Origin of the sequence: Pedobacter suwonensis (assembly GCF_044762335.1) — a bacterium.
Taxonomy (GTDB): domain Bacteria; phylum Bacteroidota; class Bacteroidia; order Sphingobacteriales; family Sphingobacteriaceae; genus Pedobacter.
The window spans coordinates 1-115343 of record NZ_JBIWEB010000010.1 but is presented as its reverse complement, the minus strand read 5'-3'; the positions used below and the strand labels follow the sequence as shown (position 1 = coordinate 115343).

The 115343-nt window shown below is 38.5% G+C and carries 99 protein-coding genes and 1 other RNA gene (1 of these 100 running past the window's edge); 45 read left to right on the top strand and 55 right to left on the bottom strand.

Annotated elements, in window-relative coordinates:
• On the bottom strand, window positions 1–735 hold the 5' portion of the coding sequence (locus ACIQXP_RS16395) for a mannose-1-phosphate guanylyltransferase (RefSeq protein ID WP_387505992.1). The gene continues 357 nt to the left of window position 1, outside the view; 735 of the gene's 1092 nt are visible here — the first part of the coding sequence; its start codon is at window positions 733–735; its stop codon lies beyond the left edge, outside the window.
• Window positions 736–749: 14 nt separating this feature from the next.
• Complete coding sequence (locus ACIQXP_RS16390; RefSeq protein ID WP_387505993.1) at window positions 750–1718, bottom strand: KpsF/GutQ family sugar-phosphate isomerase; 969 nt, start codon at window positions 1716–1718, stop codon at window positions 750–752.
• A 91-nt stretch (window positions 1719–1809) separates the two neighbouring features.
• Between ACIQXP_RS16390 and recQ the strand changes: the two genes are divergently transcribed.
• The 6 genes from recQ to ACIQXP_RS16360 all read left to right on the top strand — a co-directional run bounded on the left by recQ (window position 1810) and on the right by ACIQXP_RS16360 (window position 9685).
• Window positions 1810–3999, top strand: coding sequence for a DNA helicase RecQ (recQ, locus tag ACIQXP_RS16385; protein WP_090979074.1), 2190 nt, complete (start codon window positions 1810–1812; stop codon window positions 3997–3999).
• An 89-nt stretch (window positions 4000–4088) separates the two neighbouring features.
• Window positions 4089–4901, top strand: coding sequence for a 3-deoxy-8-phosphooctulonate synthase (gene kdsA, locus ACIQXP_RS16380; protein ID WP_387505994.1), 813 nt, complete (start codon window positions 4089–4091; stop codon window positions 4899–4901).
• Window positions 4901–5620 carry a YqjF family protein gene (locus tag ACIQXP_RS16375; protein WP_387505995.1) on the top strand — a complete coding sequence of 240 codons (720 nt, stop codon included), beginning with the start codon at window positions 4901–4903 and terminating at the stop codon, window positions 5618–5620. Before kdsA ends, ACIQXP_RS16375 begins: the two co-directional genes overlap by 1 nt.
• A 335-nt stretch (window positions 5621–5955) precedes the next feature.
• Window positions 5956–6579, top strand: coding sequence for a (2Fe-2S)-binding protein (locus ACIQXP_RS16370; RefSeq protein WP_293742196.1), 624 nt, complete (start codon window positions 5956–5958; stop codon window positions 6577–6579).
• Window positions 6576–7559, top strand: a complete 984-nt coding sequence (locus ACIQXP_RS16365; RefSeq protein ID WP_387505996.1) for an FAD binding domain-containing protein — start codon at window positions 6576–6578, stop codon at window positions 7557–7559. Before ACIQXP_RS16370 ends, ACIQXP_RS16365 begins: the two co-directional genes overlap by 4 nt.
• A gap of 2 nt (window positions 7560–7561) precedes the next feature.
• Complete coding sequence (locus ACIQXP_RS16360) at window positions 7562–9685, top strand: xanthine dehydrogenase family protein molybdopterin-binding subunit (RefSeq protein WP_387505997.1); 2124 nt, start codon at window positions 7562–7564, stop codon at window positions 9683–9685.
• A 237-nt stretch (window positions 9686–9922) separates the two neighbouring features.
• Here the strand turns inward: ACIQXP_RS16360 and ACIQXP_RS16355 are convergent, their stop codons facing one another.
• The 5 genes from ACIQXP_RS16355 to ACIQXP_RS16335 all read right to left on the bottom strand — a co-directional run bounded on the left by ACIQXP_RS16355 (window position 9923) and on the right by ACIQXP_RS16335 (window position 13757).
• Window positions 9923–11524 (bottom strand): S8 family peptidase, encoded by a 1602-nt coding sequence (locus ACIQXP_RS16355; protein WP_293742199.1) that lies wholly within the window; start codon window positions 11522–11524, stop codon window positions 9923–9925.
• Window positions 11525–11760: 236 nt separating this feature from the next.
• Window positions 11761–12357, bottom strand: coding sequence for a DUF4142 domain-containing protein (locus tag ACIQXP_RS16350; protein WP_387505998.1), 597 nt, complete (start codon window positions 12355–12357; stop codon window positions 11761–11763).
• Between the two features lie 71 nt (window positions 12358–12428).
• Entirely contained in the window at window positions 12429–12863 is a 435-nt protein-coding gene (locus ACIQXP_RS16345; protein ID WP_293742201.1) for a GNAT family N-acetyltransferase, read from the bottom strand.
• Window positions 12864–12955: 92 nt separating this feature from the next.
• Complete coding sequence (locus ACIQXP_RS16340; RefSeq protein WP_387506085.1) at window positions 12956–13210, bottom strand: nucleotide-binding YajQ family protein; 255 nt, start codon at window positions 13208–13210, stop codon at window positions 12956–12958.
• Window positions 13211–13265: 55 nt separating this feature from the next.
• Complete coding sequence (locus ACIQXP_RS16335; RefSeq protein WP_387505999.1) at window positions 13266–13757, bottom strand: YajQ family cyclic di-GMP-binding protein; 492 nt, start codon at window positions 13755–13757, stop codon at window positions 13266–13268.
• Between the two features lie 75 nt (window positions 13758–13832).
• Between ACIQXP_RS16335 and ACIQXP_RS16330 the strand changes: the two genes are divergently transcribed.
• The 3 genes from ACIQXP_RS16330 to ACIQXP_RS16320 all read left to right on the top strand — a co-directional run bounded on the left by ACIQXP_RS16330 (window position 13833) and on the right by ACIQXP_RS16320 (window position 17432).
• Window positions 13833–14390, top strand: a complete 558-nt coding sequence (locus ACIQXP_RS16330) for a hypothetical protein (protein WP_293742202.1) — start codon at window positions 13833–13835, stop codon at window positions 14388–14390.
• Between the two features lie 100 nt (window positions 14391–14490).
• Entirely contained in the window at window positions 14491–16551 is a 2061-nt protein-coding gene (ppk1, locus tag ACIQXP_RS16325; RefSeq protein WP_387506000.1) for a polyphosphate kinase 1, read from the top strand.
• The gene (locus ACIQXP_RS16320; protein ID WP_387506001.1) at window positions 16551–17432 is read left to right on the top strand and encodes a Ppx/GppA phosphatase family protein; all 882 of its coding nucleotides are present in this window, start codon (window positions 16551–16553) and stop codon (window positions 17430–17432) included. Before ppk1 ends, ACIQXP_RS16320 begins: the two co-directional genes overlap by 1 nt.
• 437 nt (window positions 17433–17869) lie before the next feature.
• Here the strand turns inward: ACIQXP_RS16320 and ACIQXP_RS16315 are convergent, their stop codons facing one another.
• The 6 genes from ACIQXP_RS16315 to ACIQXP_RS16290 all read right to left on the bottom strand — a co-directional run bounded on the left by ACIQXP_RS16315 (window position 17870) and on the right by ACIQXP_RS16290 (window position 22895).
• Window positions 17870–18049, bottom strand: a complete 180-nt coding sequence (locus ACIQXP_RS16315) for a hypothetical protein (protein WP_387506002.1) — start codon at window positions 18047–18049, stop codon at window positions 17870–17872.
• 30 nt (window positions 18050–18079) lie between these two features.
• The gene (locus ACIQXP_RS16310; RefSeq protein WP_387506003.1) at window positions 18080–18223 is read right to left on the bottom strand and encodes a hypothetical protein; all 144 of its coding nucleotides are present in this window, start codon (window positions 18221–18223) and stop codon (window positions 18080–18082) included.
• A 5-nt stretch (window positions 18224–18228) separates the two neighbouring features.
• Window positions 18229–18954: a 6-phosphogluconolactonase gene (gene pgl, locus ACIQXP_RS16305; protein ID WP_387506004.1), complete on the bottom strand. Its 726-nt coding sequence runs from the start codon at window positions 18952–18954 to the stop codon at window positions 18229–18231.
• Window positions 18955–19090: 136 nt separating this feature from the next.
• Window positions 19091–20605 carry a glucose-6-phosphate dehydrogenase gene (gene zwf, locus ACIQXP_RS16300; protein WP_387506005.1) on the bottom strand — a complete coding sequence of 505 codons (1515 nt, stop codon included), beginning with the start codon at window positions 20603–20605 and terminating at the stop codon, window positions 19091–19093.
• Between the two features lie 28 nt (window positions 20606–20633).
• The gene (gndA, locus tag ACIQXP_RS16295; protein ID WP_090979026.1) at window positions 20634–22049 is read right to left on the bottom strand and encodes an NADP-dependent phosphogluconate dehydrogenase; all 1416 of its coding nucleotides are present in this window, start codon (window positions 22047–22049) and stop codon (window positions 20634–20636) included.
• Window positions 22050–22136: 87 nt separating this feature from the next.
• Window positions 22137–22895, bottom strand: a complete 759-nt coding sequence (locus ACIQXP_RS16290; protein WP_387506006.1) for an ROK family protein — start codon at window positions 22893–22895, stop codon at window positions 22137–22139.
• A 155-nt stretch (window positions 22896–23050) separates the two neighbouring features.
• Here ACIQXP_RS16290 and ACIQXP_RS16285 point away from each other — a divergent pair, with 155 nt between their 5' ends.
• The 8 genes from ACIQXP_RS16285 to ACIQXP_RS16250 all read left to right on the top strand — a co-directional run bounded on the left by ACIQXP_RS16285 (window position 23051) and on the right by ACIQXP_RS16250 (window position 35782).
• A complete protein-coding gene (locus ACIQXP_RS16285) occupies window positions 23051–24280 on the top strand; it encodes a sterol desaturase family protein (protein WP_387506007.1) in 1230 nt (409 codons plus the stop codon).
• Window positions 24281–24344: 64 nt separating this feature from the next.
• Entirely contained in the window at window positions 24345–24911 is a 567-nt protein-coding gene (locus tag ACIQXP_RS16280; protein WP_134203530.1) for an RNA polymerase sigma factor, read from the top strand.
• 385 nt (window positions 24912–25296) lie between these two features.
• Complete coding sequence (locus tag ACIQXP_RS16275) at window positions 25297–26295, top strand: FecR family protein (protein WP_387506008.1); 999 nt, start codon at window positions 25297–25299, stop codon at window positions 26293–26295.
• A gap of 123 nt (window positions 26296–26418) precedes the next feature.
• Complete coding sequence (locus ACIQXP_RS16270; RefSeq protein WP_387506009.1) at window positions 26419–29916, top strand: SusC/RagA family TonB-linked outer membrane protein; 3498 nt, start codon at window positions 26419–26421, stop codon at window positions 29914–29916.
• Window positions 29917–29927: 11 nt separating this feature from the next.
• Window positions 29928–31493 (top strand): SusD/RagB family nutrient-binding outer membrane lipoprotein, encoded by a 1566-nt coding sequence (locus ACIQXP_RS16265; RefSeq protein ID WP_387506010.1) that lies wholly within the window; start codon window positions 29928–29930, stop codon window positions 31491–31493.
• 22 nt (window positions 31494–31515) lie between these two features.
• Window positions 31516–33156 carry a DUF5689 domain-containing protein gene (locus ACIQXP_RS16260; protein WP_293742213.1) on the top strand — a complete coding sequence of 547 codons (1641 nt, stop codon included), beginning with the start codon at window positions 31516–31518 and terminating at the stop codon, window positions 33154–33156.
• Window positions 33157–33222: 66 nt separating this feature from the next.
• A complete protein-coding gene (locus ACIQXP_RS16255; protein WP_387506011.1) occupies window positions 33223–34632 on the top strand; it encodes a calcineurin-like phosphoesterase C-terminal domain-containing protein in 1410 nt (469 codons plus the stop codon).
• Between the two features lie 250 nt (window positions 34633–34882).
• Complete coding sequence (locus tag ACIQXP_RS16250) at window positions 34883–35782, top strand: glycerophosphodiester phosphodiesterase family protein (protein WP_387506012.1); 900 nt, start codon at window positions 34883–34885, stop codon at window positions 35780–35782.
• An 82-nt stretch (window positions 35783–35864) separates the two neighbouring features.
• On the opposite strand, the gene bioD is transcribed toward ACIQXP_RS16250, so the two are convergent.
• The 4 genes from bioD to ACIQXP_RS16230 form a co-directional block, all read right to left on the bottom strand.
• Entirely contained in the window at window positions 35865–36473 is a 609-nt protein-coding gene (bioD, locus tag ACIQXP_RS16245; RefSeq protein ID WP_293742216.1) for a dethiobiotin synthase, read from the bottom strand.
• Window positions 36474–37595: an aminotransferase class I/II-fold pyridoxal phosphate-dependent enzyme gene (locus ACIQXP_RS16240; protein ID WP_293742217.1), complete on the bottom strand. Its 1122-nt coding sequence runs from the start codon at window positions 37593–37595 to the stop codon at window positions 36474–36476.
• A 72-nt stretch (window positions 37596–37667) separates the two neighbouring features.
• Entirely contained in the window at window positions 37668–38120 is a 453-nt protein-coding gene (locus tag ACIQXP_RS16235; protein WP_387506013.1) for a hypothetical protein, read from the bottom strand.
• A 79-nt stretch (window positions 38121–38199) separates the two neighbouring features.
• Window positions 38200–38976, bottom strand: a complete 777-nt coding sequence (locus tag ACIQXP_RS16230; protein WP_145854326.1) for an XRE family transcriptional regulator — start codon at window positions 38974–38976, stop codon at window positions 38200–38202.
• Window positions 38977–39109: 133 nt separating this feature from the next.
• On the opposite strand from ACIQXP_RS16230, the gene ACIQXP_RS16225 reads away from it, so the two are divergent.
• Window positions 39110–39460: a GIY-YIG nuclease family protein gene (locus ACIQXP_RS16225; protein ID WP_090496344.1), complete on the top strand. Its 351-nt coding sequence runs from the start codon at window positions 39110–39112 to the stop codon at window positions 39458–39460.
• A 178-nt stretch (window positions 39461–39638) separates the two neighbouring features.
• On the opposite strand, the gene ACIQXP_RS16220 is transcribed toward ACIQXP_RS16225, so the two are convergent.
• The gene (locus tag ACIQXP_RS16220; RefSeq protein ID WP_387506014.1) at window positions 39639–42812 is read right to left on the bottom strand and encodes a peptidase MA family metallohydrolase; all 3174 of its coding nucleotides are present in this window, start codon (window positions 42810–42812) and stop codon (window positions 39639–39641) included.
• Window positions 42813–42985: 173 nt separating this feature from the next.
• Window positions 42986–45442: a transglycosylase domain-containing protein gene (locus tag ACIQXP_RS16215; RefSeq protein WP_293742220.1), complete on the bottom strand. Its 2457-nt coding sequence runs from the start codon at window positions 45440–45442 to the stop codon at window positions 42986–42988.
• 139 nt (window positions 45443–45581) lie between these two features.
• Between ACIQXP_RS16215 and ACIQXP_RS16210 the strand changes: the two genes are divergently transcribed.
• The gene (locus ACIQXP_RS16210; protein ID WP_387506015.1) at window positions 45582–46463 is read left to right on the top strand and encodes a polyphosphate kinase 2 family protein; all 882 of its coding nucleotides are present in this window, start codon (window positions 45582–45584) and stop codon (window positions 46461–46463) included.
• On the opposite strand, the gene rnpB is transcribed toward ACIQXP_RS16210, so the two are convergent.
• The 5 genes from rnpB to ACIQXP_RS16185 all read right to left on the bottom strand — a co-directional run bounded on the left by rnpB (window position 46463) and on the right by ACIQXP_RS16185 (window position 51055).
• Window positions 46463–46862, bottom strand: an RNA gene (rnpB, locus tag ACIQXP_RS16205) — RNase P RNA component class A. The two genes, ACIQXP_RS16210 and rnpB, sit on opposite strands and share 1 nt — an antisense overlap.
• Window positions 46863–46940: 78 nt before the next feature.
• The gene (locus tag ACIQXP_RS16200; RefSeq protein ID WP_387506016.1) at window positions 46941–47219 is read right to left on the bottom strand and encodes a PIN domain-containing protein; all 279 of its coding nucleotides are present in this window, start codon (window positions 47217–47219) and stop codon (window positions 46941–46943) included.
• A 360-nt stretch (window positions 47220–47579) separates the two neighbouring features.
• Window positions 47580–48002: a c-type cytochrome gene (locus ACIQXP_RS16195; RefSeq protein ID WP_293742222.1), complete on the bottom strand. Its 423-nt coding sequence runs from the start codon at window positions 48000–48002 to the stop codon at window positions 47580–47582.
• 53 nt (window positions 48003–48055) lie between these two features.
• Complete coding sequence (locus ACIQXP_RS16190; RefSeq protein WP_387506017.1) at window positions 48056–48706, bottom strand: SCO family protein; 651 nt, start codon at window positions 48704–48706, stop codon at window positions 48056–48058.
• Window positions 48707–49318: 612 nt separating this feature from the next.
• A complete protein-coding gene (locus ACIQXP_RS16185) occupies window positions 49319–51055 on the bottom strand; it encodes a phospho-sugar mutase (protein ID WP_378937040.1) in 1737 nt (578 codons plus the stop codon).
• A gap of 349 nt (window positions 51056–51404) precedes the next feature.
• Here ACIQXP_RS16185 and ACIQXP_RS16180 point away from each other — a divergent pair, with 349 nt between their 5' ends.
• Window positions 51405–52718: an aspartate kinase gene (locus tag ACIQXP_RS16180; protein ID WP_090978966.1), complete on the top strand. Its 1314-nt coding sequence runs from the start codon at window positions 51405–51407 to the stop codon at window positions 52716–52718.
• On the opposite strand, the gene ACIQXP_RS16175 is transcribed toward ACIQXP_RS16180, so the two are convergent.
• Complete coding sequence (locus tag ACIQXP_RS16175; protein ID WP_378937044.1) at window positions 52707–52871, bottom strand: hypothetical protein; 165 nt, start codon at window positions 52869–52871, stop codon at window positions 52707–52709. The two genes, ACIQXP_RS16180 and ACIQXP_RS16175, sit on opposite strands and share 12 nt — an antisense overlap.
• A gap of 165 nt (window positions 52872–53036) precedes the next feature.
• Here ACIQXP_RS16175 and lysA point away from each other — a divergent pair, with 165 nt between their 5' ends.
• Window positions 53037–54206, top strand: coding sequence for a diaminopimelate decarboxylase (lysA, locus tag ACIQXP_RS16170; protein WP_387506018.1), 1170 nt, complete (start codon window positions 53037–53039; stop codon window positions 54204–54206).
• A gap of 142 nt (window positions 54207–54348) precedes the next feature.
• Here the strand turns inward: lysA and ACIQXP_RS16165 are convergent, their stop codons facing one another.
• The 3 genes from ACIQXP_RS16165 to ACIQXP_RS16155 are packed head-to-tail and all read right to left on the bottom strand — an operon-like array spanning window position 54349 to window position 59499.
• On the bottom strand, window positions 54349–56604 hold the full coding sequence (locus ACIQXP_RS16165; protein WP_387506019.1) for a TonB-dependent siderophore receptor: 2256 nt from the start codon (window positions 56602–56604) through the stop codon (window positions 54349–54351).
• A gap of 44 nt (window positions 56605–56648) precedes the next feature.
• Window positions 56649–58067, bottom strand: coding sequence for a DUF3526 domain-containing protein (locus ACIQXP_RS16160; RefSeq protein ID WP_387506020.1), 1419 nt, complete (start codon window positions 58065–58067; stop codon window positions 56649–56651).
• Window positions 58054–59499: an ABC transporter permease subunit gene (locus ACIQXP_RS16155; protein WP_387506021.1), complete on the bottom strand. Its 1446-nt coding sequence runs from the start codon at window positions 59497–59499 to the stop codon at window positions 58054–58056. Before ACIQXP_RS16155 ends, ACIQXP_RS16160 begins: the two co-directional genes overlap by 14 nt.
• A gap of 88 nt (window positions 59500–59587) precedes the next feature.
• Here ACIQXP_RS16155 and ACIQXP_RS16150 point away from each other — a divergent pair, with 88 nt between their 5' ends.
• From ACIQXP_RS16150 to ACIQXP_RS16135, 4 genes are read left to right on the top strand one after another with little or no spacing between them, the layout of a single operon-like run.
• Window positions 59588–61789 (top strand): peptidase domain-containing ABC transporter, encoded by a 2202-nt coding sequence (locus tag ACIQXP_RS16150; RefSeq protein WP_387506022.1) that lies wholly within the window; start codon window positions 59588–59590, stop codon window positions 61787–61789.
• Window positions 61790–61798: 9 nt separating this feature from the next.
• Window positions 61799–64438, top strand: coding sequence for a lantibiotic dehydratase (locus ACIQXP_RS16145; RefSeq protein WP_387506023.1), 2640 nt, complete (start codon window positions 61799–61801; stop codon window positions 64436–64438).
• A gap of 7 nt (window positions 64439–64445) precedes the next feature.
• Window positions 64446–65273: a thiopeptide-type bacteriocin biosynthesis protein gene (locus ACIQXP_RS16140; protein ID WP_387506024.1), complete on the top strand. Its 828-nt coding sequence runs from the start codon at window positions 64446–64448 to the stop codon at window positions 65271–65273.
• 9 nt (window positions 65274–65282) lie between these two features.
• A complete protein-coding gene (locus ACIQXP_RS16135) occupies window positions 65283–67154 on the top strand; it encodes a lanthionine synthetase LanC family protein (protein ID WP_387506025.1) in 1872 nt (623 codons plus the stop codon).
• 144 nt (window positions 67155–67298) lie between these two features.
• Here the strand turns inward: ACIQXP_RS16135 and ACIQXP_RS16130 are convergent, their stop codons facing one another.
• From ACIQXP_RS16130 to ACIQXP_RS16110, 5 genes are all read right to left on the bottom strand, one after another.
• Window positions 67299–67490: a pinensin family lanthipeptide gene (locus ACIQXP_RS16130; protein ID WP_293742235.1), complete on the bottom strand. Its 192-nt coding sequence runs from the start codon at window positions 67488–67490 to the stop codon at window positions 67299–67301.
• 252 nt (window positions 67491–67742) lie between these two features.
• Window positions 67743–67958, bottom strand: coding sequence for a hypothetical protein (locus ACIQXP_RS16125; protein WP_293742236.1), 216 nt, complete (start codon window positions 67956–67958; stop codon window positions 67743–67745).
• 293 nt (window positions 67959–68251) lie between these two features.
• Window positions 68252–68818: a hypothetical protein gene (locus ACIQXP_RS16120; protein WP_387506027.1), complete on the bottom strand. Its 567-nt coding sequence runs from the start codon at window positions 68816–68818 to the stop codon at window positions 68252–68254.
• 13 nt (window positions 68819–68831) lie between these two features.
• Window positions 68832–69209 carry an SRPBCC domain-containing protein gene (locus ACIQXP_RS16115; RefSeq protein WP_293742238.1) on the bottom strand — a complete coding sequence of 126 codons (378 nt, stop codon included), beginning with the start codon at window positions 69207–69209 and terminating at the stop codon, window positions 68832–68834.
• Between the two features lie 77 nt (window positions 69210–69286).
• Entirely contained in the window at window positions 69287–70477 is a 1191-nt protein-coding gene (locus ACIQXP_RS16110; protein ID WP_387506029.1) for an acyl-CoA dehydrogenase family protein, read from the bottom strand.
• A gap of 113 nt (window positions 70478–70590) precedes the next feature.
• Between ACIQXP_RS16110 and folB the strand changes: the two genes are divergently transcribed.
• Entirely contained in the window at window positions 70591–70959 is a 369-nt protein-coding gene (folB, locus tag ACIQXP_RS16105) for a dihydroneopterin aldolase (protein WP_387506031.1), read from the top strand.
• 1 nt (window position 70960) lies between these two features.
• A complete protein-coding gene (locus ACIQXP_RS16100) occupies window positions 70961–72364 on the top strand; it encodes an FAD-binding oxidoreductase (protein ID WP_387506033.1) in 1404 nt (467 codons plus the stop codon).
• Window positions 72365–72543: 179 nt separating this feature from the next.
• Here ACIQXP_RS16100 and ACIQXP_RS16095 read toward each other — a convergent pair whose 3' ends face one another.
• Window positions 72544–73035, bottom strand: coding sequence for an acyl-CoA thioesterase (locus tag ACIQXP_RS16095; protein WP_391527784.1), 492 nt, complete (start codon window positions 73033–73035; stop codon window positions 72544–72546).
• A 77-nt stretch (window positions 73036–73112) separates the two neighbouring features.
• On the opposite strand from ACIQXP_RS16095, the gene ACIQXP_RS16090 reads away from it, so the two are divergent.
• Complete coding sequence (locus tag ACIQXP_RS16090) at window positions 73113–73547, top strand: Hsp20/alpha crystallin family protein (protein ID WP_387506037.1); 435 nt, start codon at window positions 73113–73115, stop codon at window positions 73545–73547.
• 359 nt (window positions 73548–73906) lie between these two features.
• Entirely contained in the window at window positions 73907–75223 is a 1317-nt protein-coding gene (locus tag ACIQXP_RS16085; RefSeq protein WP_293742244.1) for a nicotinamide mononucleotide adenylyltransferase, read from the top strand.
• Between the two features lie 50 nt (window positions 75224–75273).
• Here the strand turns inward: ACIQXP_RS16085 and ACIQXP_RS16080 are convergent, their stop codons facing one another.
• The 4 genes from ACIQXP_RS16080 to ACIQXP_RS16065 all read right to left on the bottom strand — a co-directional run bounded on the left by ACIQXP_RS16080 (window position 75274) and on the right by ACIQXP_RS16065 (window position 77632).
• Window positions 75274–75378 (bottom strand): type II toxin-antitoxin system YoeB family toxin, encoded by a 105-nt coding sequence (locus ACIQXP_RS16080; RefSeq protein ID WP_391527787.1) that lies wholly within the window; start codon window positions 75376–75378, stop codon window positions 75274–75276.
• A 189-nt stretch (window positions 75379–75567) separates the two neighbouring features.
• Entirely contained in the window at window positions 75568–75696 is a 129-nt protein-coding gene (locus ACIQXP_RS16075) for a DUF2683 family protein (RefSeq protein ID WP_293742246.1), read from the bottom strand.
• A 90-nt stretch (window positions 75697–75786) separates the two neighbouring features.
• Window positions 75787–76803: a S66 peptidase family protein gene (locus ACIQXP_RS16070; protein ID WP_293742247.1), complete on the bottom strand. Its 1017-nt coding sequence runs from the start codon at window positions 76801–76803 to the stop codon at window positions 75787–75789.
• Between the two features lie 667 nt (window positions 76804–77470).
• A complete protein-coding gene (locus ACIQXP_RS16065) occupies window positions 77471–77632 on the bottom strand; it encodes a hypothetical protein (protein ID WP_387506039.1) in 162 nt (53 codons plus the stop codon).
• Window positions 77633–77948: 316 nt separating this feature from the next.
• Here ACIQXP_RS16065 and ACIQXP_RS16060 point away from each other — a divergent pair, with 316 nt between their 5' ends.
• Window positions 77949–79247, top strand: coding sequence for a DEAD/DEAH box helicase (locus ACIQXP_RS16060; protein ID WP_293742249.1), 1299 nt, complete (start codon window positions 77949–77951; stop codon window positions 79245–79247).
• A gap of 142 nt (window positions 79248–79389) precedes the next feature.
• Here the strand turns inward: ACIQXP_RS16060 and ACIQXP_RS16055 are convergent, their stop codons facing one another.
• The 3 genes from ACIQXP_RS16055 to ACIQXP_RS16045 all read right to left on the bottom strand — a co-directional run bounded on the left by ACIQXP_RS16055 (window position 79390) and on the right by ACIQXP_RS16045 (window position 82833).
• Window positions 79390–80673 (bottom strand): OmpA family protein, encoded by a 1284-nt coding sequence (locus ACIQXP_RS16055; RefSeq protein WP_387506041.1) that lies wholly within the window; start codon window positions 80671–80673, stop codon window positions 79390–79392.
• 381 nt (window positions 80674–81054) lie between these two features.
• Complete coding sequence (locus ACIQXP_RS16050) at window positions 81055–81585, bottom strand: RNA methyltransferase (RefSeq protein WP_387506043.1); 531 nt, start codon at window positions 81583–81585, stop codon at window positions 81055–81057.
• Window positions 81586–81681: 96 nt separating this feature from the next.
• A complete protein-coding gene (locus ACIQXP_RS16045) occupies window positions 81682–82833 on the bottom strand; it encodes a galactokinase (RefSeq protein ID WP_387506045.1) in 1152 nt (383 codons plus the stop codon).
• A 76-nt stretch (window positions 82834–82909) separates the two neighbouring features.
• Here ACIQXP_RS16045 and ACIQXP_RS16040 point away from each other — a divergent pair, with 76 nt between their 5' ends.
• Both ACIQXP_RS16040 and ACIQXP_RS16035 read left to right on the top strand, forming a co-directional pair.
• On the top strand, window positions 82910–83959 hold the full coding sequence (locus ACIQXP_RS16040) for an aldose epimerase family protein (RefSeq protein ID WP_387506047.1): 1050 nt from the start codon (window positions 82910–82912) through the stop codon (window positions 83957–83959).
• A 3-nt stretch (window positions 83960–83962) separates the two neighbouring features.
• Window positions 83963–84358, top strand: a complete 396-nt coding sequence (locus ACIQXP_RS16035) for a DUF1398 domain-containing protein (protein WP_387506049.1) — start codon at window positions 83963–83965, stop codon at window positions 84356–84358.
• Window positions 84359–84633: 275 nt separating this feature from the next.
• Here ACIQXP_RS16035 and ACIQXP_RS16030 read toward each other — a convergent pair whose 3' ends face one another.
• The 4 genes from ACIQXP_RS16030 to ribD all read right to left on the bottom strand — a co-directional run bounded on the left by ACIQXP_RS16030 (window position 84634) and on the right by ribD (window position 88152).
• Window positions 84634–85494, bottom strand: a complete 861-nt coding sequence (locus tag ACIQXP_RS16030) for a nucleoside phosphorylase (RefSeq protein WP_387506051.1) — start codon at window positions 85492–85494, stop codon at window positions 84634–84636.
• 133 nt (window positions 85495–85627) lie between these two features.
• Window positions 85628–86242, bottom strand: coding sequence for an IMPACT family protein (locus ACIQXP_RS16025; RefSeq protein ID WP_387506053.1), 615 nt, complete (start codon window positions 86240–86242; stop codon window positions 85628–85630).
• Window positions 86229–87098, bottom strand: a complete 870-nt coding sequence (locus ACIQXP_RS16020) for an EamA family transporter (protein WP_387506055.1) — start codon at window positions 87096–87098, stop codon at window positions 86229–86231. Before ACIQXP_RS16020 ends, ACIQXP_RS16025 begins: the two co-directional genes overlap by 14 nt.
• Window position 87099: 1 nt before the next feature.
• Window positions 87100–88152, bottom strand: coding sequence for a bifunctional diaminohydroxyphosphoribosylaminopyrimidine deaminase/5-amino-6-(5-phosphoribosylamino)uracil reductase RibD (ribD, locus tag ACIQXP_RS16015; protein WP_387506057.1), 1053 nt, complete (start codon window positions 88150–88152; stop codon window positions 87100–87102).
• 81 nt (window positions 88153–88233) lie between these two features.
• On the opposite strand from ribD, the gene prmC reads away from it, so the two are divergent.
• Window positions 88234–89103: a peptide chain release factor N(5)-glutamine methyltransferase gene (gene prmC / locus ACIQXP_RS16010; protein ID WP_387506059.1), complete on the top strand. Its 870-nt coding sequence runs from the start codon at window positions 88234–88236 to the stop codon at window positions 89101–89103.
• Window positions 89104–89346: 243 nt separating this feature from the next.
• On the opposite strand, the gene xerD is transcribed toward prmC, so the two are convergent.
• A complete protein-coding gene (gene xerD / locus ACIQXP_RS16005) occupies window positions 89347–90246 on the bottom strand; it encodes a site-specific tyrosine recombinase XerD (protein WP_356985552.1) in 900 nt (299 codons plus the stop codon).
• Window positions 90247–90295: 49 nt separating this feature from the next.
• On the opposite strand from xerD, the gene aroQ reads away from it, so the two are divergent.
• Together aroQ and ACIQXP_RS15995 are read left to right on the top strand one after the other, a co-directional pair.
• Window positions 90296–90712 carry a type II 3-dehydroquinate dehydratase gene (gene aroQ / locus ACIQXP_RS16000; protein WP_293742347.1) on the top strand — a complete coding sequence of 139 codons (417 nt, stop codon included), beginning with the start codon at window positions 90296–90298 and terminating at the stop codon, window positions 90710–90712.
• Window positions 90713–90723: 11 nt separating this feature from the next.
• The gene (locus ACIQXP_RS15995; RefSeq protein ID WP_293742261.1) at window positions 90724–91440 is read left to right on the top strand and encodes a TlpA family protein disulfide reductase; all 717 of its coding nucleotides are present in this window, start codon (window positions 90724–90726) and stop codon (window positions 91438–91440) included.
• A 204-nt stretch (window positions 91441–91644) separates the two neighbouring features.
• Here ACIQXP_RS15995 and ACIQXP_RS15990 read toward each other — a convergent pair whose 3' ends face one another.
• Both ACIQXP_RS15990 and ACIQXP_RS15985 read right to left on the bottom strand, forming a co-directional pair.
• On the bottom strand, window positions 91645–92658 hold the full coding sequence (locus ACIQXP_RS15990) for a glycosyltransferase family 2 protein (RefSeq protein WP_387506061.1): 1014 nt from the start codon (window positions 92656–92658) through the stop codon (window positions 91645–91647).
• Complete coding sequence (locus tag ACIQXP_RS15985) at window positions 92655–93536, bottom strand: lysophospholipid acyltransferase family protein (RefSeq protein ID WP_387506063.1); 882 nt, start codon at window positions 93534–93536, stop codon at window positions 92655–92657. Before ACIQXP_RS15985 ends, ACIQXP_RS15990 begins: the two co-directional genes overlap by 4 nt.
• 39 nt (window positions 93537–93575) lie before the next feature.
• Between ACIQXP_RS15985 and ACIQXP_RS15980 the strand changes: the two genes are divergently transcribed.
• The 4 genes from ACIQXP_RS15980 to bioB all read left to right on the top strand — a co-directional run bounded on the left by ACIQXP_RS15980 (window position 93576) and on the right by bioB (window position 98031).
• Window positions 93576–94187, top strand: a complete 612-nt coding sequence (locus tag ACIQXP_RS15980; RefSeq protein WP_387506065.1) for a WbqC family protein — start codon at window positions 93576–93578, stop codon at window positions 94185–94187.
• A 3-nt stretch (window positions 94188–94190) separates the two neighbouring features.
• On the top strand, window positions 94191–95312 hold the full coding sequence (corA, locus tag ACIQXP_RS15975) for a magnesium/cobalt transporter CorA (protein ID WP_387506067.1): 1122 nt from the start codon (window positions 94191–94193) through the stop codon (window positions 95310–95312).
• A gap of 278 nt (window positions 95313–95590) precedes the next feature.
• Complete coding sequence (gene mgtE / locus ACIQXP_RS15970) at window positions 95591–96940, top strand: magnesium transporter (RefSeq protein WP_293742266.1); 1350 nt, start codon at window positions 95591–95593, stop codon at window positions 96938–96940.
• Between the two features lie 89 nt (window positions 96941–97029).
• The gene (gene bioB / locus ACIQXP_RS15965; protein WP_378937120.1) at window positions 97030–98031 is read left to right on the top strand and encodes a biotin synthase BioB; all 1002 of its coding nucleotides are present in this window, start codon (window positions 97030–97032) and stop codon (window positions 98029–98031) included.
• 296 nt (window positions 98032–98327) lie between these two features.
• On the opposite strand, the gene ACIQXP_RS15960 is transcribed toward bioB, so the two are convergent.
• Both ACIQXP_RS15960 and ACIQXP_RS15955 read right to left on the bottom strand, forming a co-directional pair.
• Window positions 98328–98738 (bottom strand): organic hydroperoxide resistance protein, encoded by a 411-nt coding sequence (locus ACIQXP_RS15960; protein WP_293742268.1) that lies wholly within the window; start codon window positions 98736–98738, stop codon window positions 98328–98330.
• A gap of 118 nt (window positions 98739–98856) precedes the next feature.
• Window positions 98857–101016 (bottom strand): FUSC family protein, encoded by a 2160-nt coding sequence (locus ACIQXP_RS15955; RefSeq protein WP_387506070.1) that lies wholly within the window; start codon window positions 101014–101016, stop codon window positions 98857–98859.
• Window positions 101017–101781: 765 nt separating this feature from the next.
• On the opposite strand from ACIQXP_RS15955, the gene ACIQXP_RS15950 reads away from it, so the two are divergent.
• Complete coding sequence (locus ACIQXP_RS15950) at window positions 101782–103134, top strand: PhoH family protein (protein ID WP_387506072.1); 1353 nt, start codon at window positions 101782–101784, stop codon at window positions 103132–103134.
• A gap of 20 nt (window positions 103135–103154) precedes the next feature.
• Here the strand turns inward: ACIQXP_RS15950 and ACIQXP_RS15945 are convergent, their stop codons facing one another.
• Window positions 103155–103547, bottom strand: coding sequence for a hypothetical protein (locus tag ACIQXP_RS15945; protein ID WP_293742271.1), 393 nt, complete (start codon window positions 103545–103547; stop codon window positions 103155–103157).
• Between the two features lie 13 nt (window positions 103548–103560).
• Complete coding sequence (locus tag ACIQXP_RS15940; protein WP_293742272.1) at window positions 103561–104772, bottom strand: TCR/Tet family MFS transporter; 1212 nt, start codon at window positions 104770–104772, stop codon at window positions 103561–103563.
• Between the two features lie 442 nt (window positions 104773–105214).
• Here ACIQXP_RS15940 and gyrA point away from each other — a divergent pair, with 442 nt between their 5' ends.
• From gyrA to ACIQXP_RS15915, 5 genes are all read left to right on the top strand, one after another.
• Entirely contained in the window at window positions 105215–107818 is a 2604-nt protein-coding gene (gyrA, locus tag ACIQXP_RS15935) for a DNA gyrase subunit A (RefSeq protein WP_293742273.1), read from the top strand.
• Between the two features lie 27 nt (window positions 107819–107845).
• Window positions 107846–108934 carry a tetratricopeptide repeat protein gene (locus tag ACIQXP_RS15930; RefSeq protein ID WP_293742274.1) on the top strand — a complete coding sequence of 363 codons (1089 nt, stop codon included), beginning with the start codon at window positions 107846–107848 and terminating at the stop codon, window positions 108932–108934.
• Between the two features lie 98 nt (window positions 108935–109032).
• On the top strand, window positions 109033–110178 hold the full coding sequence (locus ACIQXP_RS15925) for a tetratricopeptide repeat protein (protein ID WP_387506075.1): 1146 nt from the start codon (window positions 109033–109035) through the stop codon (window positions 110176–110178).
• Window positions 110179–110527: 349 nt separating this feature from the next.
• Entirely contained in the window at window positions 110528–110914 is a 387-nt protein-coding gene (locus tag ACIQXP_RS15920; protein ID WP_387506076.1) for a hypothetical protein, read from the top strand.
• A gap of 67 nt (window positions 110915–110981) precedes the next feature.
• On the top strand, window positions 110982–111680 hold the full coding sequence (locus tag ACIQXP_RS15915) for an endonuclease V (protein WP_387506077.1): 699 nt from the start codon (window positions 110982–110984) through the stop codon (window positions 111678–111680).
• Between the two features lie 98 nt (window positions 111681–111778).
• Here ACIQXP_RS15915 and hemF read toward each other — a convergent pair whose 3' ends face one another.
• From hemF to ACIQXP_RS15900, 3 genes are all read right to left on the bottom strand, one after another.
• Window positions 111779–112693, bottom strand: a complete 915-nt coding sequence (gene hemF, locus ACIQXP_RS15910; protein WP_387506079.1) for an oxygen-dependent coproporphyrinogen oxidase — start codon at window positions 112691–112693, stop codon at window positions 111779–111781.
• Window positions 112694–112805: 112 nt separating this feature from the next.
• Window positions 112806–114038, bottom strand: a complete 1233-nt coding sequence (locus tag ACIQXP_RS15905) for an MFS transporter (protein WP_387506081.1) — start codon at window positions 114036–114038, stop codon at window positions 112806–112808.
• Window positions 114039–114269: 231 nt separating this feature from the next.
• The coding region (locus tag ACIQXP_RS15900) for an IS1182 family transposase (RefSeq protein ID WP_387506083.1) at window positions 114270–115343 on the bottom strand (1074 nt) is incomplete at its 5' end.

Sequence of the window (115343 nt, the reverse complement as noted above, 5' to 3'; positions counted from 1 at the left end):
ATAGGCATTATTGATAAATTCTTTTTCACTGGCCTTATTCAACTCTGCCCTTCCAACATTAAATATTTCATACATATCTGGCAGATGTTTCTCGAACGCATTTAATATCGCTCTGGCAGACCAGATAAAAATCCCGGCATTCCATAAAAAATCACCACTTTGTATAAATGATTTCGCCAAATCTAAATTTGGCTTTTCGGTAAAGGTTTTAACCTTATGGAGGTCGGTATCGGTATTAAGCACATAATCAGTATGCTGAATATAACCATAACCGGTATCCGGACGGTTTGGTTTAATTCCCAACGTGATTAAACAATCATTTTTGGATGCTGCTTCCAAAGATTGCTCAATAGATGCCACAAAGCCATCAATATTAGCAATGGTATGATCTGATGGCGCAACCACAATGGTCGCATCAGGATTTAATTCTGCGATTTTTAAACTTCCGTAAGCTATACAAGGTGCTGTATTTCTCATTAAAGGCTCGGCCAAAATCTGGTTATCTGTTAACAGTGGTAACTGCTCTTTAATCAGACCGGTATAAATTTCGTTGGTAACGATAAATATATTTTCCGGAGGACAGATATTCAGAAATCTTTCATAAGTGCTTTGAATAAGGGTTTTTCCGACACCGAAAAAATCTATGAATTGTTTTGGATATTCTGTTCTGCTCACCGGCCAAAAGCGGCTTCCAACGCCACCGGCCATAATTAATGCATAGTAGTTTTTATTCATTTTATAATTTAAAATTACACAATGCCTTCATTCAAAAGATCGTGTAAGTGGATGATGCCAAAGTAAGTATTTTGTTCCAGAACTAACAACTGGGTAATATTGTTTTGCTTAATAATATCCAGGGCATCGACAGCTAAAGCATCATATTGTATGCTCTTTGGTGTTCTGCCCATGATATCCTCCGCTTTTAAATTTGCAATAGTAGTATTATTTTCCAACATACGCCTAACATCACCATCGGTAATAATGCCCAGTACCTTATCGTCGCTATCTACAACAGCTACGGCCCCCAAACGGTTTTTACTAATTTCGATCAGCACATCTTTAACCGAAGCAGAAGGATGTATCGCTGGTTTTTCGTTAGACAGGGCTAAATCACGTGCTTTTAAATATAGTTTTTTACCTAAAGATCCACCCGGGTGATATTTTGCAAAATCAGATTCATTAAACTCTCTACATTCTAACAAACAAATGGCCAAAGCATCACCCAATGCCAATTGCGCAGTTGTACTGGTTGTTGGCGCCAAATTATACGGACAGGCCTCTTTTTCGAAAGCGGTATTCAAAATCATATCGGCCTGCTCTGCCAAAAAAGAATTCAATTCGCCAACCATACCAATCAGTAAATTGCCAGCTGTTTTCAATAAAGGGGTAAGCACTTTAATTTCAGGTGTATTTCCGCTTTTAGAAAGGCAAATGACAATATCATCCATTTGGATCATGCCCAAATCGCCATGGATTGCATCTGCAGCATGCATAAAAATAGCGGGTGTACCCGTTGAATTAAAAGTAGCCACTATTTTCTGCGCGATAATTGCACTTTTGCCTATGCCCGTTACAATCACCCGTCCTTTACTATTTAGAATGCTTGATACGACTTTCTCAAAATCGCCGTTAATGTTTTTCGCAACATTTAATATTGCAGCTGCTTCAAGCTCTAAAGTGCCTATAGCTGATTGGATTATGGATTTTTTACTTTTCAAAGAGAAAATAATTGTTTGTTAATACTTGAAAATCTTGTAAAATTATGTTATTTTGGATACAAAAATAGCATCGCATATTTTATTACACAAAATGGACGTGAAAAAGTCGTTATTTGATAACCTACAAAATTTCTTCGGGTTTGATAATTTCAAGGGTGATCAGGAGTCGATCATTACCAATATTTTAGAAGGCAATAATACTTTTGTTATTATGCCCACAGGCGGAGGGAAGTCTATTTGCTATCAGTTGCCCGCTTTAATGAGCGAGGGCACAGCAATTGTGATTTCACCTTTAATCGCATTAATGAAAAACCAGGTAGACCAATTAAGGGCTTTTGGTGGAAATGACAGTATTGCTCACTTTCTTAATTCATCCTTAAACAAATCTGAAATTACTCAAGTTAAATCTGACCTCTTAAGCGGTCAGACTAAATTATTGTACGTTGCGCCAGAATCTTTGGCAAAACAGGATAACATTGAATTTTTAAACCTGATTAAAATTTCCTTTGTCGCCGTTGATGAGGCACATTGTATCTCCGAATGGGGGCACGATTTCAGGCCGGAATACCGTAAGATTAAACAGGTTATTGCAGGGTTGGGGAATAATATCCCGATTATTGCATTAACTGCGACGGCTACGCCAAAGGTACAACAGGACATTATGAAGAATCTGGGCATGACGGAAGCCACGTTATTCAAATCTTCATTTAACCGACCGAATTTATTTTATGAAATCCGTCCTAAAAAAGATATCACCAAAGAAATCATAAAATATATCAAGTCTAATCCGGGTAAATCAGGGATTATTTATTGCCTGAGCCGTAAAAAGGTGGAGGAAGTGGCTGAAGCTTTAAACCTGAATGGAATCAGTGCCTTGCCTTATCATGCTGGTTTAGATCCGAAAGTCAGAGCCGAAACACAGGATAAATTTTTGATGGAAGATGCCGAGGTAATTGTTGCAACGATTGCCTTTGGTATGGGGATCGATAAACCAGATGTACGCTTTGTCATCCACCACGATGTGCCCAAGAGTATGGAAGGTTATTATCAGGAAACCGGTAGGGCCGGACGTGATGGTGGCGAGGGCGTGTGCATTGCTTTCTACTCTCAAAAAGATGTAGATAAACTGGCAAAATTTATGAAAGATAAACCGGTTTCTGAAAGAGAGATTGGTACACAGATATTAAAGGAAGTGATTGATTATGCCGAATCCGGCGTTTGCCGTCGTAAGCAGATCCTACACTATTTTGGCGAAAACTTTAACGAAACCGGCTGCAACTGCATGTGCGACAACTGCAAAAAGCCTAAAAAACAGTTTGAAGTAGAAAGTCAGTTATCTACCTTATTAAAGTTTATTGAAAAATCCGGAGAGAAGTTCGATGATGCACACCTGTTAAATGTCTTTTTAGGTCTGGAAACTGCGCAAACCATTGCTTATGAACATAGTAAGGTTCCTGAATTTGGAATCGGCAAGGAAGACGGTGAGCTGATGTGGAAATCCATTATCCGCCAGGCGGTTTTAAATAATTATCTTTTTAAGGATATCGATAATTACGGTTTATTAAAATTAACCAAACAGGGAAAAGATTTTATCGTTAATCCTTACAGCCTCAAATTCATATTAAACGAACCGATAGGAAACAGTACAGATGATGATGATGAAGATGTAAAACAAGGCACAGGTGCTTTGGATACCCATCTTTTATCGTTGCTCAAAGAGCTGCGTAAAAAAATTGCGAAGCAAAAAAGCGTTCCACCATTTGTGGTTTTCCAGGATCCGTCTTTAGAAGAAATGTGTACCCATTATCCGATAACCATGGAAGAACTTCGCCAGATTTCTGGTGTAGGTTCGGGTAAAGCAATGAAATTCGGTGCACCTTTTATTGAATTGATTAAAAAATATGTGGAGGATAACGACATCGAACGTCCTATTGATCTGATCATTAAAACGCAGGCCAATAAATCACAGATGAAAGTATCGATCATCCAAAATATCGACAGACAGATTGGCCTGGAAGACATTGCCGATTCGAAAGGCATCACTTACGAAGAAATCCTGAAAGAAGTAGAATCGATTGTAAACTCCGGCACCAAACTGAATCTGAACTACTTTATTGATGAAATCATTGACGATGATAGGCAGGATGAAGTTTTTGATTACTTCAGGGCAGCTGAAAGCGATTCTATAGACGAAGCATTAAATGAACTGGGCGAAACCGATTACACCCGAGAAGAAATTCAATTGATGCGGATAAAATTTATGTCGGAATTAGGAAACTAAAAATCAGATATGAGATTTGAGACGTTAGATCTGAGAGAAACCCAAGTCTCACATCTCACATCTCACATCTCACATCTCACATCTCAAACATGCTTAACTATTTAGATAAATTAAAAAATACAGCTTCAGGGAATTTCTTTTTAATGGCGGGTCCATGCGCTATTGAAGGCGAAGATATCGCCATGAGAATTGCTGAAAAGATTATTACGGTTACTGATAAACTGCAGATTCCATACATTTTTAAGGGTTCGTACCGCAAGGCAAATAGAAGTAAAGGAAGTTCTTTTACGGGAATTGGCGATGAAAAAGCGTTACGCATTTTAGAAAGGATCGGCAGAGAATTTGGTGTGCCAACCGTTACCGATATCCATGAAAGTGGTGAAGCCGCGATGGCTGCTGCGTATGTTGATGTATTGCAGATTCCGGCTTTTTTGTGCCGCCAAACCGATTTATTAGTTGCTGCTGCAGAAACGGGGAAAGTGGTAAATGTAAAAAAAGGCCAGTTTTTATCAGCTGGGTCCATGAAATTTGCAGTTGAAAAGGTAAAAGAGGCAGGCAACAATAAGGTCATCTTAACCGATCGTGGAAATACCTTTGGTTATCATGATCTGATTGTAGATTATCGCGGTTTACCCGAAATGCAAAGCTTTGGTGTGCCTGTGGTAATGGATTGTACCCATAGTTTACAACAGCCTAATCAAAGCAGCGGAGTTACCGGTGGTAAACCCGAACTGATTTCAACTATTGCAAAAGCAGCCATTGCCGTTGGTGCTGATGGCTTATTTATCGAAACACATCCTGATCCTGCAAATGCCAAATCAGATGGAGCTAATATGCTTCATTTAGATTTGCTCGAAGAAACTTTAGTCAAATTAGTTCGTTTAAGACAAGCTGTTATATAATGACAGCTAAAAAAGGAGTTTTCTTAACTGCGGAATGGCGAAAGTTAGCACTTGCACAATATGCGGTAGAGGAGCAAATTCTTTTAAAATATCTTCCTCCGCATACCGAATTAGATAGCTGGAATGGAAAGTATTATGTGAGCTTAGTGGGTTTTATGTTTATGAATGTAAAGTTACTTGGCTTTAATATTCCATTCCATACAAATTTCGAGGAGGTTAACCTGCGCTTCTATGTTCGGTATAAAGATGGTAAAGAATGGAAAAGAGGAGTTGTTTTTGTTAAAGAAATTGTTCCTTTGCCTGCAATCACATTTGTTGCCAATACCATTTATAAAGAAAAATATCAAACTTTACCCATGAAACATGTTTGGGTAGAACAGGAAAACCAGCTGGAGGTGGATTATCTTTGGAAAAGTGAAACATGGCATAATTTTCAGATTACTGCCAATGCTAAGCCAGAAGAAATTGCACCGGGTAGCGAAGAAGAATTTATTACCGAACATTACTGGGGATACACTAAAATTGCCCGCAATAAAACCTCTGAATATGGGGTAGAACATCCGCGGTGGCAAGTTTATCCTATAAAAAGTTATAAAATCAACGTCAATTTTGGGATAAATTATGGTAATGATTTTGCTTTCTTAAACCATGTCGAGCCAGATTCTGTTTTCTTGGCAGAAGGATCAGAAATCAGTGTACTTAAAGGAAAACGATTTTAGATGGGGTTACGATCATTCAAGTTAAACGCAATGATCAGGGCTATTCTAAATTTGATTTTTTTCCCCTGAATCAAAATCATTCCATTTTTTTAAACACGGTAGAAATGCAATAATTGTAGTACAAAAGTCGGAACATTTTTTGAAATTGTTGGTTTTATTTATATTGGTATCAACGTCGGGGCGTAACTTTTCTTTTACCTATCAATTTTAAGGAAATTAGCTTTAGTTTTTATTTTAAATTTAGAGATGGAAATACCGGGAAAACGGTTAATTTTTATCGAAGAATTTATAATAATGAAGATTCTGGTAACGCAACCATTTATAAACATCCAACTATGAAATCTTCTGAACAGAAACCAAATCAGGGTGATAGCAGGCGCGATTTTCTTAAAAAGAGCTCAGTAATTACGGCCATTGCACTAACGCCTGGTACTGCAATTAAAGCAGCAGAAAATAATGCCGATGAACGTTTTGCCGAACTTTTTGAGAAAATACCCTTAAAGCTTACGGTAAACAATAAAGCTTATCAAACAACGGTAGAACCCCGGGTAACCCTTTTAGACTATCTGCGTGAAGAATTACACTTAACGGGTACTAAAAAAGGATGTGACCATGGCCAGTGTGGCGCGTGTACTGTTCATGTAGATGGACAAAGGATAAACGCTTGCCTCAGCTTAGCAGTGATGAATGAGGGAAAGAAAATCACCACCATTGAAGGTTTGGCAAATGGCGATACTTTACATCCCATGCAGGCTGCCTTTATTAAACATGACGGTTTTCAATGCGGCTACTGTACACCTGGGCAGATTATGTCGGCAGTAGCCTGTGTTCGTGAAGGCCATGCCAATTCAAGGGCTGAAATAAGCGAATACATGAGCGGAAATATTTGCAGGTGTGGTGCTTATCCAAATATAGTGGATGCAATTATTGAAGTGAAGAAAGGAGGTGAAACCGTATGATCAATTTTCAATACCTCAGAACAACTACAGCAAAATCAGCCATTGCTTTATTGGGTAAAGATAAAAATGCCAAATTCCTGGCAGGTGGTACCAATTTAATCGATCTGATGAAAAGAGGTGTTACCGCACCGGAAAAACTTATTGATATCAACCACGTACCGCTGAAACAAATCAGGCAGATCGGGGATAAAATCCATATCGGTGCTTTGGCTTCGAATACGGCAGTTGCAGATCATCCCCTGATTAAAGAGAAACTGCCTTTACTTTCCTGGGCTTTACAAGCCGGTGCATCAGCGCAACTCAGAAATGTGGCTACGGTTGGCGGGAACATGATGCAGCGTACGCGCTGTGGGTATTTTTACGATATCGAAATGCCTTGTAACAAACGCCAGCCGGGTACGGGATGTGGAGCAATGGAAGGTTTTAACCGCATGCATGCTATTTTCGGAACTTCAGAAAAATGCATTGCTGTTCATCCGAGCGATATGTGTGTAGCTTTGATTGCCTTAGACGCTGAAGTGATATTGGCCAATGCAAAAGGAGAACGCAAACTATCATTTAAAGATTTTCATCGCTTAGCCGGAGATACACCACAGTTAGATAACAACTTAAAGGCCGATGAAATGATTATAGGTTTGGAAATCCCTATAAACAACCTGGCCAAAAATTACCATTATCTAAAAGTCAGGGATAGGGCTTCTTATGCTTTTGCACTGGTATCAGTAGCTGCAGCTTTTGAAATCGTCAATAATAAAATTACTGATGTTCGGCTGGCAATGGGAGGCGTGGCACATAAACCCTGGCGTTTAACCGCATCTGAGATTTTCTTAAAAGGAAAAGAAGCCAGCTTAACCAATTTTGAGCAGGCTGCGCAACTGGCCATGAAAGATGCAAAAAGCTTTGGAGGAAACGACTTCAAGCTAAAACTTGCACCCAATACAATTATTGAAGCCTTAAACCTAGCAAAATCAAAAGCCTAGTTATGGAAAAGAATATGCTAAAAGATGAAAACGACAGAGTAGACGGATTCTTGAAAGTGACCGGGAAAGCCAAATATTTTGCTGAATATGATTTACCTGGTTTAACCTACGGTGTATTGGTAACCAGTACCATTACTAAAGGGAAAATAACCACACTTGATACTAAAGCTGCAGAAAAAGCTCCGGGAGTGGTGGCGGTGATTTCGCACCTGAATAAGCCCTCGGCGGCGGCTTACGAACAGGAGGGTGGACCACAGATGAAGATTTTTTATACCGATAAGATTTTCTATAACGGACAACCCATAGCTATTGTGGTGGCCAATACTTTTGAAAGGGCAACTTATGCGGCATCATTGGTTAAGGCAACCTATGCTAAAGAGACTTTTAATACTGATTTTGAAAAAGCGCTGAAAGATCCGAAAGCTAAAAAGCTACAAGGACAGGCCGACTATAAACGTGGTGAAGAAAATGCTTATAAAACTGCAGAGGTAAAGCTCGAAGAAAGGTACTTTCTTCCAATTGAGACACATAATCCAATGGAATTACATGGGATTATTGCCGATTGGAGACCAAATAACCAGCTTACGGTTTATGCCAAAACACAAGGCGTAAAAGCTACGCAGGGAACTATTGCGAATGTTTTTAAAATCCCAATGGAAAATATCCAGGTAAACTCGGAGTTTGTGGGTGGTGGTTTTGGGATGGCCTTACGCACATGGCCATTGGAGATCGCAACAATAATGGCTTCTAAACACATTGGCAAACCTGTAAAACTGGTTGTTACCAGAATGCAGATGTTTACGATGGTAGGTAATCGGCCAGCGGCCATACAAACCATTGGTTTGGGTGCAAATAAGGATGGCAAGCTAACGGGCATTACGCATAGGGCTTATGGTGAAACTTCTGCTTATGAGAACTTTACCGAGGGCGTAGTGAACATGGCGAAGTTCATGTACCAATGCGATAATGTAAATACTTCTTATGTTATTGTTCCGGTTGATTTGGGCGTGCCGATATGGATGCGGGGACCAGGTGAAGCTACAGGTGCTTTTGCACTGGAAAGTGCAATTGATGAGATGGCGCATGCTTTGGATATGGATCCATTGGATTTCAGAATTAAAAATGATCCTGAAACCGATCAGCAAAAAAACAAGCCTTTTTCCAGCAAGAATATTAAAGAGGCCTATAAAATCGGAGCTGATAAGATTGGCTGGCGCAACCGAAAAAATAAACCGGGTAGTATAGTTGAAGGGCCATGGCAAACCGGTTACGGGGTGAGTGTTGGTGTATTTAATGCCAACAGGGGTAAGGCCAGCGTAAAGGGTATTTTAAAAGCCGATGGATCGCTGCTTTTACAAAGTGCAACCAGCGATATTGGTCCCGGTACAGGAACCGGCATGACTTTAATTGCCAGTAAATTGATGAGTATTCCTGTAGATAAAATCACTTTCGAATTAGGCGATTCATCTTTACCGCCAGCGCCAAGTCAGGGCGGTTCGGCTACACTTTCTACCGTAGGCTCGGCAGTGAATGATGTTTGTGTAGCCTTAAAATCTACCATTGCCGAACTCGCAGCAAATTCAAATATGGATGCAACGTCTAATTTTGTTGATGTTTTGAAAAAGAATAATCTGCCGCAAATAGAAATAACAAAAGAGAGTCAGGGCGGTAAGGAAAGAGATCATTACTCGATGTATTCGTTCTCCATTCACTTTGTACAGGTAAAAGTAAATAAACTGACAGGAGTCGTAAAGATAAGTAAAATTGTTTCTGTAGGTGATTCAGGAACCATTGTAAGTCCGAAAACCGCCAGAAGCCAGATGGTGGGCGGCGCAGTTGGCGGTATAGGAATGGCTTTAACAGAAGAATCAATAATCGATCACCGTTATGGAAGATACATCAATAACAACTTTGCTGATTACCACGTTCCTGTGAACGCTGATGTACCAGAAATCGATGTTAATTTCATCAATAAGCCTGATCCTTACATTAACCCGATGGGTGCAAAAGGTATGGGGGAAATTGCCTTAATCGGTTTTTCTGCTGCAGTAGCCAATGCCGTTTTTAATGCTACGGGGAAGAGGATCAGAACATTACCCATCACACCTGATAAGATATTGGCTTAACACAACAGGAGTCAAGTTTTTTAAAAAACTTGACTTCTGTTTTATGAACGCCTAAAAAAACAAATATGCCATAATGAATTTATACCAGCATCTTTTAGCAGAAAGGCCCTGAAGTAATCCGATGGCCCGGATCAGGGCGACGACTTAAAAAAAATGCGCCCTAGTTTAAATTAGGACGCATTTTTTTAAAGATTCTTCGCTTTCGCTCGGAATGACAAACAAGATAATTATATTAACTTACTTACCTGAATAAGTTGCTGCTAATTTTAATGCATTGTAAGCATTTACAATTCCGCCGCTGATACAAAGATCAGAAAAAGGAACGGAAACTTTTTCGGCATCAGGCCCTTCGCCTTTGGCGTATTCTACATTGTGATTCACTTTAGTAACCGATTTAACAATAATTTCTTTTACCTGTGCAGCCGTTAATTTTGGATAATAAGAACGGATTAAGCCTGCTAAGCCTGCCACAACAGGAGAGGCCATACTTGTTCCATCCAGGTTTTTATATTTAGAACCTGGCACGGTAGAGTAGATCTGCACGCCTGGCGCGAAAACATCAACCTGGTTTTTACCATAGTTAGAGAAACTTGCTTTCAAAGTCTCATCATCTTTAGGACCTGAAGCACCAACGGTAATCCATGATGCAATGGTTTTCTCATCTAAATCCTTGTGGTTAGGGAAATTATTTTCAACATCAATATTTTTGTTCTCGTTACCTGCAGCCTGAACAATCAATACATCTTTAGATGCCGCATATTTCATTGCTTCGTTAACAATGGCTTTATTCCAGCTATAAGCTTTACCAAAACTCATGTTGATTACTTTAGCGCCATTATCAACTGCATAGCGGATTGCATTTGCTACATCTTTATCTCTTTCATCACCGTTTGGCGTGCAACGCACGCCCATAATGGCTACGTTATCGGCTACACCTAAAATTCCAATTTTGTTGGTTCTATCTGCTGCAATAATACCTGCTACGTGTGTACCGTGCATTGCATCAGGGCCTGCAACATCGTTATTACCATAAAACCGTTCCTTATCATTATTTGGATCATCACCAACTATTGAACGTGGATCATAATCTAGATTTAAGTTATATTCGGCCTGGCGCGTATAATAATCCAATCCTTCTTTAATCTGGTCTTCGTAAAAATCTTTAAAACTGCCTTTTTCCAGTTGTTTGATCAATATTCCCTGGATACGGCCTTCAATCGCCGTAGATGGCTTAAAGTTTTTAAAATCTTCTGCTGTTGGATTTTCTTTACCAATTTTCTTTACTACAGCATCTAAAGCTGTTTTAAAACCTGTAATACCCGCTAAGTTTTCTTTTGCTTCGGCCAGTTTTTGTTCCAACTCGGCCCTTTCAGCTTTGAACGCTTCAAAATCCTTTTTATCCTTTTCTGCTACATTTGCATCTGTAGTATTGGCAAAGCGTGACTGATCCCGCCGAACTAAACGGGTCAGCTCTAAGGTTTCAAAATTTACAGATCCCTTTGGTCCTCCAATAAAATTCCAGCCGTTAATATCGTCGATGTAGCCATTTTTATCATCATCTTTACCGTTGCCGGGTTTCTCTTTGGTATTTACCCACATAATCCGTTTCAGATCTTCGTGCGTAGCTTCTACACCACCGTCATTTACAGCCACGATAACTTTTACGGATTTTTTACCCTTTAAAAGTTCTTTATATGCTTTCTCCGTACTGATTCCGAATGTGCTATCGCTTTTTAAGTCGAGGTTTTGCCAATTGGCTTTTTGCGCATGAGCCAAAGTTGGTACTGCACTTACAATTGCAATACCCAGCAATGTTCTAAAAATTCTACTCTTGTTCATTTATATATTTTTGTATTAAACGGCGAAAGTTAATTTTAATTTTTTACTGAAAGAAATCGTGTTTAAATTAAATTGATATTGATGCGCTTTTATAACGGTTAAGGCCGCTAACAATAAAAAAAGTCGTCGTACCGGACCAGTTTCTACGGAATGGAGAAAGCTATCTGAAAAGATTTCCCGACTTCGTTATACCAGGTTCGAAACGACGACTAGTTGATATAGGATAACTTGATAACCTACTTTAAGCCTGCGGCAATTTTCTGAGCCATCTCGTTATGCGATTCGATTACTTTTAAAGTATTCGAAGCCCATTCTTTAATACTTTGATCGCGGTTTTCGGTACCTTTTTTGAATAGTGCTACCGTCTTTTCGTGATCGGTAACCATCATATCCATATAGTGTTTATCAAACGCCGCACCAGTCATTTTTTTCATACCATCTAAATGAATCTGTTCATCAGCTGGTAAGGCATCAGGGGTAATTACTTTTTTATTTACAGCCAATGCTTTTAATTCTGTATTGGCTTTTTCATGGTCGGCAAGCATTTTAGCCGCAAACTCTTTCACCTCTGCACTTTTAGCATTCTGGGCTGCAATCTTAGCCGCTTCAACTTCCATAACACCGCCAACAGCCGCTTTTCTTAAAAAAGTAGCACCTGCTTCATCCACTCCAGATTCAGTACTTTCTGATCCGGCAACGTGATTACCGTTTACCATAGTGGTGTCGCCAGCGACGCTATCTTTGGTAGTTGCTGATTTTTTATCTGCAGTTTGGCAGGCCTCAAAAGAAAGTGCCAGGGCAAAAGCTGTCGACAATAGAAATATCTTTTTCATGTTTTCTCAATGTTTAATATGTATGAGAAACAAGATACTCGAAAAAAGGTTTTTGATATCTATTCTGGCCCTTAGCTATATGGATTTTGAATCACAATGCCCATTTGCCTTTCGGGATTTTGAATAGCTGAAAACCCAAATTGTTCATAGAGGCCATGGGCATCTAAAGTAGCCAATTGGTAACGCCTCAGGCCCTGCAAATCCGGATGAAAAATCATAAACGACATCATTTTTTTTGACAAGCCTAACCCACGGTAATGCTCGTTTATGTAAACATCGCAAAGCCAGGCAAATGTTGCTTTATCGGTTACCCAACGGGCAAAACCTACCTGCACATGATCTTTATAAATACCAAAACATAATGAATTTTCTATGGATCGTTTTACGGTAGCTATAGGAATGCCTTTCGCCCAATAGGATTCGACACTTAAATACTGATGGATAGCTCCGAGATCTAAGCGTTCTTTTTGATCAGAAAATATAAAACCGTTTTCGCTGATTTCCATAATTGATATCGGTTAATTGTTTAAATTTGGTTAACCATTAATTGGCTGATTATTATTCACAATTGACCGATTTTAACAGTTAACCGGTTAAACTAATTACGCATATTGATAAACTGTAATGGCTGATCAAAATCTTCGTTTCTGCAAAGACTGATGACAGCTTGTAAATCATCAATTTTTTTGGCCGTAACCCGAACCTCATCATCCATAATCGCAGGCTGAACTTTTAACCCGCTGGCTTTGATTTTGGCTACCACTTTTTTCGCCGCTTCTTTATCCAATCCCTCTTTGATGCTGATTTCTTTTCTGATCATATTACCTGAGGCCTGGTGTTCATCGCCGAAGATTTAATTGTCTGATTATTATTCACAATTGACCGATTTTAACAGTTAACCGGTTAAACTAATTACGCATATTGATAAACTGTAATGGCTGATCAAAATCTTCGTTTCTGCAAAGACTGATGACAGCTTGTAAATCATCAATTTTTTTGGCCGTAACCCGAACCTGATCATCCATAATCGCAGGCTGAACTTTTAACCCGCTGGCTTTGATTTTGGCTACCACTTTTTTCGCCGCTTCTTTATCCAATCCCTCTTTGATGCTGATTTCTTTTCTGATCATGTTACCTGAGGCCTGGTGTTCATCGCCGAAGTTTAAACTTTTTGGATCCAAATTCTGCTTCATCATCCGGGAAATGATAGATCCTTCAATAGCTTTCAAACGCATATCGTCTTCAGTAACAATGGTTACCACATTTGTTTTTTTATCCAGATCGATTGTGCTTTTTGACCCGTTAAAGTCGAATCGGTTCAGTATTTCTTTTTTAGCATTGTTAATGGCATTGTCTAATGTCTGCGCGTCAACTTTACTTACAATATCAAAAGAAGGCATGGTTTTAGCTTTAAAGTAAAAAAATAAGTAGATTTAATAGAAATTAATCCATTCTCACAAAAAAACGAAAATAATATGAAAACCCCCAAGCCGAAGTCTCAAAAAAAGATTATAAAAAAGGAAGCCAAAAAACAGCTTGAACAGTCTATTACTACTCAATTTTTAGATGTGATTAAAAGTTTAGGTCATGATGTATCTGAAATTAGTACGGAGGTGGGTAAAGCAAGTAAGCGGGTGGCTAGAAAATTGACCAAAAAATTTACGATTGTCAAGTCTGATGTGGGTCAAAAAATTGATGGTTTGTTACATGCCTCACAAGAAAAATCAAAAGAAGTAAAAAAGCCTGTTGCTAAAGCGGTAAGTAAATCTGAAAAATCTGCTGAAAAAGTGGTTAAAAAAGCTATCGCTAAAGCAAAACCGGTGGTACAAAGTGTTAAAGTTGCCGCAATAGAGACCGAAGAGAAGGCCGAAAAGGTATTAGCAAAGCCATCAAACAAGTCAAAAACAACTGTAAATGAAACAGTTAAAACAACAAAAAAAGCACCGGAAAAAACATCTGAAACGCTGAACAAAACAGCTGCTAAAGACAGTTCTGAAGCAAAGAAAAATGTAAAAACACCAACCAAGAAATAAATTTGTTAACGTTAACATGCAAATGAATTAACATCGATTTAACAAAATAATTTGCAGTTTTGAACATCCCTGTTTTGGCAGGGATTTTTTATTTTTTTAGATGAGCAATAAGAAGATTCCATTTTTTAACCGCGAAATCAGTTGGCTTTACTTTAATGAACGCGTACTGCAGGAAGCAGCCGATGAAACAGTTCCGCTGATTGAACGGATTAAATTTTTATCTATATATTCTTCCAATTTAGAAGAGTTTTATCGGGTTAGGGTAGCCACTATAAGCCGGCTCACCAATCTGAACGATAAAGCCAAAGCACTTTTAGGATTTAACCCGAAAAAAATTCTGAATGAGATTAAAAATATTGTTGTTAAACAGGAAAGAAAATTCGACCAGCTGTTTCAGGCTACTTTAATTAACGAACTTGCTCAAAACCGGATTTTTATTTTAAACGATACACAGCTAAATGTAAGCAGGGGAGAATTTGTTAAAAATCATTTCAGGGATAAGATTTTATCCAATCTGGTTCCGATCATGCTGGATATGGATAAACCTTTTCCGGAATTGAAAGACCGGTACCTTTACTTTTTTGTTAAACTTTCTAAAAAGGATACAAAAATTAAAGAGAAATATGCACTTATTGAAATTCCGCCCAATTTACCCCGGTTTTTGGTGCTGCCCGAAACAAACGATTTAAAGTTTATTATTCTTGCCGAAGACATCATCAGATATTGTTTAGACGATATTTTTTATGTTTTCACTTACGATAATTTAGAAGCTTACTCCATTCAGTTGACGCGGGATGCTGAATTGGATATTGATAAAAACATAAGTGACAAGTTTATTGATGATTTAAAAAACAGCTTAGAGAAACGAAAAAAAGGAAAGCCTATGCGCTTGCTTTACGATTCGGCCATGCCACTGAATATGCTTACCGTATTGGTAAACAAGCTTAAACTGGAAGCCGAAAGTTTGATTCCGGGTAACCGCTACCATAAATTCGGCGACTTTATAGCCTTCCCGAATGTGGGCAAAAAGGAATTGGAGTATGCACCAAATGTACCGTTAAAGGTTCATGATCTGCATAGAACGCAAAGTATGTTCAATAAAGTTGCACAGCGCGATTATTTGGTCAATTTACCATATCAATCTTACGATTATATTATTTTGTTCTTACGTGAAGCTGCCATTGATCCGAAAGTAACGGAAATACAGATCACCCTATATCGCTTAGCCGAAAACTCAAAAGTAATCAACGCCTTAATCAATGCCGCTAAAAATGGCAAAAACGTTTCTGTTCTGTTAGAACTTAAAGCTCGTTTTGATGAACAGGCCAATATCTACTGGACAAGCCGGTTAATGGAAGAAGGTGTTAAAGTAAATTATGGTTTAACAGATTATAAGGTACATTCTAAAATCTGTTTGGTTAAACGGATAGAAAAAGATAAAGCGGTATACTATGCAAACCTGGCAACAGGTAATTTTAATGAAAAAACCGCAGGTTTATACTGCGATCATAGCATTTTCACGGCCAGGAAGGAGATCACCAACGACCTGGTTAAACTTTTTGATGCGCTGAATAAGCGTACCGTAACCAAAGGTTTCAAGCATTTGATTGTTTCTCCATTGGAGAGCCGTTCTAGACTGGTTAATTTTATCAACCGCGAAATCAGAAATGCCAAACAAGGTAAACTTGCTTATATTATGTTAAAAGTAAACAGTTTGGCCGATGAAGGCATTATATCAAAACTTTATGATGCGAGCAATGCCGGGGTTAAAATCCAGCTTATTATCCGCGGCATTTGTTGCCTGGTGCCGGGAGTAAAGGGGTTTAGTGAAAATATTACTGCGGTTAGTATTATTGATAAGTTTTTGGAGCATGCAAGGGTATATATTTTTGGAAATAACGGCAAAAACGACATGTATTTATCATCTGCAGATTTAATGAGCAGAAACTTTGAACATCGTGTTGAGGTTGGCTTTCCGGTGCTGGATCACGATATTAAACAGGAAATACAAGATATCATTGATCTGCAGCTGCAAGATAATACCAAATCAAGACAAATTAATGCCACTAACAGCAATAAATACCATAAAAACAGATTAAGTAAAAAAATAAGGGCGCAGGTGGATATTTATAACTATTTAAAAACCAAGCATCAATCATAATGTTAAGATACGCAGCTATCGATATCGGCTCTAACGCGGTGAGGTTACTCATTGCCGATATTAGCAAACAAGACGGGAAATATAAATATAAAAAGAATACCCTTATACGTGTACCCCTACGATTGGGCGATGATGCATTTCTGGACCAACATATTTCGGAGAAAAAATCAGCCGATCTGGTAAAAACCATGATTGCTTTTAAAAACTTGATGGATGTTTACCATGTTTCTGAATACCTGGCCTGTGCAACCTCTGCCATGCGCGAGGCCCAAAATGGTGAAGATATTGTTAAACTGATTAAAAAAGAAGCAGACATTACTTTAGAAATTATTGAGGGACAACGCGAAGCCAATATCATATATGCCAACCACATTGAAGAAGCATTAGACGAAAATAAAAATTACCTGTATATTGATGTGGGCGGCGGTAGTACGGAGTTATCTGTTTTTGTAAAGGGTGTGCCGGAGGCATCGAGATCATTTAATATCGGTACGATCAGGATGCTTGATAACCAGGATAAGGAAGAAACCTGGGAAGAGATGAAAGATTGGGTAAAGGAGCATACCAAAGTCTATAAACATTTAGCAGGCATAGGTACAGGTGGCAATATCAATAAATTGTTCCGCATGTCTGATGAAAAGGAAAATGCACCTTTATCATTGCAGAAACTGAATTCGATGTATAATAAATTAACCAGTTATTCACTGAAAGAAAGGATTCATGTATTGGGTTTAAATCCCGATCGTGCAGATGTGATTATCCCGGCCTGCGAGATTTATTTAACCTTAATGAAGTGGACAGGTATAAAACAGATCTATGTACCTAAAGTGGGTATGGCTGACGGGATTATTAAATTATTAATTGAGGAGAAGTTAGATTAGGATAATTCGTAAGTTACTACTCTAATCCTCTTAGGCCGTTATTTCGAACGCAGTGGAGAAATCTATTAAGGCAGATTCTCCACTGCGTGCGGCTTAATCCCATAACCATCGGATCGAAATAACAGATTTGCTATAAGATCCTTCGACTACGCTACCACTGACAGAATCCACTTTGCGGTCGTCATTCCCGCGCATGCGGGAATCTTAAAGCACTTGCATTACGATTCCCAATCAAGTTGGGAATGACGATCTCTCGAGAGATATACCTACTTAAAATTTATCTGTCAAGCATATTGATTTTTATGCAATAAATTATCTTTCAGGATGACAAAATGATGAAGGTATTGCGGATTTGAAGCGGTAACGTTATTAGTATGTATGCCCCCAAATCCACGATCTCTATGCCTTCCTCTGTGTGCTCTGTGGTTAAAACCGTATCAACTCATCGCCAGCTTCAAAAGGCCTTTCACTTCATCATTAATATCTTCTTTAAAGAAAATCCTTAAATGATGGTTAAACTGATCTGTTCCTGCAATTTGTGTAATCTTGGTGAAGCAAAGATTCTCTCCATGAGCACGATCAAAAGGAATAACGACATGAACAAAGTTCTTACCCAATTGTGTGATGTAAGCAAAACTGGTTTTAGATTAGATGGCAATCATCGTTTTTGTTGTGCGAAGATTGATTTCTCCAAATTCGGCCAGCTGGTCAATAAAAAAACGGAATAATCCAAGGGTATATTCCGTTTTTCCATTTAAAAAGTCTGATAAATGTTTTTTTTCAGACATCATGATTTTTAATCTTCTAATAACTTCGTCGCAGCCTCGTCAGTAAACCAGGCTAATTTACCGTCAATCGGATCGATTAGCTGAGAAGGATACAAATCAGGATTTTTTTCTGTATCGCTAATTACATGTTTAAGTGCTTCGGCTTTATTCTCTCCAAAAACCAGAAAAGCAACATTATCTGCTTTATTAATTAATGGTGCAGTAAAACTAATGCGGTAAGTATCTAGTTTTTCCACGTACACAGCTGCTACATTCACTTCTTCATCCTTCACCAATGTAGTGTGCGGAAAAATCGAAGCGGTATGCGCGTCATCGCCCATGCCTAACAGGATTAAATCGAAAACAATGTCTTCGCCATTAAAATGCTGATCAATTGCTTTTTTATATTCAATAGCCGCTTTTTCCGGTGCCAAAGTAGTATCTACATAAAAAATATGATCCTCTTTAATACCCAACGGATCTAAAATAGTTTTCTTGGCCATTAATCCGTTGTAATTATCATCATTTGCCGGAACGTTGCGCTCATCGCCAAAGAAAAAATATACTTTTTCCCAATCGATCCTGTGCTGCCCTTCTGTAGCCAGAAGATGATAAAGCGCTTTAGGAGAACTGCCGCCTGTAAGTACGAAATTAAAACGATCGTTTTCTTCGATAGACATTTCTGCAATTTTGATTACATAATCTGCCAGATCCTGGTTTAGTTCTTCTAATGTTTTATATATGAGTAGATTCATTTTATCAATAATAAAGTCGTCATGCTGATCCGATAGCTATCGGATTTATTTCAGCATCTATCCAAAAAGACCCTGAACAAAATTACCTTCGGTGAACTCGCCAAAGCTCGGTTCAGGGTGACGCGCAGTGGATAAATTATTCCTTATTCTTTAATGGCAGGTTAAACCAGTGGAAACCATCTCTTGCAATAAGTGCTTCAGCTTCTTCAGGTCCCCAGCTATCAGCCGGGTAGTTAGGGAAGTTGATCGACTTCTTGCTTTCCCAGGTATTTAAAATCGGCATCACCAGTTCCCAGGCGGCCTCTACCTGATCGCCTCGCATAAACAGGGTTTGATCACCCATCATGGCATCCAACAACAAGGTTTCGTAAGCTTCTGGTGTATCACCCTCGTAAGTGCCTTTATAATCAAATACCATATCAACAGGATTCAATACCATGTCTAATCCAGGTCTTTTAGCCTGCACCTGCATTCGGATACTCATTTCCGGCTGGATGCTGATCACCAACCTGTTTTGCTGCCAATTTTCAGTTACATCCGAAGAGAAAATCTGATGTGGCACATCTCTAAACTGGATCGTTATTAATGATGAAGTTTGGTTTAAGCGTTTTCCTGTTCTTAAATAGAAAGGAATACCCTGCCATCTCCAGTTATCGATATGGAATTTAACTGCCGCAAAAGTTTCGGTATTAGAGTGAGGATCAACACCTTTTTCCTGACGGTAGCCGGGAACTTCTTTGCCTTCAACCCAACCTTTGCTGTACTGGCCGCGAACCGTATGAAAACGGATATCTTCTGCAGAAAAAGGACGCATTGCTTTTAAAACCTCAACCTTACGGTTCCTGATTTCATCGGCATCAAAATTAATGGGTGCTTCCATTCCAACCAAACAAAGTAATTGTAAGAGGTGATTCTGGATCATGTCCCTTAAAGCACCCGAACCTTCGTAATAACCCCCACGATCGCCCACACCTAACTGTTCGGTTACTGAAATCTGGACATGATCGATATAAGATCTGTTCCATAACGGTTCGAACAAAGCATTGGCAAAACGGAAAGCCATCATGTTTTGCACGGTTTCTTTGCCCAGATAATGATCGATACGATAAATCTGTTTTTCGGTAAAAATAGTGCTTAACAATGCATTTAACTCTTTTGCTGATTCTAAATCATGGCCAAAAGGTTTTTCAATTACAATGCGGCTATTATCTTCATCTTGCGTTAATTTATATTTCTGCAAACACTCCGCGATAATAGGGAAGAAATTAGGCGCCACTGCCAGATAGTAAATGACCTGGGTACCAGCACCAAACTCTTTTTGATATTTTTCTACGGCAGCTTTTAGATTTTCGAAAGTTTTCGGTTCAGCAAAATCGGTAGGGCAATAATGGATCGTATTTCCGAAATCTTCCCATTTGTCTTTTTTAACTTTCCCGCTACGAGAAAACTCATTTACCGCTTCTTCCAATGCAGTTTTATAACTGTCATCGGTAAATTCTGTTCTTCCGGTACCTATAACGGCAAATTTTTCAGGCATATAGCCCTCCATAAACAGGTTATATAGCGCTGGTGCTAATTTTCTTTTATTTAAATCGCCTGTTCCACCAAATATTACAAAAATGGTGGGGTTTAATGCGGTCTTGGCTTTCATCTTATAATTTGTTCGTGTGTCTATTAGGTTAAGATAATTTATTCCAATCGGCATGGAAAACGCCATCTTTATCGATACGTTCAAAAGTATGCGCACCAAAGAAATCTCGTTGTGCCTGGATTAAATTTGAAGGCATTCTGCCGGTAGTAATAGTATCAAAGTAGGTTAGGGTAGATGCAAAAGCAGGGATGCCTAAACCAGCATTTATGCTGGCACAAATTGTATTACGGGTACCCTTTAAAGTATCTTTAATGATATTTTGAATACCTGCATCACCAAATAAATGTTCCAGAGCATTGTTTTTATCATAAGCCTGATAAATATCTTCTAAAAATTTAGCCCGGATGATACAGCCACCACGCCAGATTTTGGCAATTTCCTGCAACTGTAAATCGTATTGATATTCTTTTGATGCCTGCACCAACAAATGCATCCCTTGTGCGTAAGCACTGATCATTGAAAAGTAAAATGCATCTTCAAGCTCCTCAACGGTAACCGCAATTTTGGTATCATTTTTACCAAATGCTTCTTCTAAAGAAACCCTTAAGGCTTTAAATTTAGATAAATCGCGGTTAGAAACAGCTTCGTTAATGGTTGGTATAGGTAACTGAAGTTCCATTGAAACTTCCGAAGTCCACTTTCCGGTGCCTTTTGAACGCGCTTCATCTTTAATCTGGTCTAGCAGGTCATTTTTTGTCTCTGTATCTTTAAACAAGAAAATCTCAGCAGTAATTTCCAATAAGAATGATTGCAACCTGCCTTCGTTCCACTTTTTGAATACTTTATAAATTTCTTCATTTGAATAACCTAAGCCATTTTTAAGGATGCCATAAACTTCTGCAATAAGTTCCATAATGGCGTATTCGATACCATTGTGTACCATCTTAACAAAGTGGCCGGAAGCACCCGGGCCAATGTAGGTAACGCAGGGATCGGTACCTACTTTAGCAGCCACAGCTTCAAAAACATCCTTAACCACATTGTATGCTTGCTTATCGCCGCCCGGCATCATACTCGGACCGAAACGTGCACCTTCTTCACCACCAGAAATACCCATTCCGAAGAAATGTAAGCCATCTTTCTCTAACTCATCAACACGGCGGTTGGTATCGGTAAAATGTGAATTTCCGCTATCGATGATGATGTCTCCCTTGCTTAAAAGCGGTTTTAATTCGGCAATAACGCTATCTACAATCGGGCCTGCGGGTACCAATAAAATCAGGGTACGCGGGGTTTGTAAACTAGAGATAAAGCTTTCAATATCGTTAAAGCCTTCCAGCTGATGTGCTTTACCTTCTTCTTCAAGTTTAGCAATCATTTTGCTATCTTTATCATATCCCGTTACGGAAAAGCCTTTATCAGCCATGTTTAACAACAGGTTTCGGCCCATTGTGCCTAAACCAATCATTCCCAATTTATATTTTTCAGAATCGTTATTTGCCATTTTTTGTATTTTAGAATATGTCCAAAATTAGGGTTTACAAATTAATATCGGACTTATTGTTGTTAAAAGATTGTAATAAAAGATTAATTATTTTTCTGGTTCGACGGTGAAAATGTTATACTTATCGGCCAGTTTCCAGAGTTTAGCACCTCCTTTAATCCCGTCTCTGTTGGTTACAAGTTTGATATTGTTTTCCAACTTAAAATCGATGTGTTTGGAATTGCCACCTCCGATATAAAGCGTATCGTAATTGAAAACTGTTTTATAAACTTCAATAATTTTTTTCAAACGCTTATTCCAGCGCTCCGCGCCAATTTTTTCAAAAGCTTTATTCCCGATATAATCGTCGTAATCTTCTTCTTTGTTAATCGGGAAATGCGCCAGTTCCAAATGCGGCAGCAGTTCACCATCAAATAAGAGTGCTGTTCCAAAACCTGTTCCTACAGTAAAAACAATTTCAAAACCTTTTCCATCCACTACACCTAAGCCTTGCTGATCGGCATCGTTTACCAGGCGCACGGGATGCCCCAGTACATCAGCAACACGCTGTGCAAGATCTACATCTTCCCATTTATTTTTCGCCAGGTTTGGTGCAGTTTTAACGATACCATTTTTAACATAGCCCGGAAAACCAATGGAAATGCGATTATAAGTTTGCGGAAAAGGTTTAACCAGATCCACAATTCCATTTACGATATCCTTTGGTGTAGCTTCGGGTGGTGTTTTACTTTTTACATATTCATTAAGCATATTGCCGCTTTCATCCAAAAGAACCGTTTTTATACTTGTACCACCAATATCTATCGATAATATATTGTTGTTTTCAATTTTTTTCTCTGTAGCCATAACGCTTTATTTATAATTCCGAAGTTCTACAAATAAATTAAAATGGCAAACATTAAATGAAGATTGATTTACACAAACAAAATAAACTATAAAATCTATGTATTTAATAGAATATATTTATGTTTGTCACGTTAACATAAAAAGATATAAACTTTATGACGGTAAATTACCTCGCCTTTGCTATTCCAGCTTTTTTTATTTTTGTATTTATTGAATTTAAGATTGCCAAATACCAAAAGAAAGCTAAAATCTTCAAATATGACAGTACGGTTGCAAATTTTAGTGTTGGCATTGCCGAAAGGTTATTGAATTTGTTTATTGCGGCCAGTTTTTACCAGGCTTACAACTGGGTGTATACCAACTATGCGATTTTTGAGATTTCTACTCATTGGTATGTCTGGATATTGCTGCTGCTCTCAACCGATTTTGTTTGGTATTGGTACCATAGGTTGGGACATGAAATTAATTTCTTATGGGCTGCACATATTGTACATCACCAGAGCGAAGAATTTAATTTGTCAGCAGCCGCGAGGATTACCACCATCCAGGCCATTTTCCGTAATGTATTCTGGTGTATATTACCCTTATTGGGTTTTCACCCGACTATGATCATTACCATACTTTTGGCTCACGGGGCCTACTCATTTTTTACACACACACAATTAGTGGGTAAATTAGGCTGGCTGGAAAATATATTGATTACGCCTTCTTTACATGGCGTTCATCATGCGTCCGATGAGAAGTACCTGGATAAAAATTATGGTGATGTGTTTGTTTTTTGGGATAAACTTTTTGGTACTTTCCAAAAAGAAGAAGAGGCCCCAAAATATGGCTTAACCCATCCTATCAAAAGTTATAGTTTCCTTTGGCAGCATTTTCATTATTACCTGGAAATAGGAGAGGCCTATAAACGTGCAAACGGGTTTAAAGCCAAGTGGAATGCTATTTTTGGCAGTCCGGCATTAATGGATCAAACTATCAGACCTATTTTGGAAGAACGTTACGCTCAGCAAAAAAAATACCATCAGGGCAACCCCAGGTTTAAAACCTATTTAAATATACAGTTAATTGGCATTGTTGCCATGCTTACAGGCACTACCATGTTTTACAGCTCGTTAACTTTGGTAAACAAAGTAGCCATATCTATATTTATTCTGCTTACGCTGATTAATTTAGGGGCATTACTGGAACAGCGCAAATGGATTTATTATCTGGAATGCTTCAGGTTAATACTGGTAATTGGTTATCTCTTCTACATTTTTAACATTATCGAACTCCTGATATTCCCTGTTGTAGTATTGATCATTCTGGAGCGTAATTTTTCTTTGAACAGGCTATATAAGAAACACTTTTTCAACTACCAATCCAACACAATTAATACATAGGTAACCTAAAGTAAAAGTTTGCTTAATATTACCGTAACGTTAGCGGGCTACTTTTGCTCGCAAGATGAAGGATGTATATTTAAGCAAAAGTGATGAAGATTTAATGTCTCTGATGATCAATAGAGACAGCCTGGCATTTGAAGCGCTTTTTAACAGGTATTATCCTGCCTTATGTAAATTTACCTCCATCTATATTAAAGACTACAATAGGGCTGAAGAGCTTATTGCGGATCTTTTTATGAAACTCTGGGACAAAAAACACGATTTGCAGATCAGATCTATCAAAAAATACCTGTTTACTGCTGCAAAAAATTTAGCCTTTAATGAAGTTCAACGCATAAAATTCCATATATTAAGTATTAACGACCGTGAAGAGACCCTTGATTATCCAGATACTTATCTAAACCCCCATGAGCAGCTTACCAGCAGGGAATCTTACTCCGAGATTATGGATTTGATTAAACTGTTACCCGACCGACAACGGGAGGTGCTTTTAATGAGCCGAATAGATATGATGGAAAAAAGCATTATTGCCGATTTACTTGGGATAACGACCAGAACGGTAGAGACCTTACTATACCAGGCCGTGAAAAACTTCAGATTGCTTACTGCGGACCGATCAGCTATTTAATTCTATGTCGTTATTTCCTGAGAAGCATAGGATTGAATGCAATCGTCCTAAAAAGATCATTCATCGAAATATTATTTGCATTGGTTTTTAGAAAGGCTGGTTCTGTTCTACATTGGGGTCTTCAGCCACGCTTTTTGGTACGAGTTTCGATTAGGTATTGGAAGCTCTCCTCCCGTTGTAGGTCGACAGGGGCTATGAAATGCTGACCTTTCAATTCCAAATCGAAAACATTCATATTACCTGATGAAATACTCTTTCAACTCATGAACTGATTTGGGTCGATATGCAACCCTTCATACTTAACGATTTGTTAACAATAACTTGATCTTTTTCGCTACGTATCGGCAGGCATTAATCTGTCTTACATTCAGAACCGCATCACTAAATGGACGAACGTTACTACAGATTAATAGAAGATTACAGCAAGAAAACCATCGGCACAGAAGATTTAACTGATTTATTGACCTGGGTAGAAAGTAGCCAGGAAAACCAGCAGATTTTCAGGGAAACCCTAAAAGCTTTTGAAGCGGCAGATCATTCGCTTAACAAACCTGTTAACCAGCAAAAAAGCTGGTTGGCCATCCAACAACATATTGAAAGTAATACTGAACAACCATCGCTAATCAAGAAAATTAAATACCACCGCTATCTTAAAATAGCTGCCGCAATTCTGGTGATTACTGTTTTGCCAATACTTTATCTTACCCGTTCTCACCCCAAAAAAAACGCAACCATTGCTTACCATGAAATTTACAATCCACGTGGACAGAAAAGACTGGTGACTTTACCCGACGGTTCAAACATCTATTTAAACGGGGATAGTAAAATCCGGTATGCTTTAAATTTTAATACCAGTAAACGTATTGTCTACCTATCGGGTGAAGCTTTTTTTGATGTACAGCACCGCAGCAAGCAGCCTTTTATTGTACATACAGGAAAAGTAAGCACCACTGTGCTGGGCACCTCATTTAATATCAATGCCTATCCGTCCTCAGCAAATATCGCCATCACCGTACAAACGGGTAAAGTGGGAGTTGTATTTAAGGATAAACGTAAAGCCGCCCCTGTACAGTTCCTTTTACCAAATCAACAACTTAGCATCAACAACAGTAATGGACAGGCTAATAAACATCAGGTAAGTGCGGTCGATTATGACAGCTGGAGGGAATATAAAATCTTTTTTCACGATAAACGCCTGATCGAAATAGCCGAGGTGATCGCCCGCGAGTATGATCTTGATATCGAAATTAAAAAGGAGGCTTTGAAAGGCGTAAAACTTACTGCAAAATTTGATAAATGTTCAGTTAAGCAGATTATGGATGTAATTGCTAAGCTTTCCGACTCAAAATATACCATCTATGAAAATAAACTAATCATTTATTAACGGCAAACTATAAAGACAGATATGATATAAAATTACTAAACCGAAAATTGGCTTGAAATGCTGGACACATTTCAAGCCCTGAAAACTGTATACTCATTTGACAAAGTAAAACTTAGTAAAGATATGAAAATTAATACCCGATGGATTAAAATTTTCCATCAGTATCCCACAAGAATTATGGTAATTATGGCCATAATCATGTTAAATCTGCTCTCTTTCTCTCTAAATACCTATGCACAAAGCGATAAGAAATTTTTATTCGAAGCGGACGGCATTACCCTAAAAAAAGCTTTCGAGAATTTAGAAAAGCTGAGCGACAATCATATTGCATATAACAATAACCAGCTCAACGATCAGAAAAGGATTTATGTTTCCAGAGGGACAAGATCCCTTTTTGAAATACTTGATCTGCTGCTAAAAGGAATGCCCTTTACCTATAAAGCCAGTTCTACAGGGAATATCATTATTACGGCAAAAAACACCAACACCGGTAAAATTAGCGGTAAGGTTGTTGATGAAAACAACGAGCCTATTCCGGCCGCTACCATTAAAATTGTTGAACTGAATATCCTTGGGCAAACCAATAACAACGGTGAATATAACCTGAATGTAGCCGAAGGCATTTATACTGTTGAAGCAAGATTCATTTCTTATGAAATTGCCAGAAAGCAGCAGGTAAAGGTTAACGTTGGCACAACTACACGTGTTAATTTTAAATTGGTACAAGCTGACAATTCGTTAAATGAGGTGGTAGTTACCGCTTTAGGTATAAAAAGGCAGGAGAAAGCATTAGGCTATGCAGTAACAAAAATTGATAGCAACCAGTTAACAGAAGCCGTTTCTACCAACTGGACGGATGCACTTTCAGGCAAGGTTGCCGGTTTAAACCTTATCAGATCCAACAGCGGCCCGGCGGGTTCAAACAAAATCATTTTAAGGGGCGAAAACAACCTGACAGGTGATAATGAAGCCTTGATTGTGCTGGATGGAGTAGTAATCAACAATTCCGGCGGCAGACGTACAGCCAACAGTTCTGATGGGGTGTATGGAACGGGAAGTGATAATATGCCGGCTGATTACGGAAGCTCTATTAACGACATCAACCCGGAAGATATCGAAAGTGTAACGGTATTGAAAGGACCAGGAGCTGCCGCCTTGTATGGCCAGCGCGGCGCCAATGGTGCCATTATTATCACCACCAAATCAGGAAGTTCGAAACACAAGAAAGTAAACATCAGATTCACTTCCAACGGGTCTTTTGAACAGGTAAACCGTTGGCCTGATATGCAATATGAATATGGCCAGGGATTAGATGGTGCTGCCTATTATTCTTATGGTGCAAGTGCCGATGGTGCAAGTACAAGCGGAACCAGCTCTGCCTATGGACCGCGTTTTGACGGCCAGATGTTTTTCCAGTACGATCCGGTTACACAAACTGCAGGTAAAACCAGAACACCCTGGGTACCTTATAAAAACCAGATCAGGGATTTCTTTACCACCGGCGATAATTTAACCAATTCCCTGAGTTTAGATGGCCGCTATAAAAATACCACAGCCCGCTTTTCGGTTACCAACCAGAACAATACGTGGATTGTACCCAACACTGGCATAGAGCGTACCACGCTTACCTTATCTACCAATACCGATGTAACCTCTAAATTAAAAATCGCCACGAAAATCAATTATGGCAACCGCTTTAGCGATAACTTACCTGGTGCAGGTTATGGTAATCAATCGTTGATGTATTGGTTTATTTTCTGGCAACCGAATGCAAGTTTGGACTGGATCAAAAACTATTGGGCAAACGGACAGGAAAATAAGGTCATCAAATATCCGTTCAGTTCATTTCCCGAGAACCCTTATGCAGTTGTTAACGAGTTTATTAATAGGACAAGACGTAATAACATCACGGCAAATATTCAGGCCAGCTATCAGTTTACAAAGGAACTGAGCCTATTATTAAGGTCCAGTATTGATTATTCAAACGAAAGGCGTGCGCAGGATCGTCCGTACGATGCCGGTAGCCGTTTACCTAAAGGTTCAACCCGGCAACAACACATCAATGCGCAGGAAACCAACATCGATTTCTTGTTAAGGTACGATAAAAAAATCAACAAAAACTTTAGTATCAATGCTTCTTTTGGTGGAAGTGAATTAAGAAATAAATATAACAAATCAGATTTACGCGCCGATGGTTTGATCGTACCGGATATTTACGAGTTGACCAACAACCTTTATCCTTTAATTTCTATTCCAGATACCAGCCGATATAGGATCAATAGTTTCTACGGGGTCTTATCTACCAACTACAAAAACTACTGGTATGTGGAGCTTACCGGACGTAAAGACTGGAGCAGTGTATTGGCTACAGCCACCAGGACAGATAATGTTGGGTTTTTCTATCCGGCAATCAGCACGAGTTTTGTGCTTTCAGAATTCTTCAAACTGCCTAAAGCAGTTAGCTTTGCTAAGTTAAGGGCATCAGTTTCGCAGGTTGGTAGCGGTGGCACCACGCCTTATCGTACAGCCTATACCTATTCACTGGCATCTAATGGCACTTATCCTGACAGTTCACTTGTAAATCCAACCATTTTACCAAACGAAAACTTAAAACCGCTTAAAACTACCACCTACGAAGTAGGCACTGAAGTAAGTTTATTTAAAGGCAGGTTAGGTTTTGATGTTGCTGTTTACGCGGGGAATACCAAAAACCAGATTCTAACCAGAATCATTGACCGTTCAACAGGCTACAACCAGGCATTGATCAATGCAGGACAGGTAAACAATAGTGGTGTTGAAGTAGCCTTAAATGGAACACCTGTTGTTACTAAAAGCGGTTTTAAATGGACAGTGAATGCCACCTTTGCTTCGAACAAAAATGTAATTAAAGCTTTAACGGATAGTTCAATTATCCTGCGTACCGGTCCGGTTGCAGGTGGCCAGATTGTGGCGAAGGTAGGCGGCAGTATGGGTGATTTATATGGCAGGGGCTATGTGCGCGATCCACAGGGCAATGTAGTTTACGATGCTACCACAGGATTTGCCAAAATCACCAATGACGTCGTTTACCTGGGCAATACCATGCCTAGATACAAATTCAGTATCGGAAGTACTTTTGCTTATAGAAATATCAGTTTAAACGTGCTGTTTGATGCGCAGATAGGCGCCGTTGCACACTCTTTATTAAACTACAAAATGGTTGAGCAGGGTAAATTAACCAGCACACTGCCGGGAAGATATAATGGTATTATAGGTAACGGTGTAGTTCAGCTGGCAGATGGCTCTTATGTGCCAAATACAACAGTTGCTTATGATATTGATGAATATTACCGCTCGCATGCTGGTACGGATAACGCAGAGGGCAGTACTTTCAGTACCGATTTTATTAAATTTAGGGAAGCTTCTTTAAATTATAGGTTCAATCCACGTTTTCTCAAAAGGATTGGTCTCTCGTCCGCAACTTTCGGGGTTTATGGCCGTAATCTTTTCATCTGGTCGCCATGGCCGATGTTTGATCCGGAATTTGGAACGCTTAGCGGTTCTGATATCGTTACCGGTTTTGAGATCGGTCAGTTCCCATCAACCAGAACTTTTGGTTTCAATTTATCAATTGGCATATAATCTTTTAAAACATGAAAAAGAATCTATATAGAATTATTGCAGGTTTAATGGTATCGGCTACTACACTTTCATCATGCGATAAAAACTTTCAGGAAGTTAACACCGATCCGATCAATATCCTGTCCACCACACCTGATAAATTATTGGCTCCGGCACTGGTTAATACTTTAACCAGCGGAATGGTTCGTAACCGTAATTTTAATAACGAACTGATGCAGGTAACGGTCAGTATCAGCGATGGTGACGGAACCGTTTTTAGGTACGAATACAGAAGCACCTTTTCTGACTATTTATGGAATGCCTGGTATGTTCAGCTTACCAACTTTAAAGATGTTTACAAATTAGCTAGTAAACCCGGCATGGAAAACAAATCATATCAGGGCATTTCTTTGGTTTGCCAATCATGGGTTTACTCCATGTTATCAGACACTTATGGCGATATCCCATATTTTCAATCCAACCAGGGTAGCAGCGGCGTTTTAGAACCTAAGTTTGATAAACAGAAAGATATTTATCTGGATCTGTTTAAGAAACTGGAGGAAGCCAATACCTTGTTAAGTTCAGGCGTTGCGATAACCCCGTCAAGTGATCCGGTATTTAAAGGGAATATAGCCAAATGGCGGAAATTCTGTAATTCACTGTATTTAAGATTATTGCTGAGGGTATCGGGCAAACCGGAAGTTTCGGCACAGGCAATTGCCAAGATCAAAGAAATTGTAGATACCAATCCTGCCAATTATCCGGTCATGGCAAACAATAGCGAATCGGCAACTTTACCATGGACTGGTTTAACCGGAACAGATCCTTATGTTAATCCTTATGTAAATGGGGTTAGGGTACAGGATTTCAGATCTCCGGCAATTGGAAGCTTTTTTATCGAACATTTAAGAGACTGGGCTGATCCGCGTATTGATGCCAATTCGCCAAATGGTGATGGAGGAGCAAACCGTTTAGGAATTGCGCAGGGGCTACAAGGATATTCAGGTGTGCCAAGCGGTTATGCCGTTGGTGCCGGGGTGGTAAAACAGGCTTATTTTTATTCATATGATCAGGCCCTTGGCAGCAGCACTTATGGTGCCAAATCTTTACAGCAATCGCCAAAAACAGGCATTTTGATGAACTATGCGGAGCTTCAGTTTATTCTGGCTGAAGCTGCAGTAAAAGGCTGGATCAAAGGGTCAGCGGCCAGTTATTATAATGCAGGCATTGCCAATGCCATTAACTATTGGGTACCAGCATTTACCACTTCAACCACATCAGCAGCATTTACCAAATATGTCACCGATGCGGATATCGATTGGGACAATACCCAATCTACGGAAGGTAAAATGGAGCAGATACACCTGCAGAAATACTTTGCACTATTCCTTGTTGATATGCAGCAATGGTTCGAATACCGCCGTACCGGTCATCCGGTTCTGCCAAAAGGACCCGGGTTAAGAAATGGCGGGGTAATGCCGGCACGGATGACTTATCCGGTGTATGTACAATCTGCAAATCCAACAAATTACCAACTGGCCGTAGCAGAGCAGGGACCTGACGCAATCAATACCAACGTATGGTGGCAAAAACCTTAACACACAATTAAAAATGATTAAAATGAAAAAGATAATATTCTATAGCTTAACTTTTCTGTCACTGGCCTTAATATGGTCTGGATGTAAAAAATCAAATTATCCTGGTGGTGTTATTGGTGATTATGTACCACTATATGATTTAAGGAACCTTTATAAAGGATCAGATGTTACGCTTACCAACGAAAACATGTTTGGATCGAGCAGCATAACCGGCGTAGTGATATCAGACCATTCGGGTAAAAACCTGCCTGAAGGCTTACTTATTATACAGGACAGGCGACGTTTAGGCTTAATTAGAGGTATCTCTGTTGCCATCGGTGCCGATGCCTCGAAATATGTTCCGGGCGATTCTGTTGGGATAAGAGTTGAAGGTGGAGTCTTAAAAAGGGTAGATGGAATTTTGCAGGTTACGGGTGTTCCGGCCAGTGCGGTTACCAAAATCGCATCCAATGTGCCGATTCCACCCAACCGGGTAGGAAGTAGTTTTATCCTGGCCAAACCTAACGATTACGAAAGTACCCTGGTTGCAATTGTAAAAGCTGGATTTGAGCCAGGCGCCGGCCCTAATGATACTTATGCGGGTGATAAAACCATCAACGACGGTTTTGATAATTTTACCCTGCACACGGAGGCAACGGCCACTTTTGCCAACACGGGCGGACTTAATTTCAACGGAAATTATTACGGAATCATTTTCAACACCGTTACGGCAAACGGAACGTTAAAACCACACCATAGAATGCGTACCATCAAAGATGCTGTTGCTTTAAGTTCTACACCAGATATTGCTTCGGCTATCATAACAGGTTATATGGCTGATGCTGAGGGCGGTGATGGAAATTATGAATACATGCAATTTATGGCCACCAGGGATATTGATTTTTCGGTGACTCCTTTCTGCGTAGTAGTAACAAACAACGCAGGTGCATCATCGCCAACAGGTGTGTTCCCGATAAAAGGGTGGGCAACCGGTGCTGACGCATTGAAAAACCCGATAGGATTAGTAGCGAGAACCTATAAATTTGATTTAACTTCTGGTAAAGCAGCAAAGGGCACATTCTTTTATGTTGGCGGATCTTCTAAAATGATCAATGGATCAAAATCAAAATCAATTGCATCCGCCAATTGGATCAAGGCTAAAAATTATACTTTAGCCACTCCTGCTGAAGCACCTGCAGGTAATGGAGATGGTTTTGGTTTATATACATCAGGGTTATTTGCCAACTCGGGAAATGCCTCAGGCTTTGCCATTTTTGAAGGTACAACGGTTAACGTAAATACCACACCAATAGATGTGATTTTTATAGGTAGTGGCGGCAGTTTGTACAATGCGCCTTCGGCAGGCTACAAAATTGCCAATACCGACTTTTACGATAAGATCAATCCGATTACACTTGCCCCTCAACCATACTACAGAAGCGGTGAAAATACTTTGTGCTTCAATTATCAGCTCCCTGCCGATCAAGGTTTCTGGAATAAACTTGGTGGTATTTACAACCCATCATTGGGTAAATGGGTCAAAGCCAGAAGCCAATCGGATATTGACCTTAATACTTCATCAACGCTCGAAGATATTGAAGGTACTTCTTTGGTGAGAATTATAAATGCGGTGACCGGAGAATATATTCGCACAGACACCATTCCACCAACCAGATTGAAATAAACTATCCTAACCACAAAGAAAGCCCTGGGTTTTCTTTGTGGCTTGTAATCCCAATTTTACGTCAACATGAACAGAAGATCATTTATACAAAAATCAACTTTATTAACCTCCACTTTATTTGTTAGCTTAAAATCCTTTCCCTCATCGTTATTCGCTGTTGATGGCCTGGTAAGCGGTACTGTAACCAGTAAAGGTAAAGCCCTGGCCGGCGTTGTCATTTCTGACGGCTATAGCGCAGTACAAACTGACAGAAATGGTAATTACGAACTAAAACTTCACGAACTGGCCCGTTTTGTATGGATCAGTACACCATCAGGTTATGAATTTAAGACCGAAAGCAGCATTGCCCGCCATTATTATAAGCCAGATACGGCAGGTAAACTAAACTTCGATCTCAAACCACTAAAACAGAATGATAACAAACACAATTTCATCATTTGGGCCGATCCACAGGTAAAAACCAAAAAAGATGTGCAACAAATGATGGAAACTTCGGTGCCAGATACGCGTGAGGTAGTAAAGGGAATGGGAAAAACACCTGTTCATGGCATTGGTGTAGGTGACCTGGTATGGGACAACTTAGCGCTTTTTCCAGCGTATGATGAGGCAATTGCGCAGATTGGTATTCCATTTTTTCAATGCCTAGGTAACCATGATATGGATTACCGCATGGGTGATGATGATACTTCAGACCGTACATTTCAGGCGCATTACGGGCCAACCTATTACTCTTTTAATAGGGGAAAGGCACACTATGTAATTTTAGATGACGTGCGTTACCTTGGTGTAGAGCGGACTTATGATGGTTACATTACCCCAACACAATTAGCATGGCTGGCTAAAGATTTACAGTTTGTTCCGAAAGATGCTCTCCTTATTGTTTGCCTACATATTCCTGTACATAACTCGGTAAAAAACAACGATGATTTTTATGCTGTTTTAAAAGATTTCAAAAATGTGCATATCATGTCCGGCCATACACACTTTAATAAAAATGTAATTAAAAACGGCATTTATGAACATAACCATGGTACGGTATGTGGTGGCTGGTGGACAGGTCCCATTTGTGGCGATGGGACACCGCGTGGTTATGGTGTTTATGAGGTAGATGGAACAGCGTTGAAATGGTATTATAAGTCAACCGGTGAAGACCGTAAAAAACAGTTGAGTATCTATGTAGATACGCTTACCAATCAAAAAAGACTAATCGCAAATGTTTGGAATTATGATCCTGAATGGAAAGTAGAATACTTTTTAGACGGAAAGGCGATGGGCGCTCTGGCCATTCAGGATGGATTCGATCCTTTATCTGTAAAATTGTACCAGGGTGATAAATTGCCAAACCCCAGACCATTTGTTGAGCCGGTGTCTACAGACCATTTGTTTTTAGCCCATTTTAGCCCTTCGGTTAAAAAGGTAAAAGTAGTGGCCACGGATCGTTTTGGAGAAAAATTTGAAGCCGAAGCTGATGTTTAGTCGTCATGCCAGCCATCCGGAAAGCGGTACCGACAATTAGTCCTCTTTAAATTAGAATCTTTTTTTAATCAATCCCGTCAGATGTTACCATCTGACGCCACTAAAAATTAACTGGAAGTTAGTTAATCTTATCAAACGCATCAGATGGAAAACATCTGACGCCACAAAAAAAATTAATTATCGTGCTGTTGGATGTTAACATCCAACAGTTAATTAACTTACTAAGACCTTTTAAAATTCCTTTTTTGATATGAACCTTAAAAAAACAGCAGTAATTATTCTTCTGGCTTCATTGGCCGTAAAATCGCAAGGCCAGGAAGTTAAATTTCCGACATTCAGTGCCGAAGCACACCGGGGTGGACGGGGTTTAATGCCAGAGAACAGCATTGAGGCGATGTTAAATGCAATGAAAATTGATGGCATTACCACTTTGGAAATGGATACACATATTTCCAAAGATGATAAGGTGGTGGTTACACACGATGATTACCTGAGCCCGGCTTTTATGCTTACACCTGATGGAAAAGATATTCCCGCAACGGATGCCAGGAAATATCCTATTTTTGGAATGGACTATGCCGATATTAAACAGTTTGACCTGGGCACTAAATATTTTGCGCAATTCCCGCAACAGCAGAAAATAAAGACACATCTACCTTTACTTTCTGATTTGATTGACGCCGTACAAAGCGATATTAAACATAACAAACGCAAACAGTTTTTCTATAACATCGAAACGAAGTGCAGCGAAGGTGGTGATGGGGTCACCAATCCAAATCCGGATAAATTTGTCAAGCTTTTGATGGATGTAATCATCAAGAAAAAAATTTCAGATTTCGTGGTAATACAATCTTTTGATAAAAGAACAATTCAGATTATCCATGAGAAATACCCAAAAATAAAAACTTCTTTTTTGGTAGCCAATAAAAAAACATATGAAGAAAATATTGCCGACCTGGGATTTAAGCCATTTATATTAAGTCCGCTATGGCAAATGGTAAACGAAGAACTGGTTAAAAAGGCACATGCAGATGGTGTCAAAATCATTCCATGGACGGCAAATACCCTGGCCGATATTCAGAAACTAAAGGCTTTACAGGTAGACGGCATTATTTCTGATTATCCGGATATTTTAGTGCAGGCAAAATAATTGCTTGTTGGGATTACTGATTAATAGCAGATTAAAAACGTTTATTGGTCGAAATCTGTTCGATCTCGGCCAATGCTGATCATTAAATCACTATATTTTCTCCGACTGAAGCAATATGTGCTTTATCAATCTTATGTAAGCCGGGTATGTAACCTAGCTTTTTTATTTTGGTATATTGAAGGATATATCTTTCGGTTTCTTCATTCTCAGTACCATTAAAAATGATTCCTTTAACAGGAATTTCGTATTGCCTGAGTAAATTGACCGATAGTAAGGTGTGGTTAATACTGCCCAGATAATTTTGTGAAACCAATATTACTTCTACTCCCAGTTTTTTGATCAGGTCTACAATCAGCTCTGTTTCGTTTAAAGGTACCATTAATCCGCCAGCACCCTCAATAATTAAGTTGTTGTTCGTTTCAGGAAGATGAATTTGATTAAGGTCTATTTCAATACCATCTAATCTGGCGGATAAATGTGGTGATAGCGGCTGTGTTAATCTGTAGCTTTCGGGATGTATAACGGTACGGCTATTACTCACTAAACTATTTATTGTTATGCTATCGCTGGTTTCCAAATCTCCCGATTGAATGGGTTTCCAATAATCGGCTTTTAATTTTTCAGTCAAAATAGCACTAACCAATGTTTTTCCAATACCTGTCCCAATACCGGTAATAAAATATTTATTCATTTAATTTAATTCTTTGAGGTGATTAACCAGTAACTTAATTTCTTCGTCGGTATTATACGTATGAAGGCAGATCCGGAGCCTTTCTTTACCTGGCGCTACTGTAGGACTCAATATAGCCCTTACATCAAAGCCTTTGCCTTGTAAGCTGGCGGCGGCTTTTTTGGTTGCTTCATTTGATGAAAATAAAACTCCCTGGATGATGCTTTCGCTATCAAGTGCTTTAATATGATGTTCTTTTAATGCTTTTCTGAATACGGTAATTTTTTGATGAATTAACTGATGATCGATTTCACACAAATATTGATATGCGCAGTTAACCGAAACGATATTATGAATGGGTGCAGCTGTAGTGTAAATGAATGATCTGGCAAAATTAATAAGATAGTGGCGAAGGTTTTTACTTCCTAAAACGACCGCTCCGTGTACCCCCAATGCTTTACCGAATGTTACAATACGCGCAAATACCCCGTCAGTTAAATTAAAGTGATTGATTAATCCCTGACCTTTTGCGCCAAAAATACCGGTGGCGTGGGCTTCATCTACAATCAGATTAGCATCGTACCGCTCACAAAGATTTGATATGGCTGGTAACGGGGCTATATCCCCGTCCATAGAATAAACGCTTTCTACCACAACGAATATGTTTCCTTTTGCCAGTTTCAGTTTGCTTTCCAGATCGTTTATATCGTTATGATAAAATTTAAATCGTGTAGCATGGCTTAACCTACAGCCATCGATGACACTTGCATGAATCAGTTCATCTGTAATTATAGTATCGCCACGTTGTGGTACACTGGATAACAGCCCTACGTTGGCATCATACCCTGAATTAAAAATCAATCCGCTTTCGGCCTGATGAAAATCGGCGATGAACTGCTCTGTCTCTTCGGTAAACCTGGTATTTCCGCTTAATAATCTTGAACCACCAGCGCCGTTCAGGTGATGTGGCATGGAGGCGAGGGTAGTATTCATCCTATCCTTTAATTCACCAGATCTTGCAAAACCTAGATAATCGTTGGAACAAAAATCAACAAGAGGGATGTTTATCGATAAATTCCTGATCGAAAGGTTATCTTTCCGTTCCTGAAGCTTACCGCTAATAAACTGTTCAACTTTACGCATCGCCCAAAAGTAAAAAAAGCGTCCCGAATAATCGAAACGCTTTCCAAATATAATTAATTACTGCTTTACTATTTACCCTTGAGCAGGAGGATTGGAAACGACAGGTTCTTTATCTCTTTTTCCTCTTGTACCCATGCTTTTTCTCATTTTCTCAACTCGTTCTTTCGCCTCTGCACGGAAAGCATCCATTTTAGTTTTCTGATCAGCAGTTAAAACAGCATCTATTTTGGATTTTTGCTCATCCATTGCTGCTTTACGTTCTTTCATCTTGCCTTTCATATCGCCTTTATCAGCAGATCTCCAGGCTTCCAATTTCTTTGCATTTTCCAACTCAATAGCATAAATCTTACTTTTTTGGTCAGCGGTCAAGCTAAGCTGTTTTTCCAATCTTGAGGTCATCTTTTCTGCTCTTTGTTCAGCCGTCATTTTAGGCATTGCCCGTCTTGCGTGTTTTGTTGTGTCTTGCGCAAATGCAGCGGTTAAACCCATTACCGCAATTGCCACTGTTAAAATTGCCTTTTTCATGTTATGTTTTTTTATGTGTTCTTAACTCAATAGATTTAAAAAATTACAAACAGTTTAATTGGCACTTGTTAAAAAAATGTTAATTCTTATTCAATTGAGAAATTGATTTCTGCATCTGCGCCATCATTTGTGTAAGTGTTTCCATTGTTGGATCTGGGGCAGGCTCGGGCAATGATGTAGATATATATGCCTTGGCTTTCCATATTTCCAGAATATCATCTGCAGCAATGGTGTAAGGATCATATACTTTATTATCTGATATCAGTTTCAAATCCTTATTTTCCCTGAAACGGTTACCCGCTCTTTTATATACCACGCCTTCATTTTTACTGATCACAATATAGGTTTCACCGGTTTTTACTTCATTCCAGTTATCGAGGTACTCGCCAATAATGATGCTTCCCGGTTGTACCGGTAACATACTATCGCCCATGATTTCAAAAGCCCTGAAAGTACCTTGTCTTAACGCAGGCAATGGAAGTTGAAATTTAGGCAAATCGCTAATGTATTGCGGATCTGAGAATCCGTTCAAATAACCGGCACTTGCTTTAACCGGAACCAATTCGATGTTTTCGCGGTCGTTCTGATCTACAGAAATGCTTAGCACCCGAAGGTTAGATCCCTGGCTTTTTGGCTTGGGTTTCCAGCTGTCAGATATTTTTTCATTAATGAATTCATCAATGGTCAGATCAAAGTATTCAGCTATTTTTTTTAGCAAATCATATTTAGGTTCCGCCCGGTCTTCCTCGTAAGCCCCGATAAGCGAACGCTTGATTTCCATAATATCAGCGAAATTTTGCTGTGTATGACCTTTTTTCTTCCTGAGGTACTTTAAATTATTTGAAATATTTGACATAAAAATAAATTTTAAAATAAATTTGGAATTACTAAAATAGTTAGTAATTTTATGCTCATAAAGTTAGTAATATTATTTTGATTTGCAAGAAAGTATACTAAATAGTTTAGTTTTAAATTTTAAACATAAGATCATGAAAAAATTTGTTTATATCGTTACCGACAGAAACCGTACAAGCATGCACGTAGGCATGAGTTCAGATCTGATCAAAACCCTTGATTTCTATAAACAGATGCCGAACTTATTTTTTGATAACGGTCAGCAATTAACCCGTTTGGTTTATTTTGAGGAATTTAAAACTGAAGCACAGGCTTTGGTACGCTTTAAATCAATTAGCCGATTTACACGTATGCAAAAAGAACGTTTGGTAAGATCCTGTAATCCAGATTGGATTGATTTAACGATTGGCCTTGATTTCGAAAATATCCTGCTACACCGCAATATCAACAATCAAGTTAAACTCTCATTTACAAGTCTCTCTTAGCCAGATTTAAGCTTTAACGCTTGCCGATTGAATATGAATCATGATCTATAAATATATAAAAATGCTTGAATGATCAGGATTGGTCATCCAGATCATTCAAGCTAAAATTAATATTTATAATCCAAAGGCTAACAGATGATTAACTGATTCGATTATTAAATCGATCTCTTAACTCAATTTACCAACCTGGCGCAAACGTTAAACCGAATACTCCGGTTTTAACATCTTTTCTTTGAAAAGGGATCGCGTAATAAGGTTCGAGTACAAAATAGCCGAAAACATTAACCCTCAGAGATATACCGACACTCATTGCCGGCACACGCTCTGTTGTAGCCTGATAGGTAACCGGATTTCCCTTTTCATCAACAACCGGTTTTTTATTTGCGTCCAAAACAGGTTGAGTTGTATAAGTTGGTTCACCTTTAAATTTTACCTGGGTATCATTCGTCCAGGCCAATCCTGCATCAAAAAATAAATTCAAATCTGAGAATAAAAATTTAGAAGGTATAGCTGTTAATTTTTTAGGCCCTGTAAATGGCAGTCGTACTTCGAAATTAAAAACAGCTATTTTACTTCCTGTTAACTGGTTAATATCAAAAGATTCTGAAGACTGTGCAGAAGTGCTTTTGTAAATGGAGTTTGATTCATACCCCCTGATCAGATAGGGATAACCGACATACATTGGGTAAAGCCTGTCTGCATCTTTACCAATTCTTAAGGTATTATAACTTCTTACCGCAAATGTTACCGGCTTAGCCCTCCAGTATTTACGGAGATCTGCTGTTACACCGGCGAAGTTGTAAGTGCCTAAATATTTTTCGCCGCTTACACGGTACCTGAAACCATCAAGCGGACCGGTAAGACCGAATATTGAATTATCGCCTACAAATCCGGCATTTAATTGATACAGTGTAAAAGAATTAAATGGAATTCCATAATCATTAGAAGCTACATCGTTAGAAATCCGGCTCCGATCTGAACCAATGTAGTACCCGTCAGCGTTATAGTAATTGCTATATCGATCAATCCTATAGCCATAATGCGAAAATGAGCCCCCTAACTCAAAACGATGTATTTTACTAAATGGATAAGCCCCAAAAACCTGAAACTGATCTTCGAAGGTCCTGATAATATCTGTCCTGTCTGCCAGTGCATTAATGGTAGTATTATCTCCTGTAGGTATGTTTTGATAGCCATAAGACCTAAAACCAGATACGTAAGGGATATGCGAAACGGCTGCCCCCCAGTTTATCCTGCTTTTCTGATTAATGTAACCAACTAATCCACCAGCATCGTAAATTTCACCATTTACAGAAATATTGGCAATAATTTGATTGGTACCCAGAATATCGCTGAACATGCCTACAATTCCGCCAGCAACGCCGGTTCCAAAACGACTGGTTGAAACACCTACACCGCTATTTGCCAAATAATCTAACCTGAATTTTGGTTTATAAGGTACCGTTTTCATGGAATCGGCAACTATTTTTTCAAAACGGTCGAAATTATTTAAATTAGAATTGATGATATTTACGCCAATGTTTTCCATTGGAGGAAGAATGGCAGCATCAAAATTTTCTTCGTGATTACCAATTCTTTTCGCTGTAAAGCTGCTTAGTTTAGCATTATAAAGGGTATAACGCTGGTAGCGATAATAACTATAAACAATATCATCGGTTGCCGAAACCGAGATGGCAGGAGAAAATTCAGTAATCCCGCTAATTCCAGTAAAATAATCGGTTAACTGATCAACCGAATGATCAGCAAAGTTGTATTTATACAAATTCCTAAACCCATCTCTATTTGATAAAAAATAGATATTTTGGCTATTTGATGAGAACTGGGCATTCAGGTTGTTCGCTCCAGGGAAAACATCTAAATTACTTACCGTTTTAGTAGCAATATCATAAACAGCAAGGTTTATAGGCAGCACGGCATTAATTGTATTGGCCTGAATGGCTGCTCTATCAGATGAAAACACCAGTTTTTTACCGTCGGGCGAGTAATTTGGGGCGTAATCAGAATAAACGTCGTTGGTAATCTGGGTTACTGCTTTGGTATCCAGATTATAAGAAAAGATATCACTTTGACCTTCAACCATGCCTGAAAAAGCAATATCTTTTCCATTGGGTGACCAGGTTAAATTACCAAACTGTTGTACCTGCCCCATGGCCGTTTGAGATATGGTAGATCCGTTCGAAACATCAATAATCATCATCTGGTTTTTACCATGACTAAAAATGCTAAAGGCAAATTGTTTGCTATCCGGCGACCATGCACCAGCAGATTCTATAAAATTGAAATCATCAATATGCCCATTGGAGATCTGGCTGCTGAGTTTTCTGATAATCTTGCCGGTTTTGGCATCGGCGAGAAATAAATCTATACCAAAAAGATCTTTCTCAGACATAAATGCCAAATATTTTCCATCCGGACTTAGGGCAGGGGCGACGTTCATATTACCGGCATTTTTATTGTCGATAATTTTTGTACCGGTAATTTTAATCTGCGAACTATCTGCTTTCAACATCGGCTTATAATGTGCATCAATGGAATTTTTCCATAAACCCGATAATGTTTTATCATCATAGCCGAAGGTATATCTTATGGCATTTTCATAACCATATTTTGCCGTATTCTTAAATAGCGGAACAATGGTGGTATCGCCATATTGGGAACCGATGTAAGTCCAAAATGCCTGGCCATAACGGTAAGGAAAATATTTATTGGAATTGGTTAAATCTTTTAACGAAGGTATATCACGGTTTAACATGGCATCGCGCATCCACATGGAAGTAAATGCATCTTTTTTTCCGATGGATAAATACTCGGCCATCCCTTCAACCATCCATAGTGGCGTTTGTCCGACATTCTCTAAACTGATCGAATCTTTCTCTAACAGCAAATGGTATTGAAAAGCATGAACCAGCTCATGGCCTAAAACGTGTCTGGTTTGGCTATTCAACTCCATAACAGGCATAATTACACGGTTTTTTAATGCCTCGGTAACCCCACCGGTACCGATTCCAATTTCTCCGTTAAGTACCGTTGTTTGCTGGAAATCGGGATGGTTGTTATATAGAATGATAGGATTTTTCTTAAGAAAAGTATCTCTAAAAACTTCCTGGTGCATTTTGTACCAGGTTTCGGCTTCCTGCGAAAAACGTTTTAAAAGTTTATCATTCTTGATATAATAATAGATCTCAAAATGAGGCGTTTGTAAAACCTTGAAGTCGAGTTTTTTATATCTAACCTTATTTTGTCCAAAGTATTGGGCCTTAACTGAAAAAGAAAGAATAAGCAGGAGCAACAAAGGAGAATATCGCCTAAATAAAGTAGAGCCTATTTTCATATATGTGGTTTTAGTGATGTTTGTTCAAAAAATTATGAAAATGAAATGGTAAAAAGTTCTGGAAATAAAAGTAATAATTGTTTAAAAGAGTATTAAAAATTTAACACTTTTTTAAAATCATACTCGCTATTTTACACGTATGGTAAACTATTTTGTTATTCCTGTCCAAAAAACTATTGCTGATTAGTTTCTTCGTTTTTCTTTTTCTCCTTCTCTTCCTGACGTTGTTTTCTTCTCAATTCACGTTCTTCTTTTCTGGTAAGTGGAACGGTAGGAGTAACGGGATTTTGAACAGGATCTGTCTTCTTTTCTTCTTTTTTAACTTCAGGTTCATTGTTTACCGGCTCAGTAGTAACCGGCAATTCGGTAGGGACGGTAAAATCAGTAGAATCAACAGCTACACTATCGGTTGATGTAGTATCCCTAACAACTCTCGGACTAGGACAATTGTAAGTACGGGTAATATCAACGGTAGCTTTTGGAAAAGGGCCATAAGTATAACCTGAATTTGGATCGAGGTATACCTTTTCCATAAACTTGGCAAAAATAGGTAGTGCCGTTCTTGATCCTTCTCCCTGTTCACCATTTTTGAAGTGTGCGGTTCTTTCGTCGCAACCCACCCAAACCCCGGTTACCAAATCTTTGGTTAAGCCCATGTACCAGGCATCTACATAATCGGATGAGGTACCTGTTTTACCGCCAATCTGATTATTTTTTCTGAACAAGTCTGGCCATTCCCACAATGCCTGTGAGGTACCTTCAGGTTCTTCCATACCACCACGGAACATATAGGTCATTAACCAGGCAATTTCTTCTGACAGAACCCTTTTTGTTTTAGGCTTAAACTCGTCAATTAGGTTATTATCCTGATCGGTAATTTTTTCCACTAAAATGGGATCTGTTTTAATTCCCTTATTCATAAAGGTAGCATAAGCCTTTACCATTTCGTAAACGGTAACATCATTCGAACCTAAACTTACGGAAGGTACGGACTCCAAATGGCTGTCAATCCCGCATTCATGTGCATACTTAACTACATTATCCCAACCCACCTTTTCGGTTACCTGTGCAGTAATGGTATTTACCGATTTAGCCATTGCCCAGCGCAAACTCATTTCACGATAAGAAACACTATAATCGGCATTTTTCGGTTCCCAATATTTAGTTTCACCTTTGTCCTGATAGGCAATTTTAACCGGTTTATCGGTAAATTTATCGCAAGGACTCATCCCTTGTTCTAAAGCTGTTAAATAAGCGAATGGCTTAAAGGTAGAACCTGCCTGGCGTTTAGCCTGATTAACATGATCGTATTTGAAGAATTTGTGATCGATACCGCCAACCCAAACTTTAATTTTTCCACTTGCAGGCTCCATGGTCATCATTCCGGTATTCATGATTTTTCCGTAATAACGGATCGAATCCAGAGTAGAGAACAAAGTATCACGGTCGCCTTTATAGGTAAAAACCTGCATCCTTTTCTTTTTATTGAAATAGGCAGTAACAGAATCTGGATGGTTGGGGAACTTTTTTTGCAAAAGTGCATAAATCGGCAGGTTTTTCATTGCTCTATCCGGATAATCAACTTTGTGTTTTTCCGAATCGTACCATGGATCTTCATTGCCCCAAACGCTGTAAAACCTGCGCTGCAAAATTCTCATCTGATCGGCAACAGCTTCTTCAGCATATTTCTGCAGTTTTGAATCGATAGTTGTGTAAATTTTTAACCCATCCTCATACAGGTCGTAACCGTTATCATTACACCATTTCTCTAAATATTTCGCCACAGCTGCCCTCAGATAAGAATCGCCGTCGCTGCCATCCTGCATTTTACCTTCCTTTAATTTAACAGGCTCCTTTGATAATTGGGTCAAACTATCTTTGCTAAGGTAGTTGTACTTGTTCATTTGTGCCAACACTACATTTCTTCTTTCCAAAGCTTTTTCAGGATTTTTGGTTGGATTATATAAGGTAGTTCCTTTTAACATCCCTACAAGCATCGCTGCATCTGTAGTGGCCAGGTCTTTGGTTTCTTTATCAAAGTAAATCCTACTGGCCGTTTTTATGCCGTAAGCATTGTTACCGAAAGAAACGGTATTCAGATACATGGTAATGATATCATTTTTAGAATAGTTGGCTTCTAATTTTACCGCCGTCATCCATTCCTTTAACTTTACAATCAAGGTTCTCACCAAAGGTATCTTAATCAATAATCCCTGCGATTTATTGTAACGCGTGCGGTAGAGGTTTTTGGCCAATTGCTGGGTAATGGTACTGGCACCGCCATCTTTCCCTAAGCCAGCAACTGCCCGCCCCACGGCTTGCACATCAATACCCCAATGTTTGTAAAAGCGTACATCCTCGGTAGCCACCAGGGCATGTATTACACTCGGTGCAATATCATTGTAATTTACAGGCGTTCTGTTCTCTTTAAAGTATCTTCCAATCAGTTTGCCGTCTGCAGTGTAAAGTTCAGAACCCACACGTAGCGTAGGTGCTTTAATATCCCGAACACTCGGAGAATAGCCAAACAACCACAAAAAGTTTAATTGCAAAGCGGAAAAGAAAATTATTATAAAAAATAAAAATAGGGCAAAATAACGTAAGTACTTGTTTTTTATCTCTTTAAACATATTGGATAAGATAATCTTAAGGTAAAAGCTGTGGCGCTAAATATAAAAAACTCTGTATGCAAATTAACGGATTTAATTTACTTATTTTTTAGTTCTATATTTAAATTATCGACGAATCGGTTTACCCGGAAATAATATAATGATGAAAAATGAATTTAAAGGCTTAATTGTACAGGGAGATAAGAAATTTTCCTTAAAAAACCATAAAACTGATTTTACAGGCGGTTATAACAAAGAAAAAGCGAAAGATGCCCTGGTAAATTCGAAAATATCGCTGAGTCATTTACAGGAAAAATTGTATGCCTCCGCGAAACATGCGGTACTGATTATTTTCCAGGCTATGGATGCTGCCGGTAAAGATAGTGCCATTGAGCATGTAATGAGCGGGTTAAACCCACAGGGATGCCAGGTTTATAGCTTTAAAACGCCTACGCAAAAAGAATATGAGCACGATTTTCTGTGGCGACATTATAAGGCGCTGCCTGAACGTGGACGAATCGGGATCCATAACCGTTCCCACTATGAAAATGTATTGGTTTGCAAGGTGCATCCCGAATATATTTTAAACGAAAATATACCAGGCCTTAGTGATGTTAAAAAGATCAGCAAAAATTTCTGGCAACAGCGTTACAAGAGCATTAAAAATTTCGAAGAACATTTATCAGCCAATGGAACAGTTGTTTTAAAGTTTTTTTTAAATGTAAGCCGGGATGAGCAAAAAAAACGCTTTTTAGAACGTATTGATGACCCCACCAAAAACTGGAAATTTTCTTCAGGAGACATTGAAGAAAGGGCATTATGGGATCAATATATGAATGCCTACGAACAGGCAATTAACGAAACTAGCACACCGGAATCGCCCTGGCACATTATTCCTGCTGATAAAAAATGGTTCGCCAGGCTGGCAATTAGCGAAATTATTGAAGACAAATTAAAAAGCCTCGATTTGAAGTTTCCTGTATTAGGTGAGTCGGAAGACGCTAAACTTGGCGAAGCCAAGCGCATTTTATTAAGTGAGTAAAAAAATGCAGGTCTATAAGCCGGGTTCTGTCTCCTGATTGCTCAGGATTTCTATCATTTATCTACTATAAACGTTGCCGTTTATCTCTAACGACCTACCCACTAACATCGGACGGGCAGCCCTTTATCCCGACGGTAAGTCAGGATGTTAGCCTATTTGGTCTTTCAACTCCCGGGGTTTACAAACCACTGCAGTCGCCTGCAATGCTCGTGCGCTCTTACCGCACGTTTTCACCCTTATCCCGATGTAAAACCGGGACGGTATATTTTCTGTTGCACTAATCCGTGGTCCAGGTTTTCATTCCTGAACCCCTTTCCGTTAGAAAGCGGGATGCCCTGCGTTGCCCGGACTTTCCTCTCTTCCGATTTTATTCGGAACAGCGATAGAACAACCTGCATTTTGCGCAAAGATGGGTTTTTTATTACAATAGTCATAATACTATTCATTAGCGAGTGCAAATATTTCATTTAGCACCTTTTAAGAAAATCTAAAATTTGTCAGTTGTATTTTTTGAAAGATAGGTTTTACTGAAGTAATCAAACCAACATTTTTTGCCTTTAAAATTATGCCTGATGTACCCGTATAAAGAAGCTGTAACCTTTCGGCTGCTTTGCTTCCCTTATTATCATCTAAAATGAGAAGAGAACATCCTGATTCTGTTGCTAATGCAATAGCGCTTGCTTCACCAGCGTCGAGATCCGGGGAATTTTGAAATGAAATGTTTTTTGGTGTTCTGATTTCAATCCAATCAGGCAAAGAGGAAACAAATTCCTTTGCGATTATAGTTGTGTTGACTAAGAGATTTTATAAGATTAAGCTCTCCGATATTTTCCAATAAAATGAAACAGGTTGTATCAATGATTACGATTTCATATTTTCCCTGCATCTTTTAACATTTCTGAAACAGAATAATTGATTAACGAAACATCATAATCTGATATTCAGAAAAGATACGTACAGATAAGTCAGCCATAGCAGCAGCTTGACCTAATGATCATTTTCCAGATTCATAAAGCTTTGCTGCGATGAAATGTAACATATCATGCTCATACCTACCTAAGCTATCTGGAAATTAAAGAGTTATCGTTGTCATACTTTAAATATACGAAATGATATTTACTTGCAATTTTCCAAATCTGTTGAAACCTGCGAGTAAGGCACAAATCCCTGCTTATTGCCAAACGAATTGGTAATGTAAACCATTACCTGCGCAACATCAATATCAGCCAGTTCTTGAAAAGCAGGCATTTTTTCCTTGTATTCTTTACCGTTAACAACTAATGATTCATTTACTCCATTTTTAATGAAACATGCTAAACGGGATTTATTTGCCTTTAAAAACACAGAATCAGTTAACGGGGGAGCGAGCTGACCCAAACCTTCACCATTTTCACCATGGCAGTTCTGACATTTAGTTTCATAGATATCTTTTCCATTCGACATGTAGTTCTGTAGGTCAATCGTCTCCTGATTCTGGCAGGAAACGACAATGGCAACCAGGGAAATAAAAAAGAGTGCATTGATAATGTACTTGCGCATGGATGTTTATTGTAAAATCTTCATCCCTAACGGATCGGGATGAAGACTGATGATTACTTTTTATACTCTGCCAGTAAAACCGGAATATCTTTCTTTAATTGCGCTACCTGGTCTGCTTTAGTACCATCATAAGCGCCGCGAATCCGCCTGTCTTTATCAATCAAAACCAGATAACCCTGGTGGATATAACCATCTTTAGCTGTACTGTCTTCCCCAACAGCAACTAAGTAGTTCTTTTCGGCCAAGGTATATACGCTATCTTTGGTGCCGTAAAGAAATAACCATTTCGGCCCATCAACACCTAGTTTCTGAGCATATTTTTTCAGAACATGAGGTTTGTCATATTTAAAATCAATCGTGTGTGATACAAACATTACGTCGGGATTGGTTTTAAAATCATTGTAAACCGTCATTAAATTGCGGTGCATGGTAGGGCAGATGGTGGTGCAGGAAGTAAAAAAGAAATCGGCGACATAAACCTTTCCATCAGTAGCCTTATTTGTAGTGACCACACTATCCTGGTTCAGGAAAGACCAGGCAGGAATGGTTTGATAAACAGTGTCAATTTTCTCCACACCAGCGGCATCTTTAACCGTTTCAGCATGGCGTTCCCCATAAAATGGAAGCTTTCTTTCTTGTTTACAAGCCGAAAATATAGAAACAGCTAGCAGGGACGTAGCTAAATAAATTGTGATTTTATTCATAATATTATTTTAAAGATGTAAATATACAAGGTATTTATTTAGATCTTTAATGTTTGGAAAAGTCCGGGGTCAGATGTCCGAAAGTAGGATGTTTGGGCGGATAGAACATATGCATCACATATTTCGACAGTAATTTTTGAACTCTTGCATTATTCATTACTTAAAACCTCAGAAGTTCAGCGTTCAAAATTGTCCGTTTTATACCTGCTGACCAAGTCTCCTGACTTCTGACAAATAAATTTACATCACCAAGTCCCGATATAGAAGAAGTATAAGAATTGTAACGCTCACTATTGGAAACATAAGGTAAAATGGCATTGATCGAAATCCTCCGTACTAATCCGTCCCTATATAGGAATTAAAGGTCTTAGCGAGACGCTAAGACCAGTTGAGGTTATAAAATCCTAAAAAAGAAGTCGTCATTCCCAGCTTGATGGCAATCTTAAAACGCTTGTATTAAGTTTCCCCAATGCACGAGATCCGATTACTATCGGATGACGACCGACTAGTAGATCATGTCAATGGTAGCTAGGCGAAGAACCTCTTTTGAATGTTTAAAAGGCGTTTCGGCAAGCTCGATGTGACAACTACTACTATAATTAAGCATTAAAATTATGCCTGTAAATCAGCCATAACCGTTTTGATCTTCTCTTCAAGCTTTGCATTAACCGAATCAAAATCTTTTCTATCGGCTAAAGGTGCATTTACACTGCAATAGAATTTAATTTTTGGCTCTGTACCACTCGGGCGGGCTGAAACAATACTGCCATCTTCAGTAATAAACTGTAAAACATCGGAGGTAGGATAATCCAGTTTGGTTATCTTTCCGGTTGATAAATCTGTCTCCTGTCCTAATTCATAATCTTTTAATACCGATACTTTAGAACCACCCAAAGTTGCAGGCGGATTTTCTCTGAATTTAACCATCATGGCTTTGATTTCTTCAGCACCGGATTTACCTTTTTTGGTTAGCGAAACCAGGTCTTCTTTATAAAGGCCATACTCTACATACATATCCAACAGGGCATTATATAAACTAGCACCTTTATCTTTATAATACGCCGTCATTTCAGAAATGAAAGCGGCAGAAACCACAGCATCTTTATCGCGCACCAAATCACCAATCAGGTAGCCATAGCTTTCTTCACCACCACCGATAAAATACTTTTTGCCTTCAAGTTCGGTCATTAACTGCCCGATATATTTAAATCCGGTTAACGTATTATAGTAGGTTACATTTTTCTTTTTGGCAATTTCTTCGATCAGGTTAGAGGTTACTATGGTTTTTACAATAAACTGATTGCCATCCAATTTACCGCTATCCTGCCAGGCAGATAATAAGTAATTAATCAACAAACTGCCTGTTTGGTTACCGTTAAGCAATACCCATTCGCCATTATTGTTTTTTACGGCAATACCCACGCGGTCAGCATCAGGGTCGGTTGCCAGAACTAAATCAGCATCTATTTCTTTAGCTTTGTTCATCGCTAAAGTCAATGCATCTTTTTCTTCCGGGTTAGGATACACCACAGTTGGAAAATTACCATCAGGCGTACTTTGCTCTTCAACAATAGTTACGTTCGTAAAGCCAAACTGCGCTAAAGCTTTAGGAACCAATGTAATTCCAGTTCCATGGATAGGAGAGTATACAATTTTTAAATCCTGCTGTCTTTTAATCGCATCAGGGGAAATCGATAGCGCTGTAATGCCATCCAGATATAACTGATCAACCTCCTCACCAATCAATTGAACGTTTGCATCAACGCGATCAAATTTTACTTCATCTATGCTTTTAATTTTATTTACTTCATCAATCACCAGTTTATCATCGGGAGAAGTAAACTGACCTCCATCAGCACCGTAAGCTTTGTAACCATTATACTCTTTAGGGTTATGCGATGCCGTTAACATTACACCACTTTTGCAACCAAAATGACGTACAGCAAAAGAAAGCTCTGGCGTTGGTCTTAATCCAGAGAAGAAATATACGTATATGCCATTGGCCGAGAACACATCGGCGGTGATTTTTGCAAAGTAATCTGAATTATTGCGACTATCGTGCGCAATCGCCACTTTGATCTGTTCGTTTGGATATTTATTGTTTAGGTAGTTGGCTAATCCCTGTGTAGCCGTTCCGATGGTGTATTTGTTTATACGGTTAGAACCTGCACCCATAATGCCACGTAAACCGCCAGTTCCGAACTCCAAACTTCTGTAAAATGCATCAGTTAGTTCGGTTGTTGCATTTTTATCTACAAGGGACTGGATTTCAGCCTTGGTATCTTCATCATAATTTCCATTTAACCATTGATTAATGGTGGCTTGCGTTGATTGGTCAATTGCCTGCATTGAGCTGTTTTTTTTAGTTTAATATCTCGTGATGAACAAATTTTAATGGATGAGGTTTGGTTTGAAGATAGTTATTTCAATTCATCCAAATTTTATTTTGTTGAGGGTGTTGCTTTTAAGCTGCTTTTGTTTAATTTCACGCCCCGATACAATAATAAAGAAAATCCATTATTAATGTGAGGCGATTTTAACTTTTTTCATAATCGTTGCAAAATCAGTAAGGTTCTCCTCGCATAATCATGGATTAGAAACAGTTTATAAATAAACGAAATCATCATAAACTTTTAAACCAAGCCCTGGGATAAAAAAACTGAACGTTTCGTTACCTTTTAAAACCATTAGCAAGTAAATGAAAATATTAAAATTTGGGGGTACTTCTGTAGGTAGTCCCGAGCGCATGACGAAATTGTTGGATATCATTAATCCAAATGAAGAGCAGATTGTAGTTTTATCAGCCGTGTCTGGAACTACAAATAGTTTAGTAGAAATTGCAACTCATTTTTTAGCTGGCGATAAGAAGAAGGGAAGCGAAGCCGTAGAAAACCTGTATCAAAAATATAAAACGTTTGTGATTGAGTTATTGCCTGCTGCCGAATTTCAGGAACAGGGCAATGAAGTAATCGATTATCACTTCAACTTTTTGGCAGGTTTAGCCAATGATATTTTCACATCAATTGAAGAGAAAGTGGTATTGGCACAAGGGGAGCTTTTATCAACCACTTTATACCATATTTATTTAAAATCCATTGGCGTACCATCTGTACTATTGCCTGCTTTGGATTTTATGAAAACGGATGAGGATAATGAACCTGACATTCCGTTTACCACAAAGCACTTAATGCCGTTGCTGGAACAACATAAAGACAATAAACTCTTCATTACACAAGGTTACATCTGTCGTAACAGTTTTGGTGAAGTTGATAACCTACGCCGTGGCGGTAGTGATTATACCGCATCTTTATTGGGCGCGGCAATTATGGCCGAGGAAGTTCAGATCTGGACGGATATAGACGGGATGCATAATAACGATCCACGTATTGTTAAAGGAACTAAACCAATTGCGCAGTTATCATTTGATGAAGCAGCTGAGCTGGCTTATTTTGGGGCCAAAATTTTACATCCTCAATCTGTTTTCCCTGCACAGAAATATAAGATACCGGTTCGTTTGCTGAATACCATGGAACCTTCTGCTGCTGGCACTTTAATTACCCATAATAGCGAAAAAGGTAAAATTAAATCAATAGCCGCTAAAGATGGTATTACGGCAATCCGCATCCAATCCAGCCGGATGTTGCTGGCCTATGGTTTCTTACGCAGGGTTTTTGAGGTTTTTGAACGCTACAAAACACCGATTGATATGATTACCACTTCTGAGGTTGCCGTATCTTTAACCATTGATGAAACCGCGCATTTGCCACAGATTATTGAAGAACTGGAAAGTTTTGGAACTGTTGAAGTAGATACCAACCACAGTATTGTATGTGTAGTGGGCGATTTTGGTTCAGAGAAACACGGTTTCGCCAGTAGGGTTTTAGAAGGATTAAAACACATTCCGATCCGTATGATTTCTTATGGAGGAAGTAACTATAACGTTTCTCTTTTAATTTTAAGCGAATATAAAACAGAAGCTTTGAGAAGCTTACACAACAGGTTATTCGAATAATAAGAAAAAGGCGCCGATTACAACCAGCAAGCCGACAAGGCAATGAAAAGCCAGAAAGTTTGCTGGTAACAAACCGTTTTTATATTTTTTGTAAGAATTAAATAATCCTGCAGAAAGAATAAGCACAATAAATATGGCGGCTGCTATCTTCATTTTTTTATAAACAAAAGAAACAGTAACAATAATAGCAATACGATAAAAAATCGGATTTTCCCATTGTATTGTTTCCGGGTAATTCTTCCATGCTTTAAATCGAGGTAGTTACCCAAATAAATTAGCGCAAAGAATAAAATTAAAATTATAACAAGGAATTTGAACATGTTTGCCGATAAAGATATATCAAAGTTTAACAATATTGAAACGCCTTTTTACTACTATGATACCGATCTGTTGCAAAAAACCCTGCAAACTTGTGCAGATGCAGCAGCTCCTTATCAATTTCACATCCATTATGCATTAAAGGCAAATTTCAATCCTATAGTGTTAAAACAGATCAAAGAAATTGGTTTCGGTGCAGATTGCGTCAGTGCCGGCGAGGTAAAAAGAGCAGTAGAGGTTGGTTTCGACAATAAAAAAATTGTTTTTGCCGGCGTTGGTAAATCTGACAAAGAGATTAATGAGGCCCTCGATCTTGATATCTTCTGCTTTAATGTAGAATCTATCCAGGAATTAGCGGTATTAAATGAACTGGCGGCTAAAAAAGGTAAAACCGCTCAGGTTGCCATCCGCATTAATCCAAATGTTGATGCACATACCCATCATAATATTACAACAGGGTTAGATGAAAATAAATTCGGGATCAATTCATGGGATTTAACTGAATGCGCCGATGCCCTAAAAGCTTCAGAAAACCTTAAGTTTATCGGTATTCATTTTCACATCGGCTCGCAGATTACCAATCTGGATGTATATAAAAACCTTTGCGTTCGTGTAAATGAATTTGCCGCTTGGTTTGAAGATAAGGGGTTTAAACTTCAGGTATTGAATGTAGGTGGTGGTTTAGGGATCGATTACCACAATCCCGATCATCAAATTCCTGATTTCGGATCATACTTTAAAATATTCAATGAATTCTTAAGCACTAAACCTGGTCAGGAGGTGCATTTTGAACTGGGCAGGGCTTTGGTTGGTCAATCAGCATCATTAATTACCCGTGTACTGTATATTAAAAACGGAAAGAAGAAAAACTTTGTTGTTTTAGATGCAGGGATGACCGAATTGATGCGTCCCGCATTGTATCAGGCTTATCATAAAATAGAGAATCTTAGTCAGTCCGGAGTCCGGAGCCCAGCGTCCGAAGTCGTAAAATACGATATCGTTGGCCCAATTTGTGAAAGTACCGATTGTTTTGGCAAAGAGGTAGAACAACCGGAATCCTTTAGAGGGGATATTTTTGCGATCAGAAGTGCAGGTGCTTACGGAGAAGTGATGGCCTCAAAATATAACCTAAGAGATGCGATAAGATCGGTATATAGTTACGAGATATAACTTTTTCATAGCGGAAGAAACGAGTTAGCCTTGCAATCTTAAAGCCAGGCTAACTCGATGCGCTTCCTCCGCTGAAAAAGCCTTCGCGCAATGATTTTTACTTCAAATCATTTACAAATACAAATTCTGAAATATTTTAAAGTTAGAATTTTAGGCCTACTGAGAGCCTGATGTTAAAAGGTTCTCCTTCAACAAAGAAATAATTGTTGCCCGTGTACGGAAAATCCGTTGTGATATCTCCCGATGCTATATATCGTTTGTTAGTTAAATTATCTGCAATCACCCTGAACATGTATTTAGGGCTGATGAAACTCAAGCCTGCATCAAACTTGGTGTAGCTGGGCAGATAGGTATCCCTCTGGCTGATTGCGGAAAGTTTTGCAATAGTGGTTTGCCCTGCGCTGATGGAGATTTTATGATAGCCATTTAAAGGAATGCTATATTGTAACCAGGTGTTAAATACCTGTTGAGGGACATCAGGCATTTTCTGTCCAACAATTGAGGGATCATCGGCCGTCGGGTTTAGGTTATTATCTTTGGTTATTTTAGCATCCAAATAAGTGTAATTTGTGATCATTGACAGCCGATCAGTAATGTTTCCGATCACGTCTACTTCAAAACCATTGCTCACTACCTCACCCAACTGAAGATAATAGGCTATGGCTCCTGCAGCAGCTGCATAACTCCTGAAATCTCTGGCTGCTACGTTTCTTTTTACTGTATGAAAGCCATTTAATGTAGTTAATAACCGGCCATTAAACCAGTTTTTTTTGATGCCAATTTCATAATTATTTCCAAGTTCGGGTTCTACAGGTTTTGATGCGGTAACTGTTTTTTGTCCTTCCTGTGGGCCATCAATGGTTTCGGTTACTACCTGACCGGTTTTAGGTACAAATGATTGATCATAAAGAAAATAGACAGACAAAGTCGAATCAGGCATAAAGCTTAGCGCAGCACGGGGCGAGAAAGCATGTTGTCTGTAATAATCTGGCAAGCGCGGGCCTCTTGTAGTGGTTAAAATATTGCGGTTACGGTAATCGGTATAACGCGCCCCAACGGTCAGTAGAAATTTGTCAAAGGCGATATTATCATAAACATAGGCTGCTGAATAGTGAATGTGATTCTCTTGCCTGATTGATCTTTTAGTGACGCCTACGGTATTCGCATTTACATAAAAATCTGGATTATTCCGTTCAAAAGGGAAGGAGTTGGTTCCGTAGTAGGTTGATAGTGAATCTTTACCTGTAGTATAATCACTACCGATTAATAGGGTGTGTTTAAATGTACCGGTTTTAAATTTACCAGACAGAAACAGGTTGGTGTTATAGGTTTCGCCCAACATATTGGAATTGCTTGCAATGCGGTTGGTTTTGCCTTGCGCGTTAAAACTGATCGATGTCCGGTTATTGGCCGATACCATGTACCACTGGTTGGCGGGTGCTTTCACAAAATTCGATTGTGAGGTAAGCTGCCAGTTCTCATTAAATTTGTGAACAGCATTAAACCTGAAGGTGTGCGTTTGCGAAACACTTAAAGGTAAACCAATTCCCGCACTGAAATTTAAGCTGATCGGATCTTGCAGCACATCCTTATCCTGACGCAACTTATTAATGGAAGATCCATTTCTAACCTCTCCACGAACGTAATTATATTCTGCAATCAAAAATGTACGCGGACTAAAATTATATTGCAACACAGGTGCTACTACATATTTGGCTGTTTTCATGTAATTGAGATATGAATCCTGATGCTGAAAAGCCGTATTGAAGCGATACGAAAACCCCTTGCTTTTTAATGCACTCCCAAAATCTACTGTAGCACGTAACAAATTGTAATTGCCCCCTGTGACCATTACATTTAGCAGTTTTTCTTTTGGTGATTTTGTTACGATATTCAACGTTCCGCCAGGCTCACCCAACGCACTGATAAATCCTGCCGGTCCTTTAACAAATTCAAGGTTTTCGATAATGGCTTCATCATCAAGCGTCGCGCCCAAAACCAATCGGCTTGGCATTCCATTGATGGTGGTGGCTGCGTTAAACCCCCTCACTTTTATTGATGCAGAATTATCGAAAGGTGAACTGTTATATCCAAAATATACACCACTGGCATTTCTGGCCATATCTTTTAATTGTACCCCGCCTTGTTGCTGTATCAGCGCAGCAGAAATGCTGATAATATTCTGGGGCATCTGTAACAGCGGAATCTGCATCCTCAAACTATTCGATAAAGTATCCTTTTTGAGCTTGATTGCTTTCTGACCATCGATACGGACTTCGCTAAGCTGGCGTACTTTGGCCGTAGAATCCTGCACTGATTTAATGCGCTTTTCGTGCTGTGCATAAACCTGTTGTATCGAAATCAGTAAAAATAAAATAATGTAAAATTTTTTCTTCATTTTTTTTTGTGTGATTGATTTGTTATATGTATGGTGATTTTAATTTAAATCCGGAGTTTTGCGGCAAAAAAAATGATGCATAAGTCAATGCAAAACAGGTAGAATATACCAAGCAGAATTTGCTGATTTTTATCTGGTGCTGGTTTAAACTTAAATTCAGGCAGGGTTTTTAAATCATTTAAGCTTAGTTTTTTATCTGCTATGATATAATCATTCATAAAATCAACCCATTGTTTTTGAAAAGCGTTTACCTGGTCCTGATATGAGAGATAATCCTTCAATCCGGTTTCAGCAATCCCGTTCAATAAATATTGAGTTTTAGTTGCCGGATTTATCCAGCTTACATGATTGGAAGATGTATTTTGTTTTGCAGAATACTGGTTGTAATTTTTTGCAACCGCGGTCATTCGGCGTCCTAAAAGATCATAGTAGGCTGCAAAACGTTTAGTATTGTTTTCGCTCGTGTCAGAGGCTGTCCTTAAATGTCTGTATTTGGGGTTATTCAGGTAAAATGTATCGATAAGGAGTTTGCGCGGCAATGCCCAAACCGATTCACTATTTTCTCTTAAGGCGACAGCAGCATCGGTTTTTAGTGGAATGGGATAATGCAAACGCACAATGGCGTTACACAATGCGGGTAAGAGCATTAAGAAAAAACACCATGTTCCTAAAAGATAAAGTGCATTGTGAACAGAATTTTGATCTAATCTGACGATTAAAAAAATAACCGCAAACCAAAAGAAAAGATAAACACTAATGCTAAGCATCCACAATATAGCCGCTATCGCATCAAAAGAAATTAAAAAGGCCGAACTGACAAAACCAACAATACTGAGAAACCATGCCATTGCGCCAATCAGCATAAACCTAAAAACAAGTTTATAGCTAATTATTCTGGCAAAATACAGCCCTTGCAAAGAAAGTAATTTATCCGTTTGTTGTTCCTTCTCCTTTGATAAGATATTATAGCTTAACGCAATGGCGAGTAAGGGGAGCAGATAGACAATCACATAAGCGAGATCGAAATTTCCTGATGCAAGCACCTCTGGATTAGAAATTTCAGCATTTGAACCTTGAACAAAATTCCGTCTGCGGGTAATCACATCATAATAAGGCGTTAAATCCCTTTGTCCAATCGATAAAATACTTAATGAATGAGGCTTATGAATGGCATATAAAGGGTTCTTATACTCAATTACCGAAGGAATTCCAGCCTGATTAAATAAAGTCTTTCCAGCTGCAGTAGTTGTATCAGCAGAGAAACTTGCGACAGCTTCCTCATACTTTTTCTGATATTCATGTTGAAGACTATCAATAGCCAATAATTGTTTTTGAGTAAAACGGTAACCGTCGTAAATACTGTAAAGTCCGGCTGCAACGAAAAAACCGATTAAAACCAATATAAATTTTTGCCTGGTCAACAGCCTGAACTCGAATAAAAAAATGGTTTTAAAGAGTTGCATAATTAAGTGCTAAAGAACGTGAAACAATGAACTGAAGTAAAAACATGAGCATAAGTATCCATCCAATCAATGAAACGATAGCAATTTTTTCTAACTGTAATACACAGTAAAGTGTGGGTAATTGATAGCTGAAATCTTTAAACTGGCCAAAATAGCGGGGTCCTACCACATATTCTCCCTTAACATCCTTACCATGCATAGCCAACTGTAAATTCAATTTTCTGATCAGGTGGTTGCGATAGGTTTGTGCCTGTTTAAAAAAGTCTTCGTGATGATAAAAATCAGAACCTGCCAGCGCCATCGAAAGGCGTTTGGTTGATAAAAAGGGATCAAAAATACCGGATAGGCTTAAAAGACGTCGCTGTTGATCAAAACGGTTTTCAACGGTCTTATAATAGTGGTTAAAGACCATGGTACGATAATCTTCATTAAACTGAAGGGTAAAGCCGTCTACATTAAAAGGTAACGCCTGTACACTGTCTACATGATATTTATTCAATAAACTATCGATGTATCGTTTTCCGCGGTCAGCGTAAGGATCTTTTCCATTCAGGCCCTTTCTGTAACCCTGCTCCACCAAATCATTAAAAGCGGCGCGAGACATTAACGGGTAGTTATGGATGGCTATACCGGTTACTATTTTAGGGAAAATAATGCTCATGAAAATCCAGAAGCATAAGGCACCTAACAATGCTTTCCCTGAATGATTGCTTACTGCAGAAATAAGTGTACCAAGTAAAGCAACTAGCAGGTAGTATAATAAACAAGTTGCTAAAATCCATACCAGCCTGCCAAAGAGCAGGCTGGCATCGCCTGTAAAAGTAACCGCTAAAGCCACGATTAAAAAGGCGGGAAGTATAATCATTACGACAAGCAGGTAATTGGCCCAAACTTTCGCCCAGATCATTTTTCTGCTACTTAAACCCTGAGCCAAAAGCATTTTAAGCGTGCCGTTCTCTTTCTCGCTGGTGATACTGATAGCAGTAATAAACAGCAGAAACAAGGGGACTAACAATTGTAAAATAAGCGCGAAGCTGAGGTTGGCAAAACGCAAAGCCGAATCATGGTGTTCAGCGTTACTATCGCTGATTTCGTGCTGTTGGTGTGCTTCTATCCGGTAGGTATTTCCTGCATAATCATTAATACCCGGATCGAAAACATTAAGCAGATGCATGGGCTTGAACAGGTAAGTTCCAAAGTGTGCAGCATCATGCGGATTACGCTGTTGATGCGCCCATTGCTGTCTGAATAAAGCATTGGCTTCCAATCGCTGTTTATGGTTGGCATTGTAATTTAAAAAAGTACAAAACATAGCGGCTATAAACAATATCCATATGGCAATGACCGAAATCAGCACTGTTTTATCCCGGTAGCTCAGTAATAATTCTTTTTTGATCAGCATCTGCCACATGCCAAAACCCTTGGTTCTCATCTGAAATTTATTTTTATTAATGCATCAAAGTTGCATTATATTTTACATATTTGCAACTATATTGCATTTACATAATGTGGTTTTTTCCATGATTAAAGATTTTATCCGTAGAAATAATTATCCGTTTTACAAACAGCCCGATGCCATGGATTGCGGTCCGGTTTGTTTAAAAATGGTTGCAGCTCATCACGGTAAAAACCTGTCTATGCAGTATTTAAGAAAGTTATGCGGGATCGGAAAGCAGGGAACAACATTACTCAATCTGACCGATGCTGCGGATCAGCTGGGTTTTAAAACTCTTGCAGCAGAATTACCTTTTCATAAACTGAACAACATTCCTTTACCCTGCATATTACACTGGCAAAAAGAACATTATGTGGTTCTTTATGAAGTAAATGATAAACATACTTACCTGGCCGATCCGGCCTTAAATAGCAAAATTAAACTCAGCGTTGACGATTTTTTAACTGCCTGGACAATCAATACAGAAAGGAATACAGGGCGCGTTTTGTTACTTCAGCCCACCCAGGCTTTCGAAGACCTGAAAGCGCCCGACGAACATAAAACTTCCTTATGGTCGTTATTGCCTTACCTTAAAATGCACAAAAAAGGTTGGCTCCCCATTCTAATCAGCTTGCTTCTGGCCAGTGGCTTTTCGTTAACTATCCCATTACTTACCCAAATGGTAGTTGATAAGGGAATTAATGCTAAAAACACCAATTTACTATTGCTCATCTGTCTTGGTCAGTTAATGCTTTTTTCGGGCAGGATGTTGATGGATTTTATGCGGGCCAGGATTCTATTTCGTATTGGTGCCAGAACGAGCATTACCATGCTAAAAGAATTTCTCGCTAAATTGATGAAACTCCCGTTTTCATTTTTTGATAACCGGCAGGCCGGCGACAATATGCAGCGGGTAAATGATAACCAGCGCATCGAAGAATTTCTGACCAATTTCCTCATTAATTTTATCCTGTCGGCCATTACCTTAGTGGTGTTAGGTGGTGTTCTCTGCTATTACAACTGGCAAATATTTCTGCTTTTTATTGTTGGTGCAGCAGGCAGCATCTTATGGTCAAATTCTTTTCAGCAGAAGCGCAAAATCATCGATCAGAAAAAATTTAAGGTACTCTCTGCCAATCAACAGCTGCTTTTGGAAATTTTTTATGCCATGCAGGAAATCAAACTTACAGGTAGCGAAGAAAATAAAAAGCAGCTCTGGGAAAGCCTTCAGGACCAGTCGTTTGACTTAAAACAGGAAGCCCTCCAACTCGATCAACGCATGCAAGGGGTGGGGTCTTTTATCAATGAAATCAAAAACGTATTGATTACATACGCTGCAGCCATGTTGGTAATCAATGATCAAATCACCCTTGGCGGCATGCTAGCCGTTACTTACGTATGTGGACAGCTAAATGCTCCTGTAAACCAACTGGTAGAATTTGCGAGGGTATCACAAAACACCAAGTTCAGTTTAATGCGGATGGATGAAGTGCAACAGGAGGAGGAGGAGGATCTGAATATGAAAGAACCACTAAAAAACTTAGGCCCGGTTGATATTTCATTAAACAAAGTGTCATTTAGATACGGGAGCAGGCATGCACCTTTCGTTTTAAAAAATATTGACCTATTTATTCCGGCTGGAAAAGTAACTGCCATTGTAGGCACAAGTGGGAGCGGTAAAACAACGCTTATCAAGTTATTATTAAAGTTTTACGGTCTTGCGGAAGGTGAAATTTTCATAGGAGAGCAAAAACTTGAGCAGGTAAATGCAAAATTGTGGCGGAAACATTGTGGCGTAGTGATGCAGGATGGTTATGTTTTTATGGATTCTATAGCCAATAACATTTTCGCGGGTGCAGCGATGAAAGACTATAAACGCCTTTATGAAGCAGCAAAAATGGCCAATATGCACGATTTTTTCTCTTCAATGCCTTTTGGTTATGATACAGTAGTTGGAAGAGATGGTTATGGACTTAGTGAAGGACAGAAACAACGCCTTTTAATCGCCAGGATGATTTATCGCAATCCGGATTATATTTTTTTGGATGAAGCCACCAATGCACTTGATGCGCAGAATGAACGCTCGATAGTGAATAACCTTAATACTTTTTTTAAAGGTAAAACAGTGCTGATTGTAGCCCATCGGCTCAGCACAGTTAAACATGCTGATCAGATTATCGTACTGCACCAGGGCGAAATAATGGAATGTGGTACGCATGAAACGTTATTGCTCAATAAAGGAAGTTATTATAACCTGATCAAAAATCAACTCGAACTCGGTAAATAAAATATAGATATGAGCTTACAGATTTTTCCTTATTCGTTGGTACGTTATGCCGGATTACACCATCAACTTTTTGATCAGCTGCAACTCAAAGATTCAGAACATCTTTTATCGTCTTATCAAACGCATTTTGATGACAAAGAGAAATTCAAAAACAGACTATGCGATGCTTTATACCCTGTAATCAATCTTCAGACGGATGATAAAGTTAGACAGCAGTTAATTAATATTAAACGTCAGTTATTCAACAATAAACAGATTGATCCTCATTCTGTTTCTTTATTACCACAAACGCTTCAGCACGATTTTCAGCTTTATTTAAACAAGTTGCAACAACTTAGCCTTTTTAAAAATGAGTGTTCCCTAAAATTTGAAGAAGAACAGCAAATTCATCAGCAAAAAATACAGGCAACAGCACAACTGCCTGAACTGCAGAACGGGCTTTTGTTATCAAGTCCGCTACTTTATGAGCAGTTAAGCAATTTTACGCAAAAAGACGTTAAAAGCTTTAAACAGAAAGAACACCGGACTTTATTCAGCTTGATGAGGTACCTGAGCAGAATGACTTTTAAAACTTCACCATTCAGTAGTTTTACCTATACCGGGCTGGCAACACTGAGTGCATCAGAGATATCCGAAACGACTCATCATAGAGTTTGTAGCCGATTAAAATTAAATAATGCGATATTCGAATACCTCAAATCAATATTGAAAAGGCATCCTTTATTAAACGAGCAATTACTGATTAAACTAAATATAACGGCGTCAATAAAAAAGGATAAAATCTGCTTCTTAAGCAATATCAACAATATCGAATCGTTTCAGCAGATCAATGCGAAAGGCCTGCAATTATTAGTTTACCGGCAATTAAATCAGCGTCAATCTACCTCACTTAAACAATTGATCCTCAGACTTTATCAGGATGTTGACAACGCGGATTATGAAAGTATCAAGATATACGTCATTAAATTAGTTGAAGCGGGTATGCTTGAAATGAGCTTAGGGTTTTCTGGTATGGACGAAGCATGGGACAGCAAATTACTACTTTTTATGGAATCGTTCAAAGGAGTGGAGCCATCGGCAATACCGGTTATCACACTTTTTCAAAACCTGCAGCAATACAGAAATCAGTACTCATCAGCTGGTTCTTTTGAGCGCTATCAAATTCTTCAGGAAGCAGAAAAGCAATTAAATGAAGTGTTTTGCCGATTACAACAGGAAGCTGGACTTCCTTTTTACAGTAGCGCATCAGAAAAAAAAATAACACCGGAAAGCCCTGAAGCAGAAAAAATTTCAATCCATAAATTTATTCCTTACTATTTTTCAGCCAGGCATATTTTTTACGAAGACTGCTTTATAACAGAAAAACTGGAACTGCCTGAACAACAGATAAAGGATTTTGTTGATAAAACAAATGAACTGATCAGTTTCTTACTTCCGCTTGATGTGATGCGGAAAGAACGTAAAAAAATGCGTGATTTCTTTTTAGCGCACTACGGTGATAATGAAACAGCAGACCTGATAACTTTTTACAGAAATTACTACTTCCACGTAAAAAAGCCTGAAAAACAAGAACAGTCACTTTCAACTACTGATTTTCCAGCTTTAAAGTATTGGAAAGATGCAGTTTTGAAGAAACTATCAGCGATTGAAGACAATGATGAAAGCCGGATTCATTTAGACGTTAATTTCTTTGATGGCCTGCCAGCTGCCTCTGACCTAGCTAAAAATGCTGCAACAGGAATGTTTGTACAATTTGGCGAAAATGAAAATGGCTTTGCCGGCGTTATCAACGCTTTATTGCCAGGAATGGGCAAAGTGAGCGGCCGCTTTTTATCGCTCTTTGATCAAAAAATTACCAAAAGTATTGTCAAGCATAATGAAAACCTTCATCATGGCGCCGTTAAGGTAGAACTGAACGATGCTTCAACATTTAATGCGAACATCCATCCGCCATTGCTGGCTCATGAACTTGAACTTCCGGGCGGAAATAACATTTATCCGTTAGGCAAACAATTTAACATAAGCGATTTAAGGATAAATTATGATAAAGAAAATGAAGTGTTAAGACTTTATAAAGAAGATACTGAATTTTACAGTTATGATTTAAGTTTAGAGTCTTTTTACAACCGGTCTAACCTTTATCAACTGCTCGCACATTTCAATCCCGATGCGCGTGTCTCGTTACAGCCCTTTATTCAACTGGTTGACCAGTTTTACCTAGATCGACATCGCGTTCCTTCTCCTGATTTATTTACATTGCCGAGAATAGTTTATGCCCAAAATATTATTTTAAGGCGTAAAACATGGCGTATTAAAACATCCATTATTCCCCAACAGGATCAGTTTGAAACAGATTTTGAATATTTTATCAGGTTAAACAACTGGCTCATTAATAGTAAAATACCTCGTGAGATATTTATCTTTTTAAGAAAACGTGCTTATCAAACTCAATCGGATGACAAAAGGGAAGGCCTGCATGATGATTATAAACCGCAATACCTTTCTTTCCATAGCCCATTGTTTTTAGCCATGTTTAAGAAATTATTGTTGAGGGCCGGCAATTACATTACCCTTGAAGAGGTATTTCCGAAACCAACAAAGAATAAGAATAAGGTAAGCGAATACCTGATCCAATGGTACAATAACTGATCAGTTTATGGAAAATCAACAAGACAAATGGTTATCGGTATATCTATTTCACTATGGAGATGCCGATCAACTTTTAAAACAGCTGGTTCATCCTTTTATTCAGCAATGGCATGCGCCCTGGTTTTTTATACGTTACTGGGAAGGTGGCGATCATATCCGTTTGAGGTTAAAAGCTACAGAAAACCGGCACCATTCAATCGTTAAATCACTTTCTGCAGAAAGTTCAGTAATAAAATCCATTCAGATCGCCGAATATGAACCAGAAGTCGAGCGATATGGAAACTTAGAGACTATGCCATGGGCAGAACAATATTTTGAATGTTCGTCTGCCTATATTTTAAACTGGATCGTCAATAAGAAAACCAACCAATCGCTTATCACACAGGCTATAAAAGTGCACCTCACCTTGTTATATGCTACCGGATGGAATAAGGATGCATTAATAAATGTGTGTAACTTATTTTTAGAAGGCTGGCTACCCAGACTCTTTAATCAAACAGAACCGAAGGAAAGGCAAAGGTTATTTTGGCTAAACCAGTTTGAAACCGTTTTTGAAACATCAAAACCTCAAATGGTTAAAGCTGCATACCAGTTTTGGCAAGCGCTTAAAGCCAGGGAAGCAGGTAATGATTTAAACGCATATTTATCTGAAACCATTGGTATACTAAAACTATACAGATCGTCTGATTTGGAAGAAAATAGATTATTTCAGGTAATATCCAGCTTTATGCATATGAATAATAACCGTTTAGGTGTTTATAATTATGAAGAAGCTTACATCATGTACTGTATATTAACCTGTCTTGAGTTTATCCACGAAGAATCCATCACCTAGTATTTGATAATGTTTACTGCAAAACAGATCGAAAGATTAAGAAATCAGCTTTATAAGATTTACGACGACTTATGCCTGAATTTCAAAGAAACTGATCAGGAAATCTGGTGGCCAACGCCATTTTATATCAACCCGGAAGAATATGAATTTAGGGAAAGTTATGACCTCTTTAACGGTAATTGTGGCATCGTTCTTTTTTTTCTCCAATTATATCAGTTTGATAGAAATGCAGATCACCTGCGTATCATAAACAAAGCGATGCACCGGATTTTAAATGCAGAAGAAGTGCTTCACCCTAAATCTTTTGCTTTGTATACCGGTTTGGGAGGGGTAATTTACACCTGCATCAAAATTTATGAAGTGACGAATGGTGGGTTTTATAAAGAAAAAGCTTTAACATTAACGCTCCATCATCAAAAACAATTAACCGAATTATTAAAAGCCGATCTTTTAAGCGGCTACAGTGGTAATTTGCTGTTATTAAACTTACTTTATCACTACACCAATCACCCTCAAGTATTAGACCTGGTGAGATTGCTGATCGATCGGTTAATTACAGAAGCACGGATCTCCGAAAAGGGGTTAAAATGGGACTATTCCAGATCGAAAAAAGCCTATGATAGCATGACCGGCTTTTCTCATGGCGCCTCGGGTATTGCCTGGGTGTTGCTGCAGGTTGGCCAGTATTTTAATGCTTCGGGATTGATTTATCTGGCTAAAGAAGCTTTGCGGTACGAAATGCAATATTTCCACCAACCTGCTAAAAACTGGCTGGACTTGCGGCTTGGTCCGCACAGGTTGGATAAGCCTGACGTGCATGAATGGAGGCTGGAGACGTTTTTACCTGAAATGACGGATGTAAATTCATGGGCGCATGGTGCTGCGGGAATTGTATTGACGAGACAAATGGCCCTGCAGCTTACAAAACAAAAAGATTATCAAGCGGATTGCCGAAACGCCCTGGAACGCTGTCTGGATGATTTAAAGAAGCTAAATCGAACTGATTTTACCTTAGTGAGCGGGTATTGCGGAATGATCCCCGTTTTGTTAAGTTATCAATTAACGTCTCAAATTGATTTAATATTAGATCAGGCCGGAGAACTCCATCAAAGAACAAATAGTTATAACACTTATGTTTCATCCGGTATTGATGATTATGGCTTGTTATCAGGAAAAACAGGAGTGGGTTATATTATTTTAGCTATTTTAATGGGGGAAGGCTTTGATAACATTTTGAATCCCGGGTTACCCCACAATGATCAAAAATCAACACTTGAGCATCAATATGATGAAATTCAAATTAAAAGGTCGATTTTTTCAAAATATTATCCCAGAACACTGGGGAAATTAAAGGATTTTTCGGCTTTTGAGGCTGAAGACATTTACAATTTTAGAGCAAAACTAGAATCAGAAATTTCTAAAATCCGCAACGACGACATTGCAACTTCATTTCATCTGGAAAGCACTTTGGTTGATTTATGGAAAAAACACAAAGGTTATTTCAGTTTCGGGCAAAAACATAAACACTGGCTTAAACAGGCCGAAAAAAACCTTAAGCTAACTGATCTGGAGTTACTCCACCAATTTTTCAGATTAAGCGATCGGATAAAAATTTATCGTCCGAAACAACATAGAGAAAATGAGATGCTTCTGTTAATCAGTGATGAAAACGGAATAAGAGAAATTAGTGTTGGAGTATTTACCGCGTTAATTTTAAATGCAATAGAGAAAGAAAAAATGAAAGGAGAGGAGCTCGTAAAATTACTCAAATCCACATTATTTGAAGATTCTCCCAACGAAAAGTCTTTGGAGGAGTTAACAAAGAAAATGATTCAGCAAATCAGGTTATTGATTGAGGCGGGCTTTATTGAAATAGGATAATAAAAAATTGGATTGCAAAATGATTAAATGCTAAATCTGCCCGCTCAATTCGTTATCCAAAACTTGTTCCGTGATTTAAGCAAATAGCTTTGTTGGCAAAACAAGGCGCCCTAAAGCGCCTTGAGATGAAAATACCTGTGTTAATTAACAGATCACAGTAGTACACCTAACTGGTGGCGTATGGTGGTCATCTGTTTGCTCAGTGTGGGTTGGCTCAGATACATTACCCAAACCACCAGATAAACGCATAGCTACTTCGCTATCGATACTGGTTACAAAACTTTCCAATTGAAGGTCTTCGAAGCTCAATGTGATTTTTTCTGATTGATTTTTCATAAAATAATTGATTAATATTGATGCCTACTGTGGTTACGGGGGTTCGGCTTATCCCCGGTTGCAACAGCACTAAGTTAATCAATTGCAACATAGTTGCAAAATAATGACTCATATTTATGCAACTATGTTGCATAAATATATTTTATACATTATAAGTAATTAAAAATCAATAAATTACAAAATCGTATTAACTAGCTCAACCAGATTATAATTTAACTCAGTTAAAATAATAGCCAGAAAGTTTTTTCAATATTATTTCTTGTTCTTCGAAGTCGCAAAAACAATTACACCCGCTATTAAAATAATACCACCGGCATATGGAGGCCAGTTTACAGATTTTTCTTTATCTGCTGATATTTGAATGGGACCTGCATCCACAACTTTTTCTCTTTTAGTGTAAGAAAAACCAGTCCAGATGAGCATGGCAATACCTACAACCATTAATATAATTCCTATTGTTCTGTTCATAATACTTGATTTTATTTATAACAGAACAGCATTCGCCTCGATATGTTTTATTGGAACCTATATCCAAGGGAAATCTTACTGGCAAAATTTATATTTTTGGCCATTTCAAGCGAAAGCGTAATTTTCTTTACATTTAAAAAATAGTTGAAATTCCATGCGGAAGAACTGTTCATTACTTTCTCAAGATTTATAAACTGGCCATATTTAAAACTGTTAGCTAGTCCGGGCGTTCCACCGATAAAAAACCGAAAGGCATGCTTAATGTCGTGATTACGCCTTGCCCTGAAAATCACTTATGTTGATAATCCGGTTGTCCAAAATCTTTTCCTGTTTGAAACACCCGCATAATTGTACACTTTACCATTATAAATTTCATCCCTAAAATCAGCGTATGATCCACTTTCTGTACTTAAAGCATTTTCCCAGTTTATAAATCTAAAATCTGTATTTCCATTTAGAGAAGTGCTATGGAAACCTATCGAAGTCCTTAAACCAAATCCATACATGTTTTTGTTAAAAGCTGGCGGGTAATCAGCATCATTCTTGCCATTTGAATACTGGTGTTCTGCACTTCCAAAATAACCAAAAGCACCGTATGCAACATTAAATCCTTTAAAAGTATGGGCACGATTCACGTTTAACATACCCATTTCAAATGAAACGCTACCATTCCCGGGAGAGGATGCACCAGCATAACTTGCTGATGCGTGCGTTAAAGATTTAATACTATCAGCCTCCATCTGCCGTGGCAGATAGCCCATGTTATTTCCGGGTAGAGCTGGAGTGATATATGTTCTGCAAGAACTGAATAAAATAATCAATGGCAGAAGAAAAAGGAGAGTATTAATTTGAGTTTTCATGCGATGCCGGTGTTTATTCTTCAAAGAAATCAATCAGTCCACCTAAATAATACTCCTGAATTCCTTCCGTAAAATCTTCATAGTCTTCATCAGGAATATTAGTCTGCCGAAATTCCAGCGAAGTTCCTTTCTTATCTTCATGAAGTTTAATGGTCACGATAGAAGGTTCATTTTCTTCTCCAAAATACCATTGCTGCACAATTTGCTTCCCATAAGTAAATTCGATGTTTTTACCCGTAATATCGCCATCCCATAAAGAGAATTCAGAACCGGGTACTTCTTCAAACTCCACTTCGGCACCGGTCCATAATTTTATGCTGATATCCTTGGTCAGCGCTAAATAAACTTCTTCGGGTGGGGCGGGGATGTAGGTATATTTTTTGAATTCCATAAGTATTTTTTGATCTAAAGCGCAAAGCTAAGATTGTAATGTGAAAATTAAGATAGATAAAGATTAATAAATCAGAATTACTTAAAAGCGTTTAATCCGGTTATATCCATCCCCGTAATCAATAAATGTATATCATGTGTACCTTCGTAGGTAACCACTGATTCTAAGTTCATCATATGGCGCATAATCGAGTATTCCCCCGTTATACCCATTCCGCCAAGCATCTGACGTGCACTACGGGCAATATCCAGGGCAATTTCAACACTGTTTCTTTTGGCCATGGATATTTGTTCGGCCGAAGCCCTGTTTTCACTTTTCAGTGCGCCCAAACGCCAAACCAATAGCTGACCTTTCGTAATTTCGGTGACCATTTCGGCCAGTTTTTTTTGCTGCAGCTGGAAACCACCGATCGGCTTTCCAAATTGAATACGCTCTTTCGAGTAGCGCAAAGCGGTATCATAACAGTCCATTGCTGCGCCCAAAGCACCCCAGGCAATACCATAACGTGCCTGGTTTAAGCAACCCAACGGACCTTTTAATCCGCTAATCTCAGGAAAAACATTCTCCTTTGGCACTTTTACATTATCAAAAACAAGCTCACCGGTTGCCGATGCGCGTAAACTCCATTTATTATGGGTTTCTGGTGTAGAAAAACCTTCCATTCCACGTTCTATCACCATTCCTCTGATTTTGCCTGATTCGTCTTTTGCCCAAACCACAGCAATATCGGCAAAGGGCGCATTGCTGATCCACATTTTTGCACCGTTTAAAATATAGTGACTCCCGGCATCTTTAATATGAGTAACCATGCCGCCCGGATTGGAGCCATGATCCGGTTCCGTTAAGCCAAAACAGCCCATCATTTCACCACTGGCCAATTTAGGAAGGTACTTTTTGCGCTGTTCTTCAGTTCCATAGGCATAAATAGGGTACATCACCAACGAACCCTGAACAGATGCGGTAGACCGGATACCTGAATCGCCCCGTTCTATTTCCTGCATCAGAATCCCATAAGCAGTATAATCGAGTCCGGCACCACCATACTCAACCGGAATGGTAGGTCCGAAAGCACCTATATCGGCCAGTCCTTTTATTAAATGTTTAGGGAATTCTGCCTTTTGAGCGTAATCCTCAATAATAGGGCTCACTTCCTTTTTTACCCAATCTCTGGCCGTAGCACGGATTAATTTGTGTTCATCGGTTAATAATTCATCTAATAAATAATAGTCTGGCGCCTCATACAGGTCTTTTTTCACTGATTTGCTCATGTAATTTTGTATTATCTGGTTAAAAAACCGCGTTCATTTCAAAGGTAACAATTTACGGTAATGGGCATTAAATTCATGAATAAAAATTTAATTTTACAGCTCAAAGAACATACATGAGCCATTTCAAACAAACTGTAGCTTTAAAAGATGTGAAATGTTTTGCTTTGCATGGTTATTACCCTGAAGAGCAACTAACTGGAAATCATTTTCTTATCGATTTAACAACCGAATTTACCCCAAGGGGTTTTGATGATGAATTGGCGCAAACCGTTAATTACGAAGATTTGAACAATATTATTACTGCGGAGATGAAAAATACCCAAAAGCTATTAGAAACCGTTTTGAATAAGATCATCTCAAAAGTAATTGAAAAATACCCCTTTATAGAAAAGATTGATGTTGGCATAAAAAAGCTTCATCCGCCAATGCCCGGACAGATCGGCCATTCTTTTGTTCAACTTAGTTATTCAGCAACAAATTAAAATGAATTTTACCCCTATTAATAACGAAATTTTAGCTGAAATCGCCTCAGCAATTGGTGCCGATAAAGTTTTCACAGACACCGAAAACCTCGAAAAATATAGCCATGATGAAACTGAAGATTTACGCTATCAGCCGGAGGTAGTGGTTAAGCCCACTACGCCGGAAGAGGTTTCGGCCTTATTGAAGATCTGCAATGCCCATTATGTTCCGGTTACACCCCGTGGAGGTGGAACAGGCTTAAGTGGCGCTGCCTTGCCCATTTATGGCGGGGTTTCGCTATCAATGGAAAAGTTTAAGGCCATTCTGGATATTGATACCGAAAACTTACAGGCAACTGTTGAGCCTGGGGTGATTACCGAAGAATTTATTAATGCAGTAGCAGAAAAAGGCCTTTTGTACCCGGTTGATCCCAGTAGTAAAGGATCTTGTTTTATTGGAGGTAATGTGGCGCACGGCTCCGGTGGTCCAAGAGTAGTGAAATATGGCACTATACGCGAATACATTTTAAATCTGGAAGTGGTGTTGCCCAACGGCGATATCATCTGGACAGGCGCAAATACCTTGAAATATGCTTCAGGATATAACTTAACGCAATTGATGATCGGCTCGGAAGGTACCTTAGGTGTGGTGACTAAAATCGTAACCAAGCTATTGCCTAAACCTGGTCAATCGGTTTTAATGATGGGATCTTTTAGCACCAACGAAGCTGCCTGTGCAGCAGTTTCAGCCATTTTCAGGGCCGGCGTAACACCATCAGCCCTGGAGTTTATGGAACGGAAAGGCGTAGAATGGGTAATCAAATTTGATGATATTAAATTTGATTTGAAAGATGATGTGGCTGCTTTATTGATGATTGAATTTGATGGCGATGACCTGGATGATATTTTTAAAAATTGCGAGAAAACCAACATCGTTTTAGAAGAACACCACTGTACGGAACTTTTATTTGCAGATACAGCTGCTCAAAAAGAGGAATTGTGGCGGATGCGCAGAACAATGGCCGAATCAGTTAAATCTAATTCGGTTTATAAGGAAGAAGATACCGTCGTTCCCCGCGCAGCTTTACCTAAACTCGTAAGTGGTATTAAAGAGATCGGCGCCAGATATGGCTTTGAGAGTGTTTGTTACGGACATGCGGGCGATGGAAACCTGCACGTAAATATTATTAAGGCAGGCATGAGTGACGAGGACTGGAAAAACAAACTCAAATCGGGTATCGCTGAGATATTTGAACTCACCACCGCTTTAGGCGGCACCCTTTCAGGAGAACATGGCATTGGCCTGGTTCAGAAAGAATTTATGCCCATAAAGTACTCAGAAATCCACCTTAATTTAATGAGGGGGATTAAACATGTTTTTGATCCTAATGGGATATTAAATCCGGGAAAGATTATTCCAGATTGATTTATTCGTTACCCTGAACTTGTTTCAGGGTATCATTAGTTATTGGTTTTTAAGATGCTGAAACAAGTTCAGCTTGACGACTACTGATTCCTTTCTGTCCGTAGAGTTAAGCACAGCGGCTCTACGGATTTTTGAATAACTGAATTTATAACTCAGTGAAAAAAAGTCCAGCACGATGACTATTGATTACTCAATTGCTCAAAACCCAGCATTTTTTGTTTTTCTTCTTCAGGAATCGCCGTAGGTTTACCTGTGGCATAGTCCACGGCTATACAAACTGTTTTTCCTTTGCTGCAGATTATTTCTTCACTTCCCTCTAGCTTTACAATCTGGTACTCAAGATCGAAGCTTGTATTACCAATCCTTGATGTTTTCACATGGATAGCAATTTTATCATTCATTACGATGGGTAAAATATAGTCTAATTCTGCGTGCGCAATCACTATCCCAGTCTTTTTCCAATTCCATTTAATAATTTCTTCCCAGTATTTAGTTCTGGCGATCTCCAGATAGGTGAAGTAAACAGAATTGTTTACATGCCCCATCATATCAAAATCAACAAAGCGCAGATGAATATTTGTTTTATAATTGAATTCGTCTGAAAAAGCTTTAATTTCTGTCAATTTGTCTTTTGATTTCGATTTATTTTGCCAAAATGTCTTAAATATCATAAATATCTGGATTGGTATATAAGTTGAATAGGATGAATTATCAATTTAACAATTAGAAAAAATAAAGAATAAGCGATATGACACTTGTAAATTTTAACAACAGAACCCGTAACACTGCTCCTTACTTTAACAATGTTTTTGACTCATTGTTTAGCGAGGCTGTAAGTAAAAACAAAATGGTTGATAAATCACCTAATGTGAATATTCATGAAAATGATGCGGCATATGTAATTGAGCTGGCTGCCCCGGGATTGAAAAAAGAAGACTTTCAAATCAATTTAAAAAAAGACACGCTTTCTGTTTGGGCGGAAGTAAAAAAAGATGAAAACCAGGTAGCTAAAGATTTTACCCGTAAAGAATTTGATTACAGCTCATTTGCCAGATCATTTAATTTACCTGATACTGCTGATGGGGATAAAATCACCGCCGAATATAAAGATGGCATTTTATCGATCAACATCAGCAAAAAAGATACAGCAAAATTACAGCACAGAGAAATTGTAGTATCGTAATAAAGCATTCTCGGAAGAGGATTTTTCATAATAGTTTAGTTTTTAAGCATTATAAAACCTGCATCAGAAGGGTTATAGATGAAGTTGATTGGTGACTGATGCAGATTTCGTAATCATTGAGTTTAGGTTTAGGTTTTATAAGGTTAGTGCCGGATGGCATTAACCTTATTTTTTTAATACGGATCGTCCATTTCGACCGAAGTGGAGAAGTCTATCTGGTTGAACAAAGGAATCAGCTTTCTGCAAGATTTCACGCTAAATGACTCTGGGTAAAGGCCGTGGAATCGTCAGGTATTTAGATCGATTTTAAGTTACATACTTAAAATTAGCTTAACCTCAATTTTTTGTATTTTCGCGGTATGGAAAGAGAAATTCTGGATACGAAACGCAAAGCACTCAAAATAAATCTTGACCCAAGAATCTACGGCACTTTTGCTGAAATTGGTGCTGGACAGGAAGTTTCAAGAAATTTTTTTAATGCCGGAGCAGCTTCTGGAACAGTAGCAAAAACCATGTCGGCCTACGATATGACTTTTAGTGATGCTATTTATGGAGCAGAAGCAAATGGACGGTACGTTAGCCAAAACAGGCTTTTACAGATGCTTGACCATGAATTTGGATTGCTTAATGAGCGTTTATCAGGCGAAAAGTACGAAAGCCGCACCTTTTTTGCTTTTGCTGATACCGTAACGACTTTAAATTATAAACGTACCAACGAACCCCACGGCTGGGTTGGAATCAGGTTCCAAAATGAGCCGGGAGGCTTTCCTAATGAAATATTCTTTCACGTCCGTTTGTTAGATACTGATGTAAACATGCAACAGCGTGTGCTGGGTATCATCGGTGTAAACTTGCTTTATGCAGCTTTCTATTATAACGAAGATCCTAAGATCATGGTAGAATCGCTGGCTGACAATTTAACCATCGGATCAGTAGAAATTGATTTGATTTCGGTTAAAGGACCAGCATTTCCTGGAGTAGATAACATCTTACTCAATCTGTATATGATTATGAAAGATTTCTCGGCTGCTGCCATTTTCGATGCTGATGCGCATCCACGACAGGCCAAGGACCTTTTGTACAAGAAAGATATCATGATTTTACGGACTAAATACGGGCAAAAATCATTGCCTAATTTTAACCTGTTTAACAAAGCTACCGAGCAGTTTAAACGTACCAATAAAGTAGAAGAGGGAAATCTTGCTGTAATGATTGAAGTTTTGGCAACCAATGTTTTAACCGATGCACAAGAAACACCTGATGATATCGATTTAGAAACAGTAGCTAAACGTACCCAGGAAATGTGCGATACCGGAAACACGGTGATTGTTTCTAATTTTACCCGTCATAACCGCCTTGCCAAATACCTGGCACGGTGCAAGCCAAAAAGTGTTGGCTTAGCTACAAACATCAACAACTTAAAGTTCGTATTCAATGCTAAAAACTTCAGTGGCGAAAATTATTCCGGTCAATTGTTGAGTTACGTAAACGACATGTTTAATACCAATGTGCGGTTATTTGCTTACCCTTTTCTCGACAAAAAAACCAATCAGGTCATTACAACGGAGAATATGCCGATTACACCAGAAGCCAAACCATTGTTCGATTTTCTCTTGATTAACGGTTACATTACTGATATTAAAGATTATAGCGAGGATGAAGTGAAAACGGCTTAGATTTCATTTTTCGCTATAATGGCCTAGTGCTGATATAATGGTAACTGTTACTATATTTCTTCTATTTTATAAATAAACCTGTCCTTACGATTTATATGCCTTGACCAAAAACCATTTAGATCAAATTTCAATCTTTCAGGTTTTCCGATTCCGATTTCAGGATGTTCAGATAATTCGATAAAAATCTGATTTATTCTTCTAATTGAGGCTTTACCCCAGATTTGTATTGTATTTCTAGATCTTTTTTAGCTTGTTTTTCAACTTCTATAAAATACTTTCCCATATATTTTTAGGATCTTTAATTCTGATTGTCTTGCCTTTATCAGCACTTGCTGCCCCGGACTTTATTTAGCTAAAAATTCAGGATGATCAGGACTTGCCTCTTCTTTTTGAAAAGATACATCTAAAGCTTTTAGAACAGCCTCAATTGCAGCTGCTTGCTTTTTGTTTTTAGGATGTGCGATGATAGTCATGACCAATACTTTATCATCAGAAACACGAAATTATTTTAACAGTAATTAGTCGCTATTATAAAGCGAAAACTTATCACTAAGCCGATAGAGTTAAATCGTACGCAAGGCCGAGCCGTTTTCATTTACCATAAGCGTATGTTCTGCACCACATCTGAGTGCAATGTTATTGCGTTGGTGACCAACCGGAAAATCAAATGCCACAGGGTAGGAATATTCTTTTACTTTCTCCAGTACGATATCATAAATATTTTTTCCAAATTCTTCTCCTGCATCGTCGGGTTTCACTTTAAACCCACCCACAATCAGTCCCTTCAGGTGTTTAAGTTTACCGCTACGTTTTAAATTCCACAACATCCTGTCGATGCTGTACAGGTATTCGCCGGTATCTTCTATAAATAAAATTTTATCTTTAGTATCTAAGTCTGATGAGCTACCGGCAAGTGTTTCAATAATGCTCAGGTTCCCACCAACCAATATTGCATCCGTATTCCCAAAACGGTTATTGCTATTTACCGGAGCAGTATAACCCAATTCTTCACCGATCAAAGCATGCTTTATGGAGAGGATTGTTTCTATCTGTATGGGTTCAGCTTTAGCCCAATCATCAGGAAAACTGTTGCACATTTTGGCATGGATCGAAGCAATGCCAAATTTTTTGGCCAGATGGCAATGTAGTACAGTAATATCGCTGAAACCAATAATCCATTTAGGATTTCTTTTAAAAAACGAAAAATCAAGCTGATCAATAATGCGTATAAAACCATAACCGCCACGTGCACACATAATCGCTTTAATATCGGGATCATTTAGCATTTTCTGGAAATCAGCCAGCCTTTCTTCATCTGTTCCGCCGTAGGTAAAATCACGCTTGCCGATGGTTTCGCCTACCTTAATATTAAATCCCCAGCCTTGCATCTGCAAAATCGCAGGCTGAATCTGTTCCAGGGTAATGTATCCCGCCGGACTGGTTACTCCGATAGTATCTCCAGGTTTTAAATAGGGTGGGATTTTAAACGCCGAACTTTCGCTTTCCATAGCTAAAGCGCTAAAGGCCGGCAACATCGTAGCTGATGCAATAAACGAAGAAAGGAAATGTTTTCTATTCATCTAAAATAGGATAGTGGAATTGATACGGCTAAATATAGAGTTAAAATTAATTGCATAAAAGAAAAGGGATTTATATCCATAAATCCCTTTTTTAAACCAAACAAATTAATCTGTAAAAGATTAGTATAATGTGAATTATATAAGTAACCGCATTTGAAATAAAATGTTTTGAGATTTTAAAAATATTTGCCGCTGAGAACAATACATAAAATCTTTTACTAATTTATGTATTTTGCATGTCTAACAATTTGATTCCTTCTCAAATAATTTAAACCACTATACCTGCTGTATAGCACTGATGGAAACGGAAATCCTTTTTGGCAAAGACGTGTTGTCTTTTCTTAATTTTCCCAAAAAGATTGAAGTGTACAGCAAGACCAAACCTCTAACAACAGCACTGAAACTGCGCTTCTAAAAACAACAAATTGCGCTAACTTGATCGAGATCCTTCGTTGCACGGAGGGTAACAGCGTCTAATAAAAAGGAAGGCTATTCATCGCGAATAGCCTTGCTAACAACAAAACAAATATAAGATAACCAAATCTTACCTGATTGAGCAGAATCAGGATAAAGTGCTATGAGATACACTTTGCGGCCTAGTAATGGATTCGAACCACTATAAAGAGTTTATGAAACTCCACCTTCCAATCGGTCAACTGGCCGTTTTTTACAATTGCTTTAGTGTTAAATAATCTCTTAGTGCTAAAATCTGTTCTCCATTCAAATTATCTTCATCCTGATCAATTGCCAATTTTTTTGCTTCTGTTTGCAAAGGATCAAGAAATTGAGGATATTCATCTATAGCTGGGTATTGAAAATAAATCGACATGATTTTTAATATTAATCGTTCAACAGATGTAACACTTAAATTTAGACAAATATATAAATTAGTATATAATATCTATAGATTTTGTAGTTATTTATTCAGAAATTAATTCAATTATCTCATTTACAGTACAATAAAAAATTTCACTGTGTATCAAACAACTATTGAAGTTGATTTTGAACTAAAAAAGCTGCTATTTTGTTGAAATAAGCGAGTTGTAAAGCATATTGTAATAGGCGCTTTTATATCCTTTAAATTCAATTTCATAAAAGCTAATTATTTTAAGGATATTTGCATTTCAAACATTAAAATAGTAATTGTGTCTTTAGATAAATTAAAACTTAGCAAACCACTTGTAGCGGCCATGACGGATGCGGGATTTTTAACACCAAAAGAAATCCAGACCAGAACGATGTCGCGTATATTAGGTGGTCAGGATGTTATAGCGGTTGGACCAGAGGGCTCAGGAAAAACTACTACTTTTGTTTTAGCTACTTTAATGAAGTTGAAGTACGCATTTGAGGAGGCGCCAAGAGCATTGATTTTGGTGCCCGACATTGACCACGTAGACCATGTTTTGGAACAATTTAAACTATTGAACCGCAACAATACTTTCAGGATTTTAGGAATTGACAGCCGGGGCGCCATTGAAACGCAAATGAATGAGGTTACCGATGGCTGTGATATTATTGTTGCCGTACCCGATCGTGCCCGTGCATTGTATTTAAAGCTAGCTTTAAACACCAATAAAATACAATTGTTTATAGTAGATAATGCAGAACTTATTGTTAAAAAAGGTCTGCAGTTACCAGTTGTAGAGTTAGCAAACAGCGCCTACAAATCTCAACATGTGGTGTTTACAGAGGTACTGCACGACAAACTTAAACACATGATTGCCCCTTTCATGAAAGATTCAGCAGCAACCATAGAGGTAGACGAGATTGGCGAGAAGCAGGCAGAAGTTTACCATCAGATGCTTTATCAGGTACCCAATTTCAGGACAAAGCTAAATTTATTAACCTTGTTATTAAATGATGCTGAAGTTTTTGATAAGGCTGTGGTTTTTGTTAATACGCGTTTAACCGCACAAACCGTGTATAAAAACTTTAGCCAGCATAAAGAGGGCGAAATTAGCATTTACCGTCCGTTGTTTTTTGATGATAGGGGTTTTGATGAAATTAACGAATTTAAAAATACCCCAGAGGCCAGGATATTAATTGTAGCTAATGAGAATTCGGGCGAACTCAATATTGAAGGAATTCCTTTCATTTTTCATTTCGAATTGCCAGAACAAAAAGAAACCTTAATTAAACGTATTGTTAAGCATGGTAATGAAGATGTGGTAGCCATCACTTTTTCTACAGATATTGAATTGATTGAAGTAAAAAAAATCGAGCAGGCTATTGGCCAGAAACTGGAGGTAGTGGAGTTGCCTGAAGATTTAAAGGTGGTTGATGCTGCTGATAAACCAAAGAAAAAGAAAGGTACTGAAGATGATGAATCTTCTGAAAGAGGTGCTGCGTTTCACGAAAAGAAGGCCAGCAACTTAAAAAATTACAATTATAGTGCAGGCGCTAAAGCTAAAATGACCTATAAGAATAAAAAGGGATTGTCTTAATTATGGGGCGTCACCTTGAACTTGTTCCAAGGCCTATTCTGCCAATAAAGATCCTGAAACAAGTTCAGGATGACGATTTCTAATATAAAAAAAAGCTCCTCAGAAATTAATCTGAGGAGCTTTTTTTAACCGTTATTTACGATTAGTATAAAGTAAATTCTACACGACGGTTTTCTTGACGGCCAGCTGCAGTTTTGTTTGTTGCAATTGGTTGGTCAGGTCCGTAACCTGTAGCTTCAATCCTAGATGCATTTGCACCTTGAGATACTAAATAAGCTTTAACCGATTCGGCTCTTTCTTTAGATAAACGTAAGTTTAACTCTCTACCACCGGTGTTATCAGTATGGCCAGCTAATTTCAGGCTAAAGTTTTTATCTACCAATAATGCAGCAACACGGTTTAAAGTAGCATATGATTTAGAACGGATAGTTGATTTTCCTAAATCGAATTCTAAGTTAGAAATTGCATCTTTAACCACTTTACGGTCTTCTTCAGTAATTACCTTAGTTTCTTTAATGATTTCACGTTGAACTTTGATTGGACAACCAGAACCATCAACAACTGTTCCTGAAGGAGTTCCAGGGCATTTATCAAATTTGTTTGCTACACCGTCATTATCATCATCAGCTAAATCTTTAGCATATTGCTCTCTGTCACGTTGTGCATTTTGTTCAGCAGTTGATAAGGCTCTTCTTAACTCAGCACTTTCTTCGGCACTTTGTTTGCGTAAATCGGCAACCGCGCTGTAGTTTTGTAACTGAGAATTTTCTTTGTTACCTAAAGCAAACTCTAAACCTGCGTGTGCATAAGAAAATCTGCTCTCGTTGTAAGCACTTTTAACTGTTGGAGACGATTTGATAAAGTTGATGTCGTAACCTAAGTCGATGTTGATTCCTTTAGCTACACCAAGTTTAAATCCAACACCGGTAGGGATGAACCATCCTTCTCTATCAGTAAAGGCCTGTGTTGAGGCAACCTCAGAATCAGAAGACATATAACCAGCACCGGCTTTAACATAAGGAATTAAAACTGCATTCTCAGTATTCAGACTGAAGTTGGCAATATTTAAAACGGCTGTTAATGAACCTGACCAGTTAATGCTATTCTTTTGCTCAATGGTGCTGGCTTGGTTAAGGGTTTTAACCTCACCGCGTAAAAAGTCAGCCTGTAAACCTAACGCTGGTAAAATTTGTTTTTTAACAAAAGCGCCGTAACCGATACTTTTAAATTCTTCAGCTTTAACACTTCCGCCACCTAAAAACGTATTTTGGCTAAGAATACCGCCATGGGCACCAATACTCCAAGTTCTTAATGATTGCTTACCAAACCTTCCCGGAGGCGGAGGTGGTACTTCCTGTGCAAATAATTGTGATGATAATCCTAATAAGGCAACCAACATTGTTGATTTAGTAATTCTCCTATTCATGTTTTCTATTTTTTTAATAATTAGAGTCTTAACAGTTTTTTAATCATACTGTTTGAACATGATTAAGAAAAAATCTTGCCAAATAACTTATTTAATACACAATTAACATATTATCAGATAATTAACATATTAAATTTATTTCACAAAAAAGTTACGTAATGGCAGTTGCACCATATCTTACTGTACACAATAATATACAATAATGGTTTATGATTGAGATTTATCCGATAAAATTTTATCTAAAGGATAGTTATGGCCTCCCTGCTCAACCTCAGTCTTCGCACCTTGATAGCGAGAAATATTGATAAAATTAATTCAACATACAATGTGGTGAAGACGGATGGCTGTTAAAGCGCAAAGCCGCTGAATTGAATTAGGATATTACAATTTTAATTTCGCGAACAGATCCCAGAATACGATCCCGGCAGAAATGACGATGTTAAACGAATGTTTGGTGCCAAACTGTGGAATTTCAATACATTCATCAATTTTGGCCATTACCTCATCACTAACACCGTCAACCTCATTTCCAAATATCAAAGCATACTTTTTCCTGGGATCAGGATTAAAAGTATTCAGCATGGTACTGTTTTCGGCCTGCTCAATGGCCACTATTTCATAACCCAGGCTCCGCAGGGTGTCAACAGCTTGTAGGGTATCAGTGTAATGAATCCAATCAACAGATTGTGTGGCACCTAAGGCCGTTTTTTCAATTTCGCGATGGGGTGGTTGTGCGGTAATGCCGCAGAGTATTACTTTCTCAAGCGCAAAACCATCTGCTGTACGGAATATAGAACCTACATTGTGCATGCTGCGCACATTATCTAAAACCACCACAACAGGTAATTTTTCCTGTGTTTTAAATGCTTCAATATCCGGACGGTTTAACTCGTCTAATTTTAATTTTCTCATTATTTTTTAAAATGATTTCACAGATGGAAGGATTACACAGATTGGATGTAATATCGAATCTGTATTTACCTGTTATGCATCCTGTGGCAATTGTTTTTATAAAATGGATGGTCCGCCACCAATTTCACTGATGTAAATTGCAGCTGAATAACCTATTCTTTCAAGATAATAACCAGTTAAGTGTTTAGCAAAATCTTCTTCATAGCCTTTCTCTAAAAGCGCAATGGCACATCCTCCAAATCCTGCACCCGTCATACGCGCACCAATTACATGATCGTAGCCCGAACAGAAATCTACTACTGTATCTAACTCTTTTCCGCTTACTTCGTATAAGGTACGCAAAGATTCATGAGAAGCATACATCAAGCGACCAAATGTTGCTAAATCTCCTCCATTTAATGCTTTAGCGGCTAAATGTACACGATCATTCTCCTTAATCACATGTGTAGCCCTGTTTAGTATGGTTTCATCACTGATTAAATGACTATGCAGGGCAAACTTTTCTGCATTAAGTTCACAAAGATAGTTGAGCGTAATTTCTTCGTTTAATTGTCTCAGGGCTATTTGGCATTCTGCAACCCGTTCGTTGTACTTTGAATCTGCCAGTTCCCGCGGTTTATTGGTATTAATGATGGCCAGCACATATTTGCCCAGGTCAACATCAACCATTTTGTATTTTAAGGTTTCACAATCCAACACAATGGCTTTGTCTTTTTCTCCGAAAGTAACCGCAAATTGATCCATGATGCCCGAATTTAGACCAATAAAATCATTCTCAACACGCTTAGCGATTTTAACAAGCGCTAATTTATCGTAACCTAAATTATAATAGGTATTCAGGGCATAAGCAGTGGCTATTTCTATTGAAGCTGAAGATGATAGCCCAGATCCGATTGGAATATTTCCATAAAATAGAAAATCCAGGCCGTTGATATCCTTGCCGTCTTTTATAAATTCATTGATTACCCCAATAGGATAATTCGTCCAGGTGCTGCCATTCTTTTCGTTAATCGTATTACTGGTTACTACCGTTTCAATATCAAAGTTTAAACTTTTAAACCTGAACTGCCCATCATTGTTCGGGGCAATGGCTACCCAGGTTCCTAAAGAGATGGCGCAGGGCATAACCAAACCGCCATTATAATCGATATGCTCTCCGATCAGATTAACCCGTCCAGGTGTAAAATAAATGGCTTCGGCATTTTTATGGTATTGCTGGGCGAATTTTTCCTGCAGGCTGATGTTCATTGGGTTAAAATATATTTATAAAAAGCATTAATAATGCTATGTTTGTTTTGAAAACAAAAGCCCTAAGTTACAATTTATGAGCGTACAGCAAATACCCACCGGAAAAATTATTGATGGCGATGAAGTTATCGCAATCGAACTCACCAATAGCAAAGGCACTTACGTCAAAATATTTAATTATGGTGCTATTATCAATAAATTTATAGTCACAAACGCCGGAGGTGAAAAGCAGGATATTGTTCTCGGCTTCGATACATTTGATGAATACCTGAGTCCGGGTTATCTTGCAAATTATCCATATTTAGGGGCCATAATTGGCAGATATGCCAATCGTATAAAAAATGGAAGATTCAGTATAGACGGGGAAGACTATCAGTTGCCACAAAATGCCGGTGATAATACACTTCACGGTGGCCTTGTAGGTTTTGATAAAAAGGTTTGGGATATTATTGAAATCAATGATGGCGCTCAACCTTCGGTTACCTTGCAATATGAAAGCGTGGATGGAGAAGAGGGTTTTCCTGGAAACCTGGTGATTGATCTGACATTCGAACTCACCGAAAATGATGAGTTGATTTTAAGTTATGAAGCGGAAACAGATCAGGCTACCGCCATAAACTTAACTCATCATGGTTATTTTAATCTGGCACCTAATGGGGGGAGTGTCGAAAATCATAAACAACAGATTTTTGCTTCACACTATTTAGAGCAGGATGATAATTATTCTGTAACGGGCAACCTAATCGCTGTTGCGGGCACACCTCTGGATTTTACCAAACCTAAAGCAATAGGGCAAGACTGGAATAAGGATGAAGGTTATGATCAGAGTTTTGTTTTGGATAAAATTTATGGCGATTTGTCGCTGGCAAGCAAAACAATTGAAGAAGAAAGCGGTTTAGTATTAAGCGTTTACACCACAGAACCGGTAGCTCATTTATATACTGCGAAATATTTAGATGTAAAGAATGGAAAAGGGGGTAAGGATTACAACAGCTTTGATGCCTTTTGTGTCGAAACCCAGCATCATCCAAATGCAGTTAATATCCCAACATTCCCTAATACGATTTTAATGCCGGATGAATTGTATACGCAAACAACCATTTACAAAGTTTCATTAAATAAATAATTTATGTTTACTATTGAACATATACAGGCCGCAGCGTCAAAAATCAAATCCGGTTCAGATTTTCCGAAGTTTATAAAGGAAATTAAGGAATTGGGGGTTAAACGGAATGATGTTTATGTCAGTAATGGCTTATCGATCTATTTCGATGATGAAGATAATGCACAGCAGATGAGTCCTGATGAATATCCAACATTTGTCATTAATGAGGAAGCTTCTGCAGGAAAACTGGAGCATGCTTTAAAAGTACATCAACAAGGTGAAACAGATTACATCAGCTTTTGTAAACAGGCGGCAGACGCGGGCATAGAAAAATGGGTTACAGACCTGGATGAGATGACCTGTACTTATTTAGATGCCGAGGGAAATGAACTGGTAAAGGAAACTATTCCTACGGTTTAGAAATATAAAAGGACTATATTTTAAGTAAAAAGTGTCATCCTGAGCTTGTCGAAAGACCATGTTTGAATTCCCTAAAGGCGTTTTGATACTCGGCAAGCTCAGCACTCGTGGTCAACATCTTTTAGCTGGGGAAACCCTGAAACAAATTACCTTCGGTGAGCTCGCCGAAGGCTCGGTTTACTGCGTAGCTTTCCGCTGCACTACAGGTCTGGGTGACGCCCGCCTTAATTAAAACGACTTAAGCTGATCGAAAAATTAATATCAAACGATAACAACTAAATCCTTTCCAGTACCATTTTAATCGCTTGCTCTACAATTTTATTCGGTTCATTGCTAAACTCAAACTTTACCCTGCTGGCCAAAATAGCATTAACAGACAGTGCTTTATGCCCCAAAATTTTAGCTAAAGCGTAAATACCGGCAGTTTCCATTTCTAAATTAGTAATGCGATGCTGGTTACGCTGAAAACTGTTAATTAAACCAATGAAATCGGTAACTGAATTTTTTGCTCTCACGATTCTGCCTTGTGGCGCGTAAAAACCCGGAGCAGTAATGGTGATACCGTGAATCATGTCTTTACCAATGGTATGTAGCAGGCCATCATCCGCAGCAGTTAGATAAGGGTTAATATGTTTAAGTTGACCAAAGTGAGTTTTTACGTCATCCAGCAACAGTTGTTCATCAGGAGATAATTGATGAACATAATAATTCATTAAAGCATCCATTCCTAAGCCATACGATGAAGCTAAAATGGTTCCCATCGGGATATCTGGCTGGACCGCACCAGATGTACCTACTCTGATTATATTTAAAGAAGTAAGCGATTTTTTTACTTCTCGGGTTTCAAAATCAACATTAACAAGCGCATCCAACTCATTGAAAACGATGTCTATATTATCCGTTCCGATTCCTGTTGAGAGTACAGTAATGCGTTTTTTGCCTACATACCCGGTGTGGGTAACAAATTCCCGTTTACCTTTTTTAAATTCTATCTGATCAAAATATTTACTGACCTCGCCAACGCGGTCAGGATCACCAAAAGTGATGATCGTTTCGGCAATATCTCCTGGTAAAAGATTGAGGTGATATATGCTGCCGTCAGGATTGATAATTAGGTCGCTTTCTGATATTTTCATATTTGGTTTATTTTATCCCAAAAGACTTAGATTAAACAGATTTATCACTGTAATATCCAAATCTGCAGCTACTGATTAAGTTCTTTACATGCTATTTTTCACGCAGATTTCGGTGGGCTACTAACTGTGGTGACTAAATGGTGTATAAATATTTTAGCTTGGCACCATCAATCTTATCAAATTTACTTAAAACCTGATTAAGTTGTGCTTTTCTTACTTCAAATTTCAAGATGCAATTGATATCAAATTGCTGTGCTAAAATCTGCAGATTTTCCTCTTTGCTTAACCTCATTACGTCGTTCATCTGCAGGTATTCAAAGTGAGCCTCATACACATCATTAACCGTTTTGGAAATGACCTTTGAAGCTTTAATAGCCTCTATGCTAGCATTTTTATAGGCATTAATTAAACCAGGAACACCCAGCAGGGTACCGCCAAAATAACGTACCACTACAATGAGTATATTGGTAAGATCTTCAGATAAAAGGCAGTTCAGTATTGGCTTGCCTGCAGTACCAGAAGGTTCGCCATCATCGCTTACCCTAAAAACTGAACGATTAGGTGTTAAACGGTAAGCATAACAAAAATGATTGGCCTTAGGATTTGCAGACCGCAGGTTCATTATAATCGGTTTTACTTCGTCCTCGCCACGGATGGGATAGGCATATGCAATAAATTTGCTCCCCTTATCTCGAAATATACCCTCTGAAGTATTTTCGATTGTTTTATAAGAATCATCGAACAACATGTTGTGATAAGGTAATGAATATAACAGCCGCAATGGCCAAAATTATCCCCGCATAATTTAATTTACTCAGTTTCTCTTTAAATACAATCAGCCCGATTAAAGTGCCTACAATAATTACCCCCAAATTCATCGCGGCAAAAACGGTAGATGGATTGTTTGCCAATGCCTTATGCGCTTTCATATAAAAAAGGATGTTGCCAAAATTAAACAAGCCTAAAATAAATCCACAAACTACATTTATCAATTGCAATTTTGTTTTACCAGCCACCACCATGGCAATTACCAATAGTAACGAAACAATAAAGGAAAGACCAAAAACAGTGAAAAGTGAGGTAGTATAGGGTAATGTTTTGTACAGTGCAATTTGTTTAAAGAGTACATCAATGACGCCAAAACCAACAAAAACCATAATAGGATAGAGGAGGCTTTCTTTCCCGGTTTTTTGATGATCAGATTTTCGGAGGAATGTTAAAACAATAGCAACGAACCCTATCGCCAGGCCAATAACTTTGAACTGATTGAAATCTTCCTTAAAAAGAAAATAAGCCGCCAGTATAGGAATAAATAGCGATAAACGTTGGGCAATGTCGGTTTTAACGATGCCAAGCTTCTTTACTGATGCGGCAAGAAACAAAAATATCGATGGCAGTAGAATAGCCAGTGCAATATAAATGGGCCATGGGGCAGCATAGGTGATCAGCTTAACATCAGGCTTAAAAAAAAGGAAACATAAGCTTAATGCGATAAAGTAATTGACCGTAACGGCTTGAATAACGCTAATCTGGTATCGTTTGGCCAGCTTCAATAAAACAGCTACCGTAACACTGCAGCAAATGCTTAAAATAATATAAATCATTTTATCTGATGTCGTTTAAATAAATCGAGAGTTTGTCGTCTCCAACTTGTACGGTTTCTTGAAGGTTTCCATTAATATTAGGAGAGGGTACGCCATCGCTCCAACTGCCGGATGAGGTAAAAATACGTGCTTCATCCCACAGGTTGGTGCTTAAAAACTGACTCAAAATCTTGGCACCACCTTCAATAATAACCGATTGTATATCCATTAAGTAAAGTTGGAAAGCCATTTTTTGCGCCAAATAAAAGTGCATATCTTCCATCTGGATATAATGAATATTATCAACGACATCGGTTTTAATTTCATTGAAAATGATGGTTTTGGCTTCATTATTAAAAATATGATTAGACAGTGGTACCTGCAGATTTTTATCAATTACCAAACGAACAGGATTTTTACCCGGCCACTCGCGGGACGTTAACTGCGGATTATCCATTATCGCGGTCTGCTTGCCAACCAGGATCGCATCCTCTTCACTTCTCCATTGGTGTGCCAGACGTTTAGCCAGGACACCGCTGATCCATTTCTGATGACCATCCGTTGTAGCGAAATAGCCATTAGCAGTTTCGGCCCATTTTAAAATAATATAAGGTCTTTGTTTTTTTATCCTGGTAAAAAATCTTCTGTTGAAATAGTGGCATTCATCATCTAAAATCCCGCTCACCACTTCAATACCTGCATTTTTGAGCCGCTCTATACCTTTGCCGTCAACGCCTGAAAAAGGATCCCTGTTGCCAATAACTACTTTATTTAGCTTATGTTTTACCAATAAATCAGCACATGGGGGAGTTTTGCCAAAATGTGCACAAGGCTCCAGATTAACATACGCTGTAGCTCGTTTTAATAGATTCTCGGCCTGTTTGCCATAAGCATCAAATACAGCTTTAACCGCATTGGGTTCTGCATGTGCCTTTCCATATTCCTGATGATAACCTTCCCCGATAATTTTCCCGTCTGCAACAATCACGCAACCAACCATGGGATTAGGGCTAACATTCCCTGAAGCTAAGGTAGCCAGATCAAGGCATCGTTTGATATAAAATTCATCACTCATTAGCGCAAAAGTAGTAAAAAAAGCATCACAGGCCGAGCAAAAGAGAATGGTTATCGTCGCAAATAAGTAATTTTGTCTGACATGAAAATAGGATCGCTTGAAGAGCATTATAAATTGGAATTGGTGCAGTTTTACGACAGCGAGGAGGCCAAATGGCTTTTTAGTCTGGCTGCCGAACAGGTTTTAAACCTGTCTCGCAGTAAACTGATGATGGCGAAAGACATGGAAATCAACTTTATTGATCAGCAAAAACTTTTGAGTATCCTTAACGATTTGCAGATCGGAAAGCCAATTCAGCATATTTTGGCAGAAGCACATTTTTATGGACTGGTTTTTAATGTTGATGGAAATGTGTTGATACCCCGGCCTGAAACGGAAGAATTGGTAGATTGGATCATCTCGGTTTGCAGTAAAAAGTTTTCAGTTAATGGTTTGGCATCTTCCAAAGCCCAAAGCATACTTGATATTGGAACCGGATCTGGTTGCATACCCATTACTTTAAAAAAATACCTCCCAAATGCTAAAGTATCTACCCTTGACGTTTCCCCTCAAGCTATCGCAGTCGCCAAACAGAATGCCAATAAAATTGGTGTCGAAATTAATTTTAAGGAGGCTGATATTTTAACTTTCCGTTCTGAAGAAAAATTTGATATTATCGTTAGTAATCCTCCCTATATCAGACATTTAGAAAAAGACGACATGCATCACAATGTTTTAGTACACGAACCACACCTGGCGTTATTTGTAAGCGACGACAACCCGCTTCTATTTTACAAGGCTATTTCAGCATTTGCACAAACAAACCTAAAACCTGGCGGACAACTATACTTCGAAATAAACGAATATCTTGGTAAAGAAACTATCGAGATGCTGGAAGATAAAGGTTTTATAAATATAGAGTTAAGACAGGACATGCAGGGAAAAGACAGGATGATTAGGGCAGGAGTTTGATAGAAAAGATAAGATGTGAAGTGGATGAGATAGAGTAAAACAGTCAATCACCAATTTTCTACGATCAATAGCGAACATATCAGGAAATATTTATTACGAATAAGCGATTTAGAAAAAAATTGCCGTCTTGAAGCGAAAAAATCTTAAAACGCTCGCTGTAATCAATGGTTTTAACATTGCTGCTCCGAAAATCGGGGTAGGCTGTTGGCTGACAAAGCCCTCTCGTTACGATAGCCCTTCTCATTAAGCCCTTGGATGAAATTGTGTAATCACCTCCCTTAAATAATCCCGATCAATATGCGTATAAATCTCGGTAGTGGTAATGCTCGAGTGTCCCAGCATTTCCTGTACCGCGCGCAAATCGGCACCGCCTTCAATTAAATGAGTCGCAAATGAATGTCTTAGCGTATGTGGACTGATCGTCTTTTTTATTCCAGCGGAGATAGCAAGGCTTTTAATAAGGTTAAATATCGAAATACGTGAAAGTTTCGCCCCAAAACGATTTAGAAAGATAAAATCTTCGTTTCCTTTTTTAATATTGGCATGTACCCGAACTTCATTCAGGTAAATATTAATTAGTTTAAGCGCTACACTACCGATGGGTACCAGACGTTCTTTATTACCTTTCCCGATAACCTTGATAAATTCGATTTTATCAAATACATTTGAGATCCTTAATTCGGTTAATTCAGTTACCCTTAAACCACAACCATACAGCACCTCTATAATGGCTTTGTTGCGCATCCCATCAGACCTGGAAGCATCTATAGCAGCTAGAAGCGCATTAATTTCATAAATATTCAGCGTATCCGGTAATTTTCTGCTGAGCTTTGGCGCTTCCAATAATGCTGTTGGATCATTTGAAATCAAATCTTCAATCATTAAATAGGCGAAGAAAGCCTTTAAACCCGATATTACTCTGGCTTGCGTACTCGGTAGCATCCCAAGTTCATTTAACCATGAAATGAAAGATTTTAGATGGGTTATTGTAATTTCATTAAGTTTTGGTTCTGCATTTAACGATTGAAAATACTGGATCAGTTTATTGATATCGTTGAGATAGGCATCAATTGAATTTCCAGATAATGACCGTTCCAGTTTTAAATACGATTTAAATCCTTTAATATATGATGACCAAAGCATGATTTTATTTGAGATTTTTTATAACATTGCAACGTTACAACATTATATGATGAAAATACAAATTATTAACGGCCCAAACTTAAACTTATTAGGTGTCCGTGAGCCATCTATCTATGGAAATACCAGTATAGAAGATTATATTAAAGAACTAAGAACGGCTTATCCGGATATCGAAATCGAATACTATCAAAGTAATGTTGAGGGTGAGATTATTAATAAATTACATGCTGTTGGTTTTAGTTATGATGGGGTAGTACTCAATGCAGGTGGCTATACACATACCTCTGTAGCCATTGCAGATGCCATCGCCGCCATTAAAACGCCAGTAGTTGAGGTTCATGTTTCAAACATATATGCTCGTGAAGAATATCGCCATGTATCGTTAACCGGAAAGAATTGCCAGGGGGTTTTAACCGGGTTTGGAATGAAAGGCTACCGCCTGGCTATAGAAAGTCTGTTGGTTTAAATTATCATAAAATGTTCAAAAATTTAATCTTTATCGCTCTTTTATTTACGGCTCTATTTGGTTATGCGCAAGAAAATTCCATCAATAAAAATGTATTAAACGAACAATCGGTTGTAAGAGGAGAAGATGGTCTGGTGTATCCGTTTAATGCCTGGAAAAAACTGATGCAAACGGGCAAGTATGGCATAAAAAACCGGAAGACTCTTACAGAGAGCGGTAAACCGGAATATTTGATTTATGAGTTATCGGCTGATCAGAAATCGGCCTATATGGATAAGATTCCAAAGCCAAGAGCTAGCGATTCTTTTAGGGAAGGTGACCTGTTTAACGGCTTAAGAATTACCGATATGAATGGTAATAAATACGATTTGAGAGATAGTACCGGAAAAATTTTCGTACTTAATTTCTGGTTTATCAATTGTCCTCCATGTAAAAGCGAAATTCCACAGTTAAATGAACTGGTAGCTAAATATAAAGACAATAGAGATGTGGTTTTCCTTGCCATTGCTCTGGATGAAAAATATGATCTGAAAAGTTTCCTTAAATCAACAGTCTTTAATTATAACATTGTGGATGGTGGGAGGTATATAGCCAATAAATATGGCGTTAAAGGTTACCCAACTCATGTTGTGGTTGATAAAAAAGGTTATATCGCCTTTAGTACATTGGGTTTGGCTTCCAATACCATATACTGGGTAGAAAAATCAATCAATGAATCTTTGAAGTAGTTTGCCCTGGGATCCTGATTTGAGCAGTGTATAACCTAAAAGAGAAATCTTTTAAAAAAACTATTCTTTTTCGGCAGGCTGCTTTATAAATACTGTCATCATGAGATTTTGTTGAAGAACCTGTTCCAATATCTTACAATGTGTTTCGACAGGGCTCAGGCTGACAAATTCAAAGTGAAATACGGCCCCATGAAAGAGCTAGATCTATTTTAATTTTGAAAAATATTGAATTTTCTTGATAAAGAATGCCCAAACAATACTGTTGTTATACACCCCGGTGTGTTTGGTGTAATTTTTCTGAAAGGCTGTCCGCTTTTTATTGGTTTTAATCAGTGACTTAAGAAAATGCCAGTGGCCTTTGGTCACGGCCATCGTAAATTTTGGTTTTCCGGTCAGTAAAAAATGCCACCAGGCAACAAAATCGATAAACATCCGGATGGTAATCCTAAAAATTGCATCACCTGCCTGGAGGTTTTTTTGCATAATGATCAGGTTATTCCTGAAATTAAGGTAAGTTTTAAAAGGATTTTCAGTTTGTAACGTTCCGCCGCCTACATGGTATACTTCAGCGTCCGGACAGTACATGATTTTATAATTGAGATTTTTTAATCGCCAGCAAAGATCTATTTCTTCCATATGTGCAAAAAGATCGGCGTCCAATCCTCCGGCCTCTATCCAGCATTTACTTTTGATAAAAAATGCCGCCCCGCTTGCCCAAAAAACCTCCCTTGCGTCATTGTACTGACCATTGTCAAGTTCATATACATTAAAAAGCCTGCCGCGACAGAAAGGAAACGAATAAACATCAAGATATCCGCCCGCTGCACCTGCATATTCAAATTGTTTTTTGTTTAACTGCCATTTAATTTTAGGCTGTGCCGAAGCAATACGCATGTCGCTTTCCATCAAATCAACCACAGGCTTGATCCAATTAGGGGTTACTTCTACGTCAGAATTAAGCAAAACAAAATAATCTGCTTCAACGCGTTCCAAAACTTTGTTGTAGCCTCCTGCAAATCCATAATTCTGGTCGTTCTGAATAATCTTAACGGCAGGAAAGTTTTCTTGCAAAAATAAAACTGAATCGTCGGTCGAAGCATTATCGCCCACAACAATTTGCAGGTTGTCATATTCGGAAAGCAGGATTCCGGGTAAAAACTGCTTTAAATATGCCTTTCCATTCCAGTTTAAAATTACAACGGCTACTGATGGGTTCATTCTTTTTGTTCAGGTTTAAATTTCCAGCGCTTGTGGCTCCATAGCCAGTATTGGGGCTGATCTTTTATAATGTTTTCTAAAAATTTAAAATGCAGGTCAGTAATCCCAAATTCGTGTATGCTTTCCGGATCGAGACACATGGGTATTACTTCTACATGATAATAACCTTTTTTGACTAGACTTACTTTAAAATAATATATTGGTCTTCTGGTCGATTTTGCAATCTTTTCTACGCCTAAAAGTGCAGCTGTGGGCTGATTTAAAAAATCTGTAAAGTATTTGGCTTCTTCCCTGGTGGGCGACTGGTCGCTCGCAAAGCACAATAGGGTAGGTTCGTTTTTATAAGCAGCTATTCCACGCAGGGTTTGCCTCATGGCAATAAAAACATTCCCAAACTTTGTCCTCATGCAGTCGAACCACGTTTCGAAGATTTTATTGTTGATGGGCTTAAAAATAACCAGGGTTTTCGCAGATATGCTTAATCCAAGCGCCAGGGTACCCAATTCCCAGTTTCCATAATGACCGGTACAGGCCAGTACGCTTTCTCCGGCTTTAAAATGCAACTCTAATTGTTCCAATCCCGTAAACTTTACCCTTTTTAAAGCTTCCGATTTTGAAATGCTCGTCATTTTGATGATTTCAAATATGAGTTCTGCCAGGTATACAAAGAATTTTTTCTCGATGACTCTTATTTCGGCAGCAGATTTTTCAGGAAAGGATTGCGTCAAATTCTTTCTGACAACTTTTTTTCGATAGCCAATTACGTAATAAAGAAGATAATATAGTAATCTTGCAAAAAAAAACAAAAAGGGCAGGGGAAGCAGCGATAACAGGTACAAAAAAAATACGCCAACATGCGCAATCCCTTTCTTAATCATTATTTTTAAAACGTTTCAGCTACAAACATAAATTTTCAAATGCAGAATACAGCTATACTTCCATTATTTTATCTTCCACCGGTAGGTTATTTTAGTTTATTGCAACAGCTGGGAGAGGATTTTTTAATAGAACAACATGAGCATTTAGCCAAACAGACTTACCGTAACAGGGCCAGTATTTACTCACCTAATGGCAAATTAGACATTACCGTTCCGTTGGTTAAAGGTTCAAAAACACATACAAAAATGAAAGATGTTCGGATCAGTTACGATTTTAACTGGCAACGTTTACATTGGTTAAGCTTAGAAAGCTGTTACCGCAGCTCTGCCTATTTTGAGTATTATGAAGATGAGCTTAATCGTTTCTATACCGATAAATTTGAATTTTTGTTCGATTACAACCTCGAACTTTTAATGTGGCTGAATAAAAAATTAAAACTAAATAACCGCCTTGATTTCACGGGCGAGTATTTTGATAACATCCAGCCCGCACTCGATTTCCGCTCAGCCATGAACCCTAAAAAACCTCAAGATATTTTAAACAATAAACCCTATTATCAGGTTTTTGAAGATAAACATCAATTTTTACCCAACTTAAGTATTGTTGATCTGTTATTTAACCAGGGTCCGCAAGCCCGGCTATATTTATAACATATGGGAAAAAGCAAGCCACGTAACCGTCATAAGCACTACAAGGTCCCAGCTCCCGGCACCAGTCCGGGTTTATACGCCATTGATGAAGATGCCTTAAAGCCAGTTATTATACTGCATGCTTACAACGACAAGAGTTATAAGAAAACGGAACTGGAAAACATCAATAACATCGATAAACTGATCGAAAACAAAGATTTTTTTTACTGGTTTGATATTAAAGGCCTGGCTGACCCCAATATATTTGAAACTTTATATGCTAAATTAGATATCAGCAGACTTGTACTGGAAGACATTACCAGCTCCTATCAGCGGCCCAAACTGGATGAATACGATAACGATAAATACATTTTTTCAGTAAGCAGGCATTTATATTTAAGCGATGAAAATGTGCTCTGTAACGATCAGATTTCTTTTATCTTATCGGAGCGTACATTAATCACTTTCCAGGAAACCTATGCAGATTGTTTTGAGCCGGTAAGGAAACGTTTGGAAATAGGAAAGGGCAACATCCGAATTGGCGGCAGTAGTTACTTAATGTACGCCATCATGGATGTAATTGTAGATAACTATTTTGCACTTCTTAATTTTTGGGGCGAAGAATTGGATGCGATTGAAGACAGGTTATACGACCATCCGGATAGAAGGATCATGTACGATACGCAGGCCATTAAAAGATCTTTGATCACCATTAGAAAAGTAACCTGGCCAGAAAGGGATAAATTAAATGACATTATCCGCTCAGACAGTCCATTAATATCCGATCTGACCAAAACCTACATGAAAGATGCTTACGACCATTGCATCCAGATTATCGATTTCATCGAATCCTTAAAGGAGATTGCTTCTGCCAACATCGACATGAATCTATCGATTATCAGTAACCGAATGAACGAAATCATGAAAGTATTGACCATTATTTCGTCCATTTTTATTCCGTTAACTTTTATTGCCGGAATTTATGGAATGAATTTCAGCAGGGAAGACCCGGCAACAGGAAAGATATTGAAGGATAATATGCCAGAATTGTATGCGGAACATGGCTATTTGTACACCTGGCTGGTAATGGCAGTGATAGCCATTATACAGGTGATTTATTTTTGGCGTAAAGGATGGTTTAAATAGGCTTGTATGTAGGCTTGCATGAAAAATTTAATTCAAGTTACGTTATTTCGAGCGAAGTGCAACGCAGTCGGGAACCCGAAGGCTCAGCGAAGCTAAATCTATTTAGATCTCTCCCCACCTGTACGGGCGGACATTTCATTTCGCTCCGGTCGAGATGCGATTCTATAAACCTATTTTTTAGTTCTTAATAGGATAAATAAAAAGATTGGAATAAATTTAAATTAGTAAAAATCAATTGTTAATATTCGTAGCTTTAGGGCATTTGGTTTAGGTTATAGATGCAGTCATTCGAAATAGATAAAAGCGACGTACTCAAGGTTAAAAATGCAATTTTAGCTGGTGATGAGACTTTAAAAATAGTTTTAGATGAATACCATGCCTCAGAAATTGCGATTTTATTCGAGCGTTTGGATAAATCTGAACAGCGATATATAATAAACCTTCTTCCGGCCGAGATAGCTTCAGAAATTATCTCGGAAATGGATGAAGAATCCCATCCAGAGGAGCTACTTTTTGAGCTTCACCCTGATAAACGTACAGAGATTGTTGAAGAACTGGATTATGATGATGCTACAGATATTATTTCGCAACTGGAAGACCATGAGCAGAAAGAAATTCTGGAAGACCTGACCGAAGACCATGCTTCAGAAATCCGAAACCTCTTAACCTACGACGAAAAAACTGCAGGTGGTTTAATGAACACAGAACTGATCTGTGTAAACATTAACCTCACCAAAAAGGATGCTATTGATGAGATTATCCGCCAGAGCGAGGAAATGGAAGAGTTTTATACCATTTATGTGGTGGATGATGAGGAAGCTTTTAAAGGCATTGTTTCCTTAAAAGATATCATTAAGGCAAAACACAATGCCAAAATAACGGAACTGGTTAAAATAGACGCGGTTTATGTACATCCTAATACAGACCAGGAAGAAGTAGCGAATTTGATTTCACAGTATAACTTAACCAGTATCCCGGTAATAGATGAAAATCAAAAACTGCTTGGCAGGGTAACTTTCGATGATGTGATTGATGTAATGGAAGCGGAAAGTACAGAGGATATCCTGAAAATTTCAGGGGTATCGGAAGATGAGGAATTGAGCGGTAACTGGGTTGAAGCCGTAAAATCACGTTTACCCTGGTTAATTATCAACCTGGGCACGGCTTTCCTTGCTTCTTCAGTAGTACGTTATTTCGACCCCACTATTAAACTGATTCCATCATTAGCGGCGTACATGACCATTATTGCCGGCATGGGCGGAAATGCAGCTACCCAGGCACTTGCGGTAACGGTAAGACGTATATCGCTCTATGACTTAACAGATAAGCAAGCTTACAGAACAGTATTGAAAGAATTTACGGTAGGCTTAATTAACGGTGCAGCTAATGGTTTAATCGTATTTATTTTTGCTTTCTTTTTTGATGGAAACCCCATGCTCGGTCTGGTTATCTTCCTGGCTATGACCGGTAATCTGATTATTGCGGGGATAACAGGTGCAGGTATTCCGCTTATTTTAAAACGTGTAGGTATTGATCCTGCCATTGCATCATCTATAATTATTACTACTTTTACCGATGTTTTTGGATTCCTGTTAATTTTAGGATTGGCCAGTAAACTTTTACTATAAACCAGAAAAGACCAGGATTAGGGCAAAACCAAACTGGAATAACTGTTAATTAACTAATACAATAAAATTATCTGCAAAATCTGATCCCGATGCAAACAACAAGACACGATTGGACAAAAGAAGAAATATACGAAATTTATAATAGACCTTTTTTGGATCTGGTTTATGAAGCCGCAACTATTCACCGCGAAAATAAAGATTATAATGAAGTTCAGGTGAGTTCATTAATTTCCATTAAAACCGGTGGCTGTGCAGAAGATTGTAGCTATTGCCCGCAGGCAGCCCGCTACCATACTGATTTAGAAGTACAGCCCCTGATGCAGGTGAGCCAGGTAGTTAGCGCTGCCGTTAAAGCCAAAGAGGGCGGAGCATCTCGTTTATGTATGGGCGCTGCCTGGCGCGAAGTACGCGATAACCGCGATTTTGACCGTGTGATTGAAATGGTTAAAGCCGTGAATGACATGGATATGGAAGTTTGCTGCACATTGGGCATGCTTACTGAAAACCAGGCACAGCGCTTAGCTGATGCGGGTTTGTATGCCTATAATCATAATATCGATACTTCTGAAGATGATTACAAGCGGATTATATCAACCAGAACTTATGATGACCGTTTAAATACGATCAAAAATGTAAGGAAAGCTAAACTAACCGTATGTAGTGGTGGTATTATCGGTTTAGGTGAAACAGTAGAAGACCGGGTTTCCATGCTGCAAACGTTATCAAACATGGAAAAACATCCCGAATCAGTTCCCGTTAATGCTTTGGTACCGGTAAAAGGAACACCTTTAGCCGATCAGCCACGTGTTCCGATCTGGGATATGGTCAGGATGATTGCAACTGCTCGTATCGTAATGCCAAATTCAGTCGTGCGTTTATCAGCTGGCAGAAATGAAATGAGTACCCTTGAACAGGCCTTTTGTTTTATGGCTGGTGCGAGTTCTATTTTTGCAGGCGACAAATTATTAACCACGCCAAATCCGGCATTTGTTGACGATATGGCCATGTTTGAATTATTAGGATTGAAAACCCGCGATGCGTTTAAAAATGGCAGACCCGCTAATACAAGAATGGAGCCGGAAGCTGTTTAAGATAAATACATTCACAAAACGAGGTATATTATTGATTAAATTTCATCATTAATTTGTCACGTTGAGCCTGTAGAAGCGTCTTTATATAAATTATTAGAGTTCCTTCGAAAAGCTCATGATGACAATTATAGATTCATAATATCCCTGAATTCAGTTGTTTAGAACTGAAAGGTAGATAGCATTCAAACCATAGTGCTCTAAACAAAAAGTCCCGGATTAAATCCGGGACTTTTTGTTTAGAGTATCATTTTTCAATGTCAGATGAAAACATCTGACAGCACGACGAAAGAATAACCTTACACAGCCGTTACTCTTACTTCGATATTGCCTTTTGTTGCTTTAGAATATGGACAGGCCCGGTGTGCTTTATCAGCTAATGATTGGGCTTCTTCATGAGAGATTCCTGGGATATGCACATCCAAATCTGCCGAAAGTGCAAATGCATTTCCATCCTTATTGAATGAAACCAATACCTTAACATTGGCTTCGCTAACATCAACACCTTCGCGTTCGGCAATAGAGCCTAATGCACCTAAGTAGCAAGGTCCCCATGCTGCTGCGAATAATTCTTCAGGATTCGTTGCTCCACCCTGACCACCTAATTCTTTTGGTTTTCTCAGATCTAAATCTAAAATTCCGTCACCCGATTTAATGTGTCCGTCTCTTCCTCCAGTAGCTGTAACTTCAGCCGTATATAACTTTTCCATCATCATTTTTTTAATTGATTAAGTTTAACAAATTATACCGGCCTTTGTTTCAGGCATCCGTAAATACCTCCTCATGAAACTCCTAAGGGTGAAATTAGACGTTAATTCCGGTTATCAATTAAAGCTTTATTTTTACTGATAATTTGTAAATATCGTAGGCCACTTTCTGGATCAGGTCAAACTGCTCAGGAACCAGGTCTTCTCCTTTTTTTATTGCAACTCCATTATCGTTTAACCTGATTAAAGGTACATTATCTATTGCGTCCTTTCCCTGCTCCAGATTATCAATAGAAGCGTCTAATAAATAGTTGGTATTATTGGCGATCGGCTTTAAGGCCTCGAAACTCTCGAAGATAAACTGGTGTTCTTTATTGTATAGCGAAAGTGTTGCAACATAAGATGACAATAAATGGCTTAGTGCGGTAAACTGATGAACCTCTTTAATAAACAGCTGTTTGCTTTTAGGTTCAGAGAACATCCTTTGAAATAACGAAGCTAAATTCGCGGTACTTACATACACTTCTTTACGGGCCAGCTTATATTCCGTTCTGTTGTAATTTTTTTCAAAATACAATTTAATCACCTGTTCATAATACGCTTTATTTGCTTTTAGCATATCTACCATAGCTTCTTTCAGCTTTTCATGTTCCCAGGTTGGGAATAAGGAATAACTGGCTAACAGAGCAATACCAGAGCCTATAAAGGTATCGTAAATCCTTTCACGTGCCAAAGCGATCGATCCCATTCCCAGAAAATCGAACAGGATTAAGATATAAGGAGTCATAAAGAGTACGCTGACTACATAATTTTTCCTTTGGAAACTGTAGCAGCCGATCATGCAGATTAACAGAATAACGAACAGTGTATTCCGGTCATGGATATAGGTAATTACCCCCATACCGATAAAAGCCCCGACCGTAGTACCAATTAAACGCTGATAATTACGCTCTTTGGTTAAACTGAATCCCGGTTTCGAAATCACCAGGATGGTGAGAAGAATCCAGTAACTATGTGAAAAATCAAGAATCTGAGCCACAATAAAACCCAGCAACATCACCACGGTAACCCGTAACGAATGCCTGAAGGTAGAAGAGGTATAGGTTAAATTCTCTGTAAACAGGTTGAAATCGAATTTTTGCCTGGTGATAAATTTCTCTGTATCTACCTCAGCCTTTCTGATATCTTTGCTGTTTCTGATTTTAAAGTAGCTGAAAATAGTTTTAACCCTTGCCAGGATATTTTCGATGTTCACCTCGATGTTTTTCAATGCGATAATGCCCAGGGTATTGTATTCCTGGTTTTGGTTGTTTTTTTCCAAATGATTGATTTTGATCTTTAACCTTTCGATCTCAATCAGTAAACGCTTCGAAATTACAGGTATGCCTCCACTTTTCAGGGCAAATGCAATATCATCAAGGGCATACGAAATCCGCTTGATGGCCATTTCATAATCTGATAAGATACCGGCCTTGTCAAACTGGTCGTGCAACTGCTGGTAATTATAATAGGTAGACATCACCTGCTCAAACAGGTCTACCATATCTACAAAAACCAATAATAAAAATCTGCCTTCAGGAGTCGAATCCCTCACAATTTCTCGGGTTCTGAATAATAATTCCCTTACAGCATCTTGCTTTTCATGCACGGAGACCTGAAGTTGTAACAGTTCTGAATAGGTTTTATCGTAGTTATTATTCTGATGATAAAATTTGGCTTTTTCGCGAAGAAATTCTGCCACCTCTAAAATAGAATCACTTAGCGATTGCTGTACCAAACGAAAAGGACGTAAGCGATACACAAAATAGCTTAAACCTGTATACCATAGGCTACCAGCCAGCACCAAAGCGGCATGTAACAATACCTCCTGCCATGGCCGGATATCATCAATACTCAGTACCATAATCAACAATACTGCGGTACCTACAGATGCCGCCCTGATGCCATAGATATAAAACATCGAAAATACAAAACTTGATGCGGCCAACAAAAAGCCTATAAAGTAATGATTTTTATTGGTTAGGCCAGTGATGATGGAGAAGGTAAAAATCAGTGCCGTGGTAATCAGCATGGCATTTCGGCGGTGTACCATCGGCCCCGGACTATCAACCACACTTACACATAAAGCGCCCAAAGATAGAGTCATGCCGTATTTTAATAAGCTAAACTGGGCAAAGATTAAAGAGGGGAGTAGTACACCTATGGTAATACGGAGACCATCGGCAAAATACGTACTCAATAAAAAGTCTTGTATATTTCTAATGGGTTGCCTGATCTGCATGTTACAAAAATAACATAATAGGGATGTTTTTTGTTGGGATTAAAATTAAGTTTTTTGTTTTTTTACTATCCTTTCGCAGAAAAAAGATAATCAACTGATTACTAAACACCTGCAAGGATGTTAATAAGTGTATTAACGTCTATTGTTGACAAACTCAAAACCTGCCGCACTCAACCATAAATTCGAAGTATAGTTGAATTCAACCTGTTGATAACCTGTGTTTTTAAGTGGATAACATTGTTCATAAAAACATTTACTTTATACTTGATAATTAAGGTTTTATGCCCTAAATTAGATCATATCAAATACGGAGTACTTTGAATGCTGACAAAACAATCCAAAAGAGATAAAGAACCGAAAGGAAAATTATTTCGGATCGTTTACAGGGAAAACGATTAATTTCAGAAAGGGTAAAACCAAGTAAGAATATATATTAACATCGAAAGATTGGACAATAAGAAAATCGCACAGGCCCAAACAGCGCTTATAGAAAGCTACGAAGTTTACGGACAGATGAGCTGGAAATAAATTTTCACGAATCGTAAAAGTTGAAAAACCTCACGATACCGGAAAGATCAAAGTAAATAAGATTTGATGCTTTAAATATAACTACGGTTATTTTAAAGTTAAACGGGGAACTCAATCGAAAGAAGAAGGTCCCCGTTTTTATTTTGAACCCAGGTGTTGGCGCATCCTGAGGTAGCATCCATTGTAAAAAAATCAAGGAATTTCCTTTATTTAATGCTTAAACATTAAATTTACCAAATGGCTAAAAAAGGTAAATCATTCTCCGGTCTGTCAAAAAAGATATTTGTTCTTGATACCTCGGTCATTTTATACGATCATGACGCGATCAACAACTTTCAGGAGCATGATGTAGCCATTCCCATCCAGGTTTTAGAAGAACTCGATCATTTTAAAAGCGGTAATGATACCCGAAATTTCGAAGCCAGAAGTTTCATCCGCCTTATTGATGAAACCTCAAAACAAAAACTCATCAGCGATTGGATTTCACTAAAAAGTCACGATTTAGGAAAATTTAAGGTCGTTTTAAATGAAAAGTCATTAACTGTAAATGCAGAAGAGGTTTATGGTAAAGGTAAAACCGATCATAAAATTTTAAACGCAGCATTAAGTTTAAAGGAAGAATATCCAGATAAAAAAGTAGTACTGGTATCTAAAGACATCTGCCTGAGGTTAAAAGCAAAAGCTCTGGATTTACATGCAGAAGATTACGAAACAGGGAAGATCAAAAACGTAGATGAACTCTATGCCGGAAAAACCGAGATAGCTGATTTTCCGATTGAAATTATAGAGAAGGTAAAAAAACAATCATTTATTGATGCGGCTGAAATAACACTACCGTCCAAAAATGGCAATCATTTTTACGTTTTAAAAAATAAGCGGAAAACGGCGAGTGTATTTTACAACCATAATTTGCAGACCATTTCGGCGGTCTCTACCGATGCCATTTTTAAAATTAAACCTAAAAATATTGAACAGGCATTCGCCATCCACGCGCTTTTAGATCCGGAAATTAAACTGGTAAGCGTACAGGGCAATGCCGGAACTGGTAAAACATTATTGGCCCTTGCCAGTGCGTTGGAACAGCGTAAAAATTTCAGGCAGATCTATGTCACCCGGCCTATTGTTTCACTGAGCAATAAAGATATTGGTTTCTTGCCGGGCGATGCAAAATCTAAAACAGATCCTTTTATGGCGCCCATTTGGGATAATTTACGTTTTATCAAAGAGCAATTTATTGGCGACGATAAAATGTCGGAAAAGATTGATGAACTGATTACAACCGAAAAAATAGCCATCGCACCCCTGGCATTTATCAGGGGCAGAACCCTCACCAAAATCTTCTTCATCATTGATGAGGCTCAGAACTTAACACCGCACGAAGTTAAAACCATCATTTCAAGGGCAGGAGAGCATACTAAAATTGTTTTCACTGGTGATATTTATCAGATTGATACACCTTACCTCGATTCGGAAAGTAATGGGTTGTCTTATTTAATCGAAAACGCCAAAAACCATCCGCTATATGCGCATATTACCTTACAAAAAGGAGAGCGGAGTGAGTTGGCTAATCTGGCAAATGAGTTACTCTAACTTTAAATGAATTCATTAAATTATTTAAGTTTTTTCATTCTGATATCATCTGGATTTGATGTTAACGGAAATCCTCTATGCATGAAATAGTAATCGTTTCTAATATTCTTAATTTGTATTATCCAATCCCCATTTTTAATAAAGGATAAACCCTTCCCTCTGGTGTTTTTCTCAAAATACAAGGTAATGGTGTGTTCGTCAGGAAATGCTGTGTTACACAACTGATCTGTAAATTCAGTGGTCACTATAGCTTTATATTTACTATTGACTTTATAGATTTTAATTTTAAAATCCCCCTGATAACTCACCGTATAGGTTCCTTCCCAATGGATTGTTTTGCTTTGAGCATGGCATTTATTCTCAATAAAAAATAAAGAATAAAGCAAAAATGTAAATCGTAATATTTTTTTCATCAATATACTTTTGTCAATGGTGCTTTTGCAAAGATCTAATCGCGATAAACAACCCAATTAGCGTTAACACCGCGCTTAATATGAATGGTGCTCCGGGGAAATAAACCGGTGCTTTCCCTTCTATAAAATACGCAAATATATGGGTCATTACCCAGGGCGCAAATATGGCTGCCAAACTTTGTAAACCGGTTAAAACACCTTGCATTTCACCCTGGGCATTGGCAGGCACCTGATTCGAAATCAGTCCTTGCATGGCAGGTCCGCCAATTCCGGCCAAACCGTAAGGAAGCATAAACGCAAACATCATCCAGCCTTTAGATGCGAAAGCAAAGGCTACAAAGCCGATTACATATAAAATAAGACCGAAATAAACTGCTTTCTTTTCACCTATTTTTGGTAAAATTATCCTGATTAATCCGCCCTGTACAATTCCGATAACCAAGCCCACAAAGCCTAATGAGTAACCCACCCATGCCGCATCCCAGTTAAATTTCTCCATGGTGTAAAATGTCCAGTTGGATTGAACCGAATGGCTGGAAAAATACAGCAAAAATAAGGTAGCCATTAAGCCCGCCAATGCCGGATATTTACCGATACTCCGTAATGAGCCAATGGGGTTTGCCCTTTTCCAGTCAAAAGCCCTGCGTTTCTCAACAGGTAACGATTCCGGCAGTATAAAATAACCATAAAGCCAGTTCACTAGGGACAAACCTGCAGCGATCATAAATGGTACCCGGGTGCCAAAATGGCTAAAAATACCACCTAAAACAGGGCCTAAAATAAAACCAACACCGAATGCAGCGCCAACCAGCCCAAAATTCTGCGCCCTTTTTTCGGGAGCTGAAACATCTGCAATGTATGCCTGGGCGGTAGTAAAACTGGCACCTGTGATACCTGCAATGATACGTCCTACAAATAGCCACATAATGGAAGGGGCAAACGCCAAAAAGATATAATCGATACCTAAACCAAACAAAGAGCTTAATAATACGGGTCTTCTTCCGTAACGATCGCTCATTGAACCGATAATTGGAGCGCTCATAAACTGTACTGATGCATAGGCCAGTGTAAGCCAGCCCCCGTATTCTGCGGCCAAACCGAAACCGCTGCCGGTCAAATCCTGTATAAGCTTCGGTAACACAGGGATAATGATCCCAAAACCTGTAAAATCAATCAGGAGGGTGACCATAATGAAACTCATTGCAGATTTCTTATTGTTTGCCATCTTTAAAAGGTTGAAAAACAAAAGTATCAGAATTACTTAAGAATGTAAATTTTAGTTCCAGAAAACTGAGCGGTCTAAATCAGCATATCATACACAGTCGCTGTTCATAAACCTGATATAGCGGAAAGCCCACAGCGAGGTACGAGTGAGGACATGGAGCGGTAGCAGGGCTGCAGGCCGCCACTAAAACAGTACTCTACATTTTCAAAAAAATCATCAATCCAAGCAGGCAAACCTGTCAAATTTCAAAAACCTGACAGCTTTTAGATTAAAAACTCTTAAACTGGCCTTCAATAACTTAAAATCCGCCCAAGAGTAAAAAACCTATGGCAACGGTCAAAAATTTTCCACAATGCCTTAATCCGGCTAAATTTTGCTAAATTCGCAAGGTTATAATAACACCCTTTTTTAATATCGTTTCAAGTAGCGAGAATAATAATTTATGGCAGAAGATTTAGAGAATCAGCAGAACGACAAAATCATTCCAATTAACATAGAAGAGCAGATGAAATCGGCCTACATTGATTATTCAATGTCGGTTATCGTATCAAGGGCATTGCCTGATGTACGCGATGGATTAAAACCGGTACACCGCCGTGTTTTATATGGCATGCTTGATCTTGGTGTAACCAGCAATAAACCACATAAAAAATCTGCCCGTATTGTAGGGGAGGTTTTAGGTAAGTATCACCCACATGGTGATGCATCAGTATATTTTACCATGGTACGTATGGCCCAGGATTGGAGCTTGCGCTATCCTATGGTAGATGGTCAGGGAAACTTTGGCCACATTGACGGCGATTCTCCGGCGGCAATGCGTTATACGGAGGCGCGTTTTTCGAAAATCGCTGAAGAAATGCTTGCCGACATCAATAAAGATACGGTAGATTTTCAGTTAAACTTTGATGATACTTTACAGGAGCCGACTGTTTTACCTGCAAAAATCCCTAACTTATTGGTTAACGGATCCTCTGGTATTGCGGTAGGTATGGCCACCAATATGGCACCACACAATTTAACCGAAGTAATTGATGGGGTGGTAAATTATATTGACAATAGGGATATTACCATAGAGGAATTAATGAAGTTTGTAAAAGCTCCTGATTTCCCTACGGGCGGTATTATTTATGGATATACTGGTGTAAAGGAAGCTTTCGAGACCGGCCGTGGACGTATTGTTATGCGTGCGAAAGCTGAAATTGAAAGTATTAAAGACCGTGAAGTAATTATTGTTACCGAAATTCCTTACCAGGTTAACAAGGCCCAGATGATTGAGCGTACCGCTGAATTGGTAGGCGAGAAAAAACTGGAGGGTATTTCCAACATTAAAGACGAATCGAACAAAGATGGTATCCGTATCGTGTACGAAATTAAACGCGATGCCAATGCCTCTATCGTTTTAAACAACCTATATAAATATACGGCCTTACAAACCTCTTTCAGCGTAAATAATATTGCACTGGTAAAGGGACGTCCACAAATGTTGAATCTTAAAGATTTGATTGTACATTTTGTGGATCACCGCCATGATGTAATCGTTCGTCGTACCAGATACGAACTGGCTGAGGCTGAAAAACGGGCACATATCTTAGAGGGTTATTTAATTGCTCTGGATCATTTAGATGAAGTAATTAAATTAATCCGTGCTTCCGAAACACCAGACGAAGCCCGTTTAGGCCTGATGGAGAAATTCGGGTTGAGCGACCTTCAGGCACGTGCTATCCTTGATATGACTTTACGTCGTTTAACCGGACTAGAGCGTGATAAGATCAAAGAAGAATATGCCGAACTGATGAAAACCATCGAGTATTTGAAATCTATCCTGGCAGATGAAGGTTTAAGGATGAAAATCATTAAAGACGAGCTGGAAGAAGTAAAACAGAAGTTTGGCGATGAACGTAAAACCACCATCGTCCACTCGGCTGAAGATATGAGCATGGAAGATTTCATCGATGATGAAGAGGTGGTGATTACCATATCTCATGAAGGTTATGTTAAACGCACGCCGGCAAGCGAATTTAAAGCACAGGGCAGGGGCGGAAAAGGTTCTAAAGGCAGTACCTCAAGAAATGAAGATTTTATTGAGCACATGCTGGTGGCTACCAACCACAATTATATGTTATTCTTTACCGAAGCTGGAAGGTGTTTCTGGTTAAGGGTATACGAAATTCCGGAAGGTTCGAGAACCAGTAAGGGAAGAGCGATACAAAACATCATTAATATTCCAAAAGAAGAGAAAATCAAAGCCTATATCAAAGTTAAAAACCTTAAAGACCAGGAATATTTAGAGAACAATTTTATCATTATGTGTACTAAAAAAGGTACCATTAAGAAAACTTCTCTTGAAGCATATTCACGTCCGCGTGTTAATGGTATCAATGCCATTAACATTAACGAAGGCGATATCTTGTTAGAGGCTTGTTTAACCAATGGCGAAAGCGAAATTGTAATGGCATTGCGGTCAGGCAGGGCCATCCGTTTCAACGAAAAGACCGTTCGTCCGATGGGTAGAACCGCTACAGGTGTACGTGGTGTCAGGCTTGCACATGACCAGGATGAAGTTGTTGGCATGATTGCTGTAAACAATCCTGAGGTTACGGTGTTAGTAGTATCAGAAAAAGGATATGGTAAACGTACCGACATTGAAGATTACCGTGTAACCAACCGTGGTGGTAAAGGGGTAAAAACGATTAACGTTACGGAAAAAACCGGACAATTGGTTTCTATAAAAGACGTTACTGATAGCGAAGATCTGATGATCATTAACCGTTCGGGAATTGTCATCAGAATTCCGGTTTCAGCATTGAGGGTAATGGGACGCGCCACACAAGGGGTTCGTTTAATCTCATTAAAAGGTGATGACGAGATTGCTTCAGTAACAAAAATCGACCATGAGGAAGATGAAGAAGAAACAGTAGATTTAACTGATGTGGTAGTTACAGACGGCGAAGAGCTGGAAGCGGATACTTCACCTGACACTGATGATACTGAAACTGAAGAAGAAGAGGGGGAATCAGATAATGAAGCGGAAGAAGAAGAAAATTAAACTAAAAATAAGATTAGCATAAAAATTATGAAAAAAGTATTTCTAAGTATAGTTTTAGCGGGTGCGGTAAGCGCTGCATTTGCTCAGAAAAGTGAAGTTAATGCCGCAAAAAACGATTGGAATTTGTTTCAGATCACTAACTCAAGTGCATCAACTCCATTAGCAAAAAAACTTGAAGCTTTGGCAAAAGGTTTAGCCCATACAGATAAAGCTATTGCTGATGAGAAATCTAAAGTAATGCCTGAAGCATGGTCATACCGTGCACTATTTGCTTCCTCCGCAGCAATTTTGGATTCTACCAGTGCTGCAAATGCTGATGCGAATTTAAAAATTGCCCAGGATGCAATTGTTGAAGCAAAGAAATTAGATACCAAGGGTAATGAAAAAGATAACATCAGTTTAGCAGAAACCAATGTCAGCAACGCTGTCAGAAATGCTGGTGTAATTGCCTATAATAAAAAAGATTACAAAACCGCTTACGAGAAATTTTTGGCTGCGACTGTAATTAACCCACAAGATACTTCGATGTATCTGAACGCTGGTATTGCAGCGAGAAATATAGAGGATTATCCGGCGATGATTACTCAGTTTAAAAAAGTGATTTCTCTAAATTCACCTCAATCTAAAGACTTATATTCTGAGATACTGAATGCTACTTTAAGTAAGCAAAAAGATACTACGGCCGCATTAGCGCTAATCAAGGAAGCTACTGCAAAATTTCCTGAAAATACTGACTGGATCAAAACTGAAACACAGATTTATATTGATAGGGGTGACGCAGCAAAATCTGAGCAGATGTTAACAGCATTGGCTGCTAAGGAGCCAAACAATGCCAGTTATCAGGTTTTATTAGGTAATATCTATTTCAGTCAGGCTTTAAAATTACAAGCCGACAGAAATAAAATCGACTCCAAAAAAGTGAAAGAATTTAATGAAGTGACCGGTAAAATGAATGCTTTGTTGGATAAATCTCTTCCTTTCTACAAAAAAGCTTTAGAAATTGATGCTAAAAATCAAGGGGCTTTGGAAACTTTGAAAACGATCTATGCTTTCAGAAACGATACTAAAAATTACGAAGATATCAAAAAACGTTTAGACGCTTTGCCTAAAGAATAATTCTGATACCGATCTAAAAAAAGAGCCCTGAAATTTCGGGGCTCTTTTTTTTATGTTTATTTTTATCGTTTATTACGGTTTACTACATAATCTAGCTTATGCAAAATTGCTTTAAAATATTATTGATTGCCTTAATTTTCGTCTCTTTTAATGCTGTTGCCCAAAAAAGTCAGATCTTGATTGCCCGAAACGCAGTAGGTAAATTGCAGGCATCTATCGCCAATAAAGAAAATGAAAAAAAGCAATTGGCTATTATAAACGAAGGTTTAAAAGCTATTGAATCTGCAGAAAAAGATAATAAAACAAAAAAATGGGCGGAAACCTGGTCGATCAAATCCTATCTGATGTCTTTCGCCAGCTTAATAGATACTGATCCGAATAATGCCAATAAGTATTATGACAATGCGATTGATGCTGTTGCAAAGGCAAAATCAATCGACCGATACGATGACAATTCAGGCCTGATTAAGGCTTCCAACCACAATATCCTGATCAAAAAGCAAGAAAAGGGCAATGAAGCTTTTTTCAACAACGATTTTAAGGAGGCGTTTGCAGATTTGAAGGATGTAGGCGATAATTTCCCTGCTGATACCACCTTGGCACTGAATACCGCCATTTGCGCCTTAAACATCCAGGCTTATGATGAAGCTTTAACTTATTTTAAACGTGCTAAAGAAAACGGGATCAAAAATCCTTCAGTCTTTCAAAAAATGGCACAGATGTATGTAGTTAAATCCGAAACTGAAACCGCCATTAAAACCCTTGAAGAAGGATTGGCACTTAATCCGTTTAACCGTTTTTTAACCAACGACTATATCAACTTGTTGCTGGATACCGAAAATTATAGTAAAGCACAGGGATTGATCGAAAGCAATTTAAAGGTAGAAAAAGGCAATAAGTTACTTTATTTCCTTTATGGATACCTGCAGCAGATTGGCGGCAACAACGCTACGGCAATTTTAGCATATGATAAAGCATTGTCTACCGATCAGAATTATTTTGACGCTTTGTACCAATTAAGTCTGGCATACATCAATACCGCAAATGAAACGCTGCGTAAAAGCGACGCAGATAAAACCGAAAAATATAAAGGTTTAATTAACCGTGCCCAGTTTGCTTTGCAGCGCGCAAACGAAATTAATCCGAACGATAGAAAAACCGTGCAGTTGCTGATCGATATCTATAATAAAAAAGGAGCAACAAACAAAGTACAGGAACTTAACCGCAGACTTCAGGAATTATAGAAGAAGTTTGAAATTTAAGACAATAGGGTATTGCTAACAAATATAACTTAACATAATATTAATTATAAGACATACCAATCGTAAGAAAGTAAATCGTTTTTGATCTCCACAAGATTTTAAATCTCTGGTCAAAACGCTCCTGTAGAATGTTTTTGAATTTTTGTGGATATTTGACGATGAGCTCAGCATGACCATTTTTTAATCCGTCATCTGGTGGCTCCTGGTACATATTCCTAAAATAGTTAAAGTAATGAAATTTAATACTACTTTAATAGCATTATACATTTAAGCTTTTTAAAAAATAAAAACCCATACGCCGCCAATTAACTACATTTAAATTGATAAAATCTTGGGAAAAATTATAGCCGAAGAAAACGAAAGTCTTGAACAACGCAAACAGGATTTTCAGGATATGGAGTACAAAGCAGATCATTTGGTGGATTTTTTTGCCGACGACCGCGCAAAACTGCTCCATTTTCAGGATATACCAATTTTTAGCGCTGAGCCAATTCATTTGATCGGCCAAATCAGTAAGGAACTCAATGAAATTCCGCTGATAAAAGATGAGGAGGTTGTTTTTGAGAACCATCATCTTTTCTTATTTTCTTTTTTAACCGAACAAGCAAATGGTCAATATCTTGAGGGATCGAAGAAAAACCGTTCAATAAGCTGGAGAAATTCGCCTAGAACACACGCTGTCGATTTAGCTGATTACCGCCCATTAAAACTGTATTGAAGTACTCCCTGCTCCTCTTCAATGAGGTTAATGGAAACAAATTTACTGTTCTAAATGTACTATAACAATGTACGACCATTACACTTTCGAAGAAGCTGCCGCTTACCAGATTGAACTTGCTAAACAATTAAAGTTTCAGCAGCTCCAAAATATTGAAACGATTGCCGGGGCTGATATTTCTTTTAACAAAAACAGCGATACCATGTATGCGGGAATTGTAATACTCACCTATCCTGATATGGTTTTGAGATCTTTCTCGTTAGCAACTTATGAAACCAGTTTCCCTTATAAACCTGGTTTTTTAGGCTTTAAAGAAGTTCCAGCACTTTTAAAAGTTTGGGATTTGATTCCGGTAAAACCCGATGTTGTCGTATTGGATGGAAATGGCATCTTGCACCCAAGGCGAATGGGCGTTGCTTCTCATTTTGGTGTACTTACCCATCAACCCACTATTGGGTGTGCCAAAAGCATTTTATATGGCGACAACCACTTGCCTGATAAATCTAAATTTAGCACCACCGAAATTAAAAGTAATGGCGAAATATTGGGTTATGCTTTAAGAACTAAAGACAATAATAAACCTGTTTATATTTCAGCCGGACATTTAATTACATCTGAGCAAGCTTTAGCCCTAATTAAAAAATGTGTGGGAAATTACCGGATACCGGAACCAACCCGGTTGATACATGATATTGTAAATGATTTCAGAACCGGTAAACTGAAAGCTGGTTTTCATGAAGTATCGGCACCCTTAACGCTATTTTAATTCAAAGCCAATATGCTGAAACTTGTTCATCATTTTCTGTACGAAAGCACTTGAAATAAATACAATAGTCATCGGATCAGGGTGACGATACGATCAACCTAAATCCAGTTAATCCCTTTTTTAAGCAATTGCAGCGTTTTGTATTCTTCTGAATCTATTGCTGGCTGCACATTGTAGCCCCAATTGGCCTGTGGCGGTAAACTCATTAAAATCGATTCGATCCGGCCATTGGTTTCTAAGCCAAATTTTGTTCCTGAGTCGTATACCAAATTAAATTCTACATACCGGCTACGACGTTGGTATTGCCACTCTTTCTGAGTTTCGGTAAATTCCTTATCCCGGTTACGGTCAATTAATTCGGTATAAATCGGTAAAAATGTTTCACCAACGTTGACAGAGAAATCTAGAATCTGTTCCCATGACAGATTGGTATTTTCAGGTTTCAAGCGATCATAAAAAATGCCGCCAATACCCCTTGTTTCTTCACGGTGTTTAATAAAGAAATAATCATCAGCATGTGTTTTAAATTTTGAATAAAATTCAGTGCTGAAATCGTCGCATGCCCGCTTTAATTTATGATGAAAGAAACGGGCATCGTTCTCGAAAACATAATGCGGTGTTAAATCGATACCGCCACCAAACCAACGCGTCTCCTCATTGAGTTCAAAATAACGGATATTCATATGAATGATCGGTACCAGTGGATGATTTGGATGGATTACGATGGAAACGCCTGTAGCAAAAAAATCATCTTCATTAACCTTGAAGGCTTTTTTTACCGCTTCCGGCAGCTTACCATGTACAGCAGAAAAATTCACGCCACCCTTTTCGATGATTGCGCCATTTTGCATAATCCGGGTACGCCCGCCTCCCCCGCCATTTCTCTCCCAGAGCTCTTCCTCAAATTTTCCTTTGCCATCTGCAATTTCCAGTCCCCTGCAAATTTCATCCTGTATTTGCTTATACCTTACTGCTACTTCTTCTTTGAACATGATGATTTTTTCTATTTCCATACAAATTTAAAGCTAATAAGGCAGCTATATTGATTTATGTTTATATAGTACATTGTGTTGACATTGCTTTTTAACCAGTTGTCTTTCGTTTCCGCTCTCCCGAATCCTGTGGCTAATGTTCCAGGTAATTAAGGTCTTTATTAAAGCTTTCTTTTAAATAGGCAACAGAAATCATGGCAATTACGGTTACAATCCCCATCACAATAAAACCGGCAGATACAATGTTGTAGCGATGCACAAAAAATTCGAAAACAAACGTGATCGGAATCAAAGCGCCACGTACAAAATTGGGCGCTGTAGTGGTAACTGTTGAGCGGATGTTTGTACCAAACTGTTCGGCAGCAATGGTCACAAACGTTGCCCAATAACCAACTGCAAAACCCATAAAAAGGCAGATCAAGATAAAATTACTTTCTGTTAAACCAGTACTATTTAAGTAAACCATGACGGTGATTACCGATAAACTTTGAAAAATAAGTACTGTTTTTTTACGCGATCTTAAAACCTGTGCTAACACACCACAAACCACATCGCCAATGGCAATACCAAAATAGGTATACATAATGCCGGTTCCTGCATTCAAGGCATCCTTAGCGCCCAATGCTTTACCTATTTCTGGTGACTGGGTAACTAAAATCCCGACAATAAACCAGAGCGGAAGGCCCAGACAGATACAGGCCAGGTACTTTAAGAATCTTTTCCGATCAGAAAATAGCATAAAGAAATTACCTTTTGAAACCTGTTTATCCTGCTCAGCATGTTTAAACATACCCGATTCGAAAGTGCCTACACGCAAAAGCAATAACAGCAAGCCCATACCGCCACCTACAAAATAAGACGTTTGCCAGGTAAAATGCTTTCCAATGGTAGCAGCTGCCGCGGCGCCCAGTAAACCGATGCCAGCCACCACCATGGTACCGTAACCACGTTTTTCTTTATCCATGGTTTCCGTAACAAGGGTAATGCCCGCACCCAATTCGCCCGCTAAGCCAATGCCTGCTATAAACCGGATCATGGCATAGGTATGCACATCAGTAGCGAAGCCATTGGCTATATTTGCCAGTGAATACATTAAAATTGATCCGAATAATACTTTGATCCGTCCGAATTTATCGCCTATTATTCCCCAAAGTAAGCCTCCAAGCAACAGGCCAAACATCTGCATATTGATGACGTATTCCCCTTCGGTACGCATATGTGCTGCAGAAACCCCTATATCGGTAAAACTTTTTAAGCGCACTACCGAAAACAGAACGAGGTCGTAAATATCGACGAAATAGCCCAGAGCAGCTACAATAACTAAGAAAATTACATTACGGCTGTTGGTTTTAGCTTGATGATCCATTTAACTATTTGGTTTAATTGGCTGAAAGTACGCATTAACACAAATATTTAAAATAGATTTCTAAAATAAAGGGGGTGTCTAAAAAGGCTCCCTCTTTTTGTTTATAGCAAAAGTTGATTTTTTTCAGCTTCTTATGAATAGCTTTAATTTATGCTTATTTAAATTGCTTGCTGGATCAGATTCTGTTGAAATTGGTTTATCATGATGATTCGGATTGGTTTGACGCGGCTTTTATGCTGCTTTTGCAGCCATTTTTCTTAAGTTATGTGCTATAGCAGCCAATCCGAACTCGACATTTACTTTAGGGAGTGTTCGTAGCCTGAACCGATTGAATCGGTTATTGCTTTTTAGTTGCCCAAATACTGCTTCTGGCTCTATTGCCCTGTTTTTTCTGAGCTTGACACCTTCTTCGCTCAACAGCTTTTGCTTTACCTTTTCTTTAAAAGCCCTTAAGGTATGGTTGACCTCAATTTTACGGTCTCCATCGCCTTTATAGCACATCTCCCTGAGTGGGCAGCCTTTGCAACTGTCGGTTTTATAATAGCTTACCTTAGATTTATAGCCAAGATCTGAAACACGTTCAGATTCCCCTATTTTGATCATACGCTTGCCTGCCGGACAAATAAAGTAATCTCCCTGAGCATCGTAAGGCAGGTTTGATGCATGATAGACATTATTTTTAAAGCCGCGTTTCTCTTCCTTATGGAAGTAATTGTATTTGACAAAAGCCTCAATTCCATTATCCTCCATCCACTTATAGTTCTGCTCGCTTCCATAGCCTGAGTCTGCAACCACTTTCTTGGATTGTTTATGATAATGTTCCTTGAACTGCTCCAGATGAAGGGATAGGGTGGCCGTATCCCCGGCACGCTGGTGAATGGAAAAATTGGTAATAAACTGGTTTTCGGTACTGATCTGGGTATTATAGGCCGGTTTAAGCTGGCCATTTTTCATGTGGTCTTCCTTCATCCGCATGAAAGTGGCATCCGCATCGGTCTTGCTGTAGCTGTTGCGTGTGCCTAAAGTTTCCAGTTGCTGTTCGTATTTCTTCAACCGGGGAAGTGCGTCTTTTTCAAGCTCCTTAACCGCTTTTTTCTGTGGTTTGTTCAGCTCGGCCAAGCGATCGTTCAATTGGTCTATTCTGCTTTTGAGTTCCGCTGAACTTACAGGGACCTTCTGTTTTTCAGGTGAGGAAAGTTCAGCTTTATCCTGCTTTATAGAACTGTCTATATCGCCAAGTACCCTGGTAATCTTCTCTTCCAGCTTTGCCTTATTCTTCTCTGTGGAACCCTTCCATACAAAGGT

What these genes read in the sequence shown, in the direction of transcription:
- recQ (WP_090979074.1), top strand. Translation starts at nt 1,810, where the DNA reads ATGGACGTGAAAAAGTCGTTATTTGATAACCTACAAAATTTCTTCGGG.
- kdsA (WP_387505994.1), top strand. Translation starts at nt 4,089, where the DNA reads ATGCTTAACTATTTAGATAAATTAAAAAATACAGCTTCAGGGAATTTC.
- ACIQXP_RS16375 (WP_387505995.1), top strand. Translation starts at nt 4,901, where the DNA reads ATGACAGCTAAAAAAGGAGTTTTCTTAACTGCGGAATGGCGAAAGTTA.
- ACIQXP_RS16370 (WP_293742196.1), top strand. Translation starts at nt 5,956, where the DNA reads ATGAAATCTTCTGAACAGAAACCAAATCAGGGTGATAGCAGGCGCGAT.
- ACIQXP_RS16365 (WP_387505996.1), top strand. Translation starts at nt 6,576, where the DNA reads ATGATCAATTTTCAATACCTCAGAACAACTACAGCAAAATCAGCCATT.
- ACIQXP_RS16360 (WP_387505997.1), top strand. Translation starts at nt 7,562, where the DNA reads ATGGAAAAGAATATGCTAAAAGATGAAAACGACAGAGTAGACGGATTC.
- ACIQXP_RS16355 (WP_293742199.1), bottom strand. Translation starts at nt 11,524, where the DNA reads ATGAACAAGAGTAGAATTTTTAGAACATTGCTGGGTATTGCAATTGTA.
- ACIQXP_RS16350 (WP_387505998.1), bottom strand. Translation starts at nt 12,357, where the DNA reads ATGAAAAAGATATTTCTATTGTCGACAGCTTTTGCCCTGGCACTTTCT.
- ACIQXP_RS16345 (WP_293742201.1), bottom strand. Translation starts at nt 12,863, where the DNA reads ATGGAAATCAGCGAAAACGGTTTTATATTTTCTGATCAAAAAGAACGC.
- ACIQXP_RS16335 (WP_387505999.1), bottom strand. Translation starts at nt 13,757, where the DNA reads ATGCCTTCTTTTGATATTGTAAGTAAAGTTGACGCGCAGACATTAGAC.
- ACIQXP_RS16330 (WP_293742202.1), top strand. Translation starts at nt 13,833, where the DNA reads ATGAAAACCCCCAAGCCGAAGTCTCAAAAAAAGATTATAAAAAAGGAA.
- ppk1 (WP_387506000.1), top strand. Translation starts at nt 14,491, where the DNA reads ATGAGCAATAAGAAGATTCCATTTTTTAACCGCGAAATCAGTTGGCTT.
- ACIQXP_RS16320 (WP_387506001.1), top strand. Translation starts at nt 16,551, where the DNA reads ATGTTAAGATACGCAGCTATCGATATCGGCTCTAACGCGGTGAGGTTA.
- ACIQXP_RS16310 (WP_387506003.1), bottom strand. Translation starts at nt 18,223, where the DNA reads ATGATGTCTGAAAAAAAACATTTATCAGACTTTTTAAATGGAAAAACG.
- pgl (WP_387506004.1), bottom strand. Translation starts at nt 18,954, where the DNA reads ATGAATCTACTCATATATAAAACATTAGAAGAACTAAACCAGGATCTG.
- zwf (WP_387506005.1), bottom strand. Translation starts at nt 20,605, where the DNA reads ATGAAAGCCAAGACCGCATTAAACCCCACCATTTTTGTAATATTTGGT.
- gndA (WP_090979026.1), bottom strand. Translation starts at nt 22,049, where the DNA reads ATGGCAAATAACGATTCTGAAAAATATAAATTGGGAATGATTGGTTTA.
- ACIQXP_RS16290 (WP_387506006.1), bottom strand. Translation starts at nt 22,895, where the DNA reads ATGGCTACAGAGAAAAAAATTGAAAACAACAATATATTATCGATAGAT.
- ACIQXP_RS16285 (WP_387506007.1), top strand. Translation starts at nt 23,051, where the DNA reads ATGACGGTAAATTACCTCGCCTTTGCTATTCCAGCTTTTTTTATTTTT.
- ACIQXP_RS16280 (WP_134203530.1), top strand. Translation starts at nt 24,345, where the DNA reads ATGAAGGATGTATATTTAAGCAAAAGTGATGAAGATTTAATGTCTCTG.
- ACIQXP_RS16275 (WP_387506008.1), top strand. Translation starts at nt 25,297, where the DNA reads ATGGACGAACGTTACTACAGATTAATAGAAGATTACAGCAAGAAAACC.
- ACIQXP_RS16270 (WP_387506009.1), top strand. Translation starts at nt 26,419, where the DNA reads ATGAAAATTAATACCCGATGGATTAAAATTTTCCATCAGTATCCCACA.
- ACIQXP_RS16265 (WP_387506010.1), top strand. Translation starts at nt 29,928, where the DNA reads ATGAAAAAGAATCTATATAGAATTATTGCAGGTTTAATGGTATCGGCT.
- ACIQXP_RS16260 (WP_293742213.1), top strand. Translation starts at nt 31,516, where the DNA reads ATGAAAAAGATAATATTCTATAGCTTAACTTTTCTGTCACTGGCCTTA.
- ACIQXP_RS16255 (WP_387506011.1), top strand. Translation starts at nt 33,223, where the DNA reads ATGAACAGAAGATCATTTATACAAAAATCAACTTTATTAACCTCCACT.
- ACIQXP_RS16250 (WP_387506012.1), top strand. Translation starts at nt 34,883, where the DNA reads ATGAACCTTAAAAAAACAGCAGTAATTATTCTTCTGGCTTCATTGGCC.
- bioD (WP_293742216.1), bottom strand. Translation starts at nt 36,473, where the DNA reads ATGAATAAATATTTTATTACCGGTATTGGGACAGGTATTGGAAAAACA.
- ACIQXP_RS16240 (WP_293742217.1), bottom strand. Translation starts at nt 37,595, where the DNA reads ATGCGTAAAGTTGAACAGTTTATTAGCGGTAAGCTTCAGGAACGGAAA.
- ACIQXP_RS16235 (WP_387506013.1), bottom strand. Translation starts at nt 38,120, where the DNA reads ATGAAAAAGGCAATTTTAACAGTGGCAATTGCGGTAATGGGTTTAACC.
- ACIQXP_RS16230 (WP_145854326.1), bottom strand. Translation starts at nt 38,976, where the DNA reads ATGTCAAATATTTCAAATAATTTAAAGTACCTCAGGAAGAAAAAAGGT.
- ACIQXP_RS16225 (WP_090496344.1), top strand. Translation starts at nt 39,110, where the DNA reads ATGAAAAAATTTGTTTATATCGTTACCGACAGAAACCGTACAAGCATG.
- ACIQXP_RS16220 (WP_387506014.1), bottom strand. Translation starts at nt 42,812, where the DNA reads ATGAAAATAGGCTCTACTTTATTTAGGCGATATTCTCCTTTGTTGCTC.
- ACIQXP_RS16215 (WP_293742220.1), bottom strand. Translation starts at nt 45,442, where the DNA reads ATGTTTAAAGAGATAAAAAACAAGTACTTACGTTATTTTGCCCTATTT.
- ACIQXP_RS16210 (WP_387506015.1), top strand. Translation starts at nt 45,582, where the DNA reads ATGATGAAAAATGAATTTAAAGGCTTAATTGTACAGGGAGATAAGAAA.
- ACIQXP_RS16195 (WP_293742222.1), bottom strand. Translation starts at nt 48,002, where the DNA reads ATGCGCAAGTACATTATCAATGCACTCTTTTTTATTTCCCTGGTTGCC.
- ACIQXP_RS16190 (WP_387506017.1), bottom strand. Translation starts at nt 48,706, where the DNA reads ATGAATAAAATCACAATTTATTTAGCTACGTCCCTGCTAGCTGTTTCT.
- ACIQXP_RS16185 (WP_378937040.1), bottom strand. Translation starts at nt 51,055, where the DNA reads ATGCAGGCAATTGACCAATCAACGCAAGCCACCATTAATCAATGGTTA.
- ACIQXP_RS16180 (WP_090978966.1), top strand. Translation starts at nt 51,405, where the DNA reads ATGAAAATATTAAAATTTGGGGGTACTTCTGTAGGTAGTCCCGAGCGC.
- ACIQXP_RS16175 (WP_378937044.1), bottom strand. Translation starts at nt 52,871, where the DNA reads ATGAAGATAGCAGCCGCCATATTTATTGTGCTTATTCTTTCTGCAGGA.
- lysA (WP_387506018.1), top strand. Translation starts at nt 53,037, where the DNA reads ATGTTTGCCGATAAAGATATATCAAAGTTTAACAATATTGAAACGCCT.
- ACIQXP_RS16165 (WP_387506019.1), bottom strand. Translation starts at nt 56,604, where the DNA reads ATGAAGAAAAAATTTTACATTATTTTATTTTTACTGATTTCGATACAA.
- ACIQXP_RS16160 (WP_387506020.1), bottom strand. Translation starts at nt 58,067, where the DNA reads ATGCAACTCTTTAAAACCATTTTTTTATTCGAGTTCAGGCTGTTGACC.
- ACIQXP_RS16155 (WP_387506021.1), bottom strand. Translation starts at nt 59,499, where the DNA reads ATGAGAACCAAGGGTTTTGGCATGTGGCAGATGCTGATCAAAAAAGAA.
- ACIQXP_RS16150 (WP_387506022.1), top strand. Translation starts at nt 59,588, where the DNA reads ATGATTAAAGATTTTATCCGTAGAAATAATTATCCGTTTTACAAACAG.
- ACIQXP_RS16145 (WP_387506023.1), top strand. Translation starts at nt 61,799, where the DNA reads ATGAGCTTACAGATTTTTCCTTATTCGTTGGTACGTTATGCCGGATTA.
- ACIQXP_RS16140 (WP_387506024.1), top strand. Translation starts at nt 64,446, where the DNA reads ATGGAAAATCAACAAGACAAATGGTTATCGGTATATCTATTTCACTAT.
- ACIQXP_RS16135 (WP_387506025.1), top strand. Translation starts at nt 65,283, where the DNA reads ATGTTTACTGCAAAACAGATCGAAAGATTAAGAAATCAGCTTTATAAG.
- ACIQXP_RS16130 (WP_293742235.1), bottom strand. Translation starts at nt 67,490, where the DNA reads ATGAAAAATCAATCAGAAAAAATCACATTGAGCTTCGAAGACCTTCAA.
- ACIQXP_RS16125 (WP_293742236.1), bottom strand. Translation starts at nt 67,958, where the DNA reads ATGAACAGAACAATAGGAATTATATTAATGGTTGTAGGTATTGCCATG.
- ACIQXP_RS16120 (WP_387506027.1), bottom strand. Translation starts at nt 68,818, where the DNA reads ATGAAAACTCAAATTAATACTCTCCTTTTTCTTCTGCCATTGATTATT.
- ACIQXP_RS16115 (WP_293742238.1), bottom strand. Translation starts at nt 69,209, where the DNA reads ATGGAATTCAAAAAATATACCTACATCCCCGCCCCACCCGAAGAAGTT.
- ACIQXP_RS16110 (WP_387506029.1), bottom strand. Translation starts at nt 70,477, where the DNA reads ATGAGCAAATCAGTGAAAAAAGACCTGTATGAGGCGCCAGACTATTAT.
- folB (WP_387506031.1), top strand. Translation starts at nt 70,591, where the DNA reads ATGAGCCATTTCAAACAAACTGTAGCTTTAAAAGATGTGAAATGTTTT.
- ACIQXP_RS16100 (WP_387506033.1), top strand. Translation starts at nt 70,961, where the DNA reads ATGAATTTTACCCCTATTAATAACGAAATTTTAGCTGAAATCGCCTCA.
- ACIQXP_RS16095 (WP_391527784.1), bottom strand. Translation starts at nt 73,035, where the DNA reads ATGATATTTAAGACATTTTGGCAAAATAAATCGAAATCAAAAGACAAA.
- ACIQXP_RS16090 (WP_387506037.1), top strand. Translation starts at nt 73,113, where the DNA reads ATGACACTTGTAAATTTTAACAACAGAACCCGTAACACTGCTCCTTAC.
- ACIQXP_RS16085 (WP_293742244.1), top strand. Translation starts at nt 73,907, where the DNA reads ATGGAAAGAGAAATTCTGGATACGAAACGCAAAGCACTCAAAATAAAT.
- ACIQXP_RS16075 (WP_293742246.1), bottom strand. Translation starts at nt 75,696, where the DNA reads ATGACTATCATCGCACATCCTAAAAACAAAAAGCAAGCAGCTGCAATT.
- ACIQXP_RS16070 (WP_293742247.1), bottom strand. Translation starts at nt 76,803, where the DNA reads ATGAATAGAAAACATTTCCTTTCTTCGTTTATTGCATCAGCTACGATG.
- ACIQXP_RS16065 (WP_387506039.1), bottom strand. Translation starts at nt 77,632, where the DNA reads ATGTCGATTTATTTTCAATACCCAGCTATAGATGAATATCCTCAATTT.
- ACIQXP_RS16055 (WP_387506041.1), bottom strand. Translation starts at nt 80,673, where the DNA reads ATGAATAGGAGAATTACTAAATCAACAATGTTGGTTGCCTTATTAGGA.
- ACIQXP_RS16050 (WP_387506043.1), bottom strand. Translation starts at nt 81,585, where the DNA reads ATGAGAAAATTAAAATTAGACGAGTTAAACCGTCCGGATATTGAAGCA.
- ACIQXP_RS16045 (WP_387506045.1), bottom strand. Translation starts at nt 82,833, where the DNA reads ATGAACATCAGCCTGCAGGAAAAATTCGCCCAGCAATACCATAAAAAT.
- ACIQXP_RS16040 (WP_387506047.1), top strand. Translation starts at nt 82,910, where the DNA reads ATGAGCGTACAGCAAATACCCACCGGAAAAATTATTGATGGCGATGAA.
- ACIQXP_RS16035 (WP_387506049.1), top strand. Translation starts at nt 83,963, where the DNA reads ATGTTTACTATTGAACATATACAGGCCGCAGCGTCAAAAATCAAATCC.
- ACIQXP_RS16030 (WP_387506051.1), bottom strand. Translation starts at nt 85,494, where the DNA reads ATGAAAATATCAGAAAGCGACCTAATTATCAATCCTGACGGCAGCATA.
- ACIQXP_RS16025 (WP_387506053.1), bottom strand. Translation starts at nt 86,242, where the DNA reads ATGTTGTTCGATGATTCTTATAAAACAATCGAAAATACTTCAGAGGGT.
- ACIQXP_RS16020 (WP_387506055.1), bottom strand. Translation starts at nt 87,098, where the DNA reads ATGATTTATATTATTTTAAGCATTTGCTGCAGTGTTACGGTAGCTGTT.
- ribD (WP_387506057.1), bottom strand. Translation starts at nt 88,152, where the DNA reads ATGAGTGATGAATTTTATATCAAACGATGCCTTGATCTGGCTACCTTA.
- prmC (WP_387506059.1), top strand. Translation starts at nt 88,234, where the DNA reads ATGAAAATAGGATCGCTTGAAGAGCATTATAAATTGGAATTGGTGCAG.
- xerD (WP_356985552.1), bottom strand. Translation starts at nt 90,246, where the DNA reads ATGCTTTGGTCATCATATATTAAAGGATTTAAATCGTATTTAAAACTG.
- aroQ (WP_293742347.1), top strand. Translation starts at nt 90,296, where the DNA reads ATGAAAATACAAATTATTAACGGCCCAAACTTAAACTTATTAGGTGTC.
- ACIQXP_RS15995 (WP_293742261.1), top strand. Translation starts at nt 90,724, where the DNA reads ATGTTCAAAAATTTAATCTTTATCGCTCTTTTATTTACGGCTCTATTT.
- ACIQXP_RS15990 (WP_387506061.1), bottom strand. Translation starts at nt 92,658, where the DNA reads ATGAACCCATCAGTAGCCGTTGTAATTTTAAACTGGAATGGAAAGGCA.
- ACIQXP_RS15985 (WP_387506063.1), bottom strand. Translation starts at nt 93,536, where the DNA reads ATGATTAAGAAAGGGATTGCGCATGTTGGCGTATTTTTTTTGTACCTG.
- ACIQXP_RS15980 (WP_387506065.1), top strand. Translation starts at nt 93,576, where the DNA reads ATGCAGAATACAGCTATACTTCCATTATTTTATCTTCCACCGGTAGGT.
- corA (WP_387506067.1), top strand. Translation starts at nt 94,191, where the DNA reads ATGGGAAAAAGCAAGCCACGTAACCGTCATAAGCACTACAAGGTCCCA.
- mgtE (WP_293742266.1), top strand. Translation starts at nt 95,591, where the DNA reads ATGCAGTCATTCGAAATAGATAAAAGCGACGTACTCAAGGTTAAAAAT.
- bioB (WP_378937120.1), top strand. Translation starts at nt 97,030, where the DNA reads ATGCAAACAACAAGACACGATTGGACAAAAGAAGAAATATACGAAATT.
- ACIQXP_RS15960 (WP_293742268.1), bottom strand. Translation starts at nt 98,738, where the DNA reads ATGGAAAAGTTATATACGGCTGAAGTTACAGCTACTGGAGGAAGAGAC.
- ACIQXP_RS15955 (WP_387506070.1), bottom strand. Translation starts at nt 101,016, where the DNA reads ATGCAGATCAGGCAACCCATTAGAAATATACAAGACTTTTTATTGAGT.
- ACIQXP_RS15950 (WP_387506072.1), top strand. Translation starts at nt 101,782, where the DNA reads ATGGCTAAAAAAGGTAAATCATTCTCCGGTCTGTCAAAAAAGATATTT.
- ACIQXP_RS15945 (WP_293742271.1), bottom strand. Translation starts at nt 103,547, where the DNA reads ATGAAAAAAATATTACGATTTACATTTTTGCTTTATTCTTTATTTTTT.
- ACIQXP_RS15940 (WP_293742272.1), bottom strand. Translation starts at nt 104,772, where the DNA reads ATGGCAAACAATAAGAAATCTGCAATGAGTTTCATTATGGTCACCCTC.
- gyrA (WP_293742273.1), top strand. Translation starts at nt 105,215, where the DNA reads ATGGCAGAAGATTTAGAGAATCAGCAGAACGACAAAATCATTCCAATT.
- ACIQXP_RS15930 (WP_293742274.1), top strand. Translation starts at nt 107,846, where the DNA reads ATGAAAAAAGTATTTCTAAGTATAGTTTTAGCGGGTGCGGTAAGCGCT.
- ACIQXP_RS15925 (WP_387506075.1), top strand. Translation starts at nt 109,033, where the DNA reads ATGCAAAATTGCTTTAAAATATTATTGATTGCCTTAATTTTCGTCTCT.
- ACIQXP_RS15915 (WP_387506077.1), top strand. Translation starts at nt 110,982, where the DNA reads ATGTACGACCATTACACTTTCGAAGAAGCTGCCGCTTACCAGATTGAA.
- hemF (WP_387506079.1), bottom strand. Translation starts at nt 112,693, where the DNA reads ATGGAAATAGAAAAAATCATCATGTTCAAAGAAGAAGTAGCAGTAAGG.
- ACIQXP_RS15905 (WP_387506081.1), bottom strand. Translation starts at nt 114,038, where the DNA reads ATGGATCATCAAGCTAAAACCAACAGCCGTAATGTAATTTTCTTAGTT.